The organism is Mucilaginibacter puniceus, from assembly GCF_054783175.1.
In genome coordinates this window covers 1-115,343 of the sequence record NZ_BAAGRB010000005.1, presented here as the reverse complement: position 1 = coordinate 115,343, position 115,343 = coordinate 1, and the positions used below count along the sequence as shown (strand labels likewise).

Below are 115,343 nucleotides of genomic sequence, written 5' to 3'. Positions count from 1 at the left end.
TCCTTATCATATCTTATAAAATGGCCGGTGCCATCCTCAACCAGTGCTTTACCCAATGAGTCGTAATTGCTAATTATAGTGATGATGGGAATGGGTAAATTGGGAGCCGGAAGGGTTTGTGTTTTAACTATATATGGCTTTCCGTTAGGAAAAAACTCATATTGTATACCCGTTAATGCGCCGCTTTTATAAATGTTTACAGCGCTTCGTTTACCATTTTGATAATAACTGGCAACGGTACCTTCAAATCGGGGGTAATTAGAATGTAACGATTCGCCTACTGTTTTTACTTTACCATCAGGATAATATTCAGCCACCCCAAAATAAGCCGTGCCGGCGGCCGGCTCTTTCATGACCCTTATATAGTCGGCACTATCACGATGAGTTACATAGGACCCGTCATTTTTTAGAAAATATACATCTTGTTTTTGCGCAAGGCAATTAGTAGCGGCAAACAATAACAGAAAAGCGACAAGTGATTTCATTTGTTTCAAAATAAGTTAAACGTGCCCATACTTGAAAAACTTATTGTTGCTGTGTAATGCGAACGTACAGGAACGCCTCGTTGCGTTGCGGGTATCCATTTGTTTGGCACTTGTTTAACAACGCCAATAGCTTCTGCATCAAAAGCGGGCTTTAGTGATTGAGTAACCGCGATATTGGTGATAGAACCGTCCTTTTCTACCTCAAAAAAAACTACAACTTTTCCTGAAAATTTATTTCCCATTTCAGAACGAGGATAACGGACATTTTTAGACAGGTATTTTAAAAACTCTCCTGTCCCTCCAGGGTATGATGGCAAGGTTCCTACTTCTGTATAGATTTTAACTTCGCCATTTTTGTTGGTTGACTTGCCTGATACCAATTTGCCATTACTGTAAACCTCTAAAAAGTTCAGATCATCTTGTGTCAATTTCCATTCACCATCCGGTTTTCCGCCTTTAACGCTTCCTTCTTCGGCAATCAGTTTAAAACCGGCATCATACCGTTTAAAATTGCCCTCGCCATTGGTAACCAGAGCTGTACCTAACGAGTCGTAATTGCTTATTATATAAATATTTGTGGGAAAAGGCTTTTCTTTGACAGATAGATGATTTTCAACTATATATAGTTTTCCATTCGGAAAAAACTCCTGTTGCTCGCCAATAAGAAAGCCGTTATTGTACTTATTTATGGCTTTTTTGTTTCCGTTTTCAAAATAAGTAGTTACCTCGCCGTCCAAAATCAAGGGGTTAACGCTTATTGCTGCGCCTTCTAGTTTACGTTTACCGCTTTTATAAAGATCTGCAACCAAATGGGTTTTCCTGGATTTGTCGGGCGGCGTAATTATACGGGTATAGTCAGCACTATCAAGTGTAGAAACAAGTGAACCATCGCTTTTTAAAAAGTAAGTGTCTCGTTTTTGCGCGAGGCACGCAACGGTAATGGTTACAAAAAGAATAGTAAATAGTGGTTTCATAATTTGGCTTAAGGTTAAGCCAAGTTACTTAATAATTTATTATTTACATCAGGAAATACTAAACCGGTGAGAATTTAGCGCTCTTCACCCAAAGTGTAGTTCACGGGTACTGTATAAGATTTAAAAGGGATGTTACGCCCAAATTTTCTTGCAGGAATCCAATCAGGACTGAGTCTTAAAACTCTAATCGCCTCTCTTACCATATTCACTGTGGGGGCACTAATAAAATTAATATTTTCTATAACGCCATTTATATTTACATCAAATATGAGCACTACTTTGCCCTGAATGTTTTTTTCGCGGTCATCAACAGGGTATCTTATATTATTGGCCAAAAATTTCAAAAATGCCACATTACCACCTTTAAATAGTGGCAATGTTTCTCTGGCATTTTTATAACTCGATTTAAGACCTGATTTTGAAGTCCCTAAACCATCTATAAGCACACCATCTTTGTATGTTTCTACAAAACTAATAGTGTCTTCGCGGCCTTTCCATTTCCCGTCTCTTAAGCCATTTTTAACAGGCCCTTCTTCAAATATACGTTCAAACTTATAGTCAAATGCCTTGTAGTATCCGTTGCCATCTTTTACTAATGCAGTACCTAATGAATCGTAATTTGCAATTATTAAAAAAGGGTGTTCGTGAGGTTTATCTTTTGGAGGGTCTGTATATTGTTTTGTAATGTATAATTTACCATTGGGGAAATATTCAAATCGTTCTTTTACAGGTTTTCCAAAAGCGTAATTAGATATGGCTTGCCGTTTTCCATTCTCAAAATACTCGATGGTTTGGCCTTCAAACATGGTAGGAAGATCCTGAGTGCTTGATTTTCCAACTAACTTCTTTTTTCCGCTTTTATAAATATCCGTTACATTAAATAATTCAGACCCGGGGTCGGGTTCAGTTACTATACGTATAAAGTCAGCACTATCTTTCAATTCGACAGAGGCACCATCATTTTTAAGAAAAAAAACACTTTGCTTTTGAGCCAGGCAGGTAATGCTGGTAATTAATAGGGATAATGTAATAGCAGCTTTCATCCGGGTTGAAATATCAAACCAAATTACTTAATTAATTTATTATTTACATCCGGAAAAACTGAAAGCGGTTCGTAATTGCGGGCCTCGTCCATTTCCATGTAGGCGTATGACATGACTATAATAATATCCCCTACCTGCACCAACCTGGCGGCTGCGCCGTTTAAGCAAACGGTACCGGTACCGCGCTCGCCTTTTATCACATAGGTTTCAAAGCGTTCGCCGTTGTTATTATTTACAATTTGCACCTTTTCGTTGGCAATAATATTTGCCGCATCCATCAAATCTTCATCAATAGTAATACTGCCCACGTAGTTCAGTTCAGCCTGTGTTACGCGCGCCCTATGAATTTTTGATTTTAATACCTCAATAATCATGATGCAAAGTTACGTTTTTAGTTAATTAGTGATTGGTTAATTAGTGATTAGTTGACAATAGGATGAAATATAGCTAACCGGCTATAATAACATTGTCTATCAAACGGGTATCGCCAACCTTAGCGGCAACAAGGGCTACAATGGTTTTGGATTTTTCATCTGCCGGCAGCAACGTATTGCCATCGGCTATTTCAAAATAGTCCAATTCAACGCCGGGCTCGTTTTTAATAACGTTTTCAGCCTCGCTTTTTAACTGCGCAAGTTGGGTGATATTAAAGTTTTTGCTCACGCGATTTAGCGTTTTGAATAGTACCAGCGCATGCTTACGGTCATTAGCCGATAAATGGATGTTTCTTGAACTCATGGCCAACCCATCAGTTTCGCGCATTATAGGGCACATTTGCAGCTTTACCGGGATGTTTAACAGCTTCACCATTTGGTTAATGATCAAAAACTGCTGGTAATCTTTTTGCCCGAAGTAAGCAATATCCGGTTTAACCAGGGTAAGCAATTTATATACTACCTGGGTAACTCCCTGGTAATGGCCCGGCCTGTATTTCCCCTCCAGCAAACCCTCCAGTGGGCCAATGTTTAAATGCCATTGCTCATGGTCGTCATAAATTTCATTTACTGCGGGTTCAAATAACACATCGCAGCCAATAGCTTCCAGTTTTTTAATGTCATCCAGTATGGGGCGTGGATATTTTTCCAGGTCGTGCGGGTCATTAAACTGCGTGGGGTTTACAAAAATGCTGCATACTACCATATCACATTGCTGCTGGGCCAGCTGTATTAACGACAAATGTCCATCATGAAGCGCGCCCATAGTAGGTACAAGCCCAATGGTTTTACCGCCCGCCTGCGCTTGCGCTAAATACTGCTGTAACTGAATTTTAGTAGTAAATCTTTCCAACCCACTTAGTATTACCAAAAGACGGCGAAGTTGCACATTTGATTAAAAATAACCAAAAGTACTTGCATAAATCGTTGCCAGTTCATATAATAATGCTTATATTTGCAAACCCAATTTTTGGGTTCTTTGTATAAATTTAAATTGATTTGGAGATGAGTAAATCTAAGCTTTTGTTTATAACTCATGAAATGTCACCTTTCCTTGATCTAACAAAAATTTCTGAAATCACACGCCAGCTTCCGCAGGCTATGCAGGAAAAAGGTTACGAGATTCGTATCCTTATGCCTCGTTTTGGAAATATTAATGAGCGCAGGAATCGTCTTCATGAAGTGATCCGTTTGTCAGGTATGAATATCATCATTAATGATAACGACAATCCGTTGATTATTAAGGTTGCATCAATACCGGCAGCACGTATGCAGGTTTATTTTTTAGATAACGATGAGTATTTTCAGCGTAAACACGTGTTTGAAGATAAGGACGGGAAGTTTTATGCCGATAATGATGAACGTACTATTTTCTTTTGCAAAGGCGCATTAGAAACGGTAAAAAAATTAGGCTGGGCGCCTGATATTATTCACTGTCATGGTTGGATGAGCGCGTTAGTGCCTGCGTATTTAAAAACAACTTATAAAGACGACCCGACGTTTAAAAATTCAAAAGTTGTTTATTCTATTTATGAAGACGACACGAAAGGTACAATGCACCCCGATTTTGCGCGTAAAGCCGTAATGGGCGATATGACCGAAAAACATACCGAGGTTTATAAGCCGGGTACCAGTGCCGCTTTGTACGAAGGTGCAATTCAATACAGCGACGCTATTGTTTTAGGCAGCGACAATATTGATGATGAAGTGTTAAATAGTGTTAAAAACAGCAATAAATCGGTTTTGGAGTTTAATTCTACTTCTGATTTCGAAAATTATTACAATTTTTACGACGAAATTGTCAACGAGGAGTTGGCACAGGTTGTATAAGTATTGAGATCATCATATATGAAATTTTTCAGATTAGACTTATTAACGCTGTTGATAAGTCTTTTTATTTTAAGCAGTTGTGTTAAACAGGATTCCATTGGGTTGGGCGTAAACGCATCAAATCAGTTAAATGGCAGCCTGATAGATACAGCTACCATTATAATTAATACCATACCCGAGGATAGTGTTTTAACAAGCACCTCCAAAAAAATGCCTATGGGCTATATTAAGGACCCGGTATTTGGAATAACCGAGGCTAATTTGGCGCTTGACTTAAATGCACCATCCTCGGCGGCTTATACCCCCCCTGCCGGTACAATAACTATTGATTCGGCGGTATTGATATTAAAATATACACAGGGTTTTTATGGCGATTCCATTGCCTCCAAGTACAAGGTTAACGTTTATCAATTAAACGAGCGGGTTTTTAATGTTAGCTACTACAATACCAAACAATGGAGTTATAATAGCAGCAATTTGTTAGGTACAAGGTCATTTATTTCGCGTACAAATGATAGTACTAAACTTGTTAAGTCTGTAGCCGGGCGAAGCGATGTTATTTCAAAAGTTGCCCCACAGCTTAGGATACCTATTGATAAAAACTTTATCAACTCCATATTATTTAATGCGCCCAGCTCGCAGTTAGTTAGTAATTTAACCTTTAAAAATGCGGTTAAGGGGCTGTATGTTACTTTAGATAAAGCGCAAACTACAGGGGCCGGCGGTGTATTTATGTTTAATGGATCAGACTTGGCAAGTCTGGAAGTTTACTACAGATCGGTTAATGGTAGTATTGTTGACACAACTAGTGTTACGCTTTCCAGTTCGTACCATGCTGCCGAAGTAAAACATAACTATTCAACCCCTATACAAACCGAACTGGCAAATCAAAGCACTTCAAGAAATACTTTTTATTTACAGGGACTTGCCGGCTTAAGGGCGAAGATCAGCTTTCCTTATCTGAAAAAGATAATTGAAAACCTGGGCTCTGATATTGTATTGAACAGGGCCGAATTGGTTATTACTCCGGTTGCGGGTTCAACTATTCCGTTTGCGCCAATACCCCAGTTAAGCATGTATAAGTATGACCAGGCCCATCAGCGTGTGGCATTGTCTGACGCTGTTAGTACTGATCCACGCGGTACCCAGTTGTTTGGCGGGTATTACTTCATCAATACCAACGACTATCATTTTATTATAACTGCCCATATTGAAGATCTGTTACGTGGAAAAACGGTGGATAACGGCACATTTTTAGGTGCCGTTGATATTGCAGATGGCTCATATGGATTTGCAGCAACCGCAACATCGGCTGCCCGTACCTTTGCTGTTGGAAGTGATTTGACATCACCATATCGTATTAAGCTTAATATTATCTATACAAAACTGGCAAAATAATAAGCATAATCATTGCATTTTTTTTTGTTAATTAGCGGTTATTAGCCAGAGGTTGATAACCGTTTTATTTAAATATTTTATATGTGTGGAATAGTAGGTTATATAGGTTTTAGGGACGCATACCCAATTATTATAAAAGGACTTCATAGACTTGAGTATCGTGGATACGATAGCGCAGGCGTAGCCTTGCTGGACAAGGAACTTAAAGTTTACAAAAAAGCCGGCAAGGTAAGTGATCTTGAAAATTTTGTAAAGGATATTGATCTTAGCGGTAGCGTAGGTATGGGCCATACGCGGTGGGCAACTCATGGCGCCCCGAGCGACCGTAACTCGCACCCGCATTCATCAGGAGACCGCAGGCTAACTATTATACATAACGGCATCATTGAAAATTATGCGGTTATTAAAGAAGCCCTATTAGCTAAAGGCCATGTTTTTAAAAGCGATACCGATACAGAAGTATTAATTCACCTGGTTGAGGATATTGAAAAGGAAACCGGAGTTGATTTGCGCGAGGCTGTACGCTTAGCATTAAATACAGTGATAGGGGCTTACGCAATTGTTATAATGAGCGCAGACGAGCCCGATCTATTAATAGCGGCACGCAAAGGGAGCCCCATGGTAATAGGCGTAGGTAATGATGAGTATTTTATTGCATCTGACGCTACTCCTATTGTTGAATATACCAAAAACGTTATTTATTTAAATGATAACGAAATAGCATATGTTCAACGCGACAGCTTGCTTATTAAAAATATTGACAACACCATACAAACCCCGTACGTACATGAGCTTGATTTAAAGCTGGAGATGCTTGAAAAAGGCGGGTACGAGCATTTTATGCTTAAAGAAATTTACGAGCAGCCACGGTCAATACGCGATTGTTTAAGAGGGAGAATTTACCCGCAGGAAGGGAAGGTTCAACTTGGGGGGATAAAGGAGTATGTTGAAAAGCTAAAAAACGTTGATCGTATTATAATTATAGCTTGTGGTACATCATGGCACGCAGGTTTAGTGGGCGAGTATTTAATTGAAGAGTATGCACGTGTACCGGTTGAGGTAGAATACGCCTCTGAATTTAGATACCGTAACCCTATAATATCTGAACGTGACCTGGTGATCGCTATTTCTCAATCAGGTGAAACGGCAGATACTATGGCCGCTATTGAGTTGGCTAAAGAAAAAGGGGCCACCATTTTTGGTGTATGTAATGTGGTTGGTGCATCTATTCCGCGCATAACACATGCCGGGGTATACACACACGCCGGCCCTGAAATCGGAGTGGCATCTACCAAGGCATTCACTGCCCAGGTAACAGTGTTAACTTTACTGGCATTTTATGTAGCACAGCAGAGGGGTACTATAACCCAAAGCAAATTGGTAGAGTATTTAACCGAATTGGATGCAATACCTGGTTTGGTTGAGCGCGCCTTAAAGGCAAATGATAAAATAATTAAAATTGCCGAAACATTTGTTAACAGCCAAAATTGCTTGTTTTTAGGGCGCGGCAGTTCGTTCCCGGTAGCACTTGAAGGGGCGTTAAAGCTAAAAGAGATATCCTATATCCATGCCGAGGGGTATCCGGCAGCCGAAATGAAGCACGGCCCTATTGCCTTAATAGATGAGAATATGCCTGTTGTTTTTATTGCAACCAAAAACTCGTCATACGAAAAAGTGATCAGTAATATACAGGAAGTAAAGGCCCGTAAAGGCCGCGTTATAGCTATTGTATCTGAAGGGGATGTTGATGTTAAGGAAATGGTAGATTATGTGATTGAGATACCACAAACGCACGAAGCATTTGTACCGTTATTGGCAACTATACCTTTACAATTGTTGGCATACCACATAGCCGTTATGCGTGGTTGTAATGTTGACCAGCCACGTAACCTGGCAAAATCAGTTACGGTAGAATAACATCAACATATATGGATATATGAGCCGGCAATTGCCGGCTTTTTTGTTTAAAAAAATAGTGATAGACAAAATCAATAGTTTTAAATTATTTTAATAGATTTGGTCTATATGACCATAGTTCAATTAGAATATATTGTAGCTGTTGATACTTACCGGAGCTTTGTAGCAGCAGCCGAAAAGTGTTTTGTTACCCAGCCAACGCTGAGTATGCAAATTCAAAAACTGGAAGATACGCTGGGCGTAAAGCTATTTGACCGCAGTAAACAACCGGTTACCCCAACCGAAATAGGCATAGATATCATAGCCCAGGCGCGCATCCTATTAGCCGAAAGTGAAAAAATAAAGGAGATCATCACCGACAGGCAAAAGGAACTATCCGGCGAATTAAAAGTGGGAATTATCCCAACCATATCTCCTTATATACTACCTAAAATTATAAATGGGTTTGTAAACAAATATCCGCAGGTTAAACTGATCGTATGGGAGCAAACCACCGAAAACATTATTCAGCAATTAAAGTTAGGTACTATTGATTGCGGCATATTGTCAACGCCTTTGCATGAAAGCGCTTTGTTAGAGATACCCGTTTTTTATGAAAATTTTGTAGCCTATACCTCCAAAAGCAGCAAGCTGTATAAAAAGAAAAGCATTTACCCTGACGATATTGATATGGAGGAGATTTGGGTGCTTAACGAAGGCCATTGTATGCGCGAGCAGGTTTTAAATATTTGCCAGCGCCGAAAAGCCACACAGGGCTTTAAGCATTTTGAATACAATACCGGTAGTGTGGAAACCTTAAAACGCATGGTTGATCAAAACAATGGCGCTACCATTTTGCCTGAGCTGGCCTTGTCTGACCTTAGTGATAAGCAAATGGACCGGGTACGCTATTTTAAAACACCCGAACCCGCCCGCGAGGTAAGCATCGTTATACAAAAAAACTACCTGAAACGCCGAATGATTGACGCCTTGAAAACAGAGATACTGGAGTTTGTGCCTAAGCGCATGCGCAGTAAAAAGAAAAAGGAAGTGATGGAGATATAGTTAAGAAGACTTACGAAGTTTTTAAAACTTCGTAAGTCTGGACTAATAATTAAAAAGTAGGATTTACCCTAATATATACCTGGAAACCCACAGGCGTACTACCATAAATGTTTTTTAAAGCCGATGGCGAAACATTTAATGTTGCTTGCATGCCTGCAGATAAATTGGTTTGCTTAACGGTAGCCAATATTCTATTTACCCCTAATGTTAACGCGTTTATATTAAAGTTTGGATTGGCAGGATATAAACCCTCCATATCCAACTCGTCCGCGTCTTTTTGTACAAACTCATACCGGCCATAAATAGCTGTTTTATTTAACTGTAAAGTGTTCTCCAGTAAAACAGATGGTTGGGTTTTTCCTCCTTTAAAATGGTTTTGCCCGTACACTAAAGTGGTAGCTACAAAGCTGCGGGCATTTAACATTTTAGTGTGGATAGCTGATGCCGTAAACCGGCTGATATTGCCATGGTGATTGTCGCCCTCCGGGTCTTTTAACCAGCCGTTTGACACCTGCAGCGCCCATTGACGAGCAGGGTTGTAGGACAAACGCAGGGAATATGAATCGAACCGCATCTTATCAAAATTATACCTGAACTCGTCGGGTTCGCGGCCGGTAAATATTGATCCCTCCAGCTTTACATTTTTATACCTGAAACCCGTAGTAACCACACCAAAAGTAATATGCGTAGCATCCTGGTAATGGTGGCTTATGGGCGCGTTGGCATCATTCATGGCCGATAGGCGGTGCATAAATACAGGCGGCCCCAAAGCGGGTTCGCCCGGGTAACCCACAGATAACGACAGCTCGGTGTTTTTAGCCACTCGTTGCGTATAAGCCACGCTCAGCTGTGCAAACAGATCATGCGGATGCTGGCGGTTAACCAGCTTACTACCCTGATAGGTTTCGCCGGTTTGGTATAATAACGGATACCCGGAGCTACCCACCAAAAACGGATCGAGCGAAAACATGGTGCTGATAGAGAACAAACCATTTTTGCCAACCTGGTGCTGAGTCATGGCCATTAGCCAATTAGGCACATCAAATTTGCTGCCGCCTTTAGTGCCCGATTTAAAAATATCCTGGTTATTATAGCGCATAAAAAAGCTGCCATGTATCATGGTCATCCATTTTTTGCTATGTATCATGTAGGCGTAAATAGGAGTTTCATCAGGCACCCATGATGATCCGGAGCCGTCCCGGTTCATGGGCAGATCAAGCGAATACTGGCTATGCATCATCATGGGCTTACTGTCGTCCATTTGCATATCACCCATCTCCATATCACCCATCTCCATGGTATGTTTGGTCGTGTCTTTAGGCATCTGCTGAGCAAAAACAGGCAATGCGCCTAATGCCAGCAAGAATAATATATAACAGAATTTCATGGTGAGTCTTAATTAAAGAGATTAAAAATATTATACTCCACCCTTACCAGGTACATATTGTTGCTATTGCGTATCATGTTATTATATAACGGCGCCCGATAGGATAGGTCAACCCGCAGCACACTATCAAAAATAAATTGAATAGCAGGCGCCACATCCAGGTAGCTTTGTTGATAACCGGGATTAGTTTTACCTAACAGCTCCACATATAAATTAACATTTACCTGGTCATAGCTTTCATAGGTTTTGGGGAACAGTAAATACCCTGCCGATAATGTATAACCTACTGCATCGCGCGCGTTACCCGGAATTAAATGATAGGCCCCGTTATTGAGCGCGCGCAAGTAACTTGCCGAGCCTGATATAGCCAGCTTATGTGCCAGTTTGGTAAAAACCAACCCTGCCTGGTAGCCCGAATTATCGCCCTCCAAATTGATCTCCTGGTTATATACACCATTATTAATGCGCGAAAACTTACCGAAAACCGCCCCGCGAAAATGGCTCTGTACACTATCAACTGATAAAAAGCGGTATTTGGCATAAACGCTGCCACCCTCAACACGCTGATCGGCCTGGTAAAAGTTTGACTTATATAGGCTGCCATGCACCATCAGGTGTTTGCTAAAGCCATACATCAGTTCCAGCGTGCTGCGGTTTTTAAAAACAGGGTTAAAAAAGCCCTGGTTCTCGGCTCGTATACCTAACGAGTGGGTAGCCATATTGCTGGCAGGCTCGGTGTTTACATATAACTCCTGCGCCCACAAACAATTAGCGGTTGCCAATACGGCAGCCGCTAACAAACCAATAAATTTCATAACCGTAACTTATATAGTTATGTGATAAACCTTGCCTGCTTTAGCATCGCCGGCAAATGCACTACTGTACTTTTTATATACCGAAGCAGGTGCAAAACCTTTGTTAACTACAGTAAAAGTAGCAAGCCCTTCGGGCATTTTATTTAGTGGCGATACAATGCGATAGTTTTCGCCGCCATAATTAAATTGATTATCGGTTATTTTAACATTAGCAAAGTTGAAAGTGGCTTTAAGGTTGCTTACCGAAAAGCCCGCGCCTTGCACCTTTTTGTTGATCTGATCAAGGTTTACACGGGCATTGTTTTTAAAAGTAAGCACAAATACATTACGGTTAAGGTCGGCTTTTATATCGCCAATAAAACCAAGGGTACGTAATGATTTTTCTGTGGCTTTTGAGCACATAGAGCAGGTTAAGCCGCTAACCTGTAATTCGGCTTTGGTAAATTGGGCGTTGGCAACGCCGGTTGATAGTGCCACAAGGGCTAAAAATATTTTTAGGGTTTTCATAAAATCAAAAATTAATCGTTAAAAAATAAACTGCAGGAGGTTGCCTGCGCAATGCGATTAATTGATGATCAGATACGGAAGGTGCAATTCTTTACGAATACAGCAACAGCATCAGGTGGTGCATGGGGTGATGCAGCAGCCAAAAGCTTTTTAGCCGATGCATTTTCTACCGGTAAAAAATCGCTGAAAAGAGTTTTTGGAACGTCAAAGGCAAATGTTTTGGCTATAAAGTTAAATGAGGCGTTTTGGTGCGCGTCTTTAACCTTAACCTGTATTTGCTTATCATTACAGCACTTCATTTTCTTCATGCCTTTGGTGCATGATTCAACCGGTGCCGATATTTTTACAGACGCCAGCAGTTTACCGCAGTAATGCAGGTTAATAGCAAAGCCCGATACCGTTAGGGTATACAGCAATACTAATAATATGGCGCCTGATTTTTTTAACATCGATGCAAATATAACTATAAACAGCTTACAGGTACCTAATTAATTTGTCATATAACAAAAAACCCCTGCCAATTTTGGCAAGGGTTAACCATATAGTAAGTCAGTATTATTTATTATTGAGCGCTTTGTTTAGCTTGTTGTTTTAATTCCTCGTTGGCAACAATGGCCAATTCAACCCTGCGGTTTTGTGCGCGTCCTTCAGCGGTTGAGTTATCAGCAATGGGTTCTGATTCGCCTTTTCCTTGTATGGTTAAGCGCGATGCGGCAACATTATTAGCCGTTATATAAGCTTTAACTGACTGTGCTCTTTGTATAGAAAGATCCAAATTATGTGCATCGCTACCGGTATTATCGGTATGGCCAACAATTAAAATATTGGTTTGCGGGTTGTTTTGCAATGAGGTGGCTAAGCTTTGCAGGTTTGTTTTTGCAGCAGGTTTTAAGTCGGCCTTGTCAGTATCAAACAAAATACCCGAGTCAAATTTTACAACTATACCTTCACCTTGGCGCTCAACTGTCGCTCCGGGAACGGTTTGTTTAATTTCGGCAGCTTGCCTGTCCATACTACGGCCAATAAATGCACCTGCGGTACCACCAACGGCACCACCAATTATGGCTCCTAATGCAGTATTACCGGCACTTTTACCAATTACGGCACCAATAGTACCACCGGCACCTGCGCCAATGGCAGCACCTTTTTGAGTTTTAGTAAATGAGTTACAGCCCGCTCCTAACGTGGCAACGGTGGCTAATGCTAAGCTATAAGTAGCTATTTTGAGTTTTAATGTTTTCATGATAGTATTAAATGTAATTGTAAAAGTATTTGCAAAGCCAATGCCAAAATAAAAACGAAAATAATTTATGCCCTGTTAAGCGCTTAAACAAGTATTATTTGCCAACCGGGATATTTTTTTAACAAACAAGAAATAATAGTGTAACTAAAGATGGTTTACACCCTAAATCCTGACCAATATTTAGTACAAAACAGGGCGATACAGAGAATAATATTTATGAAACCACATTTTGATACGAAGTATTATCTTTAAAAATCTAAATAATACTTATGTCTACTCAACCTATCAAACGCTGCAGCTGGTGCGGAACCGACGAATTGTATATGAAATACCATGACGAAGAATGGGGACGCGAAGTACATGATGATAAAATATTATTTGAGTTCCTGGTGCTTGAATCGGCACAGGCGGGTTTAAGCTGGATAACCATTTTGCGTCGCCGCGAGAATTATCGCAAGGCGTTCGCCAATTTTGATGTGCAAAAGGTAGCGGCATTTACTGATGAAGATGCCGAACGTTTAATGCAGGATGCAGGTATCATCCGCAACCGTTTAAAAATTACCTCAACCATTACCAACGCGCAGTTGTTTATACAAATACAAAAAGAGTTTGGCTCGTTTGATAAATATTTGTACAGCTTTATGCCCGATGGCAAACCCATCAACAACCGCGATAATAAACTACCCGCCAGTACACCCATATCCGACGCGATAAGCAAGGATATGAAAAAACGTGGCTTTAAGTTTTTTGGCACGACTATTTGCTATGCGCATATGCAGGCCACCGGCATGGTGAATGACCATGTGAATGAGTGTAGTTTTAAATAGTTTACCATTTGACTCACGTCTAATTGCTTTAGAACAACAACTTAATTGATTTCATAGTAGAAAAAAATCTTGTTATGTTCAGAATCGTAAACAGCTATTTTAAAATTTCTTAAGTCAGAATCTAAAAGCCCGAATTGATAAAAACCTTTATTTACTTCCTCCCAATTGGTTGAAAACTCACTTGCTGGTACATTATCATTGACGGGTAATGGTTTAAAATTATTGGCGATTAAATCATTGGTAACGTTTTCAGTTCTCGCCATAATTATTTCTACATAATAATAACCATCACCATTAGCAAGCCATTGTTCACTTGTAGTACCTATAGTAAAATCCCGATCACTAATATCAATATTAAACTGCTGTTTTAAGCGATTTGCCGGAGAGGTTTTTTGTTTTAAAATAAAGACTATAACAATTGATATTACACCAACTGTAAATAAAATACCTAAAAGTGTTTTTTTCATTTAATCATCCTTACTATGTCAAACTCATTTCTTCAATATTCAATTATACCCAATTCTTGTCAACATTTGGTGTTTAAACCTTTGATTTCGCTGATTTAATGATTACGCGGATTGCTTATAAATTGTATTTTTGAAATATCGGTGTAATCCTGTTACCATCGGTGCAATCATATAGATCATGAAAAAACTATTTCTTTTAGATGGCATGGCCCTTATTTACCGGGCGCATTTTGCTTTAAGCAAAAGCCCGCGTTTTACTTCGGGCGGACTAAATACTTCGGCGGTTATGGGTTTTACCAATACCCTGCTGGATGTGCTTAAAAAAGAAAAGCCAACCCACATGGCGGTAGTTTTTGATACCGATGCACCCACCGAGCGCCATACCGATTTTGCGGGCTACAAGGCCCATCGCGAAAGCATGCCCGAGGATCTGTCGAAAGCCTTACCTTATGTAATTAAGCTGATACTGGGTTTTAATATCCCGGTGATCACTTCGGATGGTTATGAGGCGGATGATATCATAGGTACGCTGGCCAAAAAAGCCGAGCAAAAAGGCTACCAGGTATATTGTATGACACCAGATAAGGATTTTGGTCAGCTGGTAACAGATAATATCTTCATTTACAAGCCTGCCCGCATGGGTAACGAGATGGAGATTTTGGGGGTAAAGGAGATTTTAGAAAAATGGGAAATTGAGCGCCCCGAGCAGGTGATAGATATTTTAGGTTTATGGGGAGACGCGGTGGATGGCATTCCGGGAATACCGGGTGTGGGTGAAAAAACAGCCAAAACATTGATCAAGCAGTACGGCTCGGTTGAAAATATAATAGCGAACGCGCACGAGTTAAAAGGCAAGCTGCAGGAAAACGTGGTAGCCTTTGCCGAGCAGGGTATCCTATCCAAAAAACTGGCTACGATATTATTAAACGTTCCCGTTGAACTGGATGAAGCAGGATTAGAGATGTGCGCGCCAAGTAAGGACCTGTTAGAGCCATTATTCGCCGAGTTGGAGTTTAGGACATTAGGCAAGCGTGTGTTTGGTGATGATTTCAGCATTACCGAATATAAATCGGTAGGGGTACAAACCGACCTGTTTGGTAACGAAGTGGCCAGTGGCCGCACCACCATGACGGTGGATGTAACTGATATTGCCGAACCTGAATTTACCCAGGTAGCTAAAAACATTAATAACGTAGCGCATAACTATATCCTGGCAGATACCAAAGAGAAGCGAGCCGATCTGATCGTGCAGCTAAGCAAAGAAAAAAGCTTTTGCTTTGATACCGAAACTACCGGAACAGATGCCAATAACTGTGAGCTGGTGGGCCTATCCTTCTCCATCAAACCTACCGAGGGCTGGTATGTACCTACCCCGCCCGATGAGCAGGAAGCCAAGGCGATTGTTGATGAGTTTAGAGGAGTATTTGAAAACCCGGCTATCAGCAAAATTGGGCAAAACTTAAAGTTTGATATCCTGATGCTAAAATGGTACGGTGTTGAACTGCAAGGCGACCTGTTTGATACCATGATGGCGCATTACATCATCGACCCGGATACCCGCCATAATATGGATATCCTGTCTGAAAATTACCTGGGCTATAAACCGGTTTCCATTACCGAATTAATAGGTGCCAAAGGCAAGAACCAGGGCAGCATGCGCGATGTAGAAATAGAGAAAGTAAAAGAATACGCCGCCGAGGATGCCGACATCACCCTGCAATTAAAAAATGTTTTTGAGCCGCAGATAAAAAAAGTAGGTGCCGAAAAGTTATTGCATGAGATAGAGAATCCACTGATATATGTTTTAGCAGATATTGAGCACGAGGGCGTACGCATTGACCATGACACCCTGCGTGAATTCTCTAAAGAACTGGAAACTGATATAGCTAAACTGGAAAAAACAGTTTATGAAAAGGCGGGCGTACGTTTTAATATCGCGTCACCCAAGCAATTGGGCGAGGTGCTTTTTGAAAAGCTGATGCTTGATCCTAAAGCAAAAAAAACCAAAACCGGCCAATACCAAACCGGGGAGGATGTGTTGTTGTCGTTAGCGTCAAAAAGCGATATTGTGCGTGATATATTAGATTACCGCCAGCTGCAAAAATTAAAATCGACTTACGTAGATGCTTTGCCGCAAATGGTGAATCAAAAAACCGGGCGGGTGCATACCTCATACAACCAGGCGGTAGCGGCAACCGGGCGTTTAAGCTCAACCAACCCCAACCTGCAAAATATACCTATACGTACCGAGCGTGGCCGCGAGGTGCGTAAGGCGTTTATCCCGAGGGATGAAAACCATACCATTGTATCTGCCGATTATTCGCAGATTGAGTTGCGTATTATTGCCGAAATAAGCAAGGATGCCAACATGATGGATGCCTTTATTAAGGACCTGGATATCCACACCGCTACCGCAGCTAATGTTTATGGCGTAAGCTTACTGGAAGTAACAGGCGATATGCGCCGCAATGCTAAGGCTGTAAACTTTGGTATCATTTACGGGCAGTCGGCATTTGGGTTATCGCAAAATCTGGGCATCCCCCGTAAAGAAGCTGCCGAAATTATTGAAAATTACTTTGCCCAATACCCGGGCATTAAACAATACATGAGCGATACCATGAACTTTGCCCGCGAAAACGGTTATGTAACCACCCTAATGGGCAGGCGCAGGTATTTAAGGGATATCAACTCGGCCAACCAAACCGTACGTGGCTTTGCCGAGCGAAATGCCATTAATGCCCCCATACAAGGCTCGGCAGCGGATATGATCAAGATAGCCATGATCAATATCCACCGCGAGTTTAAGGCGCAAAAATTGGGTGCTAAAATGACCATGCAAGTGCATGATGAGTTGGTGTTTGATGTACCTAACCATGAGATAGAAATTGTGAAGCCCATCATTATGCACAACATGAAAACCGCCATCAAAACCGAAGTACCGATAATGGTGGAGATAGGTACGGGTTTGAATTGGCTGGAGGCGCATTAACGGCCCCACCCAACCCTCCCCGGAAGGGAGGGCTTTCAACTCAACTTGCGCTCGTCTGCGACGAGTGCTTAACCTGGCTAAGCATCTGTGATGCGAGTTTGGCTAAAGCCGGTTAGCATGTTTCTTAATCCGTCCCATAAATGGGACGGCAATGAATGACTGATTGAGCCTAATTTCATTGCCGTTGGCTTCAGCCAACGGATAATAAATTAAAAAGGATTGGCTTTAGCCCAAGAACTCTTGCGGCATAAATCATGGTTTACACTTTTTAAGGTATTTTTCACATAACTAATTTATTATCAGCCAATTATAGAAAAAATAATTAAAAATGTGTTAAGTTGTGTAAACCATGTTGCCTAATTAAGTGCTCACGGTCATACTGAGCTCGTCGAAGCATAGCGGGCAGGCCCAACGCGCTCATCCTTCGACAGGCTATGGATGACATCTTACCTTTTTCGTAATAAACACCCCGGCTTAATCCCTCTTAATGCCAAAACAGCAACCAATCGCCTGTTTTTATTAAATATTATCAGCATAAAAAACACATTTTTCCAATTATGTGTTTGCTCATTTGGGTAAATGTTTAGTACCTTAACCACGCTATACAAACCCTGATGAAAATATACCACTTAAGCGCAGAATGTTATCCGGTAGCTAAAGTTGGCGGCCTGGCCGATGTGGTGGGCGCGCTGCCCAAATACCAATGCGAAGCCGGTTTAGATGCCGCGGTGGTACTGCCTTATTACGACAGGAAATTTGTACAGGAAAATGAATTTGAAACCGTGTTTCAAAGTGCTACGCTGTTGGGTACGCGTCGCTTATTTTTTGAGATACTAAAGGAGAAAACCAATAAACTGGGCTTTGAACTTTACCTGGTAAAAATTCCGGGATTGGTGGACAGGGAAAACATTTACAGCTACCCTGATGAGCGCGAGCAATTCATAGCTTACCAATTGGCTTTTTTAGATTGGATAAGCTACTCGCAGCAATCGCCGGATATTATTCATTGCCATGACCACCATTCGGGCTTGGTGCCATTTTTATTGTACCACTCTAAATTATACACCCGTTTGGCTAATACGCCAACGGTATTTACCATACATAACGGCCAGTACCACGGTGCCTTTGGCTGGGATAAATTATCCTATCTGCCCGAGATCGATCTGACCAAAACCGGCCTGCTGGATTGGAATGGTGGCATTAATCCATTAGCAGCAGCGGTTAAATGTGCTACCGCTTATACTACTGTTTCACCAACCTATTTGCATGAGCTGACAATTAGCTCTAACGGGTTAGAGTATCTGTTTTACCTGGAGCAGGGCAAGGGCGTAGGCATACTCAACGGTATTGATACCGAAGTATGGAACCCCAAAACCGACCCAATGATACCCGAGCACTTTACCGCTGCCAAAGTATCCGCAGGGAAACAAAAAAATAAAGAGGTGCTATGCAAGCGGTTCAATTTAGATGTAAGCCTGCCGCTTGTATCATTTATAGGAAGATTGGTGATAGAAAAAGGCGCGGATATTATTCCGGAAGCTATTGAGAAAAGCATAGCCGCTCACCCGGGTAAGGTTAACTTTTTGTTATTAGGTGCCGGCGATCCCGAACTGGAAAAAGCTTTACAGGAGCTAAAAGATAAATACCCGGAACAATGCAACGTGTACATTGGTTATAATGAAGAATTGGCGCATTTGGTTTACGCGGGATCGGACTTTTTATTGATGCCGTCAAGGGTTGAGCCATGCGGGTTAAATCAGCTATACTCGTTACGCTATGGTACTATGCCTATGGTACGCAGCACCGGCGGATTAAAAGACAGCGTGATAGATCTTGAAGCTAAAAACGGCTACGGTATCCGCTTTGATAATACCAACGTAGATGATATCTGCACAGCTGTAGATAGGGCTGTAAAAATTTATGCCGACCCGGCTAAAATGCAAACGCTGCGCAAACGCATGATGGGCCTTGATTTTTCATGGGATGTATCTGCCAAAAAATATATTGAACTTTATAATAGCATAAGTATAAAACCCACAACGATATGACATCAAATGTAATTTGCATTGTACTTGGCGGGGGCCAGGGAAGCCGCCTGCATCCGTTAACAGCAACACGTTCAAAACCGGCAGTGCCAATTGCGGGTAAATACCGTTTGGTGGATATACCTATTTCAAACTGTTTACACTCGGGCATTGAGCGTATTTATGTGTTGACGCAGTTTAACTCGGCTTCGCTAAATAAGCATATCAAAAACACCTACCACTTTAGCACCTTTAGCGAGGCTTTTGTGGATATTTTGGCCGCCGAGCAAACACCTTCCAGTGGCTCATGGTACCAGGGTACTGCGGATGCGGTAAGGCAAAGCTTACACCATTTAGCTGTGCATGAGTTTGATCATGTGTTGATATTATCAGGCGACCAATTGTACCAGATGGATTTTGCAGCTATGATAGATGAGCATATCAGGACCGAAGCTGAAATATCAATAGCTACCATCCCCGTGCATGAAAATGATGTACCCGGCTTTGGGATAATAAAAACCACTAGCAAAGGCGAAATAACCGATTTTGTTGAAAAACCAAAAACCGGCTTTGAAAAATTGGTGTCGCCGGTTAGCCCCGAGATGAAAGAGCAGGGACGGTTGTACCTGGCATCTATGGGTATATACCTTTTTAACCGCAAACTTTTATTTGAATTATTAGAAGGAAACGATCGGACTGATTTTGGCAAAGAGATCATTCCGCAATCGTTAGGCAACCATAGAGTAATTAGCTACCAATATGAAGGGTATTGGACAGATATTGGAACAATTCCTTCATTTTTTGAAGCAAACCTGGGCCTGACAGACGAGATTCCGCAGTTTAATCTGTTTGATAAAAACTTTATTTATACCCGTGCGCGTATGTTGCCGCCCTCCAAAGTATCGGGCACGCTGATGGAAAAAACCATTGTTGCGGATGGCTGTATTATTAATGCCAGTAAAATTTCGCGCTCAATAGTAGGTATACGTACCCGCATTGGTTTTGAAACCACTATTGAAAACTGCTATGTAATGGGTAGCGATAATTACCAGACATTGGAACAGATAGCAGAATCGAAAGCAACCGGCATCCCTATTATGGGTATTGGCGACAGGTGTAAGATAAACAATGCCATTATAGATAAAAACACCTATATAGGTAACGACGTATGCATTAATTGCGGCGACCCATTACCTGACGGAGAGTTCCCTACCCATACCGTGAAAGATGGAATTGTGGTTATTAAAAAGCGCGCGATTATTCCGGACGGAACAGTTATTTAAAATTATAATAGTAAATATCATTTTTTAGTAAACGCCTCCGATAAATTCGGGGGCGTTTTTATTTTGTTAACAATTAAGTGTTTAAGGTTTAACCTTTATTAAAGGTTGGGATAATACCGGTGGTTTACTTTTGAAATAAAACTACTGGTTATGAAAAAAGCCACGCTGTTATTTATCTTCTTAATAATTGGATGCCGCTTAAGCGCCCAATTTCGCGAAACACAAAATGTAATAATAATTACCCTTGACGGGCTAAGGTGGCAGGAGGTTTACCGGGGCGCCGACTCCACCCTTATTAACTCAAAATACACAATTGATAAAGACAATATTCGCAAGCAATTTTGGGCAGAAACTGCTGAAGAACGCCGTAAATTGTTAATGCCATTTATATGGAGTACCGTGGCGCATAACGGGCAACTGTATGGTAATAGGGATCTGGGTAATAAAAGCGAAGTAGCTAATCTGTTCGGTTCATCCTATCCCGGTTATAACGAAATGTTTTCGGGCAAACCCGATGCCAGGATAAATGGCAACCGTGCCATAAATAACCCTAATATTAGTGTTTTAGAATATATTAACCAGCAGCCCGGTTTTGAAAACAAAGTGGCCGTTTTCGCTTCGTGGGAATTGTTCCCTTATATATTTAATACTAAACGCTCTGGCTTAAAAGTTAATGCAGGCTATACCAATGTAGATAGTATAGATGCTAATGAACATTTGAAATATTTGAACAACCTGCAACATCAGGTGCCGCATACCATAGGGCCCAATACCAGGGTTGATACCATGACCTATGAAATAGGAAAAGCGTATTTAAAGCAACATAAACCACGGGTAATGTATTTCGCTTTTGATGAAACCGATGAAATGGGCCACCAGGGAAACTATCAGCAATACCTTAAAAATATCCGTCAGCAAGACGATTATATTGCAGCCATATGGAAGTATATCCAGTCGGATCCGGTTTATCGAAATAAAACTACGCTGCTCATCACCAGTGACCATGGCCGGGGTGATGGATCCCCCTGGGCATGGACAGAGCACAGTATTTTGATCAAAAACTCTATACAAACCTGGCTGGGAGTAATAGGGCCGGACACGCAGGCAGATGGGGAAATCAGCACATCAACCACTATATATCAAAAGCAGTTGGCTCAAACCATTGCCAAGTTATTAGGATTGGATTTTAAAGCTAACGCTAATCATAACGTAGAAAATCCAATCGAATCAGTAATGAAAAAGGACGTTATAGTAGGATTGGGAAAATAGCTATTACAAGTCAACGCTTTCGCCAATAGACGGCAGCTGTATATTAATGCCCGCTTTTATAAATTTTTCGCGTGCTTCCTCCACATCAATTTGAATAACCGGGAAAGTATTATAATGTATCCCGATAACGTTTTTACAGTTAAAAAATTCGGTTGATTTAATGGCATCATCAACCCCCATGGTATAGTTATCGCCAATGGGTATAATGGCCCAGTCCAGGTTCTCGTCTTCCAGCAGCTTCATATCATAGGTCAGCGCAGTATCGCCTGAAAAATATATCTTTTTACCGTTATTGGCATAAATTACAAAACCTACCGGGTTACCACCAGATGCGCCATCGGGCAGTGTTGCAGAGTGTACCGCGTTGGTTAATTTAACGCGGCCAAAATCAAAGTTAAAGCCGCCGCCTATATTCATGCCGTGTACGTTATCAATACCTTTGCTGTTTAGCCAATCGGCAATTTCGGCAATGCATATCACCTTGGCGTTGCTTTGTTTTTGTATGGTGATCAGATCAGCCATGTGATCGCCGTGCCCATGCGATACCAGGATATAATCAGGTTTTAAAGCAGTAATATCAATGCCCTTTGCTAACGGGTTTGGCGATATAAATGGGTCAAACAATAATGTTTTACCTTCAAATTCTAACGCTACAGATGATTGTCCGTAATAGGTTGCTTTCATAAGTGTAGTTTTTAATGTCGAATAATGAATGCCGAATATCGAATAATGAAGTAGGCCTTCATCATTCAAAATTCGATATTGGGTGTTCGATATTCTTTATTTTCCAAACAATCCGCCTAGCCCGCCAAACATATCTTTGGTCATGGCGGCCATTTCACTTTGGCTCACGTTGTCGGCTTGTTCTAATGCTTTATTAACGGCAATCACCATCAGTTCTTCCAGCTCCTCTTTATCAGCATCCGCCAAAAACTGCGGGTTGATGTCAATAGACTGAATTACTTTATTGCCATTGGCGGTTACCAATATCTGGCCACCCTCTACAGATCCGGATACGGTAATAGCATCCAGTCTCTTTTTTACTTCGCCAGCCTTTTGCTGGGCTTCCATGAGTTTATCGAACATAATTTTGATGTGCAAATATGCAGATATGCGAATGTGCAGCTATTTTGCAATTTCGCTATCGCAAACGTTAACATTAAACTATAATCTAATCATTTGCACATCTGCATATCCAAGCATCTGCACATCTGATCCTAATCTTCACTTGTATCCCCGTTACCCTTATAGGCTTCTTTACGCACCACCGGCATGCCGGCAATGTTATATAGTTCATCCAGTTTTAACAAACTGGCATTTACTTTATTACCTAACAACACAATGGTAATATCGTTTTTCAAATCGCGCAAATAAATATGCCTGAAGCCGTGCCACCAACCGGTGTGGTATACTACTTTTTGCCCGGGGGCATCAAATGTGCGCCAGCCATAACCATAGCTAAAATGCCCGCGTAACAGGGGGTTATGTGCAGTATATGCCGAATCCATGGTCGCTTTTTTTAGCAAGCGGCCCGCACGTAGCGCACGGTCAAAAACAAGAAGGTCGCCAACGGTGCTATAAATTCCTTTATCCCCCACCGGGCCGTCCAAATAGTTTTGCGCTACCGAATATTTAAAGCTATTTCTATCATGCCCCACCACATCAACCGGAATTTTATCATATACCGCTTTTGAATACACCGCCGTGTTTTTCATCCCGGCAGGTGTAAAAACATTCTCCTTCATATAATCCGCATAAGTTTTGCCGGTAACTTTTTCAATAATAGCTGCCAGTACCATATAGTTGGAATTATTGTAATGGAAACTCTTATCGGGTTTGTTATAACGCGCAGGCTTGTATTTGGCTATCAGCGCCATCTCTTCGGCATTGGTTAAGCCTTTGCGTTGATCAAGGTGTTCTTTCTTGTATACTTCTTCGGTAAAATAAACGTAGTTCATCATGCCCGAGCGGTGTGTAAGCAACAAGCGGATGGTAACACCTTCGTATGGAAAATCCGGAAAAAACTCGCGTACATCCTGGTCCAGTTTAATTTTGCCGCGCTCCCACAATTGCATAATGGCCGTACCTGTCATGGTTTTTGAAACGGAGGCCAGTTCAAACTGCGAATTAATTTTTAAGCTGTCGCGACGCAGGTAGTCGGCCCAGCCCAATGCGTTTTGATATATGATCTTTCCTTTTTTGGCTACCAAAATATTGCCGTTAAAGCCACTAACTTTATGCAGGTGTTTAAAAAAAGCGTCAATGCGTTTATCGCCGTTTTTGGGGTTATAATTTAATATAGATTTGGTGTCGAAAGGCTCATTTCCCCAGGCTTCGGGTCCGGAAGTTTTATCATTATTGGTAGTTGACGAACAGGAGGCAAGTAAAAGCAAGGTAGCAGCGATGGTTAAGGCGCTGTTATACAGTAATCTCATAAAAAACACTTTATTTATTTAACGGCACCGAAAAATAAAGATTATAGTTCGGGATAAAATTAACTTTAAAATATTTTTATCAACAGCCCGTTCATCCTTTGTATTTTTATAGCGATGCAAGTAAGAAAAGCAATTTTAATGGTGGTTGCGATGTTAATAATGGCAAAGCCTTTATTGGCTCAAAATGATGCTACGACCAATAACGCAAATTACCAAAAAGCGCTTACGCTATATAATTCGGCTAACCCGGCCGAGGGTATACCCTATTTAGAAAGCATCCTGCAAACCAATAGTACTATTAAACCCGCCGTTTATGACCTGCTGGGCAACATCTACGATAAAATCCAGCAACCCGAAAAGGCCATTGAAACCTATAAAGAGGGTATTAAACTTGACCCTGCTTACCAAAGCCTGCCTTTTAATTTAGGCATTGCTTACTTCCGCGCTAAAAAATATGCCGATGCGGAAGCCAGTGCTATTGAAGCCATCAAACTCGACCCCAAACATGCCAACAGCCAGCGGTTGTATGGGTTGGTAACTTTTCATCAAAATAAGCGGGTAAACGCTTTACTGGCCTTTTGCAGTTTTTTACTGCTCGATCCGCAAAACCAGCGTGCCGAAGAAGCCTATACCAATATGCAAAGCATATTAAGCGGCGGGGTTTTAAAAACAGAAGCTGCTGCTAAGGACAAGGAAACATTGTCCCTGAATAGTGGGCTGGCTTCCATCATCGCCGCAGGCAAAACCAAAAATTTGCAGGGATTAGCTTTGTTAGAATATCAGTTAAAAAGTGTTTTCATCACGGCCGGGCAGCTATCTGCCAAAAAAACTGATAAGAACTTTTATGATAATTATTTAGCCGGATATTTTTATCAATTGGCGCAAAGTCCGCAGTTATCAACCTTTGTTAAATTGGTAAGCCTAAGTGGTGAGAAAGGAGCCTATGCCAAATGGCAGCAGGATAACCCGCAGCAGACTTTGACATTAGATAATTGGGTTAGAGAAACAGCAAGGAGTTTTTGAGATTAAACTTAGCGTACTCCGTGCCTGCTTTGCGTTCTCTGTGTTTATATTAACCGCAAAGAGCACAGAGAAGACACAGAGTGACGCAGAGAGAATACGTGGTTCGGCTAAAGCCAATTCCTCCAGATTTACAATCCGTTGGCTGAAGCCAATGGCAATGAATTGTTTCTAAATTTATTGCCGGATAAAATTGCTCAGCATTCATTGCCGTCCCATTTATGGGACGGAACTAAAAAGCCTGACAAGCGGCTTTAGCCAAAATAGGCGTTACTTAAAATATTTTTACCACTCCCAGGTAAAATATTCTACTACCTGTTTTTTTCTACCGGATAGCCTTTGGCGATCCAATTGGTTTGCAAATTGGTAGGCAAGTCAAGAACTCTGATCTGTGTGAACCCGGCGTTTTTCAGTTCGTTATAGGCCGGGCGGATATTTGGGCATTTAGCAAACGGGCAGCAGCCACAGTAGATGACCACCGGCTTATTTTTAGGTAAACCCTTTAATGTTTCCCGTAGCTTTTCCAAATTTTGCGTATTGCTTACGCCGCCTATATGAATAGCACCGGGGATATCTTCAACCACCCCTATGTTAAGTATGGTTATTTTTTCGTTCCCTGATTTCAATATACCGGCCAAAGCAGCGGGTTCCATCAATTCGCTGCTTTTCCATGGGTAACTAATTCCCGGAAGATTTGCCGGTTGGCTGGATACCTGTGACTGGGCTTTAAAAGAGAATATGATGAGGAATGATAAGCTAACAAGGGTAATAGAAAAAATGCTTTTCATGGCTGAGTTGATTTGATACCTATCAAAGGTAAGCTTTTATAAAAGACTTACGAAGCTTCCAAAGCTTCGTAAGTCTAATTGACAAGGTTTAGGTTGCTATTTAAAAATTAACTGCCAGCGCCGCTTTCACTTTTTCGCGGTTCAATTTTGATATCGGTATTTTAGTTTGATCGATTAACAACAGGCTGCCGCCATCTTCGCGCAGCCAGCTTTTAATGTAGGCCATGTTAACCAGGTGGGTTTGGTGGGTGCGCAAAAAGCGGTGCCCGGTAAGCATATCGGCATACTCTTTCAGGGTTTTTGATATCAGTATTTTTTCGCCGTTGCTTAGTATAAAACGGGTATAAGTATTATCCGCTTCGCAACGGACGATATCGGCAATGTTTACATACCGGGTTTCGCCCAGCATGGGCAGGGCTATGCGTGGGGTGGCTTTATTTTCGTCCTTTAAATACTCTAAGAGGTAGCCCAGTCGTTCGTTTTTTTGTTTTTGTTGGATGGATCTGCGCGCTTTGTCAATAGCCGAGGTTAACTCGTCAATATCAATGGGCTTCAACAAATAATCCAGTGCCGAAAATTTGATGGCTTGTATAGCATATTGGTTATATGCCGTAATAAAAATGATCTCGAAGTTGATCTCGCCCAGTTGTTTTAACAGGTCGAATCCCGTTTCAATATGTAACTGTATATCCAAAAAAACCAACTGCGGCTGATGCTGTTTGATAGTGCCTATTGCTTCGGCTACACTCTCGGCAACCGCGCATACCTGTACATCATCCGCATAGGTTTTTAGCAGCGTTTGCAGGTTTTCGCGGTTGGATGCTTCGTCGTCAACAATAAGCGCTTTCATGTTTTTACAGCCAGTTTTTTAGTTCGATGGTTACAGTAGTGCCCTTGCCTGTTGGGTTTATATGCAGCAAGATAGTCGAATTTTTATACACCGCATTTAACAAGCGTATTCTTTCTTCACACAATTTAATACCCATACCCGTGGTTGTGCCTTTGCCGAACCCACCGCCATTATCGGTAACTTTTAAAGTAATATCGTTACCGGTTTGACCAATATTCACCGTTACCAGCCCATCACCTTTTAAAGCAGATATGCCATGCTTCACCGCATTCTCCGCAAAGGGCTGTAATAGCATGGCGGGTATCTCTATTTGCTGATCAACATCATCGCTAACGTTAATATCAAACTTAAACCCGAAGCGCATCTGCTCCATTTCTAAATAATCGGTTAGCAGGTTTACTTCCTGTGCAATAGGGGTTAATTCTTTTTGCCCATCATCTAAAACATTACGGGTTAGGCGGGCAAAGCGGGCAAGGTATTTATTGGCATTTTCCACCTCGTTTTTGTTCATCAGGTTTTGTATCCCCGCCAGGGCATTAAAAATAAAATGCGGGTTAAGTTGTGAGCGTACTGATTGCAATTGAAGTACAGCTATCTCCTTGGCTTGTGCGGCTAATTTGTTTTTTCGTCGTAGGTAAAAATATATGCGGAGACCAGTGGCTAAAATAATGAGGACTATGAAAATAACTAACTTTAATGGGACTGTAATTGGGCCGGGAGCGACAGTAAAATGAACTTTAAACTCGGAGCCTGTTATTACCGGAGGCATATCCTGGCCAACATTCATCTCAGGCCTAATAATCAGGGTATATGTCCCCGGCTCTTTAAAAAACGAACTGTTGATTTTCATTGCAGGGTTGAATCTGCTAAATACTTGTTCCCAACTATTTCCTACTGAAGTAGTATCTGTTTTGCCATTGTATTGTCTTTCAAGATAAACATGATATAACTCGTTTTCACCGGTGTCTTCTATTTCCAGGCGAATGTTTTTTGGATTATCTGCCCCCAATATAGTAAAGCCCTTTGCCATTTGTGATGGCCCCTTGGCACTCATCCCGGTAGGGTATTCTATCATCATCATTCTAAGCTTAGCTGCAGGCTTATCATCGCTGTTATAGTGGTAAACGGAATAGTTGTCTTTGTTATTTTTCTCAGCTATTATTAGTGTGATCGATTTCCTTCTGCAGTCAAATTTGCCCAGATAGGCGTATGTTGTAAATTTATTCGACTTAAAATTAGACGGAGTGGTCCATGGGACAAGTTCTGTACGATCATTTTCTATAATTTTATATTGATAGTTATTTGCGTTACCGGGTGTAATAGAGGTTGTGGCCAGTTCTAACGATGCTGTATTATATAATTCTGCCCCTAATGAATCCCCTTTGGCTGTATAGTTAAAATAATAAGTATAACCAAAAAAGGGAGGCACATCTTTAATTGCGTGTGTTTTTATCCATACTTTAAAATCTGTAGCACTTTTTTGGCTGGTGTTTGATGAACTGCCAGTATATGACCATTGATCCTTTGGGTCATCCCGCATATTATGCATAAGACGTTTTGTTTCTGAGGACCATCCTCCCAAAGTTTGAGCTATAGCATTATTGCTAACCCCCCAAACCATAAAACCCGCGATAATGAATAAATACTTTTTCATGTGCTTTTTAAATTTAATCAAATATGTGGTGAAACCTAAAAGCGGGCAACCGCCAAACAGCAAGCAAACCTATTGCATTAGTATCCGGGCAATATTTAGCCAAAATATTACTCATTTATTTGAACTGCCAACTGGCTTTAACCACATAAAACCCTAAATTTGCGCCATTAAAAAACACATATTACCATGAGTTTCAGAATTGAACACGATACTATGGGCGAGGTACAGGTACCTGCCGACAAATACTGGGGCGCGCAAACCGAGCGCTCGCGCAATAACTTTAAAATTGGTCCGGAGGCATCCATGCCAAAAGAGATCATCGCGGCTTTTGCTTATTTGAAAAAAGCGGCGGCTTATACCAATACTGATCTGGGTGTATTGCCTGCCGATAAACGCGACCTGATTGCCGGTGTTTGTGATGAGATATTGACCGGGTCATTAGATGCCGAGTTTCCATTAGTGATATGGCAAACGGGCTCGGGCACACAATCAAACATGAATGTGAACGAGGTTATTGCCAACCGTGCGCACGTTGCCGCAGGCAATATGCTGGGCGAGGGTAAAACTTTTATCCACCCTAATGATGATGTAAACAAATCACAATCATCAAACGATACTTACCCAACCGCTATGCACATAGCGGCCTATAAAATGCTGATTGATGTAACCATCCCCGGCATTGAAAAACTGCGCGATACCCTGCAAGCCAAAACCGAAGCTTTTAAAAGCGTGGTTAAAATTGGCCGTACACACCTGATGGATGCTACGCCATTAACTTTGGGTCAGGAATTTTCGGGCTATGTGTCGCAACTGAACCATGGTTTAAAAGCGTTGCGTAATACTTTAGACCACCTTTCAGAATTAGCATTAGGCGGTACTGCTGTAGGTACAGGTATCAACACCCCACAAGGTTATGATGTTAAAGTAGCAGAATATATTGCTCAGTTTACCGGCTTACCTTTCCGCACGGCCGAGAATAAATTTGAGGCGTTAGCTGCGCATGATGCCATTGTAGAGAGTCATGGTGCGTTGAAACAAATTGCGGTGTCATTAATGAAAATTGCTAACGATATCCGTTTGTTGGCATCGGGCCCGCGCTCGGGTATTGGCGAGATACATATTCCGGATAACGAGCCGGGATCATCAATCATGCCGGGTAAAGTTAACCCAACCCAAAACGAGGCAGTTACTATGGTTGCTGCACAGGTGATGGGTAATGATGTAGCTATATCTATCGGCGGATCAAACGGACATTATGAGCTGAACGTATTTAAACCATTAATGGCGGCTAACTTTTTACAGTCGGCACGTTTAATTGGCGATGCTTGTGTATCATTTAACGACCATTGCGCTAAAGGTATTGAGCCAAACTATGCCGGTATCAAAAAGCATTTAGAAAACTCATTAATGCTGGTAACCGCGCTTAACCCGCATATTGGATATGAAAACGCGGCTAAAATTGCCAAAAAGGCATTAAAAGAAAACCTGTCGCTTCGCGAAGCAGCTATTGGCTTAAACTTGTTAACCAACGAGCAGTTTGACGAGTGGGTGAGACCGGAAGATATGATAGGTAGTTTGAAATAGTAAAAACCACGCGTCATTGCGAGGAACGAAGCAATCTCTGCACCGGACGGGTTGCAGAAATTTATTCTAATTAGCTTTTCGGTTTTGATTAGCTCATGTAGAGATTGCTTCGTTCCTCGCAATGACGTTTATTAATTATACATGAGCAAACCTTTAAGCTTTCTCCTTTCCGCTTTATGCCTCCTCACCGCGGCTTGCTCATTTAACCCCGATTTCCAGGGCGAGGGCGAAGCATACCTGCAAGGTGAGTGGCAGCAGGAATCAACACCTGTGCAAAAGCAGTTGCTTACATATTCGTTGTATAAGTTTAAATTTACATGCGATTCGTTTTTTGTAACGCAGCAAACGTTTAGCAAAGTAAATACCGGTGTTGATACCTGTACCAACAAGGGACAGTGGACAGAATATATACGTGGCACCTACAGGCAGCAAAACGACACCGTACGTTTAAAAGGCTTTTTTTGCGATGCTAACTTCCGGCTTAAAAAGTATGAGGGTTGTTTTAGGTCGGGCCCATACGAGGAAGTTTTTAAGGTGACTAAAAAAGCCGATACTTTATTAACGCTGGCAGGTCCATCAAGCGTTATACCTATAGATATTTATCGCACACAAAAATTTACCTGTGTGCCCAAACCATTGTGATATGAAACTATTTAAAAAATTAATTATCGGTATAGTCTTGTTTGTTGTGCCCATGGCTGTATCTGCATGGGGCACCCAGGGCCACCGTATAACCGGGCAAATTGCTGATAGCTACCTTACCGCCAAAGCGCGCCTGGCTATAAAAAAAATATTGGGCAACGAGAGCCTGGCGCTGGCCAGTAATTGGGCCGATTTTATAAAATCAGACACCAGCTATAAGTATTTATCATCATGGCATTATGTAGATTTTGCCCGCCCCATGAGCTACCCGGAAATGGTGGAGTTTTTGGAGCATGATACCAATACCGATGCCTATACCAAAATGAAGTTTTTGGTAGCGGAACTAAAAAAGAAAGATCTGCCTCAAAAAAATAAGCTAATGTACCTGCGTTTATTGATACATATTGCCGAGGATATACATCAGCCTATGCATACCGCGCGTGACGACGACCAGGGAGGTAACGCGGTTAAACTAAGCTGGTTTGGTAAGCAAACCAACCTGCATTCGGTTTGGGATAGTGAGTTAGTGAACTTTCAGGAATTAAGTTATACGGAGTACGCCGCGGCCATAAACCATACCACACTTGCACAACGCACCCAATGGCAAAAAGACCCTATTACCCGCTGGATATTTGAGTCGAACCAGCTGGCCGAGAGGATATATAAAGAAACCAAGCCCGGCGATAATTTGACCTATACCTACAACTTTAAATTTATTGATACCGTTAACCAACAACTGCTAAAAGGCGGCGTAAGGTTAGCGGGGTTGTTGAATGATATTTTTGGTTGATTGAGTTGATTGAGGGAGTAGTTGATTAAGTTAATCCAACTACTCACCCAATCAACCGCTTAACTACTCACCACACAATGAAACTACTAATGGTTTGCCTGGGTAATATTTGCCGCTCGCCGCTGGCCGAGGGTATTATGCAGCATTTGGTTAAGCAAGCCGGACTGGATTGGGAAGTCGATTCGGCCGGCACAGGTAACTGGCACGTTGGCCAGGGGCCCGACAGGCGCTCAACCCGTACGGCTAAGGATAATGGTATAGATATCAGCCGGCAGGTTTGCCGTGTTTTTAGGGTGAGCGATTTTGACGAGTTTGACCACATCATTGTAATGGATAAAAACAACCTGCGCGATGTGCTGGCCCAGGCCCGTAACGATGAGGACCGCAATAAAGTAAGTATGCTGTTAGGCGACAAACATGTACCCGACCCTTATTGGGATGATACCCAATTTGCCCCGGTGTTTAAATTGATTGAGCAGGGGTGTAAGGATTTTATAAAGAGGCATGCGTAGACTCACCCGGTCATCGTTTCACTCGACCACCCTCTCTTCGCCTTTGGCGGAAAGAGGGATTTAATTCCCGACAACCCTCTTTACCGCTTGCGGAAGAGAGGGTCGACCAGCGAAGCGTAGTCGGGGTGAGTAATAATTCCCTATATTTACTTTTCATGATGGACTACCAGCTTTACACCTTACCCAATGGTATCCGGGTAATGTACAAACATGCTTCGTCGGCAATTACGCATTGCTGTTTTTTGGTTAACGCGGGCTCGCGCGATGAACCGGAACAAAGGGAAGGTCTGGCCCATTTTATAGAACACCTGCTTTTTAAAGAAACCGAGCGCCGCAACACCAGCCAGATATTGAACCGGCTGGAACTGGTAGGGGCCGACCTGAACGCTTATACCACCAAAGAATATACCTGTATCCACGCCTCATTGCTAAACCCGCATTTGGAGCGTACCATTGACCTGTTTGAGGATATATTGTTCCACTCTACCTTCCCCGAAGAGGAACTGGAAAAGGAGCGCGGGGTAATATTAGACGAAATAGCCTCGTACCTTGACCAGCCCGAAGAAGCCATACAGGATGATTTTGAAGATATGTTGTTTAAGGGCCACCCTATTGGCAAAAACATATTGGGCACACCCGAAAGCGTAGCCAAATTAAGCGTAGCGGATATGCGGGGATTTATGTCGGCAAATTACAATACTTCCGAAATGATATTCGCGGTGTATGGTGATTATGACATGAAAAAGGTGGTCAAACTGGCCGATAAATATTTAGGGGGCATTGCCGCTAACTACACCAAAAAGAACCGTATTAAACCGTCTGTTAACGCGGCTGAAAAAATAGTATTGGCCAAGCCCATATCGCAAACCCATTGTGTAATGGGCAGCCAGGCATACTCGTCATCGCATCCTGATAAATATGGGTTATTGCTGCTTAATAACGTTTTAGGCGGCATGGGCATGAGCAATCGCCTGAATATGGAGATACGCGAGAAGCATGGTATTGCCTATACTATTGAATCCAACTATACTTCATTGACGGATACGGGGATGTTCTCCATTTATTTTGGTACGGATAGCGAAAAAACCGATAAAGCCATGCGACTGGTCAATAAAGAATTGAAAAAATTGCGGGATAACAAACTGGGCACCCTGCAACTTTACCAGGCCAAGCAAAAATTTATAGGGCAGATTGCCCTTGCCGAAGAGAACCGCATGAGCCTGATCATATCCATGGCCAAGAGCCTGTTGGATCTGAATACCGTTGATACCCTCGACCAGGTATTTGCTAAAATAAATGCCGTAACTACCGAGCAGTTATTAGGGATCAGCAATGAGATATTAGATGACAAGCAAATGATCACCTTGCTGTTTGAGCCGAAGGATTAGAGCAAATCATATCCTCTTGTCATTTCGAGCATAGCGAGAAATCTATACACATTACTCAGGACCTATCTATGAATAGATTTCTCCTCGTACCTCGTTCGAAATGACAAGAGGGTTATTTTAACAAATGAATTTTTACTGTAATTTTGCGTTATGAAATTTCCTATCATAGCCTACGGCGACCCGGTTTTAAGGCGTAAAGCAACAGCCATTGAACCTGCGGAGTATCCGCATATTAAAGAATTGGTTGCCGATATGTTCGAGACCATGTATGGTGCACGTGGTGTAGGTTTGGCCGCGCCGCAGGTAGGGTTGTCCATGCGGTTATTTGTGGTGGATGCCACCCCGTTTGACGATGAAGAACCGCAGTTAAAAGATTTTAAAAAGGCTTTTATTAATGCTTGTATTTTAGAAGAAACAGGCGAAGAGTGGGCCTTTAACGAGGGTTGTTTAAGTATACCTGATATCAGGGAAGATGTTACCCGTAAATCAACCGTTAAGTTGTCTTATTATGATGAGGACTGGAAACATCATGAAGAAACCTATACCGGCATGGCGGCACGCATTATTCAGCACGAATATGATCATATAGAAGGTAAACTATTTACCGATAAACTGAACCCATTACGCAAGCGCCTGCTGGAAAAGAAACTAAATGATATTGCCAAAGGCGCGGTGGACGTGGACTATAAAATGAAGTTCCCGGCGGCTAAAAAAGGTCGTTAAAAATTATAGCCGTCGTCATTGGCGGTAACTTTCCGTTTTTTATCCCCGTCAGCTATTTGTTTGATCAAAGCACCCCATGCAAATGGGTTTAGCAGCGGGTTGGTCATGGAGTGCGAGTTTACAACTTTGTCGTGCATCTCCTGGCCTATAGGTTCTGAACCATCGCGAGGCAAACCACGTTGCGTAGCTTCCATAGTTGATTTGGTAAGATTCTTCATAACAATAGCCAGGTCATCATCCGCTACCTTCATTGTTAAAAAGTCCTTTTTAAACTCATCAACCGTTGCCCACGGGAATACCCGGAAAGCTGGCAGATTAAATATTTGCGGCCTTAAACGCACTTTTAACGTAAGGCTTTTATTAGGCAGGTTGGCCGGAATAACAATAACTTCGGGAAAATATCCCACACAGGTAAAGCGTATGCTATCCTGCTCATGTACCACCATCGAAAAATAGCCTTCGTAATTTGATATGCCGGGCTGGCTTTTATGGGTTAAGTTAACCACACTCGCATAAGGTATAATATCTTGCCTGGCGCTGTCGGCAGTAAAAACAATACCCGAAAATTGAACCAAAGGGGTTTCTTTCTCCTGCGCAAAACCCGCGGAGGCCATCAGTAAAAACAATATGCCCAATATATATTTCATTGCGCTAATTATGCTTTGCCCTTTGTTATTAATCAACAAAAATTTTTTTAGTTTTTAAAAATACGTAATTGGTGGTACGCAGTATACAATTTAACAATACTTAACAATTACCTTAAGTTTTCAGGTAGCACGGCGTTAGGGTCGTCTATATCTGTCAGGTTTATAGCTTCAATGCCCACAATTTCGGGCACTTCGCGTAATATAGCCTGCTCAATGCCAGCTTTTAAGGTCATTATACTCATTGGGCACGAGCCGCATGAACCCAACAGCTTTAAACGCACCACATTTTCAGGAGTGATCTCCTCAACCGAAACATTCCCGCCGTCGGCTTCCAAATACGGTCTGATGGTATCTAAAGCCTTTTCTACCTGTTCTAATAAGCTCATTTTAATATTATTATAACGTAAAGTTATTAATTTATTATAACATTTTCACCAAGCGGCGTTTTGGCGTTATTGATAGAAATTTGCTGCGCCACGCGCTCAGCCATCTCTATAAACGCCCCGGTCATTGGTCCATCCTCGTTTAAAATAACCGGTTTACCCGCATCGCCCGAGTCGCTTATGCCTTTTATTAACGGTATTTCGCCCAAAAATGGTACGTCCAGCTGCTCTGCCAGTTTGCGGCCACCGCCTTGTCCAAATATGTAGTACTTGTTTTCGGGGAGCTCGGCAGGGGTAAAGTACGCCATGTTCTCCACTATACCCAAAAGCGGCACATTAATGGCTTCCATCATAAACATACCTATACCTTTTTTAGCATCGGCCAGCGCCACGTTTTGCGGAGTAGTTACAATTACCGCCCCCGTAACCGGGAAGGTTTGCGTAATGGTGATATGTATATCGCCGGTACCCGGCGGCAGGTCGACCACCAGATAATCCAGTTCGCCCCAATCGGCATCGTTAAACAATTGTTTTACAGCGGTTGATACCATTGGCCCGCGCCAGGGTACGGGTTGGTTAGGGTCGGTAAAAAAGCCTATGGATAATAGTTTGATACCGTATTTTTCAATAGGCTCAATACGGGTTTTGCCATTCACATTGCTGGCTTGTGGCTTGGCACCCTCCAATCCAAACATAATGGGGATAGACGGGCCGTAAATATCCGCGTCTATCAAGCCCACTTTAGCTCCCGATTTAGCTAAACCCAAAGCCAAATTAACCGCCACGGTTGATTTACCTACACCGCCTTTGCCCGATGCTACCGCGATGATATTTTTAACATTAGGCACACCCGTGTTTTTTTGCGAGGTTACCCTTGATGTCATGTTAACCGTTACCACAATATCCTTGCTGATAAAGTGGCCTATAGCGTTACGGCAGGCGTTTTCAATTAATGCTTTTAACGGACATGCAGGCGTGGTTAAAATAACCGAAAAACTCAGGTTATTACCATCAATTACGATATCGTCTATCATGTTTAGGGTAACCAGATCCTTTTTAAGGTCGGGCTCCTCTACATTACTTAGGGCTTGTAAAACTTGTTCTTTAGTGATGCTCATATCTATACAGGTACAAACTTACTAAAAGGGGCATTAAGTAGTGTCATGGTAATGATAAAATGGGGGGGGGTAATAAAAGAGTTGAGAATTGTATATTTAAACATGAAGAAATTTTTGACCGCATTGTTATTAACAGTAAGTACTTCGGTATATGCCCAATCGTCCTTCACTAATTTTAAATGGGTAACCGATGATTTGGAATATATTTCATTTCATAAGGATGTCGCGAGTTTTATGCTTGGTAGTTTACCCTGGGACCAAAAATATGAAAAGGCTAAAGACACTTTAATGTTCATTGATCGTTACACAACTTTAAAAAATGGAATGCAAATATTGGTAATTGATACTGCTAAGTACCTCATCAAGCAATCAGGAAATAAAGAACTTGAACTAATACTGCATAATAGCAAACCGCATAAATTTATAAGCAAGCCGTATTACAAATTTAAGAATCTAGCGTATCTTCAAGACAAGACGCTCAAATTTAGCAGGTTACATTTCACAGCAAGCGCCTGCTACGGCACCTGCCCGGTGTTAAATATCGATATTGATAATAAAGGCACCTACTATTTGACCGGGGGGGAATATGCAGAACCATATAAGGGGACATATAGAGGAGTGTTAACAGCCAGACAATTAGATACGCTAAATTATTTATTACAAACCAGCGAGTTAAAAAAAATGCACACCTGGAAACAAGCTTTTAAAGTTTCTGACGCGCCGGGATATAACTTTACGATATATTACAACGATAAAAAGTTAAAAATCAAAACAGAAAAGCCTCCGTTAAATTTGGTTGACCTGGTGGATTTTTTAGTAAACTCATACAGACGTGTTAAACTCAAAGAAAATCCGGGCGGATTTATATTTAAAGAAGACTAACAAATATCTAAACATACCCTCGGCAAGGAAACATTTTGCATATCCTAACGTTTGTATCGGATAGGATTTAGTTTAGTTTTGGATAAAATTTTGTTAATGCGTCGTATCGATCCCAAATATATCCGGATTGCCGGAATTGTTGCTGCCACCCTTTTTGTTATTTTGCTCATCGGTGGGATAGTCATTTACTCTAAACGCGAAGCCTTATTAACCAGTGCCATTGCTAAGGCCAAAGCCAAAGCCAAAAAAGACTATAATTTAAATGTCGAGATCGGCTCGGCAAGGTTTAGCGGCTTAGCTACCGTTTCATTTGATGGTATTACCATTGTTCCGCAGGATAGGGATACGTTGTTAAGCATTAAAAGCTTTGATGTGGGCGTTAAAATATTCCCGCTGATATTTGGCAATATTAAACTGGCCGAATTAAATATGCTGGATGGCCACTTGAATCTTACAGATATTAAGGGCGTAAAAAACTTCGATTTCCTGTTTAAAAAGAAGCGCGATACTACCACCACCAAAACAAAATCTGATCTATCCGTACTGGCCAATAATTTAATACGCCAGGTGCTGTACAAAATACCTGATGATATGCAGGTAGATAATTTTTTGGTAAGTTATAAAACCGACAGTGCCGGTGTTAAATTATTAACCCAAACCGCTACCATTGATGGCGGCGACCTGACATCGACCATAAAAGTAGATGATGGCGCTTCCACATGGCATTTTGCAGGAACGCTTGACCCCGGTGATGATGAAATTGATGTAAGCCTATACGCCGATGGTAAAAAGGTGGAGCTGCCCATCATCGAAAAAAAGTATAATATCAAACTCAACTTCGATAAAATAACCACCCGCTTAAATGATGTTAGTCGCAGCGATGGCGAAACCAAAATTGAGAGCTACTTCGCGGTAACCAATATGCTGATCAATCACCCGGCATTATCTACAGAAGACATTGTAGTCCCCGAAGGATCTATTGATGCTAATTTGGTGGTGGGTAAAAACTTTGTATCGGTTGATAGTTCGTCGGTTATCCATTTAAAAAAGGCCGAGGCCCACCCTTATATTAAGTACACGCTTAGCCCCCATAAAATTTACGAACTAAAATTAAATACCGGCTGGCAAAACGCGCAGGATATTTTTGATTCGTTCCCTTCGGGGATGTTTGAAACCCTGCAGGGCATAAAAGTGGCAGGTAAGTTAAACTATAACTTTAACCTGTACCTGGATAGCTCTAAACCCGATGACCTGGTGTTTGACTCGAGTTTAGGTAAAGAAGATTTTAAAATACTGCAATACGGCGAAACCGACCTGCGCAAACTAAACGGCACCTTTGTGTACACCCCTTATGCCAAAGGCAAACCCATGCCGCCGCGCATCATAGGGCCTGGAAATTATAATTACACCCCGCTTGACCAAATATCGCCTAACCTGCGTAACGCGGTGATGACTGCCGAGGACCCCACGTTTTATAAAAACCATGGTTTTGTGGAGGAAGCTCTCCGTAAGTCATTGGTAGAAGACTTTAAGAAGAAAAAATTTAAGCGTGGCGGCAGCACCATATCCATGCAGCTGATAAAAAACACCTTTTTAACCCAAACTAAAACTTTGGCCCGCAAAATTGAGGAGATCATGATCGTATGGCTCATCGAGAATAACAACATCATGACCAAAAGCCGCATGCTGGAGGTTTATTTTAATATTGTGGAGTGGGGGCCCAATGTTTACGGCATCCGCGAAGCGGCCAACTATTATTTTGGCAAGGGCCCTTCAGAGCTTACCCTGGGCGAAAGTATTTACCTGGCCAGTATTGTACCCAAACCACGCACCGGTTTGTATGCCTTTTTACCGGATGGCTCGTTACGCCCCGGCCTGATCGGTTACTTTAACTCGTTGGGCCGTTTAATGGCAGGGGCAAACTTAACCCAACGCGACACCCTTGGTTACGGATTTTACGATGTGCGCTTACGCGAAAGCCTGCGAAGTGAGATTGAGCCCGTTGACTCGGCTACCGCCATACAAATGCTGCAGGCCGATGATATAGATGATGAGATCATAATACCTATAATTTCGGCCCCTGAGCCTGTAAATAAACCTAATTTTATACAGCGCCTATTTGGTAAAAAGGACACTATTACCCAAAAACTGGAACAGCGTTTAAAGGAAGAAGAACAGCGACGGCTGCAAGCGGTTGACAGCTCCAACAAAAGCAATAAGGAAAAACGACAGGAAAAGCGCGCCATCAAAAAAGAAGAAAAGGCCAGGCGTGACGAATTAAAAGACAAAGGACTGATATAACGATGGCATTGTAGTGACCATGATATATGTTTAAACATCTAATTTTGATGTTTAAACACATAAAATAAAGGTTATGTCAATCCTACAAAAACTACAATGGCGCGCAGCCATCAAAAGCTTTGATAATACAAAGAAGCTAACCCCAGAACAACTAAACGATTTACTTACCGCGGTGAGGTTATCCCCATCCGGAGCGGGTTTGCAACCCTATAAAATTATTGTGGTTGAGGATGCCGAAATACGCGAAAAATTGCGTGAAGCGGCTCACGGCCAGGCGCAGTTAACGCATTCATCGCAGGTAATTATTTTTGCTGCCGAAACTAATGTGGACACAGCTTTTGTAGCTAAATATATTGACCTGATAGCCCAAACCCGCGAAATAGGTCGCGAGCATTTGGCCGGTTTTGAACAAAGCATAAGTAATATGGTCAGCAATATGACCGAGGAACAAAAGATAACCTGGGCAGCCAAACAAGCCTATATTGCTTTAGGTGTATTGGTAGCTGCCGCTGCCGACCTGGGTATTGACGCATGCCCTATGGAAGGTTTTCAGCCGGGTAAGTTTGATGAGATATTAGGATTGAACAAACTGGGTTTAACATCGGTGGTAATTGCCCCCATAGGTTTCCGCTCGGACGAGGATGTATATAGCAAACAGGCCAAAGTGCGCCGCCCGGCTGAGGAGTTGTTTATATATATTTAAAGCCCCCCTTATTGTCATTTCGAACGAGGTACGAAGAGAGAAACGACAATTTTAAAAGGGTTTAAACCCGCTGTGTTATACGGCGGGCTTTTGTCGTTTTTACGTCTGTTTTTAACCCCCTGAAAATTAGTGGCATACCGTTTGTATTATAACATTAGTTAAAATATAATACAATGTCAAAGAAGATACTGATCGTGGATGATAACGAGTATATGATTGAGATCATGACGTTTATATTAATTAGCAAAGGCTACGAAGTAATTGCACTGCCCAACGGCGATAATGTGTTGAACAGTATATTATTTAATCACCCCGACCTGGTTATACTGGATGCTATTATGCCCGGTATGGATGGCAGGGAGATCTGCAAGTTATTAAAACTAAACAGGTCGACCCGCTGGTTGCCGGTTATTATGTGCTCTGCTGAAGATGATATAGACGAATCGTTAAAACAAAAGGGCGCACCTGATGATGTGCTGCACAAACCATTTGATACCGAAGAGTTGTTGACGAAAGTTGAGATGCAGTTAGCAGCTTAACTTAGCTCTTTCATTAATTTAGCAAATTCTTCCTTTGGGCGGGCCAAATATTGCTCCAGCTTTTCAACACGATTTTCCAGAACACTGTAATCCCGTGCATCACCCTCTTCTGTTACATCGGGCTTTGAAAAAATATCAACACTCGTTGATTTATGTGCTAAAATGCGGTACTTTGTAGCAGGATGTCATTATATATTACCTCATTAAATTCGGGCAGTAACGGTAATTGTTATTACGTTGGTAACCAGCGCGAAGCTGTGCTGGTTGATGTGGGTATATCCTGCCGCGAAACCGAAACGCGGATGAAACGCCTGGGGCTATCCATGCAAAAGGTTAAAGCCATTTTTGTATCGCATGAGCATAGCGATCATATTCGCGGTGTAGCGGTATTGGCCAAAAAATATAAACTCCCTGTATACATTACTCCGGGTACCTTACAAAAAGGCGGATTGTATTTAGAAGATGTATTGGAGTTTTTTCATTGTGAACCCATCGCCATAGGCGACCTGAAAATAACCCCTTTTAAAAAGCTGCATGATGCTGCCGATGCTCATAGCTTTATTATATCCTGCGGCGAAATTAATGTGGGGGTGTTTACTGATATTGGCGCGGTGTGCGATAACCTGGTGCATCATTTTAAATTATGCCACGCGGCTTTTTTAGAGGCCAATTATGATGAAGAAATGCTGGAGACCGGCCGCTATCCCTTTTATTTAAAACGGCGCATACGCGGTGGCTATGGTCACCTGTCAAATGCGCAGGCGCTGGCTTTATTTATGGAACATAAACCCGCGCACATGAGCCATTTGCTGCTGGCGCACCTTTCAAAAGATAATAACTGCCCAAAACTGGTTTATAATTTATTTAATACCCACGCGCGCGGAACGGAAGTGATCGTTGCATCAAGGTTTGAAGAAACGCCCGTTTTTTATATCGCCGACAGGTTAAGTAACAACGTTGCTGCCATTAGCGCAGATATGCAGTACAGTTTATTTTAATGGCGGATATTTTGTTTAAGTAAATTATAAATAATTAATAATGTGTAGGTTATATAATTAAAAATTTATTAATTTAACGGTCAATCGCATTATTGTTATGAAGCTATCTCCTGAGGACACTAAAGATAAGATCACATCACTTTTAGATACAGCTTATGCCTGCAGGACAAACGATTTAAAACGAAGCACCAGGCTTGTTAAGCAAGCGCTGAAGTTAAGCAAGGACATTAACGATATTTCTTTACAGGCTAAAAGCCTTAGCCACCTCTCTCTTTTCTCGATGATATGCGGCGAATATGAGCGATCATTACACATGGCTGCCCAGGCCATAGCCTATTTTGAAGAATTAAACGATGAGCAGGGTATTGCCAATGCCAAATACAATATAGCGGGGGTACACTATAAAACAGATAACTATCACTTAGGTATGGTTAATTTGTTGGATAGCATAACAATTTTTAAAAAGTATGATGACTATCATAACCTGGCCAGGGCACATAAATCATTAGGAACGATATACGAGTATTTTGGCGACGAAAAAAATGCCATTAAAACTTATGAAGATTCTATAGCCGCTGCCGAGAAAGCCGGGGATCTTAACCTTAAATCAAATGCTTATAACACGCTGTCGGGCATCTATCTTAAACAAAAAAACATTGATAAGGCATTTGAGTTGATCAGCGAATCGATAGCTATAAAAACTCAAACAGGGGATGTTCGCGGGCTGGCTTTTGGATTATATGGCAGAGGTAAAGTTTATCTGGCACAAAAACGATATGAAGAAGCAGAAACAGATTTTAAAAAAGCGATAGAAATTCATCTCAAAATGCGGGAAGCTTTGGGTTTAGGTATGGCCTACCATAAACTGGCTGCTCTATATGTGGAGACCATGCGGTTGGAAGAAGCCAAAGTATTACTTAAAACCTGCCTGGACTATAGTACAGAATACCATTTAATAATGGTAAAATTTAAATGCTACCGTCTTTTTTATCAACTCTATAAGCTGGATAATGATCCGGTAAACGCATTAAATTACCTGGAACTATATTTAAAGGAAAAGGAGTCGGTGATCAACAACCAAACCTTAACCGTTATTGAAAACTATGACCTGCTCACCAAAATGGAATCCTTAAAGAAGGAGGCCCAGGTTCAGTTAGAAAAGGCGGAGATCATTGAAAAGAAAAACCACGCGGAGCAGATTGCTGTTGTAAAGCAGGAGTTTTTGTCGACAATGAGCCATGAGATAAGGACACCATTAAATGCGGTAATAACCATAGCGTCATTATTGGGCGACAGGACCGATAAAGGAGAGCAGGAGTTAGTTAATGCCCTTAAATTCGCCTCAAATAATTTGCTGCATATTATAAATGATATACTTGATTTTACCAAGCTGGATGCCGGCAAAGCCGTTTTGGAAACCTGGCCTGTAAAACTTAAATCCTTGCTTGAAAATATAAAAAACACCTACCATAGCCTGGCAAGCGAAAAGGGGTTGCAATTAAATCTGGATATGGATGATGGTTTGGCCGGGTGTTATGAAATAGATGAGACCAAAATATCGCAAATAATAGGTAACCTGGTTACTAATGCCATAAAATTTACACAAACCGGCCACGTGGATATTATTGTTAAAAAAATAACCGGGAATAAACAATACGACGAATTGCTGTTTAAGGTTAGCGATACAGGTATGGGTATAAACAGCGATTATATGGAACATATTTTTGATAGTTTTTCGCAACCCAAATCAATTACCACTAAAAAGCAGGGCGGTTCTGGCCTGGGTTTGGCTATTGTTAAAAAGCTGGTATCATTACACAATAGTACAATAATGGTAGATAGCACCGTGGGAAAAGGGTCATCGTTTTATTTTACGGTTAAACTAAAAAAGGCTGCCGTTGCCGATAAAGTTTCATTAAAATTTACAGATAACCTGGAAGGGAAAACCGTATTGCTTGCCGATGATAATTTGATAAATGCTATGGTAATAACCAAATTGCTCGGCAATTGGAAAATGGCCACACACCATGCCAAAAATGGGCTGGAAGCTGTTGAGATGGCGAAACAGCAAACCTATGATTTTATTTTAATGGATATACATATGCCCGAGATGGATGGCTTTGAAGCTGCCAGGCTTATCGCATCATCTGTAAATCCAAACAATAAGACACCCGTACTTGCTTTAACGGCTGATGTTACGGCCGAATATCAAAATGAACATAGGGCATATTTTAATGGATTTTTACGCAAGCCTATTGAAATAGATAAATTATATAATTCATTGATAAATAATCCTGCGGCGGCGCGTAAATAATAACCTAAAAATATTTTTAATTTAAAGTAAACAATCTGCGCGGAAATTCGTTAAACTAAAAAAGGAGAAGCTACTAACTTCTCCTCTTAATTAACTGATCTTATTATCTCATAAAGAACGAATTGGTTAGTCCGATTTAACAAGTTCTTCAAATATATAAATTCTTATTTATTTAAGGGCAATAAATTGTGTATTTTAAACACTCAGTTATGTGTTTAAACGCCTTTTTTATGGTTTAAACAACAAAAAGGACCGCTTTTCAGGGCGATCCTTATAGGTTATTATGACTAAGGTTTAGGTCGGTATTTTACCGGGTTGTAGTAATAATTAACACACCGTTTTTGGCTTTATCGCCATATTTTTTCAACTCTTTGGCACCGCCTTTTTTGATAACTTCAATTTTATCGGCAGGTATTTTTGAAAATGCCGACTGGCTCATTTCCTTACCATCAACTATTAAAAGTTTACCCGTAAAAATATTAGGCGTGGTTGTAGCAGGGTAATAATAGTCGGTATACGTCTTGGTGTCAACTACCCTGGTTGGGCGGCCCGTAACCGTTATCGCGCTATTCTTATCTTTTTTAGTGTTTATAACTATCACACCATTTTCTGCTTCCTTGCCATAAATACTTGCCGAACCGTCTTTTAAAACATTTACAGACTCTATATCATTCAAATCAAGTTTGTTAAAAGCATCCGGATTGGTGGTTTTTACCCCATCAATAACATACAATGGGTTTCCACCGAAGTTCCTGATCCTGATTTGAGGAGTATCCACCGGTCGCTTAATATTGATCACATTAGGGTTATAAGTAATACCGTATGCCGTTTTAACCCCTCCGCTGTTATTATTTAAAACGTTGCCATCAACATTAACCACACCATCTTTATCGACAGAGATTTTTTTAACGTTTTGCGCATTAATATAATTCAAACCTACAGGGATAGATGATGTCATCTCGACACCGTTTACCTTCACTTTAGTAACTTTTTCCTGGCTTATATCAATAATATTGCCGCCAGGGCCAATAGTTGCCGTGCCTAACTGTTTAAGTTTTTCCATCTCCTCGGCTGTCATTTTATGCGGTATTACAGCCACCCCGTTAACCACGGCGTTTTTTACCGGTTCGTTATTGTAAAAATAGATGTTGCCGTTAGGGGCAATTACATCACCCGAAGTTGTACCCTGAAAGGGTGAGTTTCGTTTGACCGGTGGACCAGACCTCGATGGAATAGCATAACCGGTAACAGTAATCGTTTTAGCTTTTTTGGAAGTATCATTAAATTCTATTGAATCTGCCCTAAAGCTAAAGTTTTGACGATAGGAAGTATCGATAGATGCTTGTATTCTGTATTGGCCCCTAACTGTGGTATCATAAGTCACATTAAACCTATATTTCACAGGTGTTGTTTTTTTTGCAGTATCAGTAAACAGAACGTGCATTGCATCAGGTAGGAAACTCACACCGCGCTTAGCAGCTACCGCTATATTGTCGGTTACCGGTTCTATTTTTTCAATTACGGTGGTAAAAGCTTCGGCAATGGCAGCGTTACTTTTAGTAACCTGTTTTTTAAACTCGGCTTTTGATACACTGAATACTAAAACCAATGCCACAACTGCAGGCACCAACAGCGCATACCGGGTTAAGTTTAGGGTTGATGAGCGTTTGGCATTCATCATCATAATACGTTTTTTAATGGTTGAGGTATTAAAATGGTTAACTATGGCATTATGGCTGCCGTTAAAGGTTACATTCAATAAACTATATTGATAAGCTTTAGGGTCTGAGCCTGATTGCAATATTTTTTGATCGGTAATAAATTCAATATTCTCGCGGATGGCGCGTTTCATCAACCATACACCCGGGTTGAACCAGTAAAATATGGTGCTGATCTCGCCCACTAAAATATCAATGGTATGCCATTCGCTCACGTGTACCTGCTCATGCGCCAGTATGGCTTTAAGCTCCTCGGGCTTATGATTTTCAGGGTTGATGTAAATACTCCTCCAAAATGAAAAAGGATTAACGTCGCCGCTTATTACGCGTATAAAATATTGGTGCAGTTGTGCCGGTTTTGACCTGCGGTGCATTTTGTATAGCGATAATAGCTGCATGGCAAACCTACCGGCTAATATGGCCACCCCGGCCCAAAAAGCCAGTGCCAGCCAAAACCATTTATCGTGCTGTACCTGCTGCACAGCGTTAACAACAGGTGCCTGCCAGTTTACAATAATAATTTGTACGGGCTGGGCAATTTCCTGGTGGCGGTTTAAAATGGCTTCAAAATCAATTAACGGATATAATGTTGCAAACAGGATGGCACTAACCAGGTACACCCGGTTAAGTACATAAAAAGTAAGCGGCCTTAGCACCAGGTAGTATCCCAGGCAAAAAACTATTAAGGCAATATTTACTTTGATGAGGTAAACAAATAAAGCGCTCATATCCTTATTTTTTAGGTTTTTCTATCAGGTTGATTATCTCTTTTAAATCGTTCGCACTTATCTTTTTATCCTTGGCAAAAAACGCTACCAGGTCCTTGTATGAGTTTTGAAAATAATCGCTCACAAAACCATGCATAAAGCGTTTTTTATAATCTTCCTCGGCTATGATGGGCTGATAGCGGTACGAGTTGGCCATTTTTTCGCTTTTTAAAAACCCCTTACGCTGCAGGTTTTTAATAGTTGATGCCAGCGTGGTGTATGGCGGTTTGGGCTCGCTGTGTTGGTCCAAAAAATCTTTAATAAAGCCGGCTTTGCATTGCCAAACGGCTTGCATGGCTTCTTCTTCCTGTGGTGATAATTTTTCCATGATCTTAATTTCAAAAGTTAAATTACGAAATTTTCGTAATAGTTGTTAAATTTTTTTTATTTGTAACGTAATTATTTCTTTGCCAACGTATAAGTTCCTGAAAAATCTGTAGGGCTGGATAGCTCCATCATTGAGGCGCCATTGATCGTTACGTTTGCCATCATCGCTGCCATCTCGGCCGATTGCGCGGCTATTACTTCACCGTTCCTGGTTGCAGTCATTACATTCATCGTCACCCCATTCACCATAATGTTGTATTTAAAATCCGTTGCTTCGCCCAAAATTGGGGTGATATACTTTAAAGGAATAGCCACCTCGCAGGTATAGGCCTTATCCGTACCCAAATAGCCCGATACTTTAATTCCATATTCATTAAAAACAGATATGGTTGGATCAGGTATAGCAGCTATTCCTTTAAGGGTTACCTCCTTTAGATGGGTGTTTAATTCTTTATTTAATTTAGTAGCCAGGCTATCGGTCATTGCTTCCGAGTTGCGAACCGCTTTACTGATATTTGACCTGTTTGTAGCGTCGGTAATTGGCGTGGTGAAGGCTAAGGCTCCGTTTTTACCTGTAATGGTAAGTGATAGGCCAGCGCCTAATATTTTATCCATAGCAACAAAATCAGTTGCGCGTACAACCAGGTATAAATTATTGTTGTTATTGGCCATGGTGTAAAAAATAGCCGTGGTTTTATTAAAGGCTTGCAACTGGTTGCCCCATTCGGTAGCCTTGCCATCAATTTTAACGTTATTGGGTGCGTATATACCTGCCGGTTGCACGTTTGGCAGCTTTTGCGCGTTGGCGGATAATCCACTACACATAGTTAAAGCAAGCAAGTAATAAGGGTGTTTAAAAGGTTTAGTTTTCATACCGATTTACGATTGTTTAGTAAATCTACGAATAATTCGTAATAAAGCAAATAAAATATTTATTGTAACCTAATAATTACGTTAGGGCTTTAAATAAAAAATTAAAAAGAAGATTAAGAACCCTGTACGTAGGCAGGTACCGGGGCGTTTTTAATGCGGCCGCGACTTTTTGAGCCCGGCTTAGGCTTGCTGCCAAAAAGGCCTTTTACTTTATCTAAAATGCCGGTTACGGCAGGGTTGTGGGCCACGTTTTCTTCAAAAGCCGATTTTACTTTATCCCATATACCGCCTACCGCATCTTCATTAATATAGTGCGATGCTTTTTGCGATAACAGGCCAACCAAAGCTTTTACTATAAAGCCCGATTTTTTAAATACGGTTTTATTTAAAGCTACAGGTAAAATAATGCGCGATAATAATCCTATAAAATCCTGGTTAAACAGGCTGGCATTTTTTTCTTCCTTGCTGTCTGCAGATTTGGGGAACAAATTCATTAAGGTTGAAAAAATAGCACCCGGGCTGCTAAAATGCTGCTTAAGTTGGTCAGCTTGTTGTTGCTCCAATCCTTTAAGGCGCGCTATTTCGTCTTTTAGATCTTCGCTATTTTTTATAGGTAAGCCCATCATTTTAATTTAAAAATTTCTCTATCAACCGGTTTGCTATTGTTTTCTCTATCCCCGGTTTTTTAGCATTTAATATTACAGCAATTATCAAATAGATCAATGCGGCACAACCAAAACCTTGCCAAAGCGAATCTAAAACCTCAGACAAAAAAAAGGCTAATGTTAAACTGGCGAATATAAATACCAACAACAGGCTTATAATAACTATCAATTGCGCAACTAAACTTGCAATAATTGATGAGCCACCATCAACCGCCTGGTATTTGGCCAATTTTATACGCGTTTCGGCATATTCTTTTAACTGATCAATAAAAGAAGGTGGTTGCTGCTGTTGTTCTTTTTGTTCTTCCATAATAAATATATTATCCCGGGTAGGGTTAACCTACCCGGGATAGGGTAAATTTATGCGTGTTCCAAATCGTCCTGGTACTCTTCTTCGGCACCGGCTACTTTGGTTTTAATGCTGCCTACTACTTTATCTTTAAGGCCAACCAGGTTATCAATTTCTGTAGCCGCGGTTTCTTTTATCGAGTCGCCTAATTTTTTTAACGATTCTGAAAGCTTATCGCGTGTTTCTTCTCCACTGTCAGGTGCAAATAATATACCTAAAGCTGCTCCTGCTGCTAAGCCTGCCAGCAAGGCTACTACTACTTTTGTGTTATCATTCATATTGGGTAAAATTTAAAAGTTGAACAATTGTTTTTATTTAGATAAATATCTTGCCAAATATACCTAATTGGCGTAATTGGTTGTTTTTAAGTATGGTTTAAATTAACAGTTAATTTTAAAACGTGCATTTGTTTACAAAAGTATGCACTACAAAGGTCAGGTGTCTGTTGTTCCTCTTATTCTGTCCAGCCTGTCGGCCGCCAAACGGTTGGTTTCATATATCTCTACCAGCAATAAAAAGTACGATAGCAGTAAAGGGCCAAACACCAGCCCCAATATGCCAAACATGGGTATACCAATAAATACACCTATTACAGATATCAGCGGATGCGTATTGGCGACACGTTTATTAATGATGAGGCGCATTACATTATCAATGTTGCCAATAAACAAAACCCCATAAGCCAGTAATAATACGCCCTTTAGCGTTTGATCATTAACAAAAAGTATAATACTTGCGGGTATAGTAAGTGTAGGGGCACCAACTATGGGTAAAAAAGATAAAAATACACCAATTACCCCCCAAAAAAGCGGATCGGGTATGCCGGCCAGCCAAAACCCATTGGCCAGCAGGCCCCCCTGCACAACTGCAATAAGCCCTTGCCCCAATACATTTGAATAGGTAGAGGCGCGTAGCTCGGTAGCAAATTTTAACGAGTACTGCTCTCTAAACGGGGCATATTTAAGCAGCGTTGCCTCAAACTCCTTGATCTGTGTAAACATAAAAAACAGCAAAAAATACATCACCACCAGGGTAATAATGATATTGGCCGCGCTGCCTATAATTGACGGAAATAGTTCGGTAGCTAAATTGCCCAGTTTAGCTACGGTATCTTCAAAAAAATGTGGCTGGTTAATGTGCTCGCCGGTAAAGGCGTCAACTTTGGCCTGCCATACCTGTATGGGGAGGCTGCTTAAGTCAATACTGGCAATTTTGCCAATCACCATAAAACTCAATGCCAAAAAGGGCAATACTAATACTACTAATGATATGATAATAATAAGCGTGGCTACAGCGCTTTTATTCCAGTGTTTTTTATCAACCAGGTGCAGGTACAGCGGCCTGAAAATGGTGTAAAGCACAATTGCCCCTAAAATGGAACTAAACATGCCGCTTAGCGCATACATTAAAAAGCACCCCAGTATAATTATACTGATGAGTATGATGTTATTGCGCTGGTTATAGGAAAAAATAGACATAGGTGCTTAAATATAACTATTAAAGCAAACAAAGTATAAAAAGTTTTAATGGAAAGCGGGTTATACCGTTTCTTTTAGCAGATCATTAATGGTAAATGCGCTTTTTTCCATCATGTCCAAATACATTTTACAATCATCCGAGCCATCAGCAAGTTCATGCCTTAATTCGCCAATGATGAGTGTAATATTTGAAAGCTGGTTTTTGATATCATGCCTCAATTTGCTCATGGCCGCGGCATCCATCACTTTGTCGCTCATAATTATTTAAGGTTGATGGCTTTCATTTTATTATAAAGCGTTTTACGGTCAATGTTTAATATCTCGGCGGCTTTGGTTTTATTATAGCTAACCTCTTTTAATACCCTTAAAATAGTATCGTACTCGGCTTCTAAAGCCACATTTTTAAGGTCGTTACGCGGCCCCTCTTTTACTTCGGCAACATCTTGCGCCATTGTTGGTGCCGTAAAAGGCATGGACTCATAAGCGTTTTTGTAGTTTGATATCTCTAACGGAAGCGCCTTAAGGGTTATCTGGTCGCCCTCGGTAATTAAGGCGGCGCGCCTTACAATATTTTTTAATTCGCGAATGTTTCCCTGCCAGCGATAGTTTAAAAAGCATTCAAGCACTTCTGACGAAAATGAACATACATTGCGGCTCAGCTCTTCATTGGCCATTTTTAAAAAATGTTCGGCCAGTAAAACAATGTCGTTACCACGCTCGCGCAAAGGTGGCATATAAATGGTAAACTCATTAAACCTATGGTAAAGGTCTTCGCGGAAACGGCCCTTTTGTATGGCATCCTGCAGGTTTTCATTAGTGGCAATTATAATGCGCACATCCAGGTCAATCTCTTTAGTGCTGCCTATCCTTTTTACTTTGCGCTCCTGTACGGTGCGTAACAGGGCGGCTTGTATTTCATAAGATAAATTACCTACCTCATCTAAAAACAAAGTGCCACCATTGGCCATTTCAAAATGGCCTATCTTGGTAGTAAACGCGCCGGTGAACGAGCCTTTTTCGTGACCAAAAAATTCGCTTGCTGCCAACTCTTTGGTTAGCGAACCGCAATCCATAGCTACAAATGGCTGATTATGGCGCTGACTGTTTAAATGGATGCTTTTAGCAGCCTCTTCTTTACCGGTGCCACTTTCGCCTAATATAATAACGCTGTAATTGGTAGGTGCTATCAGGTCTATCTGCCTGAAAAGCTCTTTTGATGCCTTGCTGTTACCAACAACTATACCCGCCAAAGCCTGTTTACGATTGGGTTTTGCAGGCTTGGCCTCCTGTTCCTGGTCGTCATCAACCATCGCTTGACGGGTTTCAAGGGCTTTGGTTATGGTATTTAATATCTCGTCGGGGTAAAGGGGTTTTGATATATAATCATAGGCGCCCATTTTTATGAGCTCAACAGCCATTTTTATATCCGAATAGCCGGTAATAATAATAACGCCTGTATGCGGGTAATGCTTTTTTACTTTTTTTAGTATTTCGCGGCCATCAGTATCCTCCAGCCTAAAATCACATAGTACCAGGTCAAAAGGCTCTCTACTCAGGTATTCCAGGCCACTTGCGCCGCTGGTGGCGGTACTCACCTCAAAGCCATTGCGTGTTAAAAATTTGGAAAGCAATATCCCAACATTAACTTCATCATCTATGATGAGTATTTTTTTCATAGCGGCGTTTACAGTAATAGGTAAAATGTAATTAAGCCGAATTTACAAAAAAAATGTAAAAAGTATAATTTTATGAATCGCAGGGCACAACTAAAAGTTTTGCGCTATGCGTAACAGCACCCTATAAATTAAACGCGTAAGCTATGTGAGCGCCCCAAAAACCATAGTTTGCCTTGTCATTATAAAAGGTTGATACCGCCTCGTACCGAATGCCTGCATCAATATAAGTACGGTTTTTTAGGAAGAATAACATACCTACATGGGGCGAAAAAGTAAAGGCATTGCTTTTATGTGCGTATACTGCCGCTTTATTTAACAATAGGGTTTGGCCCACTTCGCCCGCGAAATAAAAGTGCCTGATAGCGAAAAGCTTAATACCTATTTTTAGTGGTAAGGTTTGCATATTGGCCGCTTTTACATTTAATATGCCGCCCGGCGTGGTCGAAAAATCGGGCGATGCAAAAAGGGTGTTGTATCCCGCCGAACCGGTAACATATAGCGTTGGGGTTAGCGGATAATCTACCTGTAAAAAGGCGCCCGCGTTATAGGTATACATTTTGTCTAAACTAATGGGTAAACCGGCAGTTAGGCCAATGTTGATGCGGGTAGTATCGGGCACGGGTTGCGCAAATACTGCTGTAGAAAAAACCGCGAAAAATACTAAGGCAGATAATTTATTAAATAGAACTTTCATGTTGTACGTTTAGATTATGCTGTAACGTATAAATACATGCACAGCGTATAGCATTGCTTATAATTTTGTAAAGTTAATACTTTGTTTGTGTTTTGACCGCAAAAACTTTGGTGATAAGCGGATAGCGTTTGGCGTTATCAATCGATGTAAACCAACCCAAGTGATGTACTTTCATTAGCTTCACTTTACAATCTAACAACTATATTACATTTTAGGAGTAAGGGGGATAGGCTTAGTTTCAATTAAGATTTATATCTTAGATAAGCTAATTATAATTCTACTTTAAAATTTAATTCATGAACAAGAAAAAAAACTTTCAACCCATCGCCTTGGCGATAGGACTCTTATTTAACAGTGCAGTTCTTATGGCCCAGGCGCCCCAGTCGTCCCCGGCTTCGGCTTCGCCCCAGGCTGCCCAGACTTATCCCGGGCCGTTTGACCGTGATGGCGCAAACAAAGTGCTTGAGAACGATCGCGTTATCGTTTGGGAAGTTTCCTGGCTGCCAAAGGCCTATCCCACACACCAACATCAGTACGACTATGCCGGCGTTTATTACACCAACGGCGACCGCGTAGTGGTGTCTCCGCAGGGCCAGCGTTCGCCAACCCACAGCACCGCCTGGGATACTTTCTTCTACCGCAGGGGCGTTACCCACAGCGAAGAAGGGGTAGGCACGGATGTGCTGCGGGCTGTGTTTTTGGAGCTTAAAGAACCTGCGGCGCAGGGTGGCGCAACTACCGCTTCCACAGGGCTAGGCAAGGAAGTAGGCCGCCCAAACAACCGCCTGATCACTTGGGCGGACATTGCCGAGCCGGGTACTCAGCTACAGGCACAGGCGCGCAAGTATGAAAATGATGCTGTGGTCGTAGCCTTCACAGGCCAGAAACCAAAGATCACGTTCGTTAAGCGTGGCACCGCGAGTCAAGGGAAGGAAACCGCCGGCGCAGACCGGGCGTATACTTTCGAGTTGAAGTAAAAAACCTCATTATCCGTAGAGTTCCGCAGGGGGCTCTACGGATTTCCTACTCTTTCCCGCGTTGCATTCTTGCACTAGCTTGGGGGTGTGTTAACCAAGCGACGGACCAATCACTACCACCGCGCGACAAGACTAACCTCTAATCACTAATCACCGATCTCTAAAACAGGGCGTTCCCTATGGGCCGGGCTATCCGCTCATACGCCTGCAGGCCTTAGGCGCAAGATGGCTCCCCACAGCTGTGGGGACTCCTATCCCTAACGCAATTATTCCACAAGCGGGACGCTTGCGGTAGCGGGGGGAGGTACCCTTCCCGACCTTATATAATATTTATATATCTTAAAATTGTTACAAAGTAATATTTTGAAACGTACGTTTTTAATACATACCTTTAGTTTGTAAAATTTAATACAATGGAAAATAAAGATATCATACCTACTAAAACCGAAATGGACGTGTTGCAAATTTTGTGGGAGCATGGCCCGTCAACTGTACGATTTGTTCATGACAAATTGAACGAGCAAAAAGAGGCGGTTATATATACGTCAACATTAAAGCTCATGCAGGTAATGAAAGAGAAAGGCATGCTGGACAGGGACGAAACTAAAATGAAACATGTTTACAGCCCTTTATTAAAAGAGGATAACGTGAAAGGAAATTTATTGGGCCGTTTTATGGATTCAATGTTCAACGGATCTGCGAGCAATTTAATGGTTGCCCTACTTGGCAATGGTAAAACATCTGATGAAGAATTGAAGAAGATGAAGGAGTTACTTCAAAAAATGGAAAAAGGTAAATAATAGTAGAACTATAGTTATGGGCATATCAAGAGAATTATCAGATACCCTAATAGGGTCATTTAGCTGGACGCTTGTACATTCGTTATGGCAGGGGGCAATAGTTGCAATTGTTGCCGGCTTAGTCCTAGTAGCCACTAAAAAAACAAGTGCCGCTATCAGGTATAACCTGATACTATTCTTGTTTGCGATATTCCTATTAACCACTATCAGCACATTTATTTATGAATTTAATGCAAGTTCAGGCTCTGAAGTTACGGGGAAAGCAACTATTTCATATCTATCTGCAACGACGTATTCACCCAATTTACAGGTAACATTACCGCCTCATAGTACTAATACCTTGTTGAATACAGTCAATAATTTCATCTCACAGAACTCACTTTTTATTCTGATACTTTGGTTGCTGTTTTTTACTATCAAGTCGATATCAATAGCAGGCAATATACTGTATATGCACAGGGCAAAACATCATCGCGTCTTTGAACCGTCGGATCTTTGGAAAGAAAAAATGACTTCGCTTTGTGAAAAATTACTACTTAAAAAAGCCGTATTGCTGCTTGAATCGGGATATTTAAAAGTTCCTGTTGTAATAGGCTATTTTAAGCCGGTTATATTAATACCTGTAGGTTTACTTGCCCGTATACCTGCCGAACAGGTAGAGGCTGTTTTATTACATGAATTGGCCCATATTAAACGCAGTGATTACGCGGTTAACTTTATACAAAGCATTGCCGAAGCAGTATTTTTCTTTAATCCGGGTTTACTTTGGATATCATCACTATTAAAGGAAGAAAGAGAAAATTGCTGTGATGATATAGCTATTGCACAAACCAATAATAAAGAAGAATTTGTACAGGCACTTATCAGCTTTAAAGATCATTCTCTTTCAACGCCGGTATACACAGTTGCATTTTCGGGACAAAAAAGCACCTTGCTTAACCGGATAATGCGTATTGTTTACCAGGAAAACAAAACCCTTAGCATTAAAGAAAATGGAATATTTATAGTAGGCATTGTTCTATTATCATTAATGGCGTTTGCTATTTACCCGATGAAGAATGCAGAGTTTATAAAACCTGTCTTTTCAAATAAACGGACACATACCGAGAAGCCTTTGCCGGCAATAATAACTAGTATGGAAAAACCTGCTGATAATGACGTTTTTGCAAACAGTAATTTAGCTTCCCAAACAGTTGTATTAAAAAATGCAATAAACACAAATGCTGTTACAAATAACCCCGCCGATACAACAAATAATGGCATAGCGGTAAATAGAAAATACGAAGTATACCCCATGCAGGACCGTATTGTAAAAGCTAAGCTTATTGATGATAAATTTTATTCGCGAATTAGCCTTGACGGTGATAATGACATGGTACAGGTAACTACCACTGGCTTAAAAATGATGGTCACGCTAAAGCATAACGCTAAAGTAGCTGTCATTATTAACGGTGCACTGCATGACGAAAGCGAAGTAACCGGTTTTACACGATCACAAATTGATTCATATCCCGGAATGTTAAATAGCGTAAGTGGCAATACTGTAGCTTATGCACAAAAGCGATACCCGGATCTTGATCTGTCAAAATATGATACCTGTGTTTTATTGGGGGTCGATGGAAATTTATCAGCAGCAATCAAGACAAAAGCAAATTCTCCCTAGTAATAAAAAGGATCGCCTGCCGGTCCGCTAATTAACCGAAACTCTTAATGATCTTAACCTTTTAACAGCTATCCAACTGCTGCAGTGGATAGTATTACCTAAACTTTAACCTTTAAATCAAACAATTATGAAAACTATTTTAATTATTTATGGCGCGATTATGCTTAGCATAGTAGCGTACGCGCAACAAACAGACAAAGGACTTGTAAAAGTTCAATACAACTTTATACACGTAAATGACTTAAGCAAACCGGACAAACCTTACATCGAAAATATGATACTTATTTCCGGTAAAAATGCTTCACTGTATCTAAGCTACGATATAATGGACTGGGCTATAAACTATGATATGCAAAGCCAGGAAATGCGAAAAAAGGGTCTTACCCAAGAACAGATCAATGAACAGCAAGGTCCAAATAAGAAATTTTTAACAACGGAGTACTACTATTTTTTTAGAGAAAACAAATTTTATAGCAAGGAAAGTATTTGCATGAACGGCTGCATGGTGGAGGATGTGATTGAAAGGCCTGATTGGAAAATTACTAAGGACACGCTTAGTTTTTCGGGCATACATGCCCAAAAAGCAACTGCGAAATTTAAAGGTAGAAACTGGACGGCCTGGTTTGCACCGGAACTTCCGTTTGAGAGTGGACCATGGAAGCTAAACGGCTTACCGGGCCTTATCCTTGAGGCTTACGATGATAAAAAGGAGGTGCAGTTTAAGTTTTTGGGGGTAGAAAATATTAAACCCGGTAGCCTTGCAACAGAGAGTGCCTATAAAGTCTCGCCGCAAGATTTAGCAAAGTTTAAACTGTGGTTTCCTTATTTGGATATTACCCAAATTGAGCTGCAAAAAGGACGTAGCAAGACGATGAGCAAAAAGGAATTTGACAAATTAAAAGAAGCTTATGATGACGATCCGTCTGGATTTACACGTGCGCAGTTTGCAGGTGCGGGAATATCCGGGGATGTTGCGAATGCCATAATGAGTGGTGGACAGGGCGGTACTGTACGTAGCGATATTCAAGGGCAAACAGGTATAAAGAGGCCACCTACAACGGCTAAAAAAACGAATACCAATCCTATCGAGCTGCCTTAAACAGTAATCATTGATATACATGATAATCATACTTGATAAGCGTAGAGATACGCTTATCTGGAAGAGTATTGCCTAAAAAACCCTAAACCTTATCACTATGAAAAAAATACCCCTATTAATAATATTGTTGCTTGTATCAGCTTTATCTGCTATTGCACAAAAGCAAGTTAAAGGTATAATAAAAGATAGGGCCGGTAAACCTATCGAATCGGCAAATATTAGCCTGAAAGATGCGGATGGCAGTATCGTAAAATATACTCAAACCAATAAGGACGGCGCTTATACTATTATAGTGGGCGAGAGTATTGCAAATTTAAGCATTGAAGCCACCAGCATTGGTTATAATAAAGCATCCATAAACCTTTCAGACATCAATAAAAGTTATGACATGGTTTTAAGTGAAAGCGAAATGATGCTAAAGGAAGTAAAGATCAAATACAAGCCATCATTAAAACTAAACGGCGATACTTTAAATTACAGTACCGCTGATTTTGCGGGTAACCAGGATAGGAGCATAGGCGATGTGCTTAAAAGAATGCCGGGCATAGAGGTTGCCGAAGATGGAAAGATAAGTTATAATGGTAAGGCTATATCCAGCTTTTATATAGATGGCGATAATTTGCTGGACGATAGGTATAATATTGCCAGCCGCAGCATTCCTCATGGCGCGGTAGACCAGGTGCAGGTAATACAAAAGGATCAGCCTATAAGGATGCTGCAAAAAAACAATATCAGCGATAAGGTGGCATTGAACCTGGTTATAAAAGACGATGCCAAATTGCGTGTAATGGGCGAAGGCGTAGTGGGCCTGGGTGTATCCAACAGGTTTGCCGGTAACGCTACAGCTATACTGCTAAGCAAAAAAGTAAAATTTATAAATAATACTACCGGCAATAATATAGGTATCGATCCCGGGATAGATCTGATAGCACATAACCCCGTGCCCCTTGCTGCCGGTGGCTATTTTCTTTCTGCAGGTGCCGCAAGTGTGCCGGTGCTGCCACAAAACAGGTATCTGTTTAATAAAGCCGGGTTAATAAACCTGAATAACCTGGTTAACCTTAGCAAAACACTGCAATTAAAAGCAAATATTTCTTACTTGATCGACGAAAGGAATCAGCAATATCAAAAACTATCAGAAACATATTTGCCCGGGCAAACCATCAGCTTTACCGAGTCGCAAAGTAATACTGTGAATTTGCAAAAGATGCGGACGCAATTAAATTTTCTGCAAAACAGCGAAACGTTGTATTTTAATGATGTATTTACTATGGATTATAATCCTACTAAAATAGTCTCGAACCTTATAACCAATAATACCCCCGTTAAACTGTTACTTAACCAGCAAGCAGTAAATTTTGCCAACGTGTTGTCTTACATGTTAAGGTTCAGATCGGGGCCTACTATCAATTTATCATCGTCAATAAGTAACATCAGTAAACCCGAATCACTGATCGTCACACCCGGGTTAAATGAAGCGGTATTTAATAATAATACCCCTTATGCAGGGTTGCAGCAATATATTAAAATGCCTACATGGTATACCAGCAATTATGCTTCCATAAGTTTTATTAAAAACAGGTTCACTCAAAATTATTTAGCAGGATTTGACCTGCAACATCAACAGCTTAACTCAGGCTTGTACCGGGTGCAAAATGACCAGAATAAAGAATTTGTTTCGCCCGACATGACAAACGATCTAAACTGGCTAAAAACAAAGTTTTATACCACCGCCCACTATGATTACACCAATGGAAAAATTACTGCCACGGCCGATCTCCCCCTGAGTTTTAACCTGATCAATTATAATGAACCGGCAAAAGCGTTAGACCAAAGGAATCGTCATGTATTTATTGACCCCCGGTTATACTTTTCGTATCAGCTAAGTGCCCAAAATTTGATCAAGTTAAATTACTCGTTCAATAATAATTTAGGTACCATCAATGATGTTTATCCCGGTGCCATATTAACCAATTACCGTTCATTGGTAGCCAATAATGCGCCTATATCATTGACCAGGTCTCATAATGTTGGGGTAGTTCATAATTTTGTTAACGCTGCACAAATGTTATTTATAAATCTTTCTGCTAATTATGCAAATGCAGCTTTAAACACTATCTCATCCTATAATTTAAGCAATAACATACAGCAGCGCACCATACTTTATTTGCCTAATCATACTCAAAGTTTAAGCCTGGATGCCAACACAAGCAAATATCTTTTCGCTTTTAAAATTACAGTAAATGGCGGGGTCAACTACAGGCAAAGTTGGGGTCAGCAATTGCAAAACAACCAGTTATTTACTACTAATATGCAAACCATCGGCTATAAAGCAGGAATAGTTGGCAGGCTGGCAAAATTTATAGATTGGTCATACAATTTAAAGTATGATGTGTCCAGCAGTAAAGCCATAGCAGCGGGAGTGCCTGCAATTAGTAATGTGCGCTTAAGGCAGCAATCAACGTTATCATTTACTACGCTTAAAAATGTATATGTAAATATATCGGGCGAGTATATGTATACCCAACAGCGTGGACAGCAGGATCTGAAATATTTTTTTGCGGATATGAATATAAATCTCAGGCTGCCAAAGTCGAAAACCGATATAGCGTTTAGTGTAACTAACGTGGCCAATATTAAAACATTTAATACTATTGATGTAACGGCAAATTCGCTAACCACAGCTTCATTCACTATACCGGGACGAGTAGCTATGCTAAAAACCACATTTAGCTTTTAACTTTTTGGGTACCCGCGTTAGGGATAGCAGCGGATACCGGCCCTCGAGCCTAACGCCTGCAGGCGTATGAGCGGATAGCCCGGGCCCGCTTCTACCAGCGGGACAACGCCCTAATAACAAACGTCCCCAACCTAAAACCCGATTACGCTAACCCACCACAATTTATTACTTTTGCAGCCATTGCAAATATTATGAGCGAAGAGAGATCATTGAATTTTATTGAAGAGATAGTTGAAGAGGATATAAATGCCGGCAAGCACGGTGGCAGGGTATTAACGCGTTTCCCGCCCGAGCCTAATGGTTACCTGCATATTGGCCACGCCAAATCAATCTGCCTGAACTTTGGTTTGGCCAAACGGTATAATGGCAAAACCAACCTGCGTTTTGATGATACCAACCCTACCAAAGAAGAGACCGAATACGTTGACAGCATAAAGGAAGATGTAAAGTGGCTGGGTTTTGACTGGGCCGAAGAGTTGTACGCGTCTGACTATTTTGACCAGCTATATGATTTTGCTGTGGCGCTAATTAGCAAAGGTTTGGCTTATGTGGATGATAGCACCGCCGAGGAAATTGCTGCCCAAAAAGGCACCCCAACTGAGCCGGGCACACCTAACCAATACCGCAGCCGCACTGCGGAAGAAAACCTGCAGCTATTTGCCGATATGAAAGCCGGTAAATACCCTGATGGCGCCAAAGTATTGCGTGCTAAAGTCGACCTGGCATCGCCCAACATGCACCTGCGCGACCCATTGATGTACCGCATTAAGCATGCCCACCATCACCGCACCGGCGATAAATGGTGCATTTACCCGATGTACGATTTCGCGCACGGGCAAAGCGACGCTATTGAAAAAATTACCCATTCTATCTGCACGCTGGAGTTTGTGCCCCACCGTCCGCTATATGAGTGGTTTATTGAGCAACTGAGCCTGTTCCCATCCAAGCAATACGAGTTTGCCCGCCTGAACATGACCTACACGGTAATGAGCAAGCGCAAGCTGATGCAATTGGTAAGCGAAAACCATGTAGAGGGCTGGGATGATCCGCGTATGTCGACCATTAGCGGTTTGCGCCGCAGGGGTTATACTGCTGCTTCCATCCGCGAGTTTTGCGAGCGCATTGGCGTAGCCAAGCGCGAGAATATGATAGATGTTGGCCTGCTGGAGTTTTGCATCCGCGAGGATCTGAATAAATCTGCCTGGCGCCGTATGGCGGTGTTGGACCCGATAAAAATGATCATCACCAATTACCCCGCCGATAAAACCGAAACCATGCACGGCGAAAATAATCCCGAGGCAGAAGGCGGCGACGGTGGCAGGGATATCCCCTTCAGCAACGAGCTGTGGATAGAGCGCGAGGACTTTATGGAAGAGCCGCCTAAAAAGTTTTTCCGCTTGGGTGTAGGCCTAATGGTGCGCTTAAAAAACGCCTACATTGTAAAATGTGAAGACTTTAAAAAAGACACTAACGGCAACGTAACCGAAATACACTGTACCTACATCCCCGAGTCAAAATCGGGTGAGGATACCAGCGGGATACACGTGAAGGGCACCATCCACTGGGTGAGTGTACCACACGCCAAAACTGCCGAGGTAAGGTTATACGACCGCCTGTTCCAGGTAGAGGACCCATCTAACGAGGACGGCGACTTTAAAGATTACCTTAACCCAAACAGCTTACAAATTATCCCTAACGCTTATATAGAACCAGACCTGGCCACCGCCGAAGTGGGCAAAGGCTACCAATTCATCCGTAAAGGTTATTTCACGCTGGATAAACACTCCACCCCCGACAAGCTGGTGTTTAACCGCACGGTAACTTTGAAGGATGGGTGGGTTAAAAAGTGAGTAGTCAGTGGTGAGTAGTCAGTGTTCCCCATTCACTACTCTCCATTCACCACTCACCTCAATACTTCCTATAAACATTATACAAAACACTCAGATCAGCCGGAGATAAAATTGGCTGGCTATCCGTTTGTACAAAGTGGCGCTTAAAGGCTATAATGGCGGCATTCAGATCACTAATGTCATAGCCGATGATGCGCAGGGCAAGGGCGGCATCAAAATTTTCGGGGGCGGGCTCCAATACCTGGTCCGGCCAGTAGCCGAAACCTTTTTGGGCTAACACCTTCCACGGAAACAGCGGACCCGGATCAGGCTTGCGCCGCGGCGCATAATCCTGGTGACCTATAAAATTGGCGGTGGGTATGTTGTAGGCACGTTTCAGGGTGTCCAGTAGTGCCAGCAGGTTTTTTATTTGCGCGTCGGTGAAGGGTTCGTTGCCGTTGTTATCAATCTCAATGCCCAGCGAGGCGCTGTTCATATCCGTAACGCTGCCCCATTTGCCGCTGCCGGCGTGGTTGCTGCGCATATAATCATTCACCACGTGGTATATTTTACCGTCTTTGCCAATCACGTAATGGCTGCTTACCTCGGTACTGGGCAGGCTAAAGGTGCGCAGCGTTTGCTGTATCGAATCTTGCGCGGTATAGTGGATAATCACATAATTAGGCTTGCGGATACCAAAGTTTACCGTACCCACCCACTCGCCCGGAATGGCCTGGCCCAGGCTGTCGGTTAAAGCGGGGGCCTGCTCCAGCATCAAATGTTGCAGCAGCGAATCTTTTTTAAGCGAATACAGCTGCATAGTAGTTAACGGCGCGGGCACCTTGGGGATAATCACCGTGGTCATCATCGCGTCGGTAATGGTGGGTGGAACCACCGCCGCCATAGGCTTGGTTTTATTACTGCAACCCCATGTGCCAATGGCTATACATAGCCCTATAAAATATAACCGCTTGTTCATACGCCTAAAATAAGCAAATAAGCGTGGTTTTGTTTTGGCGTATATAAAATTAAAAGCGTTGTCATGGTGAGCCCGTCGAACCATACGCGCGGAAAGGCCCCACGCACGCATCCTTCGACGGGCTCAGGATGACAGCCCATTTGTCATGGTGAGCCTGTCGAACCATTAAGCGTTATACCCCATCAATATGCCTTTGTATAGCATCAGCATGTTTTTTAGGGATTGTTGCTGTTGGGGGGTTAGGGACCCAATAATAACCGAGATAAACTGCTGGCCTTCCGTGCCGGTAAATTTAACTTCTGGCTGTACGCTTGTGGCCAGTTTTATGAGTAGGGGCAGCTGGGCGTTGGTTACTAACTCATCGCTCCATTCCCAGTAGTGGCCGTTGCCCGCGTCTGATTTAAATGGGGGTTGGTAGTCGTGGGTTTCCCCGTCAATGGTAAAAGTTACGGTTTTAATGCCCAGCTTTTGGGGGGCGTAGTATTGTATCACCAGCCTGATGCCGGGGGTAGTTTCGTTAATGTAGGCAAACAGGGCGTTGCTGTTGGGCGTTGTGGGCGCTGTTTGCGGATACAGAAACTTGCCGTTAAACTCATCCCCTTTTACGCGGCAGTTGGTGTACAGTTGTTTAAACGTTGCCCTATCCACCGATATATCATTTAACAGGGCCAGCGCGGCATCATAGCCGGAAGTATCAGTGGTAGTAGCAGTAGCAGAGTCCGGGCCGTTGGCAAGGCTTTGGTCCTTACTGTCATCATTGTTTGGGTTACAGGCGCCAAGCACCAACACGCATATACCTATAAAAAGCAGTTTTTTCATTTTGCCCATGGGTTTAATTACCTAAACCTATAAAAACTATACCGCAAAACCAATTATCCGTTTGTTGAAATTACTGCTTTGAGCGTTCCCCGATGGGGCCGGGCTATCCGCTCATACGCCTGCAGGCCTTAGGCACGATGCCGGTATCCGCTACTGTCCCTAACGCGAGCAAACTGTGCCAATTTTAATAAAAAAATAAAAACAGCACAAAATATAAAAAACACAGTAATAAATCACTACATTTGTATTGTGCCATATTTACTATAAATAATTAAACTGAACAAATGTACAAAAACAGTAAAATATTAATTGATATTATTTCCGCGGGATTAGAATGTGATGTAAACAAAGTTGAACTTGCTGCTCTCACGCTTTCTAGAAAGATTAAAAAAGATGACCCAGAAACAGCTAGTCAAATTTCTGAATGCATATCAGCTTTTTCATTACGAACAGGCAGTGCAATTAGAAGCAATAGTAAACCCTTGCCTGTAGATTCAGATACGCATTTAGAAATGGCAACTGTAATTCCACCTGAGGCTGAACCAAAAATGCCCATTTTAAACCACGATACAAATAAACAAATGACAAGGTTTTTAGACGAGAGAACCCAAATGGCAACCCTGCTCTCTAAAGACATCAAACCTTCAAATAGTCTTTTATTAATTGGTCAACCAGGAACTGGCAAAACGATGATTGCTAAATATATTGCATCTTATTTAAATAAAGATTTAGTAGTTCTTGATTTGTCATCAAGCATTTCAAGCCTATTAGGTAAAACCGGTGCTAATTTAAAAAAGGTATTAAATTATGCGCGAAATTCTGGGTCGGTGCTTTTGCTTGATGAATTTGATGCAATTGCTAAAAGACGAGACGATAACACTGACTTAGGAGAAATTAAAAGGGTTGTCAATGTATTACTAATGGAATTAGAAAATTGGCCCGTGTCAAGTATTTTATTAGCGACTAGCAATCACCCGGAACTTCTTGACAAAGCGGTGTGGAGACGATTTGATCATACCATAAATGTTAACCCCCCAGGAACAGAACAACGGCTACAGCTTTTAGAAAAAGAGTTTGGTGAATTTTATAATGATAAAGCTAAAAAAATTATTGAGTTAGCAGTTGAAGTATTAAATGGAAAAAGTGCAGCCGACATTTGTAAATATTGCAATAATGTTAAAAGGAGGATGGTTTTAAATTTGGAAGATATTAGCCAAGCAGCTTTACCCGAGTTGTCCATTTATGCTACTGATTCCAAATCAAAGGGACAACTCTGCATTGCAACTAAAGAAAGATTTGGCAGCATATCAGTTAGGGAATTAGCGGATATGCTTGATATGAGCCCATCGGGTGTACAACATCATTTATCAAAACTTAAACCTAAATCAAAAACTAAATTATTATGAGCAAAAATATTAAGCGTCCGATATTATACAAAGGGGAAGTGTATAGTGCACCCGTAACTAAAAAAATTGCTGTAATTCCCACAGAACCACCTTACCCATTTGAGGCAGCAAGAGAAAAAATATTTAGTGATATATCTAATCTTAGACAAAAGTTAGAAACGATAAATCCATTGAAAAAAATGCCCAATGAAACGATAGTTTGTTTCAGAGTAAGGCCAGAGTTTTCCGCTAAGAGTTATTATCCTCGTGAATTATTTTATCCCTCTAAAACAACCTCTGAGTTACAAGAGATAGGTTCTCGAATGTATAAATTGGACGGTAAAGCAGATGATACACAGCCAACATCTGGTAAGATATTTTTTGTGCGCACAACTCCAGTTGGCTTAGACCAATTTGAAAAAAGATTAAATTCTAATCAACTGAACAACCAGTTTAGGTGGGACATACAGCGACTCGCTTCATTAGATTTACTCAATGATCAAGAACAACTGCTAGGATTTGATGAATGGGAAGAAGGCCGGTTAGAGGCGGTTTTACATCCTTTTTCAATAGATCGATCTTTGGCTTTAACTCAATTTAAGCAATTAATTATTGATGCTGGTATTAAATGGGAAACTGTACGAGTTAAACAATATGAAAGTGACGGATTGACTTTTTTGAGTTTGCCGGGTAATAAAGAAGTTTTAAATGCTATATCTGGATATAACCCTTTAAGAACTGTTCATCCGTTGAGCTGTAGAAGTTTTGGTATTTCAATGCGGTCTTCTGCAACAGTTGGAGCACCTCTACCACCAATATTTACTAATAAAACACGTCCGGTAATCGGTGTTTTAGATGGTGGCTATATTTCAGGAAATCCCGCAATAGACAATTATGTAGAATATGTTGATTATGTAGGTGGCAGCGCAGTACCTAGTGGCCCAGAGCATGGTACAGCGGTAACAAGTGCGGTATTATATGGTGCACTCAATAATATTAAAAATACAGACCAACTATTGGAACCAACTGTGACGGTAAGGAATTTCAAGGTTTTATCAAATGCTACTTTCGATCCAGACCTTTATGAAGTTATAGATTCCATTGAAGCAATTGTTCCAACTAATCCTGACATACAAATTTACAACTTAAGCTTAGGTCCAAAAGGGCCAATTTTCGATGATAGCGTAAGTCGATTTACTTATGCATGCGATACTTTAAGTAAAAAACATAATATTTTATTTTGCATTGCAGTTGGTAACGATGGCGAAAAAGCAGGGTATGATCGTATACAAAGTCCGTCTGACATGGTAAATGGCTTAGCAATGGGGGCTTACACTTTATCCGGAATTAAACCTATAAGGGCGCCATACAGTTGCATAGGTCCAGGTAGAGAAGGAAATAAAATGAAGCCTGACTTAGTAGCTTTTGGCGGGTGTGATCTGGTCCCAATACACTTATTATCAGCGCAAATGAACCAAAGAACTTATACCTCCGGTACAAGCTTTTCCACACCGCTAGGTTCAAGTGCAGCAACACGTGTGATTGCAGGTAGTAATAATTCTTTAAACCCTCTTACCAGTAGGGTGCTTTTACTGCATGCCGCTTCTGAATCACAAGAATCGCATTGCAAAGAAATGGGGCATGGAATATTACCAATTGATATAGAAGAAGCAATGACATGCCAAGATAAATCATACACTTTAATATATGAAGGCGAGGTGGAAAAAAGCAAGTATCGTAAATTTGATATTCCTTGGATTGAAGGATTAAATACAGGTAAAGTAAAATTTCATTGGACTTCAGCCGCTTTGGCCTCGGTTGATTCAAGTTCACCTGAGGATTACACCACAGCCTCTGTAGAAGTTAGCTTTTGTTGCAACAAAAATAGATTCACCTATTCTAAAGAAATTGGAGGTAAACTAAAGACTAAACGCGTTGACGTAGTAAAAGATGCTGACGTAGCTGCAAATTTGGAATTATCTGGTTGGAAAAAAAGTGCTAATCCGATAACTGAAGGTGGGCCTAGCCCATTCGCATCTGAAGCGGATTTAAAAAAAGAACTAAAATGGGATAGCGTAGATGGTAGACGTTTAAATAAAATGGCAGCTGGAATAAACACCCCGTCATTATATGTTCATGCAATAGCGCGTGGACATAGGTATGAAAATGAGAAAATAAAATTTGCTATTACTCTGACTGTAGAAGCTTCATCAGCACCTTATGACATATATTCAAAAGTAATTTCTGAGTATCCAGCTTTGGTGCCAATTAAAATTAAAAGTGAAGCTATTGTGTCAATTACCGTATAATATCCCCTCCCGCTGCCGCAAGCGTCCCGCTTGCGGCAGCACTAGCCTTTGCGACTCTCATTAACGATGTTGGCGGCTGTGCTAAAAAAATTAGCTATATTTTTTAGTTGTATTATATTTGTCAAATCAAGTGCATGAAGCACAATATGTTAGATTGTCAGTTTCTTGCGAGGGTAATCTTGCGATTTGTAATAAATTTATTACTTTTGTATTCCTACGAGTGCGCGATGTACAAATTAGGCCCTCCAATAAACCATGTTACCAATTACAACTATAAACAATTTGGCAACACAACATGAAAACTGAAAAAAAATTCCGTGTCCGCTCAACAGGCCGGGAATGACCAAAGGTTGAGTAAGGTGAGCATCCTGATACCTAAAAACAGGGTGAGAAAGGAGGACCTAAAATGAAAGACGAGTATAAAACCGTAGGAGGCAAATTATACAAGCTGATAATTACGAAATATATTACCAGAAATGGTAAGCGTATTTATCACCCTAAAGGCGGAGTATACTGCTTCTGGGTAGAAGTCGTATAATGCCAAAAGGCAAAGAGTTAAGGTTGGTCACCTTGGCTCTTTTGCTTTTTTAAGAACTCATCTCACCCTGTTAATGATGTGCTTAGAATTTATTGGCTCAATGATTTGAATCATAAAACCTTCATTTACTGTATAGATATTTTCAATCCAAATAAATAAATCAATTAGTTTGTCGTTTAACCAGGTAGTTCCCTTTACATCCATAGTTTCTTCATTAAAATAACATTTGAAACCGTAAAGCTTGGCTATATGTGTGTATTTTATACTTTCCATTTTCGGGGCTGCAAAGGTATAATTTTTATATTAAACACAAAATATTGATAAAGGTTTATTTATTAATATTTTAATAATTTTTTCCACATTGCCTTTATCAAATGTAAAAAGATAAAATAACAAATGGAAGAAAAAAATTATTTGAAAGATTTTTTTACTTAAATCATTAATATACAATGAATTGTGTATAATTCAATTTTAAATAATAGCTATTTTTGCTGTCAATATTTCATTGTATATAATTTTTTTATGTCCTTTAATGCTTCAATCCGCCACTTTTATCCACCTAACACGGCCGCTAATTGCTCTACCGCGTTAAGGATTGCAGCGTATACCGGCCATCTTGCGCCTAATGCCTGCAGGCGTATAAGCGGAAAGCCTGGGCCGCAGGCAACGCCCGCGTTTAGAGATTAGTGATTAGAGATCAGCGGTTAGTCCTGTTTCTTGGTTAGTTATAGTGATTGGTTAATTGGAGATCAGCGGTTAGTCCTGTGGCTTTATTAAGTTATATTTCAAAGAACGTCATCACGCCAGTTACCTAACGGTGCCGCAATCACATCAAATATCGGGTTTTGTAAATCAGGTTATGGTGACAGTACAGTGTCAGTCCACCTGGTTTACCCCGGTAACAAACCATGAAAAACTGCTTAAACTCAATTTTTACAGCCCTGTTTAACACCATAAAAATCATGGTTTACACTTTTCGGGCTGTTAAATTTACAATGATTTGACTGTCAGTTATTTAAGCCTTAAATTAGGGTAAAATGTGTTAAGTTGTGTAAACCATGATTTTGCTATAAATGGTTACCTCATGCTTACTTCCACCGCAAGGTTTTGATGAGTACATCCACATCTTTTTTCACAAAATTCAGCACCGGTTGTATAGAGTCAAACTGCGGAGATTCGTTAAAATACAGCGCGCCGCGCAGGTAATGGCGCACACTATCGGTCAAATAAAACTGCACCGCCGAGGCGGCGTTGCCATCAATAGTGTAGTACAAACCATAAACTTTACGCTCGGGGAAGTTAATGCGGGCCTCGTCAATACCGGTGGCTTTTACCGTATGCTTAAAGGCCAGTTTATGGGCATCTTCAATCAGTTCGTCAAATATTTTTTTACTGGTTATGGGCTGGTAGCTGAGGTGCAGGGTGCCGTTAAACTGCTTAAATTGCATGTTTAGCTTATACTGCATTTTTTGCAGGGTAGTGCGGGCGGGTGTGCTATCCTGCTCAACCTGCGCATAAACCGGGTATTCAAACGTAAACGGGTAGGCAGATTGGTAGGGGCGGTATTCCTTGTTGGGCAGTTCTATACGGAAATAACCCCTTGGCTTAGGCGAGTAATCGCCCCCGCCGCCGCAGGCGGCTAAAAACAATATGGCAACTACTATGACGGCAAAAACTCTCATGGGTTCACTTCCCTTGAGTTCCATATCTCCCATGATTTTTCGGCCTGCAAAAGCAGCATTTCGTAGCCGTTTTTTATTGCAGCGCCCTGCTCTTCGCCTTTCTGCAAAAACAGGGTTTTTTCGGGGTTGTATATCAGGTCGTATAGCAGGTGGTGGTCGGTAATGGCCTGGTAAGGTATATCCGGGCATTCATCCACCTTAGGCGAGGTGCCAACCGGCGTGGTATTGATAATTAATTTATGCTGCGCGATATGATCGGGGGTTAAGTCCTTAAACAGGATGCTGTTTTCCTGCTTTTTGCGGGTAACCACGGTAAACGGAATTTCTAAGTTATCCAGCACGCATTTAACGGCACGGGCAGCGCCGCCGTCGCCTAATATCAGCGCGCGATCATGGTGGCTATGCAGCAATGGGCGCAATGACATCTCGAAACCGTAAATATCCGTATTAAAACCTTCCAGGTGGAAATCATGATCCTTAACCCCCACCTCGCCCGAAAACGCGGCCTGCACCGGACTTTCTTTATAAATGCGGATGCAATTAACCGCGCCTACCGTTTTGGCATCGTGCTCTATCCAGTCCAGATACTTCAACACCTTAATTTTATGCGGAACGGTTACGTTGATGCCGCAAAGGTCAGGGTGAGCACCTAATAGGTCTTGCAGATCCTTTACGTCTTCTAAGGGATAGTTTTCGTACTTGGCGTCGGTAATGTTTTCGGTTTTAAATTTTTCGGCAAAGTATTTTTTTGAAAAAGAATGCGAAAGCGGGAAGCCGATCAATCCGTAGTGTTTCATAGCCCTAAAAAATGATCAAACGTATCACTGCGTATCCCCAGGCGAAGGGTTTCCAATGGTATAACATCTGCAGGGGCAATGTTACCCAGGCTTACATTGGCGCCGATCAATTTGATGAACCACACCTGCTGTGCTTTTTGTGGCGCTTCCCAAATAATGGTTTCTTCGGGTATTTGGGTTAATATTTCATCTACCAATCCCTGGCGCACTTCGCCCGAATCGCGGTAGATACCTACGTTGCCACTTTCGCGGGCCTCGGCAATTACCTTCCAGGCACCGGCTTCAATTTCGGCACGCATCAGGTTTATCCATTTATAAGGGGCAAATATTTTTTGTACGTCTTTTGAACCCACTTCGGATATCACCGTTACCTGTTTAGCCAGTTTACGGATGTATTCGCATTTTTCTTCGTGAGGGATATCTATTGAGCCGTCAGATACCTCGGCGTATTGTAGTTGGTATTTATCAACTAATCGACAATAATCATCAAACTGCCCGCGTACCAGCATGGCTTCAAATAACGTTCCACCAAAATAAACGGGTATGCCTGCATTGCGATAAATGGCTAACTTATCGTCAAGGTTAGGAGTAACATAAGATGTGGCCCAACCCAGTTTAACCATATCAGTATACGTACCGGCAACCTCAATAAAATCTTCCACCTGGCGCAGGCTTAGGCCCTTATCCATCATCATGGTGATGCCGCTATTACGTGGTTTCTGAATGCGCTCGGGGAGATTATTGATGGTATAATTCATATATCAGCTATACAACGGCTATGCCGGCAAATAATTACGGCTCAAAGGTTATAAAAAAACCGAAATAATTTTCGGTTTTTTTAAAGTTTAGAAGGTAACCCCGGCTATTACTTGGTAAACTTGTTTATAATATCCAGTATTACTTTATTCTCCGCCAACTGCGGCAAATAATCAAACAGGATATAATGTTTTTCAGGATCAGAGGTCAGCGCGGTTTCTAAATAGATCATCGCTTCATTGATCTCGCCTTTGGCAAATAAATAAGCTACCATACGGTAATACAGTTCGGCTGCTTCCGGGTTGTTTTTTATGGCTTCTGATATGACCTCTATCGCTTCAACCAATTTTTCCTGCTCGTACAAAATCGACGAGTAATCCAGCCATGCATCTACATCAATAGGATTAAGCTCCACTACTTTTTCATAAGCAATTTGCGCTTCTTCTATGTGGCCCAATTTGTATTCAGCATCAGCGATAGCAAACCAATAATCGGCATTGATGATATCCAGGTCCAATGCTTTTTTATAAAAGTGCAGTGCCTCAAAATAACGTTCTTCAAAATCAAGTGTTACCCCAATACCAAACCAGGCGTCAGCCAGCTTAGGGTCCATTTTAACCGATTTTTTATAGAATGCCCGTGCATCATCCATTTGCTCCAGCTTTTCATAGCATTCGCCTATGGCACAATAAGTATCAGCATTAGGCTGCTCATACTCAAAAGTTTGTCGGTACACCTCAATCGCTTCAGCATATTTCTCCAAATTAACCAAGGCGTTTCCCTTGTTAAAATAGGCAGATGCAAAGCTGTCTTTTATCAATATGGCATAATCGTAAGCATCTATCGCTTTTTCAAATAGGCTTAATTTGGTAAAAGCATTACCCAGATTATACCATGCGGCATAGCTGTACGGCTCGTTATCAATATATTGCTGATAAAACTGTACGCTTTCTTCCTGGTTATCCAGCACATCGTAGCAAAATGCCAGTTCATACAAGGCATCCTGGTTCTCCATATTTTGCTTTAAGCAAAGCTTTAAATAGGTGATGGCTGTTTCATATTCGCCCATGTTTTGATGCACGTAGGCAATATGCAATAGTATTTCGTCAGTTTCTTCGGCAAGGTCAAGCGCTCTTAAATAATTTTCAAGGGCCTCGTCATACCGCTCCATGCTCTCGTACAAGTTACCGCGAATAATGTAAATATCCGCATCAGATGCTTCCAGCGTAGCTGCTTTATCCAGCAAAGTAAAAGCATCATTAACACGATTGGTAATTGCCAGCAACTGGGCCTGCTTTATTAAAAATACAGCAGCAAAAGGGTGTTGGCTAAAGGCATATTCTGCAACCTGCAATGCCTTGGCGGCGTCGTTTTTTTCGATGTAATAATCGATAATGTTCTCAAACGCCTGGGCATCAAAAAAGTACTGGTCATGATTCCTGATCATTTCCTCGTACCGTTCTACCGAAAATTTTGGATCTTCGGCTGAACCAAATTCAAATTCTTCTTCCATTCAATATTGTTTGCAGAACACTAGTTTAAGTATTAGGTATGACTCGCTTATACCTCAATGGTTCAAATTACAAGTTATAAGCATCGTTAAGGTAATTAAGTTTTCAACATACAAACATTTTAAACATCGTTTTTTGCAATTGGCTGATTATGAAATATTAGCGTTGCGTTTCCGGGAGGTGGGTGTATATGTCTTAAAGATTTTATCTTTCATCAAAGATACGAAACCCAAAATAAAAGTGGTATGCGAAGCACGTTAATATTACATGAGGGTGTCAATCCGTAAAGTATCATAATTTTTATAGTTATACTTAAAGTGCTGCTTAAATCGTTGTGTAAAGCAACTATTGTAAATAATGTGCATCCTATTTTTGCGGTTCATTTTAGGTATAAAACACATCCAACACAAAAAAATAATTGAATTTGTAATATCTTACACCAAATTTATATCAATGAATATTTTTCGTCTACCCATAAAAATCGCCGCCATATTCGGAGCATTACTGTTAAGCCATAATACCTTTGCGCAGACTGATCCACCTAAAAATTGGCATACTATGGATCTAAAAGCCGATGGTTATTACGGCATCAGTTTAAATAACGCTTATCAATTTGTAAAAGGCAAACCCAATAAAATGGTAGTTGTAGCTACCATTGATAGTGGTATTGATACCGCGCAAAAGGACCTGAAAAGTATTTTATGGGTAAACCCTAAAGAGAAACCGGGCAATGGCATTGATGATGATAAAAATGGCTATGTAGACGATGTACATGGATGGGATTTTTTAGGTGGCCCGGGCGGTAAAAGTGATTATACCGAAACTGTAGAGGAAGTAAGAGAATATCACCGTCTTAAAGATAAATACGCCAACGCCACCACAGCTACCGAAGGCAATGCAAAGGAATATGCCTATTGGCTTAAAGTAAAAACCATTTATAACGAAACTATTTCCAAATCTTCGGGCGAAGTAGGGCAGGTTTCGCAGTTTATGAATGCATTGATGGTAACCAGTGGTTATATTAAAAAAGCGTTAAAGCTTGGCCCCGATGCTACGTTTAACCAGGCTGACCTTGCTAAGATAACAGCACCAAATGATACGTTAACCCAAAGCATCGCTGTTTGGGGGCCGATCTTTCAGGAAGAGGGTGGCGATAATAGCAAAATATTAAAGGAACTTGCAGAATACCAGGCTAAACTAAATAATGATGTAGCCCCTGATCTGACATCGCGCAAACGTATTGTAGGCGATGACCCTGATGTGCAGGATGGCAAGCCCTACGGTAACAATATTTTAAAATACCCTGATGCTTCACACGGAACAGGCGTTGCCGGTTTGATAGGCGCGGCACGCGGTAATGGTTATGGTATTGATGGTATTGCCGATAATGTACGCATCATGGGTATTAAAGCAGTGCCTAATGGTGATGAGTATGATAAAGACATAGCTAATGCTATACGCTACGCGGTTGATAACGGCGCTAAGGTGGTTAATATGAGCTTTGGTAAAAAGCTATCACCGCATAAAGACTGGGTGGATGCTGCGTTTAAATATGCGGCATCTAAAGATGTGTTGCTGGTGCAGGCATCAGGTAATGATGGCCAAAATGTGGACATTAAACCGCAATTTCCAAATGATACTTTTGCTGATGATTCGTCGGACGATTCAGATAACGTGATCAGCGTAGGTGCTTCAAGCGCTGTATTGGGCGAAAACCTGGCCGCATCATTTAGTAATTATGGTAAACGTACGGTAGATGTTTTTGCACCGGGTGTAAAGGTAACTTCCATTAATATGGATGGCGAATTTAACACCGCCGACGGCACGAGTTTTGCTTCGCCAATAACTGCAGGTATTGCCGCATTAATATTAGAGTATTACCCCGATCTGAGCGCTAAACAATTAAAACAGGTGATATTACAATCGGCCACACCTGTTGCAGGTACTAAGGTAATAAAGCCGGGTAGCGAGGGTGAAATGGTTGATTTTACAACCTTGTCAAAATCTGGCGGTATTGTAAATGCTTATAAAGCATTAGAACTCGCATCAAAGTTAAAAGGGGAACGTAAAAAGTAATTAGCCACGACCGCCAAATCAATTGCTTTTAAAACATTAGTGATTATATTTGCGGCTGAAAAACAGTATATTTTAATATAATGAGAGAAATACAATTCAGAGAAGCCCTTCGCGAAGCAATGCAGGAAGAAATGCGCAAGGATGAAACCATCTACCTGATGGGCGAAGAAGTGGCTGAATATAATGGCGCTTATAAAGTTAGCCAGGGCATGCTTGACGAGTTTGGCGCAAAACGCGTTATTGATACCCCTATCTCCGAATTAGGGTTTGCAGGTATAGGAATAGGCTCGGCTATGAATGGTTTAAAACCTATCATCGAGTTCATGACCTTTAATTTCTCATTAGTTGCTATTGACCAGATTATCAATGGTGCTGCCAAGATCATGTCAATGAGTGGCGGCCAGTTCTCGGTTCCTATTGTTTTTCGTGGCCCAACAGGTAATGCAGGTATGCTAAGTTCACAGCATAGCCAGTGTTTTGAAAACTGGTATGCTAACTGCCCGGGTTTAAAGGTGGTTGTACCATCAAACCCTGCAGATGCTAAAGGCTTATTAAAATCGGCTATTATTGATCCTGACCCGGTTATTTTTATGGAGTCGGAATTAATGTATGGCGATAAAGGCGAAGTACCTGAAGAAACATACTATATTGAAATTGGTAAAGCGGCCGTAACCAAACAAGGTACTGATGTTACTTTGGTGGGTTTTGGTAAAATAATGAAAGTAGTTAACGCCGCCGCAGCCGAGTTAGAGAAAGAAGGCATCAGCGCGGAGGTTATTGACTTGCGTACCGTACGCCCTATTGATTATGCTACCGTAATTGAATCGGTTAAAAAAACCAACCGTTTGGTATTGGTTGAAGAAAGCTGGCCTTTAGGCTCAATAGCTACCGAGATAGCCTTTAAAGTACAAAAAGACGCGTTTGATTATTTGGATGCGCCTATCCTGCGTATTATGGGTGGCGATGTGCCATTGCCTTACGCGCCAACCTTGATACAAGAATACCTGCCAAATCCGGAAAGGGTTATAAAAGCAGTTAAAGAAGTAATGTACGTTACTAAATAAGTAACACAATCATAAAAGCATGAGCCCCGTTTATCGGGGCTTTTTATTTAAACCAAACTCACAATGGACGAATTAATAGTAAAAGACAGTAACGGTAATATATTGAAAGATGGCGACTCAGTAACGCTGATCAAAAGCCTGAAAGTTAAAGGCGGCGGCACCACACTTAAGCAAGGCACATTAGTAAAAAAGATACGCCTTACTGATAACGATGAAGAAGTAGACTGCAAGGTCGACGGCATGAGCATTGTGTTGAGGACCGAGTTTTTGAAGAAGCGATAAGTTTAAAATCCAACTGTCATTTCGAACGAGGTACGAGGAGAAATCCATACATATGCGACGTAGCGTGTGTATAGATTTCTCGCTATGCTCGAAATGACAGTTATTTTTTAAGTATTATAACAATTCCACCAATCGCTCCAATGCCATACCCCTTGAGCCTTTGATCAATACAGTTGAATTTTTTATAGGATTGGCTTTTAACCCCGCAATGGCTTCTTCAGCGGTTTCATAAAAAATTGCTTTTGGAGTTTCACTTTTTAATGCAAAAAATTCTTTTCCAATAATTATCCGTTCAGCAACATCAGTTTGCAAGACTTTATTAATTATGTTTTGATGTTCTGCCGGGGCTTCTTCACCCAGTTCAAACATATCGCCCAAAATTAAAACTTTACGCGTTGCCTGTAGCTGACCAATATTTTCAATAGCTACCTGCATACTGCTGGGGTTGGCATTATAGTAATCGCATATCAGGGTATTGGTAGCAGTTTGTACAATTTGCGAGCGGTTGTTTTTAGGCTGATAGCCTTCAATGCCACGGTTGATCTCGGCAGCAGACAATTTTAAATAAACGCCTATGCAAATAGCAGCTAATATATTATCCAGGTTATAAGCACCCGTTAATTGAGTTTTAACGGTATAGCTTTCCCCCGAACTGTTATTGGTCCATTGCAAAGTAAGTAATGGAGCATTCTCGGTTATTTCGGCACTCACCAAATCATCAATAGCATCGCCATAAAAGACAGGAGGAGTAGCAAATTTGCGTTTGGCCTGCATTGCCATTAAATCATCGCTATTGCTATTTATAAAAGTAACACCACCGCTTGCTGCCAGGTTATCATATAGCTCGCCTTTGGCAATTTTAACACCTTCTACGCCACCAAAACCTTCTAAATGCGCTTTGCCTACGTTGGTAATTAATCCGTGAGTAGGTTGGGCTATACTGCTTAACAACTCAATTTCTTTTTGATGATTGGCCCCCATTTCAATAACCGCAATTTGGTGCGATGCATCAATGCTTAAAACGGTTAACGGTACACCAATATGGTTGTTCAGATTGCCTTGCGTTGCCAGGGTTTTGTAATGCTGTGCTAATACCGCGTTGATCAACTCCTTGGTAGTGGTTTTACCATTGGTACCCGTAAGCCCAATAACCGGAATAGTTAATTGGCGACGATGATAACGAGCCAGATCTTGCAAGGCGGTTAACACATCATCCACCAATAAACATTTATCGCTGGTTTTATACTGGGGGTTATCAATTATTGCATAAGCCGCGCCTGCCTCTAAAGCTTGTTGCGCAAAGGTATTGGCATCAAATTTTTCTCCCCGCAGGGCAAAAAACAAACTGCCTGCAGCTATTTTGCGGGTATCGGTGCTGATAACCGGGTGCTGTTTATAAATTTGATAGAGTTGTTCGGTAGTGGTCATGATATTATTGATAACCAAAGTTATTGATTTCTGTTCATCCAGCCTATAACAGCTTTAATCTCTCCATAACTAAAATCATTGCCCAGTAATTCTTTCAATGGAGCAAGCCTGTCGGCGCCGTATTTTTCAATGGCATCTTTAATAATGGGCAGCTTATCTTCCGTAACTATTTCAGATAGATTCATCTCGCCCGATTGTACAAAATAACTTAAATGGGTTTCAATGGTAGATATGGTAAAGCCACGTTCAGTGGCAATTTCAGCAATAGTTTTGCCTGAACGATATAAATTTAAAGTAACCAGTTTGGTGTCGCTGCTACGCATGACGGTAGCGGGTTTGGCAGCCTTCGGCGCACGTGTTTTCCGCTCGCGCTTCCTGCTTTTCTGGTCCATTTTTGAGGATAGTCCATGTTGCTTACAATAACTAGTTACTGTTGCTAAAAACTCACGGCCATATCTTGCCAGTTTAATATCACCAAAACCTGATATCAATCGTAACTCGTCCAAACTTTGCGGCAGATAAGTGGCTATTTCTACCAAAGTTGCGTCAGACACAATAATATAAGCCGGTACGTTTTCCTGCTGCGCGATGTCGCGGCGGGTATTTTTTATCAAACTCAGTAAACTATCATCAAATGGCAAAGCCTCCTGTTCCTGTTCTTCAATAATTTGAGATGCGATAAGTTCTACTTTTTGCTGTCCTTTTAAAACCGCGTCGCTTTTGGCGGTAAGCTTTAAAACGGGGTATTCATCCTCAGTAACATGCAAATAACCCAGCGCCACCAATTCACGCAGGTAGCGCATCCAGTCGGGCTTGCTGATATCAGCACCTACACCGTAAGTTTTAAGCGCTTTATGTTCCTCACGTATCTTCTCGCTTTTGGAGCCGCGTAAAAAATCAATCACGTAGGTGCTGCCAAAACGCTGATTTAACCTAAAAACAGCCGAAAGTGCTTTTTGCACTATTAGCGTACCATCAAAACGTGTAAACTCGCTCAGGCATATATCACATGATCCGCAGTGTTCCGGTGCTTGCTCATCAAAATAATTCAGTAAAAACTGGCGACGGCAGGTAGGTAACTGGCAATACCTTACCATGTCATTCAGCTTGGCCAACATAATGCGGGTTTGCTCCTCGTTATTATCTACGCTGGCAAAGCCCTTGAGTTTAATCGCATCACCCGGCGAATAAAACAACATGGCTGCTGATGGTAAACCATCTCGCCCGGCGCGCCCTGTTTCCTGGTAATAGCCCTCAATGTTTTTAGGCATATCCATGTGCACCACGTAGCGCACATTTGATTTATTGATCCCCATCCCGAAAGCAATGGTGGCAATAATGATCTTTACATCATCCCGCAAAAAAGCTTCCTGGTTGTGGGCTTTTAAGGCGTTATCTAACCCGGCATGGTAAGCCTCTGCCTGGTAGCCTTCGGCTTTCAAATCTGCGGCTAATGCCTCCGTTGATTTACGCGACAGACAATATATAATACCTGATTCATCCTTCCGGCTATCCAAAAAGTTGAGCAGTTGGTCGAAGCTGTTCTTTTTAGGCATTACCCGGTAGGTAATGTTGGCGCGGTTAAAGGAGGAGATAAATATGGCCGGGTTTTTTAGCGCCAGCTTATCTAAAATATCTTTTTGGGTAAGCTTATCCGCGGTAGCGGTAAGTGCAATAACAGGGACATTAGGGAACTCATTTTTTAAACCCGCAAGCATCAAATATTCGGGGCGAAAATCATGCCCCCATTGCGAAATACAATGCGCCTCGTCAATAGCTATTTGTACTACCGGCAGGGTTTTTAAAAAACTAATCAATTTGCTTTCTGAACCAAATAATCGCTCGGGTGCTAAATACAGTAATCGTATCTGGTTATTGTTTAGCCGAGAAATAATTTGCGATTGCTGATCCGGTGTTTGTGCTGAGTTTAAAAAGGCAGCTGCTACACCCATCACATTCAGGCTGTCCACCTGGTCTTTCATTAAGGCAATCAAGGGCGATATAACGATGGTGAGGCCATTTAAAAGGATAGCGGGCAGCTGATAGCATAATGACTTGCCGCCGCCCGTAGGCATCAGCGTTAATACATCTTTTTTATTTAAAACATGCTCAATGATCTCTTCCTGCTGGTGCCTGAACTCGCTGTATCCGAAATATTTTTGCAGGGCTTCTAATGGGGTCATTTTTAATGTGCAGATGTGTTGATGTGCAAATATGCAGATTTTGTTGAGCCCCATATCTGTTTATAACATTAAATACCCATAAAAACTTTTTATATTAGCTATCGTACAATCTGCTATGCTAAAAAAAGTCGCTTTATTATTTATCGCAATAGGTTGCCTGCTATCGGCATCGGCACAAACTATACAATCGCCTGCCGGGTTTTTGGGCTATAAATTAGGCGACCAATTTACGCCACATTACCGCATTGCCGATTATTTTAATTACGTAGCCAAAACCTCAAAAAATGTAAAGCTGGTACAGTATGGTATTACCAATGAGGGGCGGCCATTAATGGCTATGTTTATTGCCTCGCCCGAAAATATTGGGCGATTGGAAGAAATAAGAAATAATAATCTGCGGCTGGCGGGCATAGAAAAAGTAGCTACAACCCCTACCACCAATACACCCGCCATAGTGTGGTTAAGCTATAATGTACATGGCAACGAACCCAGCTCAAGCGAAGCAGCTATGGCAACGCTGTATGATATGGTAGATCCGGCCAATACAAAAACGCAGGCCTGGCTTAAAAATACAGTCGTGGTAATTGATCCTTGCCTGAACCCGGATGGGCGCGACAGATACGTTGGTTTTTATAATTCGGTAAAAGGAGCAGAACCTGATGCCAATCCCTCAGCGCGTGAGCACCAAGAGCCGTGGCCCGGGGGCCGCACCAATCATTATTATTTTGATTTGAACCGCGATTGGGTGTGGCAAAGCCAAAAGGAAACACAGGCGCGTTTGGCATTATATAACCAATGGCTGCCACAGGTGCATGTTGATTTTCACGAGCAAAGTTATAATTCGCCTTATTATTTTGCGCCTGCGGCCGAGCCGTTGCATAATGATATCACCAAGTGGCAAAAGGAGTTTCAAACCATAATTGGTAAAAACAACGCCAAATATTTTGACCAAAAAGGATGGCTGTATTTTACCCGCCAGGAGTTTGACTTGCTGTACCCATCATACGGCGATACCTACCCCATGTACAACGGCTCCATAGGGATGACCTATGAACAGGGGGGCATAGGCGCCGGGCTGGCAATTGTTACCGGCATAGGTGATACTTTAACACTTGCAGATAGGATAGCGCATCATCATTCAAACGGATTAAGCACTATCGAAACGACATCCGCCTACGCACAAAAAGCAGTAACCGAGTTTAAAAAGTATTTTGATAATAGCCGCGCCAGGCCACCTGGCGATTATAAAACCTACATTATAAAAAACGATAATGCCGACAAAATAAATGCGCTTGCCCAATTGTTTGAACGTAACGGCATACAATATGGGTATGGCTTAAAAGAGGGTATGGTTACAGGCTATAATTACTTTTCGGGTAAAACAGAATCATTATCTGTTTCTCAAAATGATATGGTCATATCTGCTTATCAACCTAAATCTGTATTGTTAAATGTTTTATTGGAGCCCAAAACTTATGTAGCCGATTCCATTACCTATGATATTACCGCGTGGTCGTTACCCTATGTTTATGGCTTAAAGGCTTATGGGGTAAAGGATGCTTATCAACCAATAGCAGCTTCATTAAATTTTACTAAAAAAGTCACCCCTGCCACGAATGCTTATGCTTATATATGTGCATGGCAGTCGGTTGAGGATGCTAAATTTTTGGCGGCTTTACTAAAGGAGAAGATAAAGGTGCGCTACACCGAAACCCCTTTTGAGGTAAATGATAAAAAGTTTGCGGCGGGATCATTAATTATAACCAAAGCAGGGAATAACCGGGTCGATTTTAATGTATTAATTGACCGCATAGCTACAGAATTTAACCGGGATATTACTCCGCTTACGTCAGGTTTTGTTGATAAAGGTGCGGATTTTGGATCTGAGAACATTAAATATATTCACCCACCAAAAATAATGCTGGTGGCTGGCGATGGCGTATCAAGCGCTGCCATGGGCGAGATGTGGCATTTTTTTGAGCAGCAAATCAAATACCCGGTAACTGTAGTTAAATACAATGATATAAATCAATTGAAATTGAATGATTTTGATGTCATCATATTTCCTGACGGGAAGTACAATGATTTTCCGTCAGACAAATTGCAGGGATGGGTGCGTGATGGGGGCAAGCTTATCGCTTTAGAAAGCGCCGTTGAGCAACTGGCAGATAAAAAAGTGTTTGAGTTGAAGAAAAAGGATGATAAGCCGACGGCTAAACCTGACGAAACGCAAGTGGAAAGGATATATGAAAACAGAGATCGCGAAGCTATCCGGTCAAGCGTAGCCGGAGCTATTTATAAATTAAATATAGATAATACCCATCCGCTTGGTTTTGGCTTTCCTAAATATTACTACTCGTTAAAGCAAAACAGCGATGTATATGAATTGCTAAACGATGAAAATGGCTGGAATGTGGGTACCATAAAAAAGGACAATTATGTTGCGGGTTTTGTTGGACAAAAAGGCAAGGACAAAATTAAAGACGGTTTATTGCTTGGAATAGAAAAAGCAGGCAAAGGTTCCATCATATATATGGTTGATGACCCATTGTTTCGCGATTTTTGGGAGGGCGGCAAACTGCTGTTTAGCAATGCCGTGTTTATAGCACCTTAAATATAAAAGGGATATTGAAACTCAATATCCCTTTTGGCTATATGTAGAAGCCCGTTGCGGACTGGAAAAGCCTTAGTTACCTGATGATACGCGGCTGGCCTCTTCACTACTGCCTGTTTGGCGGTTACGAGATTTGATCGAGCTATTGCCAAAGTTATAGGTAAGGGTTAAGCGGGCAATACGTGTTTCATTTTTTTGCCTGATTTGAATATCATTGGTTTGATAAACGCTATTCACATCATTTCTGCGAATATTAAATATATCACTTACAGATAGTTTTACGTTCAGTTTTTTGTTGGCAAATGCACGACTTATGCCTGCATCAACAGCGTATTGGGGTTTTACAAGGAATAAACCATATATAACTTTTGATTGATAAAACTCTGACAACTCAGCTTTAAAACCGGCAAAATTGATATTTTGCGTCGTTTTAACATAGTAGCCAAAGCGACCACTATTTAAATTGGCACCTAAAAGGTTGTCAGATTTAAATTGTGTATAAAATCCGGTAGCATTAATATTCCCGGTAAACCATTTGGTTATAGTGTAAGGCGTATTGAATGTTGTGGTATAATTATTTTGTGTTTGCAGGTTAAGGTTGGTTTGGTAAGTAACCTTAGTAGCCGGATCGGTTAATAATATTTGCGTATTAACATCAGTTGTTTTGCTGTAACCTAAGCTTAAATTTATGGTTTTATTATAGGTGTATTTCAACTCATAGTTGTTGGTGTACTGTGGCTTTAAAAACGGGTTACCCTGGCTATAGGTATACTGATCTAAATAATACACAAATGGGTTTAGGTTATCATATCCCGGCCTGTCAATACGGCGGCTGTAGGATAAGCCAATATTATGTTTAGCAGCCAAACTATGATTAATAAACACACTTGGAAAAAAGTTCAAATACCCGCGAGGGACTACCTGGCCTGTAGTTATTGAGTTACCATTAGAATTGGTATTCTCGGCCCTTAAGCCAAGCTGTACAGCTGTTTTTTTGTAAGTTTTACTCAGGTTCAAATAACCTGCTGCAATTTTTTCGGTATATACAAATTGGTTGGTTCTTAACGGGTCATTCGCATTATCTCTTTGAGCGTTAAGCATATTATCTGTTTTAACATCACTATATTTTACACCGGCTTCAAACTTAAATGTTTTGGTGATGGGGTAGGTATAATCAGCCTTGGCTGTATATATAGTAATGTTTGAAGGACTTTGATTGGTTAATAAAAGCTGCTGTGCTGAACCTCCGAAAAAAGTGGTGTAGTACCGGGCATCAGAGTTGTTATTAAATTTAGAATGATCCAAATCAATACTTAAAGCCTGTCCATTAGTATCTAATTGTAACTTGTCATTAATGTTAAATGCAAAGTTATTGTATTTACTATGTATGGCAGATTGCGTGTTTTGATAAGAATCTGAAGCGGCCGGAGTTGTACCAATTCGGGTATTGTTGTCATTAAATTCGTTTGAACTGTTAAAATAACCGTTTACAATAAAGCCTATAGTGTGTTTGGATGACAGGTCGTAATCAGCACCCACACGGTAATTGTTAAAATGGTTTATTCCCGGCATAAAAGTAGATTGGTCAAAGTAAGTAGTGTTGGTACCATCAACAACAGTACGTTTAATTTCCATTGTCCGGCTGCGCTGATTATCGCCGCGGCTAAAATTGCCAAACACATTTAGTTTCCCTTGTTTATGGTTTAATGATAAACTTGTGTTGTTTTTAGGATAATAACCGTAGCTTCCCGTAAGATTAATACTACCATTAGTGCCAGATTGATTGTTTTTTTTCAGTTGGATGTTTATAATACCCGAATTGCCGGCAGCATCATACTTGGCAGATGGGTTAGTAATGATCTCAATAGATTTTATAGTATTACCATCTGTAGAGCGTAATAAGTTAGCCAGTTGCGCTGCTGATAAATAAGTTAATTTATCATTGATCATTACTGTTACGCCTTGTTTACCTTGCAAGCTTATATTATCGTCCTTGTCAACTGTTACACCCGGCGCGCGTTCCAAAATTTCTAATGCAGAATTACCGGCAGCTAAAACACTACCCTCTACATTCATTACCGTGCGGTCAATTTTTTGCTCAATTAACGGCCTTGTACCGGCAATGTTAACCGCATTTAAAGTTTGGGTAACGGCAGGCATACTTAAAGCAGGTACAGTTACGTCGTTACCAGTAACAGTAAATGGTTGGCTGGTTGTTTTTGCAAAACCTGTTGATGTTGCCTTGATAACATAAGTGCCCGGTGCAACCTGGCTAATTTTATAAGTGCCGGTAGCTGAGCTTAAAGTACCTTTTACTACTGTAGAATCTTTAGTGGCTTTAACCAAGCTTACTGTAGCGTAATCAACAGGTTGGTTTTTGGTGTCAACTATTGAGCCTGAAACTTGAGCCGTAGCCGGTTTGGTTTGTGCAAAAATTGCATTAACACAAATGATAAGTATAAGGGTAAAAAATATTTTGATAAAGGTCGATTTCATAATGGATTGTTCTTTTTTGTTTTTTAATAATGGCCAAAACTACTGCAGTGCTATATGCGCGGCAACGCAAAAAGGGCTAACCCGCCAAACAAATCGGTAAGCAAGGTTATTTTGGCGGTGAAAAAATGTGGATATAAATAATGTAGCATATTAGCGAGCTTGTTTTTGGTATAGGATGCTTTTTTGAAACAAAAGGTTACATCGGTTTATGTGGATTGTAGAAGTTTAGTATTGTAAAACAAATAAGCCCGATATAAAATATCGGGCTTATATTATTTAAAAGCTCATTTAAGATCATCGCAATTCGTTCTCTAAGCTATCAATCATTTCACGGCGCCTTCTTTTAAGACGCTCGCGTTTCTCTTCAGCTTCTCGTCTTAACCGCTCTCGTGTCTCTTCAGCAGACTGCGTTAGGTTATTATAATTTTCATCTGTTTGAGTATGTTCTTCGTAATTTTCTTCATCGGCTTTTCTTAAACTGTCTAATAACTCCTGGTTTTTTTTACGAGCTTTAGCAATTACCGGATCAACTATACATTGCAGGCCATTTTCTGTCATTATAAATGTGGCCGGAATGCCATCTGCCAGCTTATTTATATCTTCACACGCGTTTACATCATAGTTTACTATCAAATTTTTCAACTTGGTATCAATAGTAACTTTTGCGTTTAACGGTAATTTTAAAGTAAGTCTTAAAACTTCATCGTGCCACATTTCATCATCGTCATACAGTTTATAATCAAACTTTAAAATGCTATCCTGCTGCGAAAACCGGTATTTAATATTACGGGCATTATCTAATGCCTCATCATAACTCCTGCCTTTGGCATCATAGTTTTTTACTAATGTTGGTTGATTAGTATCACTTCTTTCAATGGTCAGATATACCTTGCCATATTTGAACCTGCGATAATCATTGTATTCATATGGCGCTTCAGTAACCCGTATGTTAGATTTCAAAGACTTGATATTTAATCTAGCGCTATCCTCTGAAGAAAAGTATTTATTATCATTAAGATTTAAAACATAGGTATTTGAAGGTGTAGCTTTAAGCGTAATGGTTTCACTAAAGTTGGCTTGTGATGCAAAGTTCCTGGCTATTTTTACACAGTAATAGGTGAATACACTAATTGCGCATAGCCACACTATTAACAAACCCGAGGCCCATTGCCGGTTAACAACATTGGTATTAAATATACCTTTTAAGCTTAGTAAAATAATTGTAAGCGCAGGTATAACACCTATTACAAAGCCTGTCATAAAAACCGGAGTCGCGTAGGTGTTTTTTAACACTTCATTGGGGAAAGTGTCAAATGGTGCAAACTCGCCAAAGCTAATCAACGCCACAAGTGCCACTACTAAAAAAACTATGAATCCTATGCTGGCCAATATTGCACCTACTCCAAAAATTTTAATTAAAATTTTTGCGGCACCACTTAAAAAGTTGCCGATGTGGCGAAAAAGGTCTCCCCAAAAATCGCGTACCTTATATATAGCCGGTTTTGTATAAGCGCGATTGTCTGCCCTGTTTTCACGATAGTTACTTTGTTCTTCTTCTAAATTTTCTTTAAAGCCTTGCAGGTTTAACTTTTGCCCACGCATAGCCATACGGTCGGTGCGGGTAATAGCTTTTGGCACAACTATCCAAAATATGATATATAAAAATATACCGATGCCAAAAAAGGGAGATGCTGCTACGAAAGCCAACCGGAACCAAATAACTTGTGTGTCAAAATAATTTGCCAGGCCAGAGCATACACCGGCTAACAAGTGGTTTTCCGAGTCGCGAAATAGTTTACGGTTACCGGTATTATAGATATGGGTTTCATGTAATGTGCTCTTTGCTTCGTCATCTGATGTTTCAAAATCAGTAACCGATCCCATTTGCTCAACAACACCTTTTACGTCCTGTTCAATAATAACCTGTTTATTTTCGGTTGCCAATATTTCGGTAAACATTTCGGCAATGCGGTTTTCAATATCTGTTGTAATTTCTAAACTATCTGCCGAATTAAGAAAATGACGCTTAACATCCGTCATGTAATTCTTCAATATCTCGTAGGCGTCTTCTTCAATATGAAAAATAAAGCCGTTTATATTTATAATAATTGTTTTGTTCATGGTGTGATAGTTTATTGGTTTTTACTTTTTTTGGCAATTGCCGTTTGCACGGCGAACGATAGCTCTTTCCAGGTTTGGTCTAACTGCTGTAGTGCTTCCCGGCCTTCGGGCGATAAGGAATAATACTTGCGTGGCGGGCCCGATGTGGACTCAACCCAGTTGTAAGTTAACAGCCCATTGTTCTTTAATCGGGTTAAAAGTGGATATATAGTGCCCTCAACTACAATTAGTTGTGCTTTTTTAAGTTCGGCAATTATATCCGAGGCGTAGGTTTCTTCGCGGCCTATAATTGAAAGTATGCAATACTCCAGTATGCCCTTTCGCATTTGGGTTTGTGTGTTTTCGGCAATCATAAAACAAAGATATATGTTTTAAATTGTATTATGCAATACAAAGTACTAAAAAAATTAAAAGTTAGCTATGTTTTGCATTTTTTTTAAAAATAAGTTGCAATTATTTGCTTTTTAATTTGTGATTATAATAACGTAACACTACTTTTATAATTAATTAACGATTAACTGATCTTATTATTTACAAACATGAAAAAACTACTACTAGTAAGTTTGTGTTTGCTTGCGACGCTATGCGTTACGCAGGTATTTGTACAAAACCGTACAATTACTGGTACGGTTACGGCCAAAGAAGATGGCCTACCCCTACCGGGAGTTACAGTGAGAATTAAAGGGACAGATCAAGGAGTATCTACGGATGCGAATGGCAAGTTCTCCATTAGCGTACAAACAGGCGCAATCCTATCATTTACTTACATTGCTTACATTTCGCAGGATATTACTGTTGGAGCGAGTAGTGTAATAGATGTTGTATTAGCAGAAGACAACCAGCAATTAAGTGAAGTTGTTGTAACTGCTCTGGGTATCTCAAGGGATAAAAAATCATTGGGGTATGCTACACAACAATTAAATGCTGATGAGATAACCCGTGGCCAAAACATCGGTTTGGCAGGTGCCATTCAAGGTAAAGTTTCCGGTGTCGAGATTACTCCATCCTCAGGTATGCCTGGCGCATCCGCGAGAATTACTATCAGGGGCTCGCGTTCATTGAATGCTACTGGTAACAACAGTCCTTTATATGTAATTGACGGGTTGCCAATCAGTTCAGATAATGATTTTAATACGGGTAATTCTGTAACCGGATCTGACTATGCTAACCGGGCGCTTGATATTGATCCTAATGATATTGAAACATTGAACATCCTGAAAGGCCAGGCAGCTTCTGCACTTTACGGTATACGTGCATCAAATGGTGCAATTGTTATTACTACCAAAAGCGGTAAAAATGCTATAGGAAAACCTCAGGTAACGATCAATTCAAATACTACTTTTGATAAAATATCTGTATATCCTGAGCTGCAATCAATATATGCACAAGGTACAGGCGGCAATTACTCTCCATCACAGTCAAAATCATATGGACCGCTTATTAACGAATTGCCAGATAACGCAACCTATGGTGGTAACAAAGTAAATACTTTTACTAATGCTGCAGGCCTTCACCCGGGTATGTACTATGTGCCGCAAAGAGCGGCTGCCGGGCTTGACCCATGGCAAACACCACAAGTATATAACAACGTTAAAGATTTTTTCCAAACAGGCCATACCTTTAGTAATTCGGTTAACGTTGCGCAAGGTTTTGAAAAAGGAAGTTTCTCTATAACGCTGGGTAATGCTAATCAAAGAGGTATTATTCCATCAACAGGTTTAGATAGATATACTGGTAAATTTGCCGGAGAAGCAAAACTGAGCAGTCACTTTACAACAGGCTTTAACGTAAACTTTGCTAACTCTAAACTTACCAAACAATCATCAGCCAACAACGGTGTAGTTGCAACGCTTTATCCTGCACCGCCAAGCTACGATTTGAAAGGAATACCGTCTAACGTGGCGAATAATCCTTATTCACAAAATACATACAGATCAACAAGTGGCTTTGATGGCATATATTGGGCTATAAAAAACAATGAATTCCTGGAAAGAAATCAACGCTTTTTTGGAAATGCTTATTTGCAGTTTACAAGTGGATTAGGAACAACCAATCAAAAATTAACCGTTAAGTATCAAATAGGTGGCGATACTTATACAACTAATTACAGGGACGTATTTGGTTACGGGCATGCCAACGGTTTGGGAGAAGTTTCTTTAAATGATGTTACCAATAACATGGTAAACTCCTTGTTTACAGCATCATATAACAATCGTTTATCAGATGATATTGTGTTAGATATTTTGGTTGGTAATGAGTTTGTACACAACGACAGCAGAGCCAACTACGCTTTTGGTCAAAACTTTAATTATGGAGGGTTTAACCAAATGAAGAATGCGTCTGTTTACAGTGCTAGTGAAGATTACACGCAACGCCGTACCATTGGTAACTTTGCAAATGTATCGGTAGATTATAAAGACATGCTTTTCCTAAACGTGACGGGCCGTCAAGACTTGATCTCGTCTATGCCAAGTAATAACCGTTCGTTCTTCTATCCGTCGGCATCGTTAGGTTTTGTATTTACGCAACTGCCGGCTTTAAAAAATAATAACGTATTAACATTTGGTAAATTACGCGGTTCTGTTGCTCAGGTAGGCCAGGCAGCTTCACTTTTTAAACAGTCATTTTATTCTACACCTGTGTTTGGCGGTGGTTTCTCATCAGGGACTCCGATATTATATCCCCTTCCTGGTGGTATAACTGCATATACGCAGGATGGTGTTTTGTATGATCCAAATTTGAAGCCTCAAAATACAACATCATATGAGATTGGTACAGATTTGACATTTTTTAATGGCGTGGCAACATTAAGCTACACTTATTCGCGTCAAAATGTTACCGACCAAATTTTCGAAGTTCCATTAGCCGCATCAACAGGTTCAACTTCACTGTTAACCAACGCTGGCCGTGTTCATACCAACGCACATGAGGTAACGCTTGGTTTCAGACCAATAAACAGGGCAAATGTAAAATGGAATATCAACTTCAACTTCACTAAAATTGATAACATGGTCGATGCACTTGCGCCAGGCGTAGAAAGCCTTTTCCTGGGCGGCTTTACTGACCCGCAAGTTAGGGCAAGTATAGGAGAAAACTTCCCTACTATTTATGGAGTTTCTTATGCGCGAAATGCTGCCGGAGAAATTGTAGTAGACGCCAGCGGTATGCCAACTGCAGGACCTGAAAAAGTTATAGGACGTGTATCTCCTAAATTTATATTAGGAGTTAATACTGCGTTAGAAGTGAAAAAAGTAAGACTAACCGCTGTGTTAGATTGGAAAAATGGCGGGCAAATGTACGCAGGTACAACCGGCTTATTAGATTTTTATGGTATATCTCAACGTTCTGCCGATCTAAGAGCGACTGGTACTTCATTCTTGTTTGAAAAACCAGCGGTAAAGGTTACCGGAACTGATGGTAGTGGCAACCCTATCTATGCGCCAAACGATATAATGATACCAGCTGCAAAAACCGAGGCGTACTTTACCCGCGTAAATAGCATCTCTGAAGGATCTATTCGAGATAACTCGTTTGTTAAATTAAGAGAGGTAACTTTAGGTTATCCGGTGATAGACAAAACAGGACTAAAAGTTAACTTGAATGTATTTGCCAGGAACTTGCTAATATGGTCGCAGATCAAAGGAATTGATCCTGAATCAACCCAAGGAAACACCAATATGAGCGGTGCGTTCGAACGCTTCTCATTACCTGCAACATCAAGCTATGGTTTAGGTTTAAATGTTAAATTCTAAAAAAATCAAAGATGAACTTTTCAAAAATTAAAAAATATTCATGGATGCTTGCTGCTGTGTCAGTAGTATTCTCAAGTTGTTCTAAAGAAGCTTTAGACAATGTCAATGTAAATACAAACGACCCCACGAACGTCCAGGGCAAATTTATTTTGGCCGATGTACTTACACGTACAGCTGTTAATAACTCAGGCGGAGATATTAATACCTATTTAACTACTTATGTAGAACATGAAGTAGGCGTATATGGGCAAATGTATCAGTCGGAGATTCGCGAATCACAACCTACCTCGGCTTCTACGTTTAATAATTCATGGGGTTCGATATATACTACATTAAAAAACGCGAAGGACATTATTGCCAGATGTTCACCCGGTGGAAGCGAGCCAGCTAACTTTGTAACAAAAGGCATGGCCGAAGTTATGGCCGCATATAACCTGGCGTTATTAACCGATATGTATGGTGATGCACCATGGACAGAAGCAGGTGATATTAAAGTAAGTTTAACCCCTAAAATTGATAAGCAGCAAGCTATTTATGCAGATGTAATGAAATATCTGGATGCTGCTATTATTGATCTGGGTAAAACTGATGCTCAAGGGGTAGGGTCTTATGACTTATTATATGGTGGTAGCACTACTAAATGGATAAAGTTTGCTCATGGCTTAAAAGCCAGGTATACAATGCACTTATTAAAACGTGCTACAAACGCTAATGCCAGTTTACAAACTGTAATTGACGAGGTAAATGCGTCTTTTGCTTCTGCCGCTGACCAGGCAGCTTTCAACGTTTATGACGCGAGCAACTTAAACCCTTACTTTGATTATCAATGGAGTCGTGATGGTTTAGCGGCAAGCCGCAGCCTTGTTGATAAGTTTATAGAGCGTAACGACCCAAGATTAGGCCGTTCATTTGTAGATCCTGATTGGGTTCAATTATCTCCAATTACTACAGGTAGTGCTGTTTATAATTTAATGGCACCAAACGGAACACCTGTACAGCAACAATATGTTTATAACACATCTATATTTGTGTTTTCGCAAACTGCCCCTACCATGCTTTTAAGCTATCACGAAATTCTATTTCTGAAAGCTGAAGCAATGGCAAGGCTTGGACAAAATGCTGTAACGGTTACAAAGGCAGCAGTGGTAGCAGCTATAGCCAATACAGAGGTTAGCGTTACGGCCGCTCTTAATGCACCATCGCCGGGAGCCTACGGTGGTTTAACAGAAACAACATCGGCAATAACACCGGCACAGGCAGCAACTTATTTTGATACACAGGTTGTACCATTATTACTTGCAAATCCGCTTAAAGAAATAGCCAATCAAAAATATCTTGCTTTTTTTGGATCATCCGGCGAAACCACCGAAACTTACAATGACATCCGTCGTTACAAAGGGTTAGGCGAAAATCTGATTACATTAGCGAGCCCTAAACCATTTCCGTTACGTTTAACATATGGTAACGATGATACTACGACCAATCCAAATGTTCAGGCAGCATATGGTGACGGACAGTACGTGTATACCGAGCCTGTATGGTGGGCTGGCGGTACACGCTAAACTTCATAAACAGCGCATCTGTTAAGATTTAAAAAAAGAGCGACCAGTATTTACTGGTCGCTCTTTTTAATGGTTCAGGTTCAATTCCAATTATGAGATATAGGGGTTGCTGTCATAACAATTCACACATTACCATATTTAGTTTCAATAAATTTCTTATTAATGCATAATGTTAATTTAGCGCCCAATACCAAGCTCCTGTTATCCGGTATATGCCCTGCTGGGAAATCAAAACAAACAGGGTAATTATTATTTTTAACCACTTCCATAATTATTTCGGGCACGGTTTGCCCAAAAGGTATATCATTGTCTTTAACACCGGTAAAACCGCCTACTATTAAGCCGGCCAGGTTTTTAAGTTTGCCGGCCCTATCTAAAGTTCGTATTAGTCTATCAATAGCATACAGGTATTCGCCCACATCTTCAATAAATAAAATTTTGCCGCTATAATCCATATCAGATGCGGAGCCCGATATAGCTACCAACAAACTTAAATTACCACCTATTAAAACACCGCTTGCCTCGCCGGTGCGGTTTAAGGGATTGAGTTTAACATCGTAAGTTAATTCCTCACCAAAAAGACTCTTCCGCAAGGTTTCTAATGATTTTGCAGAAGCATCCGGAATATTTATAGGCATTTGCCCATGTATGCTTTGGATATTATAATTACTATAAATATGCGCATGTAGTACCGTGATATCGCTAAACCCAATTATCCATTTAGGATTTTGGAGAAAGCGGCTAAAATCAATACGGTCAATGATGCGCATGGTTCCGTAGCCGCCACGGGCAGCAAAAATGGCTTTAATGCTATCGTCATCAATAAAGCGTTGTAAGTCCTTAGTGCGCAGTTCATCGTCGCCGGCAAATTGGTGGTATGAGGCATTTAAGGTATCGCCCAAAATCACTTCAAGGCCCCATGATCGTAACAGCTTAACCGCATCCGTCATGGGTGCCGGCAATTTTTTTGCCGGACAAGTTATAGCCACTTTATCTCCTTTTTTAAGATAAGGAGGAGCCAGTGCGGATGCGGATGATTTATGCATATTCAATATTAAAAAAACTTTCGGACTTTCCGTCTTTCATACTTCCTGACTTTATACCCAAATAACTTATCTTTGCCCATTCAATATGTCACAACTCGATAATTATAAAAGATATACCATTACATCGGCATTGCCTTATGCCAATGGTCCGCTGCATATAGGGCATTTGGCAGGAGCTTATATACCTGCCGATATTTTTGTGCGTTATCTCCGTCTTAAAAAAAAGGACGTTATATACATCTGTGGTTCTGACGAGCATGGAGCGGCGATCACCATAAAAGCAAAAAAAGAGGGCACTACACCCCAGGCTATAATTGATAAATATCATAACCAGATCAAAAAGAGCTTTGAAGATTTTGGTATCGCCTTTGATATGTATCACCGCACATCATCGCCCATTCATCATGACTTGTCGCAGGAGTTTTTTTTAAACCTGTATGAAAAAGATGAGTTTGTGGAGCAATTGTCTGAGCAATATTATGACGAAGACTTTAACCAGTTTTTGGCAGATAGATACATTGTTGGCACCTGCCCTAACTGCCATAATGAAAATGCCTACGGCGATCAATGTGAAAAGTGCGGTACCTCATTAAACCCTACCGACCTGATCAACCCCATATCAACCCTAAGCGGTAAACCACCAATTTTAAGGTTGACCAAGCATTGGTATTTACCCCTGGATAAATATCAACCATGGTTAGAGCAATGGATAGACGAGAAGGAAGGTGAGTGGAAAGTGAACGTATTTGGCCAATGTAAGTCCTGGCTAAAATCGGGCCTACAGCCGCGATCCATGACCCGCGATCTGGATTGGGGGATTGACGTACCTTTAGAAGAAGCTAAAGGCAAAAAGCTATATGTGTGGATGGATGCGCCTATTGGCTACATATCTGCCACCAAGCAATGGGCAATTGATAATGGAAAAGACTGGAAGTTGTACTGGAAAAAGCAAGCTAATGAGGCTGACGACGCCTGCTTGATACACTTTATAGGTAAGGATAACATAGTATTCCATTGTATCATATTTCCATCCATATTGCATGCGCATGGCGACTACGTATTGCCGCAAAATGTGCCCGCTAACGAGTTTTTAAACCTGGAAGGGGATAAGCTATCAACGTCACGTAATCATGCCGTATGGCTGCACGAGTATTTGGAGGAGTTTCCCGGAAAGCAGGATGAATTGCGTTATGTATTAACATCTATACTGCCCGAAACCAGCGACAGCGAATTTATCTGGAAGGATTACCAGGCACGGGTTAATAACGAACTGGTAGCCATTTTAGGCAACTTTGTTAATCGCGTAATGATATTAATGCATAAGTTTTATGAAGGCAAAGTTGAAGCTGAGGGAGGTATAAAACTTACAGACACTAACCTAAATAAAGAGATAGGCGTACTGTACGATAGCATCGAGATTAACCTGGAGGCTTACCGTTTTAGACAAGCATTACAAAGTGTAATGGATATTGCCCGTTTAGGCAATAAGTACCTGACCGATAAAGAGCCGTGGAAAAGCATTAAAACTGATCCGGCTGATGCGAAGGAAGCATTACATAATTGCCTGTTTATAATAGGGCATTTGGCAACTTGTTTGCAGCCATTTTTACCGGGAGCTGCCAGAAAGATATTTGGCATGTTAAACCTACCGGATACCGTAACTTTTGATAGCGAACTAACCTTTGAAAACGGGCACCAGTTAAATGCCGCTGCTTTATTATTTGAAAAGGTAGAAGATGAGGTTATAGACTTTCAAGTACAAAAATTACACAACAAAAAACAAACTGTGGAAACAGCCAATCAACCTGAAATTGCACCTGCAAAAGAGAATATCAATTATGAGTCTTTTGCTACTATGGATATACGCACCGGTACCATTTTAGCTGCCGAAAAGGTAGCCAAAACCAAAAAACTGCTAAAGCTGACTATTGATACCGGCATTGACCAGCGCACCGTAGTATCAGGCATTGCGGAGTATTTTGAGCCGGAAACCATTATTGGCCAAAAGGTAAGCATACTGGTAAACCTGGAGCCGCGCGAAATAAAAGGTATCCTATCGCAGGGGATGATCTTGATGGCCGAAAATGCAGAAGGTAAGCTAACCTTTGTAGCACCGGTTGAAGGTTTTGCCAATGGATCAGTAATTAGGTAATCTCTTTATAGATTGCGCTATAATTTTTTACATTTGCACAGATTTTGATGTTAAATTGGTAAATCCGAAATTGAACATCCGAAATCCGAAATCAAACCTGGTCCCGTAGTTCAACGGATAGAATAGGAGTTTCCTAAACTCTAGATATGAGTTCGATTCTCGTCGGGACCACTGATATTAAATCCCGTAAGCAGCGCTTACGGGATTTTTTGTTTGTATAGCCTATAAGCAAAATCATGGTTTACACAACTTAACACATTTCAGCAATTATTTTTTATAATTAATTGACAGTCAATTAATTGTGATTTTAAAGGCTCAAAATGTGTAAACCATGATTTTGATAGTAGATTGACGAGTAATAATCCGGCTTTTCCTATCTCCATAAAAAATTATTTAACTGAAAATCAATAAATTATAAAAAATACTAATCAATTAGTAGAAATACTAATCAATTAGTAGAAATACTAATCAATTAGTAGTATGTTTGATCTGTAAACAGATAGATATGCAAAAGTTAGCCAAAAGAGAAGAACAAATAATGCAAGTGTTTTGGACATTGCAAAAAGCCTTTATCAGGGATATAATTCCTGAAATGCCCGAACCAAAGCCACATTACAATTCGGTAGCTACTATGGTGAAGATATTGGAAGAGAAAGGTTTTTTAGGGCACGATACCATAGGCAACATGTTTCAATATTACCCTATTATATCCAAAGAGCAGTATCAACAGCATGCCATGAAGGATATTGTGAGCCAGTATTTTGATAATTCGTACAGTAATATGCTGGCTTTTTTTGCTAAAGAGCAAAAAATAAACGAGCAGGAATTAAACGAGATCATAAACATCATTAAAAAAACTAAAAAATGATACCCTACAGTTTGCACGTAGCATTACTGATCATGATCAGTTTGCTGTTTTATAAGCTGATGCTAAAAAAGGAAACCTACCACACACTAAACCGGGTGGTTTTACTGGCATGCCTGGCCGTGGCATTTATATTGCCTTTTGTGCCCGTGCCGCGGCAATTTTCGTTGATCAATGAAAATATCCTCACCGCATCCGTAACAAAACCGGCTGCTTACCCGGAAACGTCAACAGCAACTGCAGCCACACCAACGCCATTACCGCAACAAACAGCGGCCCCGGTTGCCAATAACATACCCGAAGCTACTGCAGCTAATTTTAACAGGGAAAGTATGCTTAAATGGGCCCTTTGGATATACTGGGGCGGGGTGATCATATTCGGGGTTAATTTATTGATACAGCTGGTGGTATTATGCTATAAGATATTTAAAAGCGAGGTAATACACGATGGCAGCTACCGCATTGTTGAGCTTGATGATGACAAAGCCCCCTGCTCATTTGGTAACTACATATTTATTAACCCGGCCAAGTATGATTGGGATACTTATAACCAGATATTGATACATGAGAAGGTGCATGTGCAGCAATACCATACGGTTGACCTCATTATTGCCGAAGTAATGGTAGTGTTCCAGTGGTTTAACCCTTTGGCCTGGCTTTACCGTAAGGAGATTGAAAACAACCTGGAGTTTTTGACAGATCATACCGTGATTGACAGGTATGATGTTAAACAGGATGAATACCAGTTAAACCTGCTAAAAGTATCCGTACCTAATTATGCAATGACCATAACAACCAACTATAACCAATCACTTTTAAAACAACGTATGATGATGATGAATGCACGACGCTCAAACGTCCATATAGTATGGAAGTATTTTGCGATTATTCCTTTATTTATTTGTATGATTTGCCTTTTAAATAAGCCTGTTGCAGTAAGTGCTCAGGTTGCTCAAAAATTACCTGCCGATACATTAAGGAAAAAAAGCAAAGTAATACAGAATAATAAACTTATTGTTCAAAAAAATAAACTTGTTAAAAAAGCAGGCACGCTTGTCTCGAAGAATGCGCTTGGAGCAAAAAATGGCTTAACATATCGGATCAATGATAACGTAGCGTTATCAAATGTTATAACAGATAAGCCTGTTGTGATCGATAGGGCTGTTGTGGCAAATAAGGCAAATTTAACGCAGATAAATGCTGATGATAAACACTTTACTGCTGATGATCTTATTAAACTTCAAGCCAATGGCGTAAGCGCAGTATATGCAAAATCTGTTGCTTACTATAATAAAAATTATACGGCAAATGATATTATTGCTTTTCAAGCCAATGGCGTAACTTTAGAATATTTACAACTCATTAATGCTTTGCGATATGATAATTTCACAGCAAGCAATATAATCGATCTTCAGCATCATGGCGTAGGTGTGGATTATTTAGAAGGGGCTGGTGCCAAGTATAGAAACTTTACCTCAAATGATATTATCAATCTTAAGGAAAATGGTGTAACCGCCGGATATATACTAGGTGTTGCTAATGCCGGTTATAGAAATTTCATAGCGAAAGACATCATTAATCTTAAAAAAAACGGGGTAAGTACAAGCTATATAAAAGGCATTAGTGAGGCAGGGTACATAAATTTTACGGCAAATGATATTATCGCTCTGCAAGAAAGTGGTGTAAGCACAAGCTATGTAAAAGGCATCGGCGTTGCCGGCTATAAAGTATTAACGGCGAATGATATTATTAAACTTCACAAGAATGGTGTAACCGCGGGGTATGTCCAAGGCGTGTCAAACAAATAAAAATTTTAATATATAACTTAAACCTTATTAAAATTACCCTTAATGCAAACCTTTTGCATTAAGGGTCCTAAAATCTAAAACGATGAATGCATTCACTAGGTCTTTATTACTTGCATTAACTATTCCTTTTGTGGCTTACTCACAAAAATTACCCTCAAAACAATCAGCGGGTTTACATATCCCGACTAATTTTAAGATAGACGGAAAGGCCAGCGAATGGAATAATGTATTTCAAGCCTATAATAGTAGCATAGAAGCTTTTTATACCATTGCCAATGATCGCGACAAATTGTATTTAATAGTTCAGGTTACCGATCCGTTAGTAATACGTAAATTAGTGGCAGGTGGCCTTACATTTTCTATAAACAAGTCCGATAGTCGTAAAGAAAAACCTCTTGTAGCTATTACTTATCCCATATTTGAAAAAAAGAATATACCCAATGTCAATTGGAAAAATAAACCTGTAGCAGCAACCGACCCCACCACCACATTCAAATTAGATTCATTTATGAACGTTGCGAATAAACAGGTGGTGGATAAATCTAAAGAGATCAAAATAACAGGTAAGTTATTGCAGGATAGCGTGATATCAGTGTACAATGAAGTGGGTATAAAAGCTGTTTCATCTTTTGACAATAAAATACGATATACCTATGAATTATTAATCCCTTTTGATCGTATAGGCTTGCCAGCCGGCCAAAAAAAGTTCTATTATAATATAAAGTTAAATGGGTCTGACCATGATGGAACTTCATCCATAGAATTTATTACCGGCGGCGTGCGTGTAAACGGACCGGGCAAAATGGAGGATATGAATTTTATATGGAACCCAACAGACTTGTGGGGAGAATATATTTTGCCTGAGAAGTAAAGAGAAATTCTGAATTTCCCGCGCTTTCAGCCTGTGGTCGGTGTTATCACCGCACCACCACCGTTCCTGCTTCTAGCTTATAACATTCTGCTCCTTACACTTAGAGGAGGAGGTAAGTAAAAGGACATTCAGAAGACAAGGCAGGAAGTTGTAAAAAGCACCTATAGAAAAGATAGTAAGATGACCATAAATAGAACAAAATTGGTTATATTTGAGTTAAAGAAAGAGAGTTATAATTACTATAGCAAGAAGAACACAGCATGAGTGAAATAGAAGTATTAGAAAGCATAGCTACTAAAGCGGTTCATCGTTTAAGAACGGAAACGCTTACTTCAGGACAGCCGTTCATGATAAATGTAAAAGGTCTTCCTCCAGGTCAGTGCTATCTGGAATTTCCCGATAAAAACATCCAATTAGTGGTTTTTGTGAAGGGGAAAAATGATTTTGTTCCTGTTCGTAAACTCGGGGCGAGGGATCGTGACCGTTTACGAAAACGTTTGGGTTTGTAATGCCTACTTTGTACTTGATCACCGGCTCCAACGGTGCGGGTAAATCTACAGTAGGGCCCGATTATTTGCCGCCACCTATTGTAGCTAAACATGTAGTATTTGATGGGGATAAATTATACACAGGCAAAGTATCTGAGCTTTGGCCGTATCAAATGAAATCGCTGAAGGAAGCCAAAAAAATTGCTGCTGAATTTATCGTAACCACTTTGGAAAGCTTATTGGATAATGCCCTCCAAAATAATGAGGACTTTGTTTATGAGGGTCACTTCCCAAGTTATGCGACTTGGGATTTCCCCAGGCGCTTTAAAGAAAGCGGCTATCAACTGCAAATGTTGTTTTTAGGGTTGATGGATGCCGACCTGTCGGAAATGCGGGTGGGACTAAGGGCAAAAAAGGGGGGACATAATGTACCCCGATACGATATAGAAAATAATTTTTACGGTAATCTGGCAATGCTGAATGAGCATTACCATTTGTTAGATCACCTTCAAATTGTAGATACATCGGTTTTTTTGCCTAAGCCGTTAGCAGCGTTCAGAGGCACAGAACTCATTTCGAGTGTACAAAAAAAGGAATTGCCGGAATGGTTTATCCAACATTTGCCGTTGCTTGCCGAAAAAATAACGAAGTAAGCTGTTATGAAAAAGGGCTTTAATACATTGGCTATTATTTAGCATTATCCAACACCCCAAACCTCACCATTAAATTACCCCCTTATTACCCACCAGGTAATACATGATTACCCAGTGACCGGTTAATGGCACCCTAAAACAAATCAGTACACCCAACGTTTTATCCCTTTTACCCAACTTTGTTTTCATACAAAGTACAAAACCCTACCTTTGAAAAACATGAGGTTAAAGTATTTTTTGTTGCTAATTATTTGTTTGGGCTTGTGGCTGCCTGTAAAAGCCAACTTTGTTATGGATGCCAATGCCATAGCGGCTTACCAGGCTATTTTTGATCTGCGTTTCCCGGAAGCTAAAAGATTGATACAGGCCGAAAAGGCCAAAAACCCCAATAATGGCATTACCATCCTTTTAGAGAACTATTTAGATTACCTGTACCTGCTTACATCTGACAATAAAAGCGATTACGAAAAATTTAAGGACCGCAAAGGCGACCGCATTGATGCCATAGGGGATAATGACAAAAACTCGCCCTATTACCTATTTGCCCAGGCCGAAATTTATATACAGTGGGGTATGCTGAAAGCCAAATTTGGCGATTACACCACTTCAGTTATCGATTTAAAAAAGGGTAAAAATTTACTGATAGAAAACAGCGAAAAGTTTAAAGATTTTTTGCCCAACCAAAAAAGTTTGGGCTGGGTTGACCTTACATTTGGCGCCATCCCGGCTAACTTAAAGGGTATAGTAGGCATTTTTGGCATCAAAGGTGATATGCAATCGGGTGTTAGGCAATTGGAGCGGTTTAAAAGCCAGATAGCCGGCACCAAATACAGCTACTATAATGATGAGGCCGTGATGATCATCAGCCTGGCGGATATTGACGTTTTGCGCAACAAAAACAATTATAACAAGCTGATAGCATACATTAATGACATGAGCGACAAAAGTTTGCTGAAGAAATATTTGCAGGGCTATGTGGCTTATAAAACCGGGCATAATGACGAGGCCATTGGCTATTTTATGGCTGCGCCGCATGGTAACGATTATTTGGCTTTCCCGGGTATTAACTACTGGCTGGGCACCGCCAAACTATGCCGTATGGATACTGATGCCAACCGCTATTTATTAAATTATATAAACCAAACCCGGGGCGAAATTTATATCAAAGATGCTTACCAAAAACTGGCCTACCACTCGTTGCTAACCAATAATATGGCCGCTTATAATACTTACATCAAGCTGGTAAAAACAAAAGGCACAACAGCCGACGAAAAGGATAAGCAGGCGCTAAAAGAAGCCAACGATGCCAAACCGGATATTGACCTGCTAAAGGCCCGCTTATATTTTGACGGGGGTTATTATACCAATGCGCTGGCGGCACTTAAGACAAAAGATGTTAATGATTTAAAAATTGCCCGTGATAAAATAGAACTGTACTACCGCCTGGGCAGGATCTATGACCAAATGGGCAGGGATACGGATGCCCTGGCAAACTACCAAAAGGCCATTAACATAGGCAGTGGGGCTACGTATTATTTCGCGGCTAATTCGGCCATGTTATCCGGGATGGTATATGAGCAAAAAAGGGACTATAAAAAAGCAGCCGACTACTACAATTTGACGCTGAAAATGAAGAACCACGAGTATCAAAACAGTATTGATAACCAGGCCAAGGATGGGTTAAAACGTATTAAGGCTAACTGATAGGCTTTTGCGTAAACCGCACGTATTTATTAAGCGTGTTTAAATGAAAGGTGTTCACCTGCGATTTTAAAGCATCAAAATCAAAATTTTCATTAGTGCCGCAATCCAGCAGATTATAATGTACGGTTGGTTTAAGGCTTTCAAAATACTCCAAAATAGTACTGCACCAAATTAACTGGCAGGGCCCTTTGATTAGCGGCACAATCTCTTTTAATCCTTCTTCAAAATGAATATGGGTAATGTGCTGGCTCTCTAAGTTTCCCTGTGGAAAAAACAACAAGAGGTTACCGGGTGTTGATAAAACTTCGGCCGCGTAATTAAAACTTTCCTGTATAGAGCGTCTTCCCGGCTCAATAGAAAAACTACCCACATATTGCAGCCATTTGTTTTTTTGCAATTGCTTTTTAAGCGACATGATGTACAAGCGCTGCATTTTTTCTTTGCCCCAAAATGCTTTGTTGCATAGGTAATAAGCCAAAAAGCCATCAGCAAAGCTAAAATGGTTGCACATTAAAATGTAGGAGTGGCCGGGCTTAATATTGATGTTATTTACTACCGTTTTATTGACGTATAATTTAAGTGCCGGGCTTAATATGCCAGCCAACAATTTAAAAACAAAAGGCTTTAACGGTTTGGCTTTAATGATCATGATAACATCCTGGTTAAAGTTGACACAAACTCGGGTTTGATCATTTCGTGATCAGCATCTAATATAACTTTTTCAGCTCGGGGAAATTTTTTAAAAAATGCATCGCCAATTTTGGGCAGGTACATTTTATCGCGCTTACCAAATATAAATATAGTACGGATATGGTATTTTTCAACCACCTCAATAAAACGCTGTTCGTCGGTTCCTAAAAACCGCAGATAGGTAAAGCAGGCATAAAATGCTAAACGCAGTTGTGGTGTGCCTATTTCCTGGTTTAAAATATCACGGCCGGTATCGTCAATAAATTTTAGGCGCCTGCTTATCCTGATCATGTTTAGCATGGCCTTTTGGCTTAGCATCAATTTTTCTAATAGCCGGTTTCCTATGCGCCCTGTTCCAAGTCTGACAAGGGTGCCCGGCTCAATTGATGATGGCGCGGCAACAATGTATTCGTCTACCATCTCGGGCATGCCCTCAACTATAGTTGTGGCGTAATGCGACCCCATAGAATAACCGATAACCGAAAAACGCTCAATACCCAATTCATTACAAAAAGCTTTGATCAAGTTAACTAATTGTGCTTTTGGCAAACCGGCTTTTATAGTTGCAAGGCTTTCGTCTTTTAATACGGTGCCTTTATGAAAAAAAAGATCGAACCCCCAAAAGGTATATTTTTGGCCCAAATCTTTTTCTAAGGATGTAAACTGTTTTCCATGCATCCCATATCCGTGAAAACAAAGCATGTGTTTTGGCCCCGAGCCAAATTTATAATAATGCAGCTTTACAAAATCGTTTTCAAAGTAATGATCGGTCATGTACTATAGCATTTCAATTATAACCATGGCCCAGGCGTAGTCGCCATCATGTGTTATAGTTAGACTGATATTAGAAGGTTTAAATCCCGCTTGATGAACAGTTACAGTAGGCTTACCTGCAATTTTATCGTGTAATATTTCTATTTTTTTCCAGCTTAGCGGCACGCTATCCAACTGCTTAATGGCTTTGTAAACAGCCTCTTTAGCAGCCCAGGTTGAGGCATACCTTAGCAAACTATCGTCAAACAGGTTGCAATAGGCAATTTCTGCTTCAGTGTAAACTTTGTTTTTAAATAGGTCTGTAAGTGAATGTTTAAAGTCGGGGATAAATACCAGGTCATTACCTATGGCATAGTTGCCCAATGTAGTTAATGCATCTATGCTATTTAATACCTTAGTCTTCATCAACCGCTACTCCCATAATATTAAAGCCGCCATCCACAAAATGGATATTGCCGGTTACTTTTTTTGAAAGATCAGAAAAATAATATAACGCGGCATCACCTACATCGCCTGCGGTAATATTACCCAACGGGGCAACTTTTTTACCAATTTTGCGGATCTTACGTACACCATTTATACCGCCGGATGAAGTAGTCATAACCAAACCTGCCGATATAGCATTAACCCGTATTTGTTTAGCCCTAAAATAATCTGCCAGGTAAAGCACTATGTTTTCTAAGGCTGCCTTGTTAATTGACATCCCCGCATATCCCGGCACTACTCTTTGTGAAGCATTATAAGTTAAGGTGACCAACGAGGCCCCATGGTTCATAAAAGGCTCGGCAACACGGGCTATTCTTAATAACGAGTAGGCGCTGATATTGAATGAATCCATCAAATCCTCAAACGGAATATTGATGTATGCTGGGGGTGGAGCGTCACTGCCCGGTAAACTATAACATAATACATTTTGGTTACCAAAGGCAACGCCATGTAAAATATAATCTATAGGGCCTAATTGGGTATATGCCGATTGTAAAAAAGCTTTTATCTGGTCTTCATTACGCACATCTACCTGCATGGATTGTTGTTGCGGTATACCTAATTGATCCATCAGGTAAAGCACATCATCTTTAGTGTCTTCCACATAACTTAGGGCCAGCTTACAGCCCGAGTTATGCAGCTTTACAGCAATATCGTAAGCTATGGAGCTATCGTTACGTACACCAAAAATAACCGCTACTTTGCCTTTATTATCAATCATAGTACTTAATTTTCACGCGAAATGGACATAGCACTATTGGTGCCGCCAAAACCGTAATTTAAACAAACTATGCTATTAATTTCCTTGCTAACTACATCCGGCGATATCAGGTGGCGGTATGCAGATACCGGTTTTTGCGGGCCATCCCACTCGGGTGCTTGCTGAAAATTCTCTAATTCGGTATTTAAGTTAACTGAATTTAAACAAGGCAACACTTTTTGCTCTTGCAGCATCATAACGGCTGTAATTAATTCAATTGCCCCGGCAGCGCCAAGGGTATGCCCGAATTGAGATTTTGGCGCGGAGATATGATAACCCTCGTCGCCCATAACATCTACCACGCTAAATAGTTCAATAGTATCGCCAACGGGGGTTGATGTGCCGTGAACCTTTACTACATCGGCTTTGGGTTGTTTGCCCGCAAATAGGCCTTTCCATAAACGTTTTTGCCCGTCAAAGGATGGGAAAAACATATTGCCATCACCGTCGGAGTTGTTAAAGTAATTATCAATAACAGCAAGGATGTCCGCACCACGTGCCTTAGCACTTTCATATTCTTCTAAAGCTACTATTCCACACCCAAATGAACATACAAAGCCGTTACGTGCGGTATCAAACGGGCGCGAGCTTTCGCCGGGCGCAAAGCCTTTGCTTAATACCTGCATGGCGTCAAAACCTATAAAGCTTTCCAGCGAAGTAGGTTCAACACCGCCTGCCACAATTCTATCCTGTATACCAAATTTTATTAGGCGATAAGCATAACCAATATTACCCAAACCGGTTGCACATGCCGAGCCAATAGCCTCGCATACGCCTTTATTTTTGATGAAGCAGGCCACATTAGCCGCCTCGCGGTATACCATTGTCCTGTCAACCGTGTGTGATCCGGCAAGGCGGGTTTTTTGTTTTAATTCAAAAAAATTATGCCAGGCGTTCCTGAGTATACTGTGCCCGGCACTGCCCGACCCCATTACTACACCGGTTTGTTCTGATTGGGTTTCCTCTGTGCTCCACCCGGCCATTTTAATGGCTTCCTGTGTACCTAGCATTGCCCAAATACTTCCAACATCTGCTGTAGAAAGATTGGCATCGGGTATACGGTTTAAATGATCGATATAGGTTTCGGGATAATTTGGGGCAAGTGAATAAATGGCCTCAATATTCATCTCGGCCTCGGTAATAAAACCGGCTACCTGCGACCGTATATTTTTACCCCAGGCTTCGGCTTCGTTCCAACTGCGGATAAGAGTTTCGCCAGCAAATAATTTTTGCCTAAACTGGTCCAGGTAATTACCGCCCGGAAAAGCACCACCCATGCCAACAATGGCTACACGCCGTTCGCCTATACTCATTTATTATGCGTTTTCTTTTGTTTTTATGATCAGGTCTACAATATCCCTGATCTTTGATCCCAGATCATCAATATCATCATCGTCAAACTCAACATCAAACTTTTGCTCGGCCTTGGCTGCAATATTGATCATCTCGGTTGATGGGGTTTTCAGATCGGCAATAAAATCGGTATCCTCAGTTATGTTTTCCAGCTTTGCAGGATCTATAGTTCTAACCGTTTTTAGTATGTCTACCAAGCCGTTTATTATTTCTTGTCTTTCCATTAAATTGTATGCTTTTCTTTTTTTATTGCTTTGCCTGTTATCTCAAATAGTTCGGCTACTAATTCAAAACCTTCGCTAAGCTCGTAACTCAACAGCTTTTCGTCGGTATAGTTTTTAAAATATTCGTCAAGATCAAGCCCCTTCGGCACCTTATATATCCTGCCTTCACACACCATCTGCCTATATTTATAGAACTTGATGTGCCCCATACAAATAAAGGTTTCACCTTCCAGCAAATAACCTCTAAAATGTACCTGCCCTATGCTTATAAACAAAGGGGTAAGGGTTTTTTTTAAGTGGTCAAAAGTACAATTTTGTTTAATAGTTTCTATATATGCACTGCATGAACCGTTTGTAGCCTGGCCAAAAGCCTCTATTTGGTCAACCCCCCTAAATACACCATAATGGTCCTCTACGTCAATGGCTCGTGGGGTAAAGCTGGCCACAATACCAACCTCTGGTGAGTGCCAGTGGTACTTATCTACATACCTTTTTTTGGGGCCATGTACCATCACAATATGTGGTTCGGTGCCCACCAGGCTGGGTTTATGTTCCATTATAACATCCCCCCGTTTATATGAATATTGGTGCCGTTAATATATGATGCTTTGTCTGACAACAAGAAGCTAATGGCTTCGGCGATATCTTCTGCCTTGCCAAACCTCTTGGATGGTATCATACTAAAGTATTTATCCTTATGTTCCTGTGATAAATTATTGGTCATATCTGTCTCAATAAAACCCGGCGATAGGCTTAATACTCTGATGTTATGTTCCTGGTTCAAGGCTGCAACTTCTTGCGCCAATGATTTTGAAAGAGCCACTAAACCCGCTTTAGTGGCTGCGTAAACTGCCTGGAAAGCGTTGCCTGTTTCGCCAACTACCGAGCTGATGTTAATAATAACCCCGGTATTTGATGCGCTAAATATCTTCATAGCGGTTTTGCATATCATAATTGGGGCCTTCAAATTTACGTTCAGCATCATATCAATGTGCTTTTCAGATTGGTATATCAGCGAATTATCAAACGTAAGCCCGGCATTATTAATAACGCCATAAAGGCAGTCGGCATGGTCTTTTTTTAACCGCTTGCAAAAGCTGGTTAGTTGTTCCGGATCAGAAAGATCGGCACATAAAAGCTCGCTATTAGGAATAACTTCCTTAAAACTATCCGGGCTGGATGCATGAAGAATTAGCTGATAATCCGCAGCCAGTACTTTTGAAATGGCTAAACCCAATCCCCTGCTCGCACCGGTTATTAATATCTTTTTGTTTTTCAAACGTGATGGTTTTGTTAAAAAAGCTCCAAACGGAGGCTGCTTATTATAGCTAAATATAAATAAATGTTCTTTTTTTTACAGGGGTTGAAGTTAACATTTAAAAAATAAAGGTAAAGGCAAACCTGTATCCAATTACTGCCACCTGGTTGATGCCCTTAAAAGGGATGTTTCTTTAATAAATAAAAAGTCTGACTGGTAAAGCGCCTTATCATACGGTCTTTTAATTAATGAGCATATATCATACAGCACAAACCCTTGCGCTTTCATAAATAGAATAACATCATGCACCAGGGGGCAATTGTTATATATATTAAGTAATGATACTTCCAGTAAAACCACTTCGGCATATTTAAGCGTATTTAAGCCCCCTTTTAATATTTCCAACTCATATCCCTGGGTGTCTATCTTAATAAAGTCGGGGCGTTCAAATGGCGTATCCTTTACTAAATTATCTAAAAGTTCCAGGGTTCGTTTTTCTATCGTGGCGTTTGTTTCGTTATCTTCAGTTAAAATAGAACTGGCGGTTTCATAAATATTAAATTCAATTTCCTTTTCTTGGCTTCCCAGCAGTGCAATTTTATAGGTAGTATTGGTAATTGAGTTTGAGATTTCTTTTAATTGAGCATTTTTATTTTGCTGCCCCTCTATCATCAAAATGGCAGCATCCGGAAATAATACTTTAAATTCTTTTGACCAAAACCCTTCATATGCACCAATATCCAAAACAATTTTTGGGATATAACCTAATGCTTTTAAGTTGTTAAAGCTTTTATGCTGACTGGGAACACCTAATTTATCTCTAAGCGTATTTACTAATTTATCCGGAATTATTCCCTTTATAATAGAGCCTAAAGACATATTATTAATAGTTAAGTGATTAAGTTAATGCTTGATGCAATATACGGTAATTTAAAATATCCTACCGGGGAGAGAATTAGTCGATATTAACTTATAATGGAAGAGAGAGCCAAAATGTACTGCCTTTGCCCAAATCACTTTCTACCCAAAGTTTTCCTTTATGACGACTTACGATTTCGTGCGATAAATATAGCCCTATACCCAATCCGGAAATATTAGGGTTGGCGCCTTCTACTCTATAAAACCTGGAGAATATTTGTTTAAGGTTATCAGTAGCAATGCCAACTCCATAATCTTTTACGCCAATCAATACCTTATTTCCTTTGGTGTTCAAAAACACTTCCACATTATCCTTACCGGGGGAATATTTGATGGCGTTGGTTAGTAAATTGATCAGCACTTGTTCAATACGATGAGGGTCGCCGCTGATTGTCAGGCTATCAATTGAAGTTTGAAGTGATATATTATAATTATTATTGGAGAGCCTTATTAATTCAATGGCACCCTCAACAACAGGCTTTATGTCAAATTGTTCAATGCCCAACTGTAGTTTGCCTGCTTCAATTTTTGATACATCCAATAAATCAGATACCAGGGAATTGAGTTTTTTTACCTGGTGAATGGTTTTATCAATAAATTTCTGGCTCTCATCATCTGATTTTAAACGGCTAATAATTTGCAGATAACCACTTATGCTTGTTAAAGGTGTTTTTAACTCATGGCTTGCCAGGCCAATAAATTCGTCTTTTTTATCATTCAAGGCTTTTACTTCTTCGTATAACTTGGCATTATCTATACCGATGGCTGCCTGGGCCGCAATAGATACTACAATGTTTTCATGCTCTTTAGTGAATTTGCCCGGCTCGGGATGGCCAAAAAACAATCCACCCAGCACATCGCCCGATCTTGAAAATACCGGAACGGCCAGGTAGCTTACTACCGGTAAATGCCCAGCAGGCATTCCAAAATGCGGGTCATTTTTTCCATAACGCTCATCTTTGGTTATATCATCAACCCTTACCACGCCCTGGCCCGAAAATGTAGGATGAAATACAGCTGTATTGCGCGGCATGCCAAATTTTTCAAAAGAAGATCTTTCTGCACCCGATAGGGTAAAGAGCATATATGATTCGCCGTTCTCATCAGTTTTATTATAAAAGAAAGCGCCAAATTTGGCACCTGTAAGTTGTGTTGTTGAGTCGGTTACTTTTTGTAATATTTTATTCAAGTCCAGCTCTTCGGATACGCTTTCAACCATTAGGTTAATAACCTCCAGGCGCTCAGTATAGCGTTGGGTAGCCTCATAAGCGGCTTTTTGTTCAGAAATATCGCGGGCTATTTTTGAGGCACCTATAACTTTACCATCAATGTCCTTGATTGGCGATACAGATAACGAGATCGGGATCAACCGGCCATCTTTTGCTCTGCGAAGGGTTTGAAAATGGTCAACCACATTGCCTTTACTTATTTCGCTGATGATGTGTTCTTCTTCCTTAAGCCTGTCTGCAGGTATTATTAATGAAATATGTTTGCCTATTGCTTCACTTTCAGTATAACCAAACATTTTTTCGGCAGATTTATTCCAGCTGGTGATAATGCCTTGTAGGGTTTTACTTAAAATTGTATCGTCAGATGTATCAACAATAGCGGCAAGGCGGGCTTGTTTTATTTGCTCATCATTAACCTGGTTAATATCAATAAGTGTATTTACAGCACCGGTTAACTTACCGTCATTATCAAAAACAGGAACAGGGTATGATTTTACTTTAATTTTGGTATTGTCTGGCCTTTCAACCAGGATCTCTTCGCTTTCAATAGCAACTCCTTCTTTTAAGGTTCGTGCCATCGGGCATTTATCCAATGGCATTGGGCTGCCATCCGGATAATAAATTTTCCACGAACCGCACCAAAGGTCTTTGCCAATTTCGGGTTTTCGACCCCATAAAATTTCAGCAGCATTATTGTACGAAGTAATGCTGCCAAGGCTATTGCAAGTATAAACCGCAACCGGTAAGGCATTAAATATGGCGTTCTGTAAAGGGTTTGAGCCCTGCTGAGCCTCAGGTAATTGCATAGTTGGCTTTGGTATATATAATTATGACTAACAACCTGCATAAGTAATTGTTGTATAAAAATATATTTTATTTGCAATGATACATGATGTCTCCAATAAAAGCTCAATTATTCACATATAGCATAGGGGTAAAGGGTTTGTGCTTCTCCCAAAAGCATTTGAGGATTATTCTTAAAACCGGGCGATGTTAAATTCATTTCCGGAAATTGTTTAGGGTAGCTGATACCTGCAAGGCTGGTAAGCGTATAAATAACATTTTGCGATGAGGTGGCTGCATCCTTGTGTAATTTTAAATTAACTATTTTTTCGGGGTATTTTTTCTCTACCTGTGGCGAGTACCAAATAAACAGGGGAATATGTGTAATATACTTTGACGGTGGTAGTGCTGCAATATGATAAGTAAGATTTCTTTTATCGTCCAACAAGTCCTCGCCATGGTCTGATATATAAAGTACCGATGCAAAGTTGTTTTGGCTTTTTGCCATGCTAATAATGGTATCTAACACGGCATCGCTGTAACGTATGCTATTGTCGTAACTATTTATCAGCACATGTTTCATTTTAACATCATGTACTTTGGTGCGTATAGTTTTATTGCTGGGCTTAAAAAAGTCATAACTATCCGGATACCTGTCGCTATAATCAAAATGACTGCCCATGGTGTGTAAAACAATAAATTTCCTGTCGCCCGGCATAGCCATTACTTTTTTAAAGTTTTCAACCATATCCATGTCCTTGTCTCTGGTTTTATCGCTCATAAAGTTATACAGGTGCTCGGCTTCAATAGCATGTACTTTAATGTTGCCTTTGTCTCCGGGTTGGTTGGATAGCCAATAAGTATCAAACCCGGCCTCTTTAAAAGCACCTATAATTCCCTGTTTTTTATAGTGCGATTCAAAATTAGGAGCGCCAACTCCTGTTAATATCAGGGGTACCGCGTTTTCTGTAACGTATGCACCGGTAACAGTATTTGAAAATGATATCAGGTTCTCTCGTTTAGATAATTTAGGTGATGTATTGCGTTTATATCCGTTAATGCCCCAGCTGCTATACCTGCTGCTTTCGCCAACAACTAATATAATTACTTGTTTATCTGTAATGCTTGAATCTGTTTTGGTTTGAAATTTAAAATTGTCCCTTATTTGTTGCGTGCTGGCGATTACTCGCTTTACCTCAAGATGCCTTTGAAAGCCTTTAACCATACTGGTTGGATATACGTTAGAGAAATTGGTGCGCGCCGTATCATAATAGTTCATCTCTTCAATAAACTTAACGTCTAAAACAGGGCATAATAAAAACAATGCTAAAGACACGCCCGAAACAGACAAGACTGTTTTTGCCGGTAATTTAGACGGAATGTTGCGGTATAGCAGGTACAATACTACACCATAAACTATATATAGCGGTATTAAAACAAGGGAATACTGATTAGCCAGTTCGCTTATTTCCTGAGAGTTGGTGTTTAAGAATAACAACATCAAGTCCATCGAAACATTATTGGCAAAAGACAGGATGTAGATAATGTTTAAGGGGATAGTTAAAAATATAGGTATCAATAACAGCAGGTATATCCTAATGTGATTTTTAAATATATATATGGGTAATAAAAAGCCGGTTGTTATCCAGGTTATAATAATTATAGCCTGGTAAACATCGGGTCGGGTTAATTGGTAAATAAATTCTGATAAGCCAATAAACGAAATAAGGATAACTAAAGGAAGCCAGGATAAGCGGGAGTTTTTAAAGAAATTTAACATTTAGCAACAATTGGTTAAGGTATAGTAAAATTACAATATTAGTTTAATCACCAGCGCATAGCGGTTTTTTTAAAATTTCAAAAATAAAGCTAAATAAGCCAATACTAATATCAAGCCAATTATTTAAAACTAAACGGTTGTAAAATTTTGCTGTTAAGATACATTCATATGGTTTTTGCCTTTTATTATAAAGCCGGCTTGTGTCATCCATTTTAGTATAGCAAAAGCATTTTTAACGAAGGTTTTCTTATTAACGAATAATTGAATTGCTGTTAAGGGGTTAATGAATAATTAAAGTTTTGTTGTATAATGGGGCAATTCATCACTATTGCGTTGTGTATTTAATTCCCCAAATTCCCCGATTAAATTCAGTAGAGCTTAGTGTTTTTGCCATATTCAAGGCATTTTAGGCAAATTTTAACTTAGGTGTGATGTTTGCTTTATTCCACCTGCAATTTATCTATGCTAATGTTGGCTCCTGTCTGTAGGGGCGGCGTTAATTCCAAAGTAAATGTGGATAAGCATAAAATTTTATAACACATTCCGCAAGGGAGTATTTGAATTGCCAAAGCTATTGATGTTTCGATAATTACAAGATATTATGAATAAAAGGTTACTATTAAAAGTTTTTTTACTGTTTGCGTTGTTTTTCCAGTTGGTTAATAAGGCAAGTGCGCAGTATGCGGTTACAGGTACAGCATCAACCAACCTTCAAAAGTCAATTTACTGGCTTACATGGAAACCAGGCTCATTTGGTATGAGCACTACACTCTCCTCCTCTGGAGCAACGGAAGCCAATATTAAAGCGGGTACTTATGAATGGCAATACTCGCCGACGGTAAAGATCACAGCTACTATAAGTAATTTATCTTTCCCCGGTGCTGGCTCTCAAATGCCGGCATATACACCTGGCTCATTTTTTGGTGACGGGCTTGATGTGTTGTATAATGGTAATGGGATAAATGGTAAGGCTTTAAACGATAATGCAAACACCAACGATCCTGTTAATACTTATTCAAGAGGTATACCTTTTTCAGGTATAGGAACTCAAAATGGTCAAGCCAGCCACCCAAGCGTAAAATTTGATATTGCGATTTCGGTTCAAATATTAATAAATGGGGTTTATCAATCCGTGAATTACCCCGGTATGGTAATTGCCGATGCCGAATCTATCGGCTGGATTACTACGCCGACCTCTGAATCTGAATATTTTTCCGGTACAACCAACGGAAATACTGCTTGGCAGCTGTTAAATTTAAGACTTGACGGCACTGCTAAAAACGATGGTTATCTACTGGATTTGGCTAACAATGGTAAGGATTTCAAAATATACATAAGTGGAAGCACTAAAAGTGACCCGGGTGCCCAGGCTGTAATGTACGCCCATGGTGCCACCAGCTTAACAAATGTAACCATGAAGGGCAATGGCCGTACGGCGGCAGCCATTGGTTTTATATTGCCATTTGACCTGGGTGATGCGCCTAACCCATTAACTGGCAATAGCTATGGAAGGCCAGAAAGTTACATTAATGATTTTACGTTTACATCGAAACCTATTAATAACGGTAATGACGGTACGGGAATAGTACTAAAAGATGTTGCTAATCCAGGAGGTGTCTTGGGTGCGGGCTTATCTGGTATTGTACCCAAGGCTAAAGCATACATGGGTGCAAATTTAGGTGCAAATAATGTTGATGCCGATGGTTTACCTACCGGTTCTGTGTTTACTGCCGGAGCAACTGCAGATGATGCCAACCAAGTTGATGAGGACGCAATATCCCCAGCAGCTATAGCCAACTTAAATATCAAGGTTAACAGGGCTAATGATGTAACAGTAACGGTTCCTTCTATTACCAACACTGAAGCAGTTGCTGTTAATTTAGATGGCTGGATAGATTTTAATAATGACGGTAAATTTGACGCTGCTGAAAGAGCGAATACAGTAAGCATTGCTGCAAATTCAACGGCAAATAATACAAATCTGGTCTTTCCTAAAAGCAAGTTTGGTGCTACCGCCAGTACTATACAATTTGGTTCCACCACATATATGCGCCTGCGATTAAGCAAAGATGCTTTAACAGATTATAATTTAGGTACTGCCTATGATGACGCCTCGATATCATCAGCTGCAGATGGGGAAATAGAAGATTACCAGTTAAACAACTTAACAGGTGTTATTATTTCGGGTAATGTTTTAAATGATAATAATGGGGCTGCGGATAATGTAATTTCTGGTACTGCACATACAACCATACCTCTTTTTGCTTACCTGGCTGATAACACGGGGGCCATACTACAAAAGGTAAATGTAACCGGAGGCGCTTATACATTTTCCCAGGTAAATAACGGAACGTACAAAGTTGCTATATCTACCGTTAATGCAACATTACCCGCTAATATTAGTACTACACCAGCAAATTTACCAATAGGTTGGGCACCCTCAGCAGATGGTTACGGGACCTTTAATTCAGCCAATCCAACTCCATTGGGTAATGGCATTGAGAGTGGCACACCTGATTTTCAAATTATAGTAACACCGGAAATAAGCGGTAACGGTAATAATGTTGCAAATGTTAATTTTGGAATTAATGCCACACCTGTTGCTAATAATGACTTGGGCACCCCGGCAAATACTAATACAGCAACTACTAAAAATTTAACCACTAATGATACAGATACTGATGGTACAATAGACGTTACATCTGTAGTAATTGAAAATCCTGCTACTCCGGGAACTTATGCCACTACAGGCTTTACCGTAGCAAATGAGGGAACCTACACTTTAAACGCGGCAACAGGGGTAGTAACATTTACGTCATTGGGTGAATTTGTGGGAACAACAACCCCTATAAACTATAAAGTGAAGGATAATTTTGGCTCATTTAGCAATATAGGTATTTTTTCTTTTACAGTTAAAATAGGTGGTGTTACGGATCCTATTGAAACGGCCATGAATACCCCCATTTCTTATAATGTAAAAGCAAATGATGGTACAGCCGCAAACACTGGTACTGTGACAGTAACACCACAGTCAGGGGCTACGGCAAATGGTGGCAGCGTTGTAACAGATCCACAGGATGCAACTAAACTAAAATATACACCGGCCAACAATTTTATTGGCATTGATACTTACACTTATACTTTAACAAAAAATAGTGTAACATCAAGCGATATCACGGTAACGGTAACTGTAAAACCAAAAGGCAGTGATGATTCAGATGAGACCACGCAGGGCGTAGCCAAGGAGACGGATGTATTGTTTAATGACCTGACCAATACGGGTGT

98 protein-coding genes and 1 tRNA gene (1 of these 99 running past the window's edge) are annotated in these 115,343 nt (G+C 40.8%); 45 read left to right on the top strand and 54 right to left on the bottom strand.

Annotated features, from left to right (window positions below; genetic code table 11):
• The 5 genes from ACYVJ6_RS15270 to panC form a co-directional block, all read right to left on the bottom strand.
• Positions 1 to 485 carry the 5' portion of a TonB family protein gene (locus tag ACYVJ6_RS15270; protein WP_460694958.1) on the bottom strand. The gene continues 469 nt to the left of window position 1, outside the view, so 485 of the gene's 954 nt are visible here — the first part of the coding sequence; it begins with the start codon at positions 483 to 485; its stop codon lies beyond the left edge, outside the window.
• 5 nt (positions 486 to 490) lie between these two features.
• The gene (locus ACYVJ6_RS15265) at positions 491 to 1,459 is read right to left on the bottom strand and encodes a TonB family protein (RefSeq protein WP_460694957.1); all 969 of its coding nucleotides are present in this window, start codon (positions 1,457 to 1,459) and stop codon (positions 491 to 493) included.
• 74 nt (positions 1,460 to 1,533) lie between these two features.
• Positions 1,534 to 2,502 (bottom strand): energy transducer TonB, encoded by a 969-nt coding sequence (locus ACYVJ6_RS15260; RefSeq protein ID WP_460694956.1) that lies wholly within the window; start codon positions 2,500 to 2,502, stop codon positions 1,534 to 1,536.
• Positions 2,503 to 2,525: 23 nt separating this feature from the next.
• Positions 2,526 to 2,876: an aspartate 1-decarboxylase gene (panD, locus tag ACYVJ6_RS15255; protein WP_460694955.1), complete on the bottom strand. Its 351-nt coding sequence runs from the start codon at positions 2,874 to 2,876 to the stop codon at positions 2,526 to 2,528.
• Positions 2,877 to 2,949: 73 nt separating this feature from the next.
• Positions 2,950 to 3,789, bottom strand: coding sequence for a pantoate--beta-alanine ligase (gene panC, locus ACYVJ6_RS15250; RefSeq protein WP_460694954.1), 840 nt, complete (start codon positions 3,787 to 3,789; stop codon positions 2,950 to 2,952).
• Positions 3,790 to 3,941: 152 nt separating this feature from the next.
• Between panC and ACYVJ6_RS15245 the strand changes: the two genes are divergently transcribed.
• From ACYVJ6_RS15245 to ACYVJ6_RS15230, 4 genes are all read left to right on the top strand, one after another.
• Positions 3,942 to 4,766 (top strand): glycogen/starch synthase, encoded by an 825-nt coding sequence (locus ACYVJ6_RS15245; protein ID WP_460694953.1) that lies wholly within the window; start codon positions 3,942 to 3,944, stop codon positions 4,764 to 4,766.
• 18 nt (positions 4,767 to 4,784) lie between these two features.
• Positions 4,785 to 6,164, top strand: a complete 1,380-nt coding sequence (locus ACYVJ6_RS15240; RefSeq protein WP_460694952.1) for a DUF4270 family protein — start codon at positions 4,785 to 4,787, stop codon at positions 6,162 to 6,164.
• 81 nt (positions 6,165 to 6,245) lie between these two features.
• A complete protein-coding gene (glmS, locus tag ACYVJ6_RS15235) occupies positions 6,246 to 8,081 on the top strand; it encodes a glutamine--fructose-6-phosphate transaminase (isomerizing) (protein WP_460694951.1) in 1,836 nt (611 codons plus the stop codon).
• A 108-nt stretch (positions 8,082 to 8,189) separates the two neighbouring features.
• Entirely contained in the window at positions 8,190 to 9,125 is a 936-nt protein-coding gene (locus ACYVJ6_RS15230) for a LysR substrate-binding domain-containing protein (RefSeq protein WP_460694950.1), read from the top strand.
• Positions 9,126 to 9,174: 49 nt separating this feature from the next.
• On the opposite strand, the gene ACYVJ6_RS15225 is transcribed toward ACYVJ6_RS15230, so the two are convergent.
• The 5 genes from ACYVJ6_RS15225 to ACYVJ6_RS15205 all read right to left on the bottom strand — a co-directional run bounded on the left by ACYVJ6_RS15225 (position 9,175) and on the right by ACYVJ6_RS15205 (position 13,077).
• Positions 9,175 to 10,512, bottom strand: coding sequence for a hypothetical protein (locus ACYVJ6_RS15225; protein WP_460694949.1), 1,338 nt, complete (start codon positions 10,510 to 10,512; stop codon positions 9,175 to 9,177).
• 8 nt (positions 10,513 to 10,520) lie between these two features.
• Positions 10,521 to 11,327 carry a hypothetical protein gene (locus ACYVJ6_RS15220; protein WP_460694948.1) on the bottom strand — a complete coding sequence of 269 codons (807 nt, stop codon included), beginning with the start codon at positions 11,325 to 11,327 and terminating at the stop codon, positions 10,521 to 10,523.
• 9 nt (positions 11,328 to 11,336) lie between these two features.
• Entirely contained in the window at positions 11,337 to 11,834 is a 498-nt protein-coding gene (locus tag ACYVJ6_RS15215) for a heavy-metal-associated domain-containing protein (RefSeq protein WP_460694947.1), read from the bottom strand.
• Positions 11,835 to 11,902: 68 nt separating this feature from the next.
• Positions 11,903 to 12,283: an HYC_CC_PP family protein gene (locus tag ACYVJ6_RS15210; protein ID WP_460694946.1), complete on the bottom strand. Its 381-nt coding sequence runs from the start codon at positions 12,281 to 12,283 to the stop codon at positions 11,903 to 11,905.
• Positions 12,284 to 12,396: 113 nt separating this feature from the next.
• Positions 12,397 to 13,077, bottom strand: coding sequence for an OmpA family protein (locus tag ACYVJ6_RS15205; RefSeq protein ID WP_460694945.1), 681 nt, complete (start codon positions 13,075 to 13,077; stop codon positions 12,397 to 12,399).
• A gap of 269 nt (positions 13,078 to 13,346) precedes the next feature.
• On the opposite strand from ACYVJ6_RS15205, the gene ACYVJ6_RS15200 reads away from it, so the two are divergent.
• Positions 13,347 to 13,904, top strand: a complete 558-nt coding sequence (locus tag ACYVJ6_RS15200) for a DNA-3-methyladenine glycosylase I (RefSeq protein WP_460694944.1) — start codon at positions 13,347 to 13,349, stop codon at positions 13,902 to 13,904.
• Between the two features lie 41 nt (positions 13,905 to 13,945).
• On the opposite strand, the gene ACYVJ6_RS15195 is transcribed toward ACYVJ6_RS15200, so the two are convergent.
• Positions 13,946 to 14,371, bottom strand: coding sequence for a hypothetical protein (locus ACYVJ6_RS15195; RefSeq protein WP_460694943.1), 426 nt, complete (start codon positions 14,369 to 14,371; stop codon positions 13,946 to 13,948).
• A gap of 178 nt (positions 14,372 to 14,549) precedes the next feature.
• On the opposite strand from ACYVJ6_RS15195, the gene polA reads away from it, so the two are divergent.
• From polA to ACYVJ6_RS15175, 4 genes are all read left to right on the top strand, one after another.
• Positions 14,550 to 17,360, top strand: coding sequence for a DNA polymerase I (gene polA / locus ACYVJ6_RS15190; protein ID WP_460694942.1), 2,811 nt, complete (start codon positions 14,550 to 14,552; stop codon positions 17,358 to 17,360).
• A 614-nt stretch (positions 17,361 to 17,974) separates the two neighbouring features.
• Positions 17,975 to 19,408, top strand: a complete 1,434-nt coding sequence (locus tag ACYVJ6_RS15185; RefSeq protein WP_460694941.1) for a glycogen synthase — start codon at positions 17,975 to 17,977, stop codon at positions 19,406 to 19,408.
• Complete coding sequence (locus ACYVJ6_RS15180; protein WP_460694940.1) at positions 19,405 to 20,667, top strand: glucose-1-phosphate adenylyltransferase; 1,263 nt, start codon at positions 19,405 to 19,407, stop codon at positions 20,665 to 20,667. The genes ACYVJ6_RS15185 and ACYVJ6_RS15180 overlap by 4 nt, the downstream gene beginning before the upstream one ends.
• Before the next feature lie 150 nt (positions 20,668 to 20,817).
• The gene (locus ACYVJ6_RS15175) at positions 20,818 to 21,936 is read left to right on the top strand and encodes an alkaline phosphatase family protein (RefSeq protein ID WP_460694939.1); all 1,119 of its coding nucleotides are present in this window, start codon (positions 20,818 to 20,820) and stop codon (positions 21,934 to 21,936) included.
• A 3-nt stretch (positions 21,937 to 21,939) separates the two neighbouring features.
• On the opposite strand, the gene ACYVJ6_RS15170 is transcribed toward ACYVJ6_RS15175, so the two are convergent.
• From ACYVJ6_RS15170 to ACYVJ6_RS15160, 3 genes are all read right to left on the bottom strand, one after another.
• Positions 21,940 to 22,620: a metal-dependent hydrolase gene (locus ACYVJ6_RS15170; RefSeq protein ID WP_460694938.1), complete on the bottom strand. Its 681-nt coding sequence runs from the start codon at positions 22,618 to 22,620 to the stop codon at positions 21,940 to 21,942.
• 96 nt (positions 22,621 to 22,716) lie between these two features.
• Positions 22,717 to 23,022, bottom strand: a complete 306-nt coding sequence (locus ACYVJ6_RS15165; RefSeq protein WP_460694937.1) for a YbaB/EbfC family nucleoid-associated protein — start codon at positions 23,020 to 23,022, stop codon at positions 22,717 to 22,719.
• Positions 23,023 to 23,153: 131 nt separating this feature from the next.
• Positions 23,154 to 24,371, bottom strand: coding sequence for a serine hydrolase domain-containing protein (locus ACYVJ6_RS15160; RefSeq protein ID WP_460694936.1), 1,218 nt, complete (start codon positions 24,369 to 24,371; stop codon positions 23,154 to 23,156).
• Positions 24,372 to 24,530: 159 nt separating this feature from the next.
• On the opposite strand from ACYVJ6_RS15160, the gene ACYVJ6_RS15155 reads away from it, so the two are divergent.
• Positions 24,531 to 25,394, top strand: a complete 864-nt coding sequence (locus ACYVJ6_RS15155) for a tetratricopeptide repeat protein (RefSeq protein WP_460694935.1) — start codon at positions 24,531 to 24,533, stop codon at positions 25,392 to 25,394.
• A 308-nt stretch (positions 25,395 to 25,702) separates the two neighbouring features.
• Here the strand turns inward: ACYVJ6_RS15155 and ACYVJ6_RS15150 are convergent, their stop codons facing one another.
• From ACYVJ6_RS15150 to ACYVJ6_RS15140, 3 genes are all read right to left on the bottom strand, one after another.
• A complete protein-coding gene (locus tag ACYVJ6_RS15150; protein WP_460694934.1) occupies positions 25,703 to 26,179 on the bottom strand; it encodes a rhodanese-like domain-containing protein in 477 nt (158 codons plus the stop codon).
• A gap of 100 nt (positions 26,180 to 26,279) precedes the next feature.
• A complete protein-coding gene (locus ACYVJ6_RS15145) occupies positions 26,280 to 27,029 on the bottom strand; it encodes a LytR/AlgR family response regulator transcription factor (protein WP_460694933.1) in 750 nt (249 codons plus the stop codon).
• A 4-nt stretch (positions 27,030 to 27,033) separates the two neighbouring features.
• Entirely contained in the window at positions 27,034 to 28,683 is a 1,650-nt protein-coding gene (locus ACYVJ6_RS15140) for a sensor histidine kinase (protein ID WP_460694932.1), read from the bottom strand.
• Positions 28,684 to 28,869: 186 nt separating this feature from the next.
• On the opposite strand from ACYVJ6_RS15140, the gene fumC reads away from it, so the two are divergent.
• The 6 genes from fumC to def all read left to right on the top strand — a co-directional run bounded on the left by fumC (position 28,870) and on the right by def (position 34,322).
• Positions 28,870 to 30,267, top strand: a complete 1,398-nt coding sequence (fumC, locus tag ACYVJ6_RS15135) for a class II fumarate hydratase (protein WP_460694931.1) — start codon at positions 28,870 to 28,872, stop codon at positions 30,265 to 30,267.
• A 141-nt stretch (positions 30,268 to 30,408) separates the two neighbouring features.
• A complete protein-coding gene (locus tag ACYVJ6_RS15130) occupies positions 30,409 to 30,909 on the top strand; it encodes a fumarate hydratase (RefSeq protein WP_460694930.1) in 501 nt (166 codons plus the stop codon).
• Position 30,910: 1 nt separating this feature from the next.
• Positions 30,911 to 31,699: a S1/P1 nuclease gene (locus ACYVJ6_RS15125; protein ID WP_460694929.1), complete on the top strand. Its 789-nt coding sequence runs from the start codon at positions 30,911 to 30,913 to the stop codon at positions 31,697 to 31,699.
• A gap of 77 nt (positions 31,700 to 31,776) precedes the next feature.
• Positions 31,777 to 32,211, top strand: a complete 435-nt coding sequence (locus tag ACYVJ6_RS15120; protein WP_460694928.1) for a low molecular weight protein-tyrosine-phosphatase — start codon at positions 31,777 to 31,779, stop codon at positions 32,209 to 32,211.
• A gap of 158 nt (positions 32,212 to 32,369) precedes the next feature.
• A complete protein-coding gene (locus ACYVJ6_RS15115; protein ID WP_460695120.1) occupies positions 32,370 to 33,599 on the top strand; it encodes a M16 family metallopeptidase in 1,230 nt (409 codons plus the stop codon).
• Positions 33,600 to 33,749: 150 nt separating this feature from the next.
• Positions 33,750 to 34,322, top strand: coding sequence for a peptide deformylase (gene def / locus ACYVJ6_RS15110; protein ID WP_460694927.1), 573 nt, complete (start codon positions 33,750 to 33,752; stop codon positions 34,320 to 34,322).
• Here the strand turns inward: def and ACYVJ6_RS15105 are convergent.
• From ACYVJ6_RS15105 to ACYVJ6_RS15095, 3 genes are all read right to left on the bottom strand, one after another.
• Positions 34,319 to 34,969 carry a hypothetical protein gene (locus tag ACYVJ6_RS15105; RefSeq protein ID WP_460694926.1) on the bottom strand — a complete coding sequence of 217 codons (651 nt, stop codon included), beginning with the start codon at positions 34,967 to 34,969 and terminating at the stop codon, positions 34,319 to 34,321. The two genes, def and ACYVJ6_RS15105, sit on opposite strands and share 4 nt — an antisense overlap.
• Before the next feature lie 107 nt (positions 34,970 to 35,076).
• Positions 35,077 to 35,355: a NifU family protein gene (locus ACYVJ6_RS15100; protein WP_460694925.1), complete on the bottom strand. Its 279-nt coding sequence runs from the start codon at positions 35,353 to 35,355 to the stop codon at positions 35,077 to 35,079.
• 26 nt (positions 35,356 to 35,381) lie between these two features.
• On the bottom strand, positions 35,382 to 36,470 hold the full coding sequence (locus ACYVJ6_RS15095; RefSeq protein WP_460694924.1) for an Mrp/NBP35 family ATP-binding protein: 1,089 nt from the start codon (positions 36,468 to 36,470) through the stop codon (positions 35,382 to 35,384).
• Positions 36,471 to 36,572: 102 nt separating this feature from the next.
• On the opposite strand from ACYVJ6_RS15095, the gene ACYVJ6_RS15090 reads away from it, so the two are divergent.
• The 6 genes from ACYVJ6_RS15090 to ACYVJ6_RS15065 all read left to right on the top strand — a co-directional run bounded on the left by ACYVJ6_RS15090 (position 36,573) and on the right by ACYVJ6_RS15065 (position 44,207).
• On the top strand, positions 36,573 to 37,352 hold the full coding sequence (locus tag ACYVJ6_RS15090; RefSeq protein ID WP_460694923.1) for a DUF6438 domain-containing protein: 780 nt from the start codon (positions 36,573 to 36,575) through the stop codon (positions 37,350 to 37,352).
• Positions 37,353 to 37,448: 96 nt separating this feature from the next.
• Positions 37,449 to 39,653, top strand: coding sequence for a transglycosylase domain-containing protein (locus tag ACYVJ6_RS15085; RefSeq protein ID WP_460694922.1), 2,205 nt, complete (start codon positions 37,449 to 37,451; stop codon positions 39,651 to 39,653).
• 73 nt (positions 39,654 to 39,726) lie between these two features.
• The gene (locus ACYVJ6_RS15080) at positions 39,727 to 40,356 is read left to right on the top strand and encodes an NAD(P)H-dependent oxidoreductase (protein WP_460694921.1); all 630 of its coding nucleotides are present in this window, start codon (positions 39,727 to 39,729) and stop codon (positions 40,354 to 40,356) included.
• Between the two features lie 173 nt (positions 40,357 to 40,529).
• The gene (locus ACYVJ6_RS15075) at positions 40,530 to 40,895 is read left to right on the top strand and encodes a response regulator (RefSeq protein ID WP_460694920.1); all 366 of its coding nucleotides are present in this window, start codon (positions 40,530 to 40,532) and stop codon (positions 40,893 to 40,895) included.
• Positions 40,896 to 41,077: 182 nt separating this feature from the next.
• Positions 41,078 to 41,893 carry an MBL fold metallo-hydrolase gene (locus ACYVJ6_RS15070; protein WP_460694919.1) on the top strand — a complete coding sequence of 272 codons (816 nt, stop codon included), beginning with the start codon at positions 41,078 to 41,080 and terminating at the stop codon, positions 41,891 to 41,893.
• Positions 41,894 to 41,990: 97 nt separating this feature from the next.
• Complete coding sequence (locus tag ACYVJ6_RS15065; protein ID WP_460694918.1) at positions 41,991 to 44,207, top strand: tetratricopeptide repeat-containing hybrid sensor histidine kinase/response regulator; 2,217 nt, start codon at positions 41,991 to 41,993, stop codon at positions 44,205 to 44,207.
• A 307-nt stretch (positions 44,208 to 44,514) separates the two neighbouring features.
• Here ACYVJ6_RS15065 and ACYVJ6_RS15060 read toward each other — a convergent pair whose 3' ends face one another.
• The 10 genes from ACYVJ6_RS15060 to ACYVJ6_RS15015 form a co-directional block, all read right to left on the bottom strand.
• Positions 44,515 to 46,653 carry a M56 family metallopeptidase gene (locus tag ACYVJ6_RS15060; protein WP_460694917.1) on the bottom strand — a complete coding sequence of 713 codons (2,139 nt, stop codon included), beginning with the start codon at positions 46,651 to 46,653 and terminating at the stop codon, positions 44,515 to 44,517.
• Between the two features lie 4 nt (positions 46,654 to 46,657).
• Entirely contained in the window at positions 46,658 to 47,020 is a 363-nt protein-coding gene (locus tag ACYVJ6_RS15055; protein ID WP_460694916.1) for a BlaI/MecI/CopY family transcriptional regulator, read from the bottom strand.
• A 71-nt stretch (positions 47,021 to 47,091) separates the two neighbouring features.
• On the bottom strand, positions 47,092 to 47,892 hold the full coding sequence (locus tag ACYVJ6_RS15050; RefSeq protein WP_460694915.1) for a hypothetical protein: 801 nt from the start codon (positions 47,890 to 47,892) through the stop codon (positions 47,092 to 47,094).
• A gap of 113 nt (positions 47,893 to 48,005) precedes the next feature.
• A complete protein-coding gene (locus ACYVJ6_RS15045) occupies positions 48,006 to 48,518 on the bottom strand; it encodes a hypothetical protein (RefSeq protein WP_460694914.1) in 513 nt (170 codons plus the stop codon).
• Between the two features lies 1 nt (position 48,519).
• Positions 48,520 to 48,867, bottom strand: a complete 348-nt coding sequence (locus tag ACYVJ6_RS15040; RefSeq protein ID WP_460694913.1) for a phage holin family protein — start codon at positions 48,865 to 48,867, stop codon at positions 48,520 to 48,522.
• A 50-nt stretch (positions 48,868 to 48,917) separates the two neighbouring features.
• Positions 48,918 to 49,184 carry a YtxH domain-containing protein gene (locus ACYVJ6_RS15035; protein ID WP_460694912.1) on the bottom strand — a complete coding sequence of 89 codons (267 nt, stop codon included), beginning with the start codon at positions 49,182 to 49,184 and terminating at the stop codon, positions 48,918 to 48,920.
• A 156-nt stretch (positions 49,185 to 49,340) separates the two neighbouring features.
• A complete protein-coding gene (locus ACYVJ6_RS15030) occupies positions 49,341 to 50,384 on the bottom strand; it encodes an AI-2E family transporter (RefSeq protein ID WP_460694911.1) in 1,044 nt (347 codons plus the stop codon).
• 60 nt (positions 50,385 to 50,444) lie between these two features.
• Positions 50,445 to 50,642 (bottom strand): hypothetical protein, encoded by a 198-nt coding sequence (locus ACYVJ6_RS15025; protein WP_460694910.1) that lies wholly within the window; start codon positions 50,640 to 50,642, stop codon positions 50,445 to 50,447.
• 2 nt (positions 50,643 to 50,644) lie between these two features.
• Positions 50,645 to 52,060 (bottom strand): sigma-54-dependent transcriptional regulator, encoded by a 1,416-nt coding sequence (locus ACYVJ6_RS15020; protein WP_460694909.1) that lies wholly within the window; start codon positions 52,058 to 52,060, stop codon positions 50,645 to 50,647.
• A 121-nt stretch (positions 52,061 to 52,181) separates the two neighbouring features.
• The gene (locus ACYVJ6_RS15015; protein WP_460694908.1) at positions 52,182 to 52,754 is read right to left on the bottom strand and encodes a hypothetical protein; all 573 of its coding nucleotides are present in this window, start codon (positions 52,752 to 52,754) and stop codon (positions 52,182 to 52,184) included.
• Positions 52,755 to 53,050: 296 nt separating this feature from the next.
• Here ACYVJ6_RS15015 and ACYVJ6_RS15010 point away from each other — a divergent pair, with 296 nt between their 5' ends.
• From ACYVJ6_RS15010 to ACYVJ6_RS14985, 6 genes are all read left to right on the top strand, one after another.
• A complete protein-coding gene (locus ACYVJ6_RS15010) occupies positions 53,051 to 53,731 on the top strand; it encodes a cupin domain-containing protein (RefSeq protein WP_460694907.1) in 681 nt (226 codons plus the stop codon).
• A gap of 413 nt (positions 53,732 to 54,144) precedes the next feature.
• On the top strand, positions 54,145 to 54,531 hold the full coding sequence (locus tag ACYVJ6_RS15005; protein WP_460694906.1) for a BlaI/MecI/CopY family transcriptional regulator: 387 nt from the start codon (positions 54,145 to 54,147) through the stop codon (positions 54,529 to 54,531).
• A gap of 16 nt (positions 54,532 to 54,547) precedes the next feature.
• Positions 54,548 to 56,194 (top strand): M56 family metallopeptidase, encoded by a 1,647-nt coding sequence (locus tag ACYVJ6_RS15000; RefSeq protein WP_460694905.1) that lies wholly within the window; start codon positions 54,548 to 54,550, stop codon positions 56,192 to 56,194.
• A 127-nt stretch (positions 56,195 to 56,321) separates the two neighbouring features.
• Positions 56,322 to 57,293 (top strand): GLPGLI family protein, encoded by a 972-nt coding sequence (locus tag ACYVJ6_RS14995; RefSeq protein ID WP_460694904.1) that lies wholly within the window; start codon positions 56,322 to 56,324, stop codon positions 57,291 to 57,293.
• 97 nt (positions 57,294 to 57,390) lie between these two features.
• Positions 57,391 to 60,033, top strand: a complete 2,643-nt coding sequence (locus ACYVJ6_RS14990; protein ID WP_460694903.1) for a carboxypeptidase-like regulatory domain-containing protein — start codon at positions 57,391 to 57,393, stop codon at positions 60,031 to 60,033.
• Between the two features lie 191 nt (positions 60,034 to 60,224).
• On the top strand, positions 60,225 to 61,883 hold the full coding sequence (locus ACYVJ6_RS14985) for a glutamine--tRNA ligase/YqeY domain fusion protein (protein WP_460694902.1): 1,659 nt from the start codon (positions 60,225 to 60,227) through the stop codon (positions 61,881 to 61,883).
• A 58-nt stretch (positions 61,884 to 61,941) separates the two neighbouring features.
• On the opposite strand, the gene ACYVJ6_RS14980 is transcribed toward ACYVJ6_RS14985, so the two are convergent.
• Positions 61,942 to 62,841: an N-acetylmuramoyl-L-alanine amidase gene (locus ACYVJ6_RS14980; RefSeq protein WP_460694901.1), complete on the bottom strand. Its 900-nt coding sequence runs from the start codon at positions 62,839 to 62,841 to the stop codon at positions 61,942 to 61,944.
• 165 nt (positions 62,842 to 63,006) lie between these two features.
• Entirely contained in the window at positions 63,007 to 63,660 is a 654-nt protein-coding gene (locus ACYVJ6_RS14975) for a hypothetical protein (protein ID WP_460694900.1), read from the bottom strand.
• Between the two features lie 284 nt (positions 63,661 to 63,944).
• Here ACYVJ6_RS14975 and ACYVJ6_RS14970 point away from each other — a divergent pair, with 284 nt between their 5' ends.
• Together ACYVJ6_RS14970 and ACYVJ6_RS14965 are read left to right on the top strand one after the other, a co-directional pair.
• Positions 63,945 to 65,066 carry an AAA family ATPase gene (locus tag ACYVJ6_RS14970; protein ID WP_460694899.1) on the top strand — a complete coding sequence of 374 codons (1,122 nt, stop codon included), beginning with the start codon at positions 63,945 to 63,947 and terminating at the stop codon, positions 65,064 to 65,066.
• Entirely contained in the window at positions 65,063 to 67,354 is a 2,292-nt protein-coding gene (locus tag ACYVJ6_RS14965) for a S8 family peptidase (RefSeq protein ID WP_460694898.1), read from the top strand. Before ACYVJ6_RS14970 ends, ACYVJ6_RS14965 begins: the two co-directional genes overlap by 4 nt.
• 1,626 nt (positions 67,355 to 68,980) lie before the next feature.
• On the opposite strand, the gene gldD is transcribed toward ACYVJ6_RS14965, so the two are convergent.
• The 4 genes from gldD to ACYVJ6_RS14945 form a co-directional block, all read right to left on the bottom strand.
• Entirely contained in the window at positions 68,981 to 69,574 is a 594-nt protein-coding gene (gene gldD, locus ACYVJ6_RS14960; RefSeq protein ID WP_460694897.1) for a gliding motility lipoprotein GldD, read from the bottom strand.
• The gene (locus tag ACYVJ6_RS14955; protein ID WP_460694896.1) at positions 69,571 to 70,371 is read right to left on the bottom strand and encodes a shikimate dehydrogenase family protein; all 801 of its coding nucleotides are present in this window, start codon (positions 70,369 to 70,371) and stop codon (positions 69,571 to 69,573) included. The genes gldD and ACYVJ6_RS14955 overlap by 4 nt, the downstream gene beginning before the upstream one ends.
• Entirely contained in the window at positions 70,368 to 71,129 is a 762-nt protein-coding gene (locus ACYVJ6_RS14950; protein WP_460694895.1) for a phosphosulfolactate synthase, read from the bottom strand. Before ACYVJ6_RS14950 ends, ACYVJ6_RS14955 begins: the two co-directional genes overlap by 4 nt.
• Before the next feature lie 107 nt (positions 71,130 to 71,236).
• Entirely contained in the window at positions 71,237 to 72,640 is a 1,404-nt protein-coding gene (locus ACYVJ6_RS14945; RefSeq protein WP_460694894.1) for a tetratricopeptide repeat protein, read from the bottom strand.
• A 451-nt stretch (positions 72,641 to 73,091) separates the two neighbouring features.
• On the opposite strand from ACYVJ6_RS14945, the gene ACYVJ6_RS14940 reads away from it, so the two are divergent.
• From ACYVJ6_RS14940 to ACYVJ6_RS14930, 3 genes are all read left to right on the top strand, one after another.
• Positions 73,092 to 74,714 (top strand): S8 family serine peptidase, encoded by a 1,623-nt coding sequence (locus ACYVJ6_RS14940; protein ID WP_460694893.1) that lies wholly within the window; start codon positions 73,092 to 73,094, stop codon positions 74,712 to 74,714.
• 80 nt (positions 74,715 to 74,794) lie between these two features.
• Positions 74,795 to 75,778, top strand: coding sequence for a pyruvate dehydrogenase complex E1 component subunit beta (locus ACYVJ6_RS14935; RefSeq protein ID WP_460694892.1), 984 nt, complete (start codon positions 74,795 to 74,797; stop codon positions 75,776 to 75,778).
• A gap of 63 nt (positions 75,779 to 75,841) precedes the next feature.
• On the top strand, positions 75,842 to 76,060 hold the full coding sequence (locus ACYVJ6_RS14930) for a zinc ribbon domain-containing protein YjdM (RefSeq protein WP_460694891.1): 219 nt from the start codon (positions 75,842 to 75,844) through the stop codon (positions 76,058 to 76,060).
• Positions 76,061 to 76,174: 114 nt separating this feature from the next.
• On the opposite strand, the gene ACYVJ6_RS14925 is transcribed toward ACYVJ6_RS14930, so the two are convergent.
• Together ACYVJ6_RS14925 and recQ are read right to left on the bottom strand one after the other, a co-directional pair.
• The gene (locus ACYVJ6_RS14925; RefSeq protein ID WP_460694890.1) at positions 76,175 to 77,488 is read right to left on the bottom strand and encodes a UDP-N-acetylmuramoyl-tripeptide--D-alanyl-D-alanine ligase; all 1,314 of its coding nucleotides are present in this window, start codon (positions 77,486 to 77,488) and stop codon (positions 76,175 to 76,177) included.
• A 20-nt stretch (positions 77,489 to 77,508) separates the two neighbouring features.
• The gene (gene recQ / locus ACYVJ6_RS14920) at positions 77,509 to 79,671 is read right to left on the bottom strand and encodes a DNA helicase RecQ (protein ID WP_460694889.1); all 2,163 of its coding nucleotides are present in this window, start codon (positions 79,669 to 79,671) and stop codon (positions 77,509 to 77,511) included.
• Between the two features lie 115 nt (positions 79,672 to 79,786).
• On the opposite strand from recQ, the gene ACYVJ6_RS14915 reads away from it, so the two are divergent.
• The gene (locus tag ACYVJ6_RS14915; protein ID WP_460694888.1) at positions 79,787 to 82,285 is read left to right on the top strand and encodes a M14 family metallopeptidase; all 2,499 of its coding nucleotides are present in this window, start codon (positions 79,787 to 79,789) and stop codon (positions 82,283 to 82,285) included.
• Positions 82,286 to 82,357: 72 nt separating this feature from the next.
• Here ACYVJ6_RS14915 and ACYVJ6_RS14910 read toward each other — a convergent pair whose 3' ends face one another.
• From ACYVJ6_RS14910 to ACYVJ6_RS14900, 3 genes are all read right to left on the bottom strand, one after another.
• Positions 82,358 to 84,781: a TonB-dependent receptor domain-containing protein gene (locus ACYVJ6_RS14910; protein ID WP_460694887.1), complete on the bottom strand. Its 2,424-nt coding sequence runs from the start codon at positions 84,779 to 84,781 to the stop codon at positions 82,358 to 82,360.
• 294 nt (positions 84,782 to 85,075) lie between these two features.
• Positions 85,076 to 86,902 carry a PspC domain-containing protein gene (locus ACYVJ6_RS14905; RefSeq protein WP_460694886.1) on the bottom strand — a complete coding sequence of 609 codons (1,827 nt, stop codon included), beginning with the start codon at positions 86,900 to 86,902 and terminating at the stop codon, positions 85,076 to 85,078.
• Positions 86,903 to 86,913: 11 nt separating this feature from the next.
• A complete protein-coding gene (locus tag ACYVJ6_RS14900) occupies positions 86,914 to 87,255 on the bottom strand; it encodes a PadR family transcriptional regulator (protein ID WP_460694885.1) in 342 nt (113 codons plus the stop codon).
• A 186-nt stretch (positions 87,256 to 87,441) separates the two neighbouring features.
• On the opposite strand from ACYVJ6_RS14900, the gene ACYVJ6_RS14895 reads away from it, so the two are divergent.
• Positions 87,442 to 90,654 carry a SusC/RagA family TonB-linked outer membrane protein gene (locus ACYVJ6_RS14895; RefSeq protein ID WP_460694884.1) on the top strand — a complete coding sequence of 1,071 codons (3,213 nt, stop codon included), beginning with the start codon at positions 87,442 to 87,444 and terminating at the stop codon, positions 90,652 to 90,654.
• 11 nt (positions 90,655 to 90,665) lie between these two features.
• Positions 90,666 to 92,216, top strand: a complete 1,551-nt coding sequence (locus tag ACYVJ6_RS14890; protein ID WP_460694883.1) for a SusD/RagB family nutrient-binding outer membrane lipoprotein — start codon at positions 90,666 to 90,668, stop codon at positions 92,214 to 92,216.
• Between the two features lie 122 nt (positions 92,217 to 92,338).
• Here ACYVJ6_RS14890 and ACYVJ6_RS14885 read toward each other — a convergent pair whose 3' ends face one another.
• Complete coding sequence (locus ACYVJ6_RS14885) at positions 92,339 to 93,262, bottom strand: S66 peptidase family protein (RefSeq protein ID WP_460694882.1); 924 nt, start codon at positions 93,260 to 93,262, stop codon at positions 92,339 to 92,341.
• 85 nt (positions 93,263 to 93,347) lie between these two features.
• Between ACYVJ6_RS14885 and metG the strand changes: the two genes are divergently transcribed.
• The 8 genes from metG to ACYVJ6_RS14845 all read left to right on the top strand — a co-directional run bounded on the left by metG (position 93,348) and on the right by ACYVJ6_RS14845 (position 101,803).
• The gene (gene metG / locus ACYVJ6_RS14880; RefSeq protein ID WP_460694881.1) at positions 93,348 to 95,414 is read left to right on the top strand and encodes a methionine--tRNA ligase; all 2,067 of its coding nucleotides are present in this window, start codon (positions 93,348 to 93,350) and stop codon (positions 95,412 to 95,414) included.
• 99 nt (positions 95,415 to 95,513) lie between these two features.
• Positions 95,514 to 95,585 (top strand) — tRNA-Arg (locus ACYVJ6_RS14875).
• Between the two features lie 334 nt (positions 95,586 to 95,919).
• Complete coding sequence (locus ACYVJ6_RS14870) at positions 95,920 to 96,282, top strand: BlaI/MecI/CopY family transcriptional regulator (RefSeq protein WP_460694880.1); 363 nt, start codon at positions 95,920 to 95,922, stop codon at positions 96,280 to 96,282.
• Positions 96,279 to 98,087 carry a M56 family metallopeptidase gene (locus ACYVJ6_RS14865; RefSeq protein WP_460694879.1) on the top strand — a complete coding sequence of 603 codons (1,809 nt, stop codon included), beginning with the start codon at positions 96,279 to 96,281 and terminating at the stop codon, positions 98,085 to 98,087. The genes ACYVJ6_RS14870 and ACYVJ6_RS14865 overlap by 4 nt, the downstream gene beginning before the upstream one ends.
• Before the next feature lie 82 nt (positions 98,088 to 98,169).
• A complete protein-coding gene (locus ACYVJ6_RS14860) occupies positions 98,170 to 98,958 on the top strand; it encodes a hypothetical protein (RefSeq protein ID WP_460694878.1) in 789 nt (262 codons plus the stop codon).
• Between the two features lie 260 nt (positions 98,959 to 99,218).
• Entirely contained in the window at positions 99,219 to 99,467 is a 249-nt protein-coding gene (locus tag ACYVJ6_RS14855; RefSeq protein WP_460694877.1) for a hypothetical protein, read from the top strand.
• A complete protein-coding gene (locus ACYVJ6_RS14850; protein ID WP_460694876.1) occupies positions 99,467 to 100,099 on the top strand; it encodes a zeta toxin family protein in 633 nt (210 codons plus the stop codon). Before ACYVJ6_RS14855 ends, ACYVJ6_RS14850 begins: the two co-directional genes overlap by 1 nt.
• Positions 100,100 to 100,318: 219 nt before the next feature.
• On the top strand, positions 100,319 to 101,803 hold the full coding sequence (locus tag ACYVJ6_RS14845) for a tetratricopeptide repeat protein (RefSeq protein WP_460694875.1): 1,485 nt from the start codon (positions 100,319 to 100,321) through the stop codon (positions 101,801 to 101,803).
• Here the strand turns inward: ACYVJ6_RS14845 and ACYVJ6_RS14840 are convergent.
• The 12 genes from ACYVJ6_RS14840 to ACYVJ6_RS14785 all read right to left on the bottom strand — a co-directional run bounded on the left by ACYVJ6_RS14840 (position 101,796) and on the right by ACYVJ6_RS14785 (position 112,269).
• Entirely contained in the window at positions 101,796 to 102,452 is a 657-nt protein-coding gene (locus ACYVJ6_RS14840) for a lysophospholipid acyltransferase family protein (protein ID WP_460694874.1), read from the bottom strand. The genes ACYVJ6_RS14845 and ACYVJ6_RS14840 overlap by 8 nt on opposite strands.
• Positions 102,449 to 103,267, bottom strand: coding sequence for an alpha/beta fold hydrolase (locus tag ACYVJ6_RS14835; RefSeq protein WP_460694873.1), 819 nt, complete (start codon positions 103,265 to 103,267; stop codon positions 102,449 to 102,451). The genes ACYVJ6_RS14840 and ACYVJ6_RS14835 overlap by 4 nt, the downstream gene beginning before the upstream one ends.
• A gap of 3 nt (positions 103,268 to 103,270) precedes the next feature.
• Entirely contained in the window at positions 103,271 to 103,672 is a 402-nt protein-coding gene (locus tag ACYVJ6_RS14830) for a holo-ACP synthase (RefSeq protein ID WP_460694872.1), read from the bottom strand.
• Positions 103,662 to 104,474, bottom strand: coding sequence for an enoyl-ACP reductase FabI (locus ACYVJ6_RS14825; protein WP_460694871.1), 813 nt, complete (start codon positions 104,472 to 104,474; stop codon positions 103,662 to 103,664). Before ACYVJ6_RS14825 ends, ACYVJ6_RS14830 begins: the two co-directional genes overlap by 11 nt.
• A 5-nt stretch (positions 104,475 to 104,479) precedes the next feature.
• Positions 104,480 to 105,826 (bottom strand): beta-ketoacyl-[acyl-carrier-protein] synthase family protein, encoded by a 1,347-nt coding sequence (locus ACYVJ6_RS14820; RefSeq protein WP_460694870.1) that lies wholly within the window; start codon positions 105,824 to 105,826, stop codon positions 104,480 to 104,482.
• A 3-nt stretch (positions 105,827 to 105,829) separates the two neighbouring features.
• Positions 105,830 to 106,090 (bottom strand): phosphopantetheine-binding protein, encoded by a 261-nt coding sequence (locus tag ACYVJ6_RS14815; RefSeq protein ID WP_460694869.1) that lies wholly within the window; start codon positions 106,088 to 106,090, stop codon positions 105,830 to 105,832.
• Positions 106,090 to 106,647 carry a hypothetical protein gene (locus ACYVJ6_RS14810; RefSeq protein ID WP_460694868.1) on the bottom strand — a complete coding sequence of 186 codons (558 nt, stop codon included), beginning with the start codon at positions 106,645 to 106,647 and terminating at the stop codon, positions 106,090 to 106,092. The genes ACYVJ6_RS14815 and ACYVJ6_RS14810 overlap by 1 nt, the downstream gene beginning before the upstream one ends.
• The gene (locus tag ACYVJ6_RS14805) at positions 106,647 to 107,369 is read right to left on the bottom strand and encodes an SDR family NAD(P)-dependent oxidoreductase (RefSeq protein ID WP_460694867.1); all 723 of its coding nucleotides are present in this window, start codon (positions 107,367 to 107,369) and stop codon (positions 106,647 to 106,649) included. Before ACYVJ6_RS14805 ends, ACYVJ6_RS14810 begins: the two co-directional genes overlap by 1 nt.
• 132 nt (positions 107,370 to 107,501) lie before the next feature.
• Positions 107,502 to 108,227: an FkbM family methyltransferase gene (locus tag ACYVJ6_RS14800; protein ID WP_460694866.1), complete on the bottom strand. Its 726-nt coding sequence runs from the start codon at positions 108,225 to 108,227 to the stop codon at positions 107,502 to 107,504.
• 91 nt (positions 108,228 to 108,318) lie between these two features.
• The gene (locus ACYVJ6_RS14795; RefSeq protein WP_460694865.1) at positions 108,319 to 110,301 is read right to left on the bottom strand and encodes a PAS domain-containing sensor histidine kinase; all 1,983 of its coding nucleotides are present in this window, start codon (positions 110,299 to 110,301) and stop codon (positions 108,319 to 108,321) included.
• Positions 110,302 to 110,408: 107 nt separating this feature from the next.
• Positions 110,409 to 112,058: a phosphoethanolamine transferase gene (locus ACYVJ6_RS14790; protein ID WP_460694864.1), complete on the bottom strand. Its 1,650-nt coding sequence runs from the start codon at positions 112,056 to 112,058 to the stop codon at positions 110,409 to 110,411.
• A gap of 43 nt (positions 112,059 to 112,101) precedes the next feature.
• On the bottom strand, positions 112,102 to 112,269 hold the full coding sequence (locus ACYVJ6_RS14785; protein WP_460694863.1) for a hypothetical protein: 168 nt from the start codon (positions 112,267 to 112,269) through the stop codon (positions 112,102 to 112,104).
• Positions 112,270 to 112,659: 390 nt separating this feature from the next.
• Here ACYVJ6_RS14785 and ACYVJ6_RS14780 point away from each other — a divergent pair.
• Positions 112,660 to 115,343: CshA/CshB family fibrillar adhesin-related protein (locus ACYVJ6_RS14780; RefSeq protein ID WP_460694862.1), on the top strand; the 2,684-nt coding region annotated here is incomplete at its 3' end.

What these genes read in the sequence shown, in the direction of transcription:
- ACYVJ6_RS15265 (WP_460694957.1), bottom strand. Translation starts at nt 1,459, where the DNA reads ATGAAACCACTATTTACTATTCTTTTTGTAACCATTACCGTTGCGTGC.
- ACYVJ6_RS15260 (WP_460694956.1), bottom strand. Translation starts at nt 2,502, where the DNA reads ATGAAAGCTGCTATTACATTATCCCTATTAATTACCAGCATTACCTGC.
- panD (WP_460694955.1), bottom strand. Translation starts at nt 2,876, where the DNA reads ATGATTATTGAGGTATTAAAATCAAAAATTCATAGGGCGCGCGTAACA.
- ACYVJ6_RS15245 (WP_460694953.1), top strand. Translation starts at nt 3,942, where the DNA reads ATGAGTAAATCTAAGCTTTTGTTTATAACTCATGAAATGTCACCTTTC.
- ACYVJ6_RS15240 (WP_460694952.1), top strand. Translation starts at nt 4,785, where the DNA reads ATGAAATTTTTCAGATTAGACTTATTAACGCTGTTGATAAGTCTTTTT.
- glmS (WP_460694951.1), top strand. Translation starts at nt 6,246, where the DNA reads ATGTGTGGAATAGTAGGTTATATAGGTTTTAGGGACGCATACCCAATT.
- ACYVJ6_RS15230 (WP_460694950.1), top strand. Translation starts at nt 8,190, where the DNA reads ATGACCATAGTTCAATTAGAATATATTGTAGCTGTTGATACTTACCGG.
- ACYVJ6_RS15225 (WP_460694949.1), bottom strand. Translation starts at nt 10,512, where the DNA reads ATGAAATTCTGTTATATATTATTCTTGCTGGCATTAGGCGCATTGCCT.
- ACYVJ6_RS15220 (WP_460694948.1), bottom strand. Translation starts at nt 11,327, where the DNA reads ATGAAATTTATTGGTTTGTTAGCGGCTGCCGTATTGGCAACCGCTAAT.
- ACYVJ6_RS15215 (WP_460694947.1), bottom strand. Translation starts at nt 11,834, where the DNA reads ATGAAAACCCTAAAAATATTTTTAGCCCTTGTGGCACTATCAACCGGC.
- ACYVJ6_RS15210 (WP_460694946.1), bottom strand. Translation starts at nt 12,283, where the DNA reads ATGTTAAAAAAATCAGGCGCCATATTATTAGTATTGCTGTATACCCTA.
- ACYVJ6_RS15205 (WP_460694945.1), bottom strand. Translation starts at nt 13,077, where the DNA reads ATGAAAACATTAAAACTCAAAATAGCTACTTATAGCTTAGCATTAGCC.
- ACYVJ6_RS15200 (WP_460694944.1), top strand. Translation starts at nt 13,347, where the DNA reads ATGTCTACTCAACCTATCAAACGCTGCAGCTGGTGCGGAACCGACGAA.
- ACYVJ6_RS15195 (WP_460694943.1), bottom strand. Translation starts at nt 14,371, where the DNA reads ATGAAAAAAACACTTTTAGGTATTTTATTTACAGTTGGTGTAATATCA.
- polA (WP_460694942.1), top strand. Translation starts at nt 14,550, where the DNA reads ATGAAAAAACTATTTCTTTTAGATGGCATGGCCCTTATTTACCGGGCG.
- ACYVJ6_RS15185 (WP_460694941.1), top strand. Translation starts at nt 17,975, where the DNA reads ATGAAAATATACCACTTAAGCGCAGAATGTTATCCGGTAGCTAAAGTT.
- ACYVJ6_RS15180 (WP_460694940.1), top strand. Translation starts at nt 19,405, where the DNA reads ATGACATCAAATGTAATTTGCATTGTACTTGGCGGGGGCCAGGGAAGC.
- ACYVJ6_RS15175 (WP_460694939.1), top strand. Translation starts at nt 20,818, where the DNA reads ATGAAAAAAGCCACGCTGTTATTTATCTTCTTAATAATTGGATGCCGC.
- ACYVJ6_RS15170 (WP_460694938.1), bottom strand. Translation starts at nt 22,620, where the DNA reads ATGAAAGCAACCTATTACGGACAATCATCTGTAGCGTTAGAATTTGAA.
- ACYVJ6_RS15165 (WP_460694937.1), bottom strand. Translation starts at nt 23,022, where the DNA reads ATGTTCGATAAACTCATGGAAGCCCAGCAAAAGGCTGGCGAAGTAAAA.
- ACYVJ6_RS15160 (WP_460694936.1), bottom strand. Translation starts at nt 24,371, where the DNA reads ATGAGATTACTGTATAACAGCGCCTTAACCATCGCTGCTACCTTGCTT.
- ACYVJ6_RS15155 (WP_460694935.1), top strand. Translation starts at nt 24,531, where the DNA reads ATGGCAAAGCCTTTATTGGCTCAAAATGATGCTACGACCAATAACGCA.
- ACYVJ6_RS15150 (WP_460694934.1), bottom strand. Translation starts at nt 26,179, where the DNA reads ATGAAAAGCATTTTTTCTATTACCCTTGTTAGCTTATCATTCCTCATC.
- ACYVJ6_RS15145 (WP_460694933.1), bottom strand. Translation starts at nt 27,029, where the DNA reads ATGAAAGCGCTTATTGTTGACGACGAAGCATCCAACCGCGAAAACCTG.
- ACYVJ6_RS15140 (WP_460694932.1), bottom strand. Translation starts at nt 28,683, where the DNA reads ATGAAAAAGTATTTATTCATTATCGCGGGTTTTATGGTTTGGGGGGTT.
- fumC (WP_460694931.1), top strand. Translation starts at nt 28,870, where the DNA reads ATGAGTTTCAGAATTGAACACGATACTATGGGCGAGGTACAGGTACCT.
- ACYVJ6_RS15130 (WP_460694930.1), top strand. Translation starts at nt 30,409, where the DNA reads ATGAGCAAACCTTTAAGCTTTCTCCTTTCCGCTTTATGCCTCCTCACC.
- ACYVJ6_RS15125 (WP_460694929.1), top strand. Translation starts at nt 30,911, where the DNA reads ATGAAACTATTTAAAAAATTAATTATCGGTATAGTCTTGTTTGTTGTG.
- ACYVJ6_RS15120 (WP_460694928.1), top strand. Translation starts at nt 31,777, where the DNA reads ATGAAACTACTAATGGTTTGCCTGGGTAATATTTGCCGCTCGCCGCTG.
- ACYVJ6_RS15115 (WP_460695120.1), top strand. Translation starts at nt 32,370, where the DNA reads ATGGACTACCAGCTTTACACCTTACCCAATGGTATCCGGGTAATGTAC.
- def (WP_460694927.1), top strand. Translation starts at nt 33,750, where the DNA reads ATGAAATTTCCTATCATAGCCTACGGCGACCCGGTTTTAAGGCGTAAA.
- ACYVJ6_RS15105 (WP_460694926.1), bottom strand. Translation starts at nt 34,969, where the DNA reads ATGAAATATATATTGGGCATATTGTTTTTACTGATGGCCTCCGCGGGT.
- ACYVJ6_RS15100 (WP_460694925.1), bottom strand. Translation starts at nt 35,355, where the DNA reads ATGAGCTTATTAGAACAGGTAGAAAAGGCTTTAGATACCATCAGACCG.
- ACYVJ6_RS15095 (WP_460694924.1), bottom strand. Translation starts at nt 36,470, where the DNA reads ATGAGCATCACTAAAGAACAAGTTTTACAAGCCCTAAGTAATGTAGAG.
- ACYVJ6_RS15090 (WP_460694923.1), top strand. Translation starts at nt 36,573, where the DNA reads ATGAAGAAATTTTTGACCGCATTGTTATTAACAGTAAGTACTTCGGTA.
- ACYVJ6_RS15085 (WP_460694922.1), top strand. Translation starts at nt 37,449, where the DNA reads ATGCGTCGTATCGATCCCAAATATATCCGGATTGCCGGAATTGTTGCT.
- ACYVJ6_RS15080 (WP_460694921.1), top strand. Translation starts at nt 39,727, where the DNA reads ATGTCAATCCTACAAAAACTACAATGGCGCGCAGCCATCAAAAGCTTT.
- ACYVJ6_RS15075 (WP_460694920.1), top strand. Translation starts at nt 40,530, where the DNA reads ATGTCAAAGAAGATACTGATCGTGGATGATAACGAGTATATGATTGAG.
- ACYVJ6_RS15070 (WP_460694919.1), top strand. Translation starts at nt 41,078, where the DNA reads ATGTCATTATATATTACCTCATTAAATTCGGGCAGTAACGGTAATTGT.
- ACYVJ6_RS15065 (WP_460694918.1), top strand. Translation starts at nt 41,991, where the DNA reads ATGAAGCTATCTCCTGAGGACACTAAAGATAAGATCACATCACTTTTA.
- ACYVJ6_RS15060 (WP_460694917.1), bottom strand. Translation starts at nt 46,653, where the DNA reads ATGAGCGCTTTATTTGTTTACCTCATCAAAGTAAATATTGCCTTAATA.
- ACYVJ6_RS15055 (WP_460694916.1), bottom strand. Translation starts at nt 47,020, where the DNA reads ATGGAAAAATTATCACCACAGGAAGAAGAAGCCATGCAAGCCGTTTGG.
- ACYVJ6_RS15050 (WP_460694915.1), bottom strand. Translation starts at nt 47,892, where the DNA reads ATGAAAACTAAACCTTTTAAACACCCTTATTACTTGCTTGCTTTAACT.
- ACYVJ6_RS15045 (WP_460694914.1), bottom strand. Translation starts at nt 48,518, where the DNA reads ATGATGGGCTTACCTATAAAAAATAGCGAAGATCTAAAAGACGAAATA.
- ACYVJ6_RS15040 (WP_460694913.1), bottom strand. Translation starts at nt 48,867, where the DNA reads ATGGAAGAACAAAAAGAACAACAGCAGCAACCACCTTCTTTTATTGAT.
- ACYVJ6_RS15035 (WP_460694912.1), bottom strand. Translation starts at nt 49,184, where the DNA reads ATGAATGATAACACAAAAGTAGTAGTAGCCTTGCTGGCAGGCTTAGCA.
- ACYVJ6_RS15030 (WP_460694911.1), bottom strand. Translation starts at nt 50,384, where the DNA reads ATGTCTATTTTTTCCTATAACCAGCGCAATAACATCATACTCATCAGT.
- ACYVJ6_RS15025 (WP_460694910.1), bottom strand. Translation starts at nt 50,642, where the DNA reads ATGAGCGACAAAGTGATGGATGCCGCGGCCATGAGCAAATTGAGGCAT.
- ACYVJ6_RS15020 (WP_460694909.1), bottom strand. Translation starts at nt 52,060, where the DNA reads ATGAAAAAAATACTCATCATAGATGATGAAGTTAATGTTGGGATATTG.
- ACYVJ6_RS15015 (WP_460694908.1), bottom strand. Translation starts at nt 52,754, where the DNA reads ATGAAAGTTCTATTTAATAAATTATCTGCCTTAGTATTTTTCGCGGTT.
- ACYVJ6_RS15010 (WP_460694907.1), top strand. Translation starts at nt 53,051, where the DNA reads ATGAACAAGAAAAAAAACTTTCAACCCATCGCCTTGGCGATAGGACTC.
- ACYVJ6_RS15005 (WP_460694906.1), top strand. Translation starts at nt 54,145, where the DNA reads ATGGAAAATAAAGATATCATACCTACTAAAACCGAAATGGACGTGTTG.
- ACYVJ6_RS15000 (WP_460694905.1), top strand. Translation starts at nt 54,548, where the DNA reads ATGGGCATATCAAGAGAATTATCAGATACCCTAATAGGGTCATTTAGC.
- ACYVJ6_RS14995 (WP_460694904.1), top strand. Translation starts at nt 56,322, where the DNA reads ATGAAAACTATTTTAATTATTTATGGCGCGATTATGCTTAGCATAGTA.
- ACYVJ6_RS14990 (WP_460694903.1), top strand. Translation starts at nt 57,391, where the DNA reads ATGAAAAAAATACCCCTATTAATAATATTGTTGCTTGTATCAGCTTTA.
- ACYVJ6_RS14985 (WP_460694902.1), top strand. Translation starts at nt 60,225, where the DNA reads ATGAGCGAAGAGAGATCATTGAATTTTATTGAAGAGATAGTTGAAGAG.
- ACYVJ6_RS14980 (WP_460694901.1), bottom strand. Translation starts at nt 62,841, where the DNA reads ATGAACAAGCGGTTATATTTTATAGGGCTATGTATAGCCATTGGCACA.
- ACYVJ6_RS14975 (WP_460694900.1), bottom strand. Translation starts at nt 63,660, where the DNA reads ATGAAAAAACTGCTTTTTATAGGTATATGCGTGTTGGTGCTTGGCGCC.
- ACYVJ6_RS14970 (WP_460694899.1), top strand. Translation starts at nt 63,945, where the DNA reads ATGTACAAAAACAGTAAAATATTAATTGATATTATTTCCGCGGGATTA.
- ACYVJ6_RS14965 (WP_460694898.1), top strand. Translation starts at nt 65,063, where the DNA reads ATGAGCAAAAATATTAAGCGTCCGATATTATACAAAGGGGAAGTGTAT.
- gldD (WP_460694897.1), bottom strand. Translation starts at nt 69,574, where the DNA reads ATGAGAGTTTTTGCCGTCATAGTAGTTGCCATATTGTTTTTAGCCGCC.
- ACYVJ6_RS14955 (WP_460694896.1), bottom strand. Translation starts at nt 70,371, where the DNA reads ATGAAACACTACGGATTGATCGGCTTCCCGCTTTCGCATTCTTTTTCA.
- ACYVJ6_RS14950 (WP_460694895.1), bottom strand. Translation starts at nt 71,129, where the DNA reads ATGAATTATACCATCAATAATCTCCCCGAGCGCATTCAGAAACCACGT.
- ACYVJ6_RS14945 (WP_460694894.1), bottom strand. Translation starts at nt 72,640, where the DNA reads ATGGAAGAAGAATTTGAATTTGGTTCAGCCGAAGATCCAAAATTTTCG.
- ACYVJ6_RS14940 (WP_460694893.1), top strand. Translation starts at nt 73,092, where the DNA reads ATGAATATTTTTCGTCTACCCATAAAAATCGCCGCCATATTCGGAGCA.
- ACYVJ6_RS14935 (WP_460694892.1), top strand. Translation starts at nt 74,795, where the DNA reads ATGAGAGAAATACAATTCAGAGAAGCCCTTCGCGAAGCAATGCAGGAA.
- ACYVJ6_RS14930 (WP_460694891.1), top strand. Translation starts at nt 75,842, where the DNA reads ATGGACGAATTAATAGTAAAAGACAGTAACGGTAATATATTGAAAGAT.
- ACYVJ6_RS14925 (WP_460694890.1), bottom strand. Translation starts at nt 77,488, where the DNA reads ATGACCACTACCGAACAACTCTATCAAATTTATAAACAGCACCCGGTT.
- recQ (WP_460694889.1), bottom strand. Translation starts at nt 79,671, where the DNA reads ATGACCCCATTAGAAGCCCTGCAAAAATATTTCGGATACAGCGAGTTC.
- ACYVJ6_RS14915 (WP_460694888.1), top strand. Translation starts at nt 79,787, where the DNA reads ATGCTAAAAAAAGTCGCTTTATTATTTATCGCAATAGGTTGCCTGCTA.
- ACYVJ6_RS14910 (WP_460694887.1), bottom strand. Translation starts at nt 84,781, where the DNA reads ATGAAATCGACCTTTATCAAAATATTTTTTACCCTTATACTTATCATT.
- ACYVJ6_RS14905 (WP_460694886.1), bottom strand. Translation starts at nt 86,902, where the DNA reads ATGAACAAAACAATTATTATAAATATAAACGGCTTTATTTTTCATATT.
- ACYVJ6_RS14900 (WP_460694885.1), bottom strand. Translation starts at nt 87,255, where the DNA reads ATGATTGCCGAAAACACACAAACCCAAATGCGAAAGGGCATACTGGAG.
- ACYVJ6_RS14895 (WP_460694884.1), top strand. Translation starts at nt 87,442, where the DNA reads ATGAAAAAACTACTACTAGTAAGTTTGTGTTTGCTTGCGACGCTATGC.
- ACYVJ6_RS14890 (WP_460694883.1), top strand. Translation starts at nt 90,666, where the DNA reads ATGAACTTTTCAAAAATTAAAAAATATTCATGGATGCTTGCTGCTGTG.
- ACYVJ6_RS14885 (WP_460694882.1), bottom strand. Translation starts at nt 93,262, where the DNA reads ATGCATAAATCATCCGCATCCGCACTGGCTCCTCCTTATCTTAAAAAA.
- metG (WP_460694881.1), top strand. Translation starts at nt 93,348, where the DNA reads ATGTCACAACTCGATAATTATAAAAGATATACCATTACATCGGCATTG.
- ACYVJ6_RS14870 (WP_460694880.1), top strand. Translation starts at nt 95,920, where the DNA reads ATGCAAAAGTTAGCCAAAAGAGAAGAACAAATAATGCAAGTGTTTTGG.
- ACYVJ6_RS14865 (WP_460694879.1), top strand. Translation starts at nt 96,279, where the DNA reads ATGATACCCTACAGTTTGCACGTAGCATTACTGATCATGATCAGTTTG.
- ACYVJ6_RS14860 (WP_460694878.1), top strand. Translation starts at nt 98,170, where the DNA reads ATGAATGCATTCACTAGGTCTTTATTACTTGCATTAACTATTCCTTTT.
- ACYVJ6_RS14855 (WP_460694877.1), top strand. Translation starts at nt 99,219, where the DNA reads ATGAGTGAAATAGAAGTATTAGAAAGCATAGCTACTAAAGCGGTTCAT.
- ACYVJ6_RS14850 (WP_460694876.1), top strand. Translation starts at nt 99,467, where the DNA reads ATGCCTACTTTGTACTTGATCACCGGCTCCAACGGTGCGGGTAAATCT.
- ACYVJ6_RS14845 (WP_460694875.1), top strand. Translation starts at nt 100,319, where the DNA reads ATGAGGTTAAAGTATTTTTTGTTGCTAATTATTTGTTTGGGCTTGTGG.
- ACYVJ6_RS14840 (WP_460694874.1), bottom strand. Translation starts at nt 102,452, where the DNA reads ATGATCATTAAAGCCAAACCGTTAAAGCCTTTTGTTTTTAAATTGTTG.
- ACYVJ6_RS14835 (WP_460694873.1), bottom strand. Translation starts at nt 103,267, where the DNA reads ATGACCGATCATTACTTTGAAAACGATTTTGTAAAGCTGCATTATTAT.
- ACYVJ6_RS14830 (WP_460694872.1), bottom strand. Translation starts at nt 103,672, where the DNA reads ATGAAGACTAAGGTATTAAATAGCATAGATGCATTAACTACATTGGGC.
- ACYVJ6_RS14825 (WP_460694871.1), bottom strand. Translation starts at nt 104,474, where the DNA reads ATGATTGATAATAAAGGCAAAGTAGCGGTTATTTTTGGTGTACGTAAC.
- ACYVJ6_RS14820 (WP_460694870.1), bottom strand. Translation starts at nt 105,826, where the DNA reads ATGAGTATAGGCGAACGGCGTGTAGCCATTGTTGGCATGGGTGGTGCT.
- ACYVJ6_RS14815 (WP_460694869.1), bottom strand. Translation starts at nt 106,090, where the DNA reads ATGGAAAGACAAGAAATAATAAACGGCTTGGTAGACATACTAAAAACG.
- ACYVJ6_RS14810 (WP_460694868.1), bottom strand. Translation starts at nt 106,647, where the DNA reads ATGGAACATAAACCCAGCCTGGTGGGCACCGAACCACATATTGTGATG.
- ACYVJ6_RS14800 (WP_460694866.1), bottom strand. Translation starts at nt 108,227, where the DNA reads ATGTCTTTAGGCTCTATTATAAAGGGAATAATTCCGGATAAATTAGTA.
- ACYVJ6_RS14795 (WP_460694865.1), bottom strand. Translation starts at nt 110,301, where the DNA reads ATGCAATTACCTGAGGCTCAGCAGGGCTCAAACCCTTTACAGAACGCC.
- ACYVJ6_RS14790 (WP_460694864.1), bottom strand. Translation starts at nt 112,058, where the DNA reads ATGTTAAATTTCTTTAAAAACTCCCGCTTATCCTGGCTTCCTTTAGTT.
- ACYVJ6_RS14785 (WP_460694863.1), bottom strand. Translation starts at nt 112,269, where the DNA reads ATGGATGACACAAGCCGGCTTTATAATAAAAGGCAAAAACCATATGAA.